General features: G+C 60.7%; 110 protein-coding genes and 5 pseudogenes (1 of these 115 running past the window's edge). 71 read left to right on the top strand and 44 right to left on the bottom strand.

Annotated elements, in window-relative coordinates:
• The 6 genes from AC0L14_RS00575 to AC0L14_RS00550 form a co-directional block, all read left to right on the top strand.
• Positions 1-1,026 carry the 3' portion of a glycosyltransferase gene (locus AC0L14_RS00575; protein WP_473748513.1) on the top strand. It extends 105 nt beyond the left edge of the window, so the window shows 1,026 of its 1,131 coding nt (coding positions 106-1,131); the start codon falls outside the window, past its left edge; its stop codon occupies positions 1,024-1,026.
• Positions 1,027-1,595: 569 nt separating this feature from the next.
• Positions 1,596-3,035: a DUF6600 domain-containing protein gene (locus AC0L14_RS00570; RefSeq protein WP_473526413.1), complete on the top strand. Its 1,440-nt coding sequence runs from the start codon at positions 1,596-1,598 to the stop codon at positions 3,033-3,035.
• Positions 3,036-3,543: 508 nt separating this feature from the next.
• Positions 3,544-4,224 (top strand): HAD family acid phosphatase, encoded by a 681-nt coding sequence (locus tag AC0L14_RS00565; protein ID WP_192365727.1) that lies wholly within the window; start codon positions 3,544-3,546, stop codon positions 4,222-4,224.
• A gap of 757 nt (positions 4,225-4,981) precedes the next feature.
• Positions 4,982-5,206: a YjiS-like domain-containing protein gene (locus AC0L14_RS00560; RefSeq protein ID WP_473526412.1), complete on the top strand. Its 225-nt coding sequence runs from the start codon at positions 4,982-4,984 to the stop codon at positions 5,204-5,206.
• Positions 5,207-5,241: 35 nt separating this feature from the next.
• The gene (locus AC0L14_RS00555; protein ID WP_473748353.1) at positions 5,242-6,120 is read left to right on the top strand and encodes a tetratricopeptide repeat protein; all 879 of its coding nucleotides are present in this window, start codon (positions 5,242-5,244) and stop codon (positions 6,118-6,120) included.
• Entirely contained in the window at positions 6,015-6,905 is an 891-nt protein-coding gene (locus AC0L14_RS00550; protein ID WP_473748352.1) for a tetratricopeptide repeat protein, read from the top strand. Before AC0L14_RS00555 ends, AC0L14_RS00550 begins: the two co-directional genes overlap by 106 nt.
• Positions 6,906-7,162: 257 nt before the next feature.
• Here the strand turns inward: AC0L14_RS00550 and AC0L14_RS00545 are convergent, their stop codons facing one another.
• From AC0L14_RS00545 to AC0L14_RS00525, 5 genes are all read right to left on the bottom strand, one after another.
• On the bottom strand, positions 7,163-7,873 hold the full coding sequence (locus tag AC0L14_RS00545) for a response regulator (protein ID WP_123147188.1): 711 nt from the start codon (positions 7,871-7,873) through the stop codon (positions 7,163-7,165).
• A 67-nt stretch (positions 7,874-7,940) separates the two neighbouring features.
• Positions 7,941-11,630, bottom strand: a complete 3,690-nt coding sequence (locus tag AC0L14_RS00540) for a PAS-domain containing protein (protein WP_473748351.1) — start codon at positions 11,628-11,630, stop codon at positions 7,941-7,943.
• 756 nt (positions 11,631-12,386) lie between these two features.
• The gene (locus AC0L14_RS00535; RefSeq protein WP_473748349.1) at positions 12,387-12,653 is read right to left on the bottom strand and encodes a hypothetical protein; all 267 of its coding nucleotides are present in this window, start codon (positions 12,651-12,653) and stop codon (positions 12,387-12,389) included.
• Positions 12,654-12,817: 164 nt separating this feature from the next.
• Complete coding sequence (locus tag AC0L14_RS00530; protein ID WP_473637017.1) at positions 12,818-13,945, bottom strand: NAD(P)/FAD-dependent oxidoreductase; 1,128 nt, start codon at positions 13,943-13,945, stop codon at positions 12,818-12,820.
• A gap of 64 nt (positions 13,946-14,009) precedes the next feature.
• Positions 14,010-15,011: an SIS domain-containing protein gene (locus AC0L14_RS00525; RefSeq protein WP_473484732.1), complete on the bottom strand. Its 1,002-nt coding sequence runs from the start codon at positions 15,009-15,011 to the stop codon at positions 14,010-14,012.
• Between the two features lie 103 nt (positions 15,012-15,114).
• On the opposite strand from AC0L14_RS00525, the gene AC0L14_RS00520 reads away from it, so the two are divergent.
• From AC0L14_RS00520 to AC0L14_RS00460, 13 genes are all read left to right on the top strand, one after another.
• Complete coding sequence (locus tag AC0L14_RS00520) at positions 15,115-15,981, top strand: PfkB family carbohydrate kinase (RefSeq protein WP_473748348.1); 867 nt, start codon at positions 15,115-15,117, stop codon at positions 15,979-15,981.
• Positions 15,982-16,138: 157 nt separating this feature from the next.
• On the top strand, positions 16,139-16,975 hold the full coding sequence (locus tag AC0L14_RS00515; protein WP_473748347.1) for an ABC transporter substrate-binding protein: 837 nt from the start codon (positions 16,139-16,141) through the stop codon (positions 16,973-16,975).
• A gap of 76 nt (positions 16,976-17,051) precedes the next feature.
• Complete coding sequence (locus AC0L14_RS00510) at positions 17,052-18,581, top strand: amino acid ABC transporter permease/ATP-binding protein (protein WP_473748345.1); 1,530 nt, start codon at positions 17,052-17,054, stop codon at positions 18,579-18,581.
• Between the two features lie 109 nt (positions 18,582-18,690).
• Positions 18,691-19,785: a LacI family DNA-binding transcriptional regulator gene (locus AC0L14_RS00505; protein ID WP_473484743.1), complete on the top strand. Its 1,095-nt coding sequence runs from the start codon at positions 18,691-18,693 to the stop codon at positions 19,783-19,785.
• A gap of 365 nt (positions 19,786-20,150) precedes the next feature.
• The gene (locus tag AC0L14_RS00500; protein ID WP_123147196.1) at positions 20,151-21,182 is read left to right on the top strand and encodes a substrate-binding domain-containing protein; all 1,032 of its coding nucleotides are present in this window, start codon (positions 20,151-20,153) and stop codon (positions 21,180-21,182) included.
• A 112-nt stretch (positions 21,183-21,294) separates the two neighbouring features.
• Positions 21,295-22,836: a sugar ABC transporter ATP-binding protein gene (locus AC0L14_RS00495; RefSeq protein WP_473748344.1), complete on the top strand. Its 1,542-nt coding sequence runs from the start codon at positions 21,295-21,297 to the stop codon at positions 22,834-22,836.
• A gap of 19 nt (positions 22,837-22,855) precedes the next feature.
• A complete protein-coding gene (locus AC0L14_RS00490; protein ID WP_123147198.1) occupies positions 22,856-23,845 on the top strand; it encodes an ABC transporter permease in 990 nt (329 codons plus the stop codon).
• A 29-nt stretch (positions 23,846-23,874) separates the two neighbouring features.
• Positions 23,875-24,855, top strand: a complete 981-nt coding sequence (locus tag AC0L14_RS00485) for a sugar-binding transcriptional regulator (RefSeq protein WP_473526402.1) — start codon at positions 23,875-23,877, stop codon at positions 24,853-24,855.
• A complete protein-coding gene (locus tag AC0L14_RS00480) occupies positions 24,852-25,847 on the top strand; it encodes an aldo/keto reductase (RefSeq protein WP_473748343.1) in 996 nt (331 codons plus the stop codon). The genes AC0L14_RS00485 and AC0L14_RS00480 overlap by 4 nt, the downstream gene beginning before the upstream one ends.
• A gap of 18 nt (positions 25,848-25,865) precedes the next feature.
• A complete protein-coding gene (locus AC0L14_RS00475; RefSeq protein ID WP_473637010.1) occupies positions 25,866-27,602 on the top strand; it encodes a glycerol-3-phosphate dehydrogenase/oxidase in 1,737 nt (578 codons plus the stop codon).
• Complete coding sequence (locus AC0L14_RS00470; protein ID WP_473748342.1) at positions 27,575-28,417, top strand: class I fructose-bisphosphate aldolase; 843 nt, start codon at positions 27,575-27,577, stop codon at positions 28,415-28,417. Before AC0L14_RS00475 ends, AC0L14_RS00470 begins: the two co-directional genes overlap by 28 nt.
• Before the next feature lie 26 nt (positions 28,418-28,443).
• A complete protein-coding gene (locus AC0L14_RS00465; RefSeq protein WP_473748341.1) occupies positions 28,444-29,958 on the top strand; it encodes an FGGY-family carbohydrate kinase in 1,515 nt (504 codons plus the stop codon).
• Positions 29,955-31,577, top strand: coding sequence for a GMC family oxidoreductase (locus tag AC0L14_RS00460; protein ID WP_473748340.1), 1,623 nt, complete (start codon positions 29,955-29,957; stop codon positions 31,575-31,577). The genes AC0L14_RS00465 and AC0L14_RS00460 overlap by 4 nt, the downstream gene beginning before the upstream one ends.
• Positions 31,578-31,659: 82 nt before the next feature.
• Here the strand turns inward: AC0L14_RS00460 and AC0L14_RS00455 are convergent, their stop codons facing one another.
• Positions 31,660-32,445, bottom strand: a complete 786-nt coding sequence (locus AC0L14_RS00455; protein WP_473637006.1) for a class I SAM-dependent methyltransferase — start codon at positions 32,443-32,445, stop codon at positions 31,660-31,662.
• Positions 32,446-32,560: 115 nt separating this feature from the next.
• On the opposite strand from AC0L14_RS00455, the gene AC0L14_RS00450 reads away from it, so the two are divergent.
• The 4 genes from AC0L14_RS00450 to AC0L14_RS00435 all read left to right on the top strand — a co-directional run bounded on the left by AC0L14_RS00450 (position 32,561) and on the right by AC0L14_RS00435 (position 36,215).
• Positions 32,561-33,691 (top strand): ABC transporter substrate-binding protein, encoded by a 1,131-nt coding sequence (locus AC0L14_RS00450; protein ID WP_473637005.1) that lies wholly within the window; start codon positions 32,561-32,563, stop codon positions 33,689-33,691.
• Entirely contained in the window at positions 33,681-34,748 is a 1,068-nt protein-coding gene (locus AC0L14_RS00445) for a FecCD family ABC transporter permease (RefSeq protein ID WP_473637004.1), read from the top strand. Before AC0L14_RS00450 ends, AC0L14_RS00445 begins: the two co-directional genes overlap by 11 nt.
• The gene (locus AC0L14_RS00440) at positions 34,742-35,527 is read left to right on the top strand and encodes an ABC transporter ATP-binding protein (protein ID WP_473748339.1); all 786 of its coding nucleotides are present in this window, start codon (positions 34,742-34,744) and stop codon (positions 35,525-35,527) included. The genes AC0L14_RS00445 and AC0L14_RS00440 overlap by 7 nt, the downstream gene beginning before the upstream one ends.
• Before the next feature lie 340 nt (positions 35,528-35,867).
• Positions 35,868-36,215, top strand: a complete 348-nt coding sequence (locus AC0L14_RS00435) for a hypothetical protein (protein ID WP_473748338.1) — start codon at positions 35,868-35,870, stop codon at positions 36,213-36,215.
• Positions 36,216-36,372: 157 nt separating this feature from the next.
• On the opposite strand, the gene AC0L14_RS00430 is transcribed toward AC0L14_RS00435, so the two are convergent.
• The 7 genes from AC0L14_RS00430 to AC0L14_RS00400 form a co-directional block, all read right to left on the bottom strand.
• Positions 36,373-37,986, bottom strand: coding sequence for a DUF7055 domain-containing protein (locus tag AC0L14_RS00430; protein ID WP_473748337.1), 1,614 nt, complete (start codon positions 37,984-37,986; stop codon positions 36,373-36,375).
• Between the two features lie 57 nt (positions 37,987-38,043).
• Positions 38,044-39,198 (bottom strand): glycosyltransferase family 4 protein, encoded by a 1,155-nt coding sequence (locus AC0L14_RS00425; RefSeq protein ID WP_473748335.1) that lies wholly within the window; start codon positions 39,196-39,198, stop codon positions 38,044-38,046.
• 12 nt (positions 39,199-39,210) lie between these two features.
• On the bottom strand, positions 39,211-39,873 hold the full coding sequence (locus AC0L14_RS00420; RefSeq protein WP_473636998.1) for a class I SAM-dependent methyltransferase: 663 nt from the start codon (positions 39,871-39,873) through the stop codon (positions 39,211-39,213).
• Positions 39,874-39,879: 6 nt separating this feature from the next.
• The gene (locus AC0L14_RS00415) at positions 39,880-40,269 is read right to left on the bottom strand and encodes a GtrA family protein (protein ID WP_473636997.1); all 390 of its coding nucleotides are present in this window, start codon (positions 40,267-40,269) and stop codon (positions 39,880-39,882) included.
• Positions 40,266-40,955: a class I SAM-dependent methyltransferase gene (locus tag AC0L14_RS00410; protein WP_473636996.1), complete on the bottom strand. Its 690-nt coding sequence runs from the start codon at positions 40,953-40,955 to the stop codon at positions 40,266-40,268. The genes AC0L14_RS00415 and AC0L14_RS00410 overlap by 4 nt, the downstream gene beginning before the upstream one ends.
• A gap of 105 nt (positions 40,956-41,060) precedes the next feature.
• A complete protein-coding gene (locus tag AC0L14_RS00405) occupies positions 41,061-42,206 on the bottom strand; it encodes a glycosyltransferase family 2 protein (RefSeq protein WP_473748334.1) in 1,146 nt (381 codons plus the stop codon).
• A gap of 523 nt (positions 42,207-42,729) precedes the next feature.
• A complete protein-coding gene (locus AC0L14_RS00400) occupies positions 42,730-43,674 on the bottom strand; it encodes a lipid kinase (protein WP_473526389.1) in 945 nt (314 codons plus the stop codon).
• A 156-nt stretch (positions 43,675-43,830) separates the two neighbouring features.
• Between AC0L14_RS00400 and AC0L14_RS00395 the strand changes: the two genes are divergently transcribed.
• Together AC0L14_RS00395 and AC0L14_RS00390 are read left to right on the top strand one after the other, a co-directional pair.
• Positions 43,831-44,064, top strand: a complete 234-nt coding sequence (locus tag AC0L14_RS00395) for an AbrB/MazE/SpoVT family DNA-binding domain-containing protein (protein WP_192355817.1) — start codon at positions 43,831-43,833, stop codon at positions 44,062-44,064.
• Positions 44,061-44,465, top strand: coding sequence for a type II toxin-antitoxin system VapC family toxin (locus AC0L14_RS00390; protein ID WP_473526388.1), 405 nt, complete (start codon positions 44,061-44,063; stop codon positions 44,463-44,465). The genes AC0L14_RS00395 and AC0L14_RS00390 overlap by 4 nt, the downstream gene beginning before the upstream one ends.
• 165 nt (positions 44,466-44,630) lie before the next feature.
• On the opposite strand, the gene AC0L14_RS00385 is transcribed toward AC0L14_RS00390, so the two are convergent.
• The 5 genes from AC0L14_RS00385 to AC0L14_RS00365 form a co-directional block, all read right to left on the bottom strand.
• Complete coding sequence (locus AC0L14_RS00385; RefSeq protein WP_473485131.1) at positions 44,631-45,554, bottom strand: branched-chain amino acid ABC transporter permease; 924 nt, start codon at positions 45,552-45,554, stop codon at positions 44,631-44,633.
• 59 nt (positions 45,555-45,613) lie between these two features.
• Positions 45,614-46,501, bottom strand: a complete 888-nt coding sequence (locus AC0L14_RS00380; protein WP_473484777.1) for a branched-chain amino acid ABC transporter permease — start codon at positions 46,499-46,501, stop codon at positions 45,614-45,616.
• A 69-nt stretch (positions 46,502-46,570) separates the two neighbouring features.
• Positions 46,571-47,767: an ABC transporter substrate-binding protein gene (locus AC0L14_RS00375; protein WP_473526387.1), complete on the bottom strand. Its 1,197-nt coding sequence runs from the start codon at positions 47,765-47,767 to the stop codon at positions 46,571-46,573.
• A 46-nt stretch (positions 47,768-47,813) separates the two neighbouring features.
• Entirely contained in the window at positions 47,814-48,560 is a 747-nt protein-coding gene (locus AC0L14_RS00370; protein ID WP_473526386.1) for an ABC transporter ATP-binding protein, read from the bottom strand.
• Complete coding sequence (locus AC0L14_RS00365; protein WP_473484783.1) at positions 48,553-49,308, bottom strand: ABC transporter ATP-binding protein; 756 nt, start codon at positions 49,306-49,308, stop codon at positions 48,553-48,555. The genes AC0L14_RS00370 and AC0L14_RS00365 overlap by 8 nt, the downstream gene beginning before the upstream one ends.
• 588 nt (positions 49,309-49,896) lie before the next feature.
• Between AC0L14_RS00365 and AC0L14_RS00360 the strand changes: the two genes are divergently transcribed.
• The 6 genes and pseudogenes from AC0L14_RS00360 to AC0L14_RS00335 all read left to right on the top strand — a co-directional run.
• Positions 49,897-50,148, top strand: coding sequence for a hypothetical protein (locus AC0L14_RS00360; protein WP_473526385.1), 252 nt, complete (start codon positions 49,897-49,899; stop codon positions 50,146-50,148).
• Positions 50,149-50,238: 90 nt separating this feature from the next.
• Entirely contained in the window at positions 50,239-52,407 is a 2,169-nt protein-coding gene (locus tag AC0L14_RS00355; RefSeq protein WP_473526384.1) for an amylo-alpha-1,6-glucosidase, read from the top strand.
• A gap of 449 nt (positions 52,408-52,856) precedes the next feature.
• A complete protein-coding gene (locus AC0L14_RS00350) occupies positions 52,857-53,270 on the top strand; it encodes a hypothetical protein (RefSeq protein ID WP_473748333.1) in 414 nt (137 codons plus the stop codon).
• Positions 53,271-53,486: 216 nt separating this feature from the next.
• Entirely contained in the window at positions 53,487-54,053 is a 567-nt protein-coding gene (locus tag AC0L14_RS00345; RefSeq protein ID WP_473485132.1) for a transglutaminase-like cysteine peptidase, read from the top strand.
• 27 nt (positions 54,054-54,080) lie between these two features.
• Positions 54,081-54,239 (top strand): hypothetical protein, encoded by a 159-nt coding sequence (locus AC0L14_RS00340; protein ID WP_473484790.1) that lies wholly within the window; start codon positions 54,081-54,083, stop codon positions 54,237-54,239.
• Positions 54,214-54,393: pseudogene (locus AC0L14_RS00335) on the top strand (IS110 family transposase); the annotation flags it as partial. The gene AC0L14_RS00340 and the pseudogene AC0L14_RS00335, both read left to right, overlap by 26 nt.
• 139 nt (positions 54,394-54,532) lie before the next feature.
• On the opposite strand, the gene AC0L14_RS00330 reads toward AC0L14_RS00335, so the two are convergent.
• Entirely contained in the window at positions 54,533-55,183 is a 651-nt protein-coding gene (locus tag AC0L14_RS00330; RefSeq protein ID WP_473485133.1) for a GntR family transcriptional regulator, read from the bottom strand.
• A 188-nt stretch (positions 55,184-55,371) separates the two neighbouring features.
• Between AC0L14_RS00330 and AC0L14_RS00325 the strand changes: the two genes are divergently transcribed.
• The 3 genes from AC0L14_RS00325 to AC0L14_RS00315 all read left to right on the top strand — a co-directional run bounded on the left by AC0L14_RS00325 (position 55,372) and on the right by AC0L14_RS00315 (position 59,771).
• Positions 55,372-56,766, top strand: coding sequence for a malonyl-CoA decarboxylase (locus AC0L14_RS00325; RefSeq protein WP_473526382.1), 1,395 nt, complete (start codon positions 55,372-55,374; stop codon positions 56,764-56,766).
• 22 nt (positions 56,767-56,788) lie between these two features.
• Complete coding sequence (locus AC0L14_RS00320; protein ID WP_473484794.1) at positions 56,789-58,309, top strand: malonate--CoA ligase; 1,521 nt, start codon at positions 56,789-56,791, stop codon at positions 58,307-58,309.
• Positions 58,310-58,421: 112 nt separating this feature from the next.
• Positions 58,422-59,771 carry an SLC13 family permease gene (locus AC0L14_RS00315; RefSeq protein ID WP_473526380.1) on the top strand — a complete coding sequence of 450 codons (1,350 nt, stop codon included), beginning with the start codon at positions 58,422-58,424 and terminating at the stop codon, positions 59,769-59,771.
• 195 nt (positions 59,772-59,966) lie between these two features.
• Here AC0L14_RS00315 and hutC read toward each other — a convergent pair whose 3' ends face one another.
• From hutC to AC0L14_RS00275, 8 genes are all read right to left on the bottom strand, one after another.
• Positions 59,967-60,698 carry a histidine utilization repressor gene (gene hutC / locus AC0L14_RS00310; RefSeq protein WP_123147222.1) on the bottom strand — a complete coding sequence of 244 codons (732 nt, stop codon included), beginning with the start codon at positions 60,696-60,698 and terminating at the stop codon, positions 59,967-59,969.
• Positions 60,695-61,699: a zinc-dependent alcohol dehydrogenase gene (locus AC0L14_RS00305; protein ID WP_473526379.1), complete on the bottom strand. Its 1,005-nt coding sequence runs from the start codon at positions 61,697-61,699 to the stop codon at positions 60,695-60,697. Before AC0L14_RS00305 ends, hutC begins: the two co-directional genes overlap by 4 nt.
• Positions 61,700-61,705: 6 nt before the next feature.
• On the bottom strand, positions 61,706-63,028 hold the full coding sequence (gene hisD, locus AC0L14_RS00300) for a histidinol dehydrogenase (protein WP_473484798.1): 1,323 nt from the start codon (positions 63,026-63,028) through the stop codon (positions 61,706-61,708).
• A gap of 35 nt (positions 63,029-63,063) precedes the next feature.
• Positions 63,064-63,864, bottom strand: coding sequence for an ABC transporter permease (locus AC0L14_RS00295; protein ID WP_287217312.1), 801 nt, complete (start codon positions 63,862-63,864; stop codon positions 63,064-63,066).
• Entirely contained in the window at positions 63,861-64,805 is a 945-nt protein-coding gene (locus tag AC0L14_RS00290) for an ABC transporter permease (RefSeq protein WP_473484800.1), read from the bottom strand. Before AC0L14_RS00290 ends, AC0L14_RS00295 begins: the two co-directional genes overlap by 4 nt.
• Before the next feature lie 66 nt (positions 64,806-64,871).
• Positions 64,872-65,978 (bottom strand): ABC transporter substrate-binding protein, encoded by a 1,107-nt coding sequence (locus AC0L14_RS00285; protein WP_473484802.1) that lies wholly within the window; start codon positions 65,976-65,978, stop codon positions 64,872-64,874.
• Positions 65,979-66,013: 35 nt separating this feature from the next.
• On the bottom strand, positions 66,014-67,159 hold the full coding sequence (locus AC0L14_RS00280; RefSeq protein ID WP_473484804.1) for an ABC transporter ATP-binding protein: 1,146 nt from the start codon (positions 67,157-67,159) through the stop codon (positions 66,014-66,016).
• Between the two features lie 121 nt (positions 67,160-67,280).
• Entirely contained in the window at positions 67,281-68,054 is a 774-nt protein-coding gene (locus AC0L14_RS00275) for an SDR family NAD(P)-dependent oxidoreductase (protein WP_473484806.1), read from the bottom strand.
• 213 nt (positions 68,055-68,267) lie between these two features.
• Between AC0L14_RS00275 and AC0L14_RS00270 the strand changes: the two genes are divergently transcribed.
• The 4 genes and pseudogenes from AC0L14_RS00270 (at position 68,268) to AC0L14_RS00255 (ending at position 71,649) form a co-directional block, all read left to right on the top strand.
• The gene (locus AC0L14_RS00270; RefSeq protein ID WP_473526508.1) at positions 68,268-68,516 is read left to right on the top strand and encodes a plasmid stabilization protein; all 249 of its coding nucleotides are present in this window, start codon (positions 68,268-68,270) and stop codon (positions 68,514-68,516) included.
• Positions 68,513-68,927, top strand: a pseudogene (locus tag AC0L14_RS00265) (PIN domain-containing protein). The gene AC0L14_RS00270 and the pseudogene AC0L14_RS00265 overlap by 4 nt, the downstream one beginning before the upstream one ends.
• Positions 68,928-69,901: 974 nt before the next feature.
• Positions 69,902-70,528, top strand: coding sequence for a transglutaminase-like cysteine peptidase (locus tag AC0L14_RS00260; protein ID WP_473526377.1), 627 nt, complete (start codon positions 69,902-69,904; stop codon positions 70,526-70,528).
• A gap of 500 nt (positions 70,529-71,028) precedes the next feature.
• On the top strand, positions 71,029-71,649 hold the full coding sequence (locus tag AC0L14_RS00255) for a TylF/MycF/NovP-related O-methyltransferase (RefSeq protein WP_473636981.1): 621 nt from the start codon (positions 71,029-71,031) through the stop codon (positions 71,647-71,649).
• 16 nt (positions 71,650-71,665) lie between these two features.
• Here AC0L14_RS00255 and AC0L14_RS00250 read toward each other — a convergent pair whose 3' ends face one another.
• Positions 71,666-72,496, bottom strand: a complete 831-nt coding sequence (locus tag AC0L14_RS00250; RefSeq protein ID WP_473748512.1) for a GSCFA domain-containing protein — start codon at positions 72,494-72,496, stop codon at positions 71,666-71,668.
• A gap of 405 nt (positions 72,497-72,901) precedes the next feature.
• On the opposite strand from AC0L14_RS00250, the gene AC0L14_RS00245 reads away from it, so the two are divergent.
• The 7 genes from AC0L14_RS00245 (at position 72,902) to AC0L14_RS00215 (ending at position 80,960) form a co-directional block, all read left to right on the top strand.
• Complete coding sequence (locus AC0L14_RS00245) at positions 72,902-74,707, top strand: ABC transporter ATP-binding protein (protein ID WP_473748332.1); 1,806 nt, start codon at positions 72,902-72,904, stop codon at positions 74,705-74,707.
• Between the two features lie 6 nt (positions 74,708-74,713).
• A complete protein-coding gene (locus tag AC0L14_RS00240; RefSeq protein WP_473748331.1) occupies positions 74,714-75,892 on the top strand; it encodes a glycosyltransferase family 9 protein in 1,179 nt (392 codons plus the stop codon).
• A gap of 7 nt (positions 75,893-75,899) precedes the next feature.
• Entirely contained in the window at positions 75,900-77,087 is a 1,188-nt protein-coding gene (locus tag AC0L14_RS00235; protein WP_473526373.1) for a glycosyltransferase family 9 protein, read from the top strand.
• Complete coding sequence (locus AC0L14_RS00230) at positions 77,077-78,249, top strand: glycosyltransferase family 9 protein (RefSeq protein ID WP_473526372.1); 1,173 nt, start codon at positions 77,077-77,079, stop codon at positions 78,247-78,249. The genes AC0L14_RS00235 and AC0L14_RS00230 overlap by 11 nt, the downstream gene beginning before the upstream one ends.
• Before the next feature lie 190 nt (positions 78,250-78,439).
• Positions 78,440-79,474: a hypothetical protein gene (locus AC0L14_RS00225; RefSeq protein ID WP_473484820.1), complete on the top strand. Its 1,035-nt coding sequence runs from the start codon at positions 78,440-78,442 to the stop codon at positions 79,472-79,474.
• 38 nt (positions 79,475-79,512) lie between these two features.
• Complete coding sequence (locus AC0L14_RS00220) at positions 79,513-80,277, top strand: sulfotransferase domain-containing protein (protein ID WP_473484822.1); 765 nt, start codon at positions 79,513-79,515, stop codon at positions 80,275-80,277.
• A 107-nt stretch (positions 80,278-80,384) separates the two neighbouring features.
• Positions 80,385-80,960: a sulfotransferase family protein gene (locus AC0L14_RS00215; protein WP_473526371.1), complete on the top strand. Its 576-nt coding sequence runs from the start codon at positions 80,385-80,387 to the stop codon at positions 80,958-80,960.
• Between the two features lie 18 nt (positions 80,961-80,978).
• Here the strand turns inward: AC0L14_RS00215 and AC0L14_RS00210 are convergent, their stop codons facing one another.
• A complete protein-coding gene (locus AC0L14_RS00210; protein ID WP_473526370.1) occupies positions 80,979-81,812 on the bottom strand; it encodes a sulfotransferase family protein in 834 nt (277 codons plus the stop codon).
• 79 nt (positions 81,813-81,891) lie between these two features.
• Between AC0L14_RS00210 and AC0L14_RS00205 the strand changes: the two genes are divergently transcribed.
• The 6 genes from AC0L14_RS00205 to AC0L14_RS00180 all read left to right on the top strand — a co-directional run bounded on the left by AC0L14_RS00205 (position 81,892) and on the right by AC0L14_RS00180 (position 87,178).
• Positions 81,892-82,203 (top strand): hypothetical protein, encoded by a 312-nt coding sequence (locus tag AC0L14_RS00205; protein WP_473748330.1) that lies wholly within the window; start codon positions 81,892-81,894, stop codon positions 82,201-82,203.
• Positions 82,204-82,392: 189 nt separating this feature from the next.
• On the top strand, positions 82,393-83,004 hold the full coding sequence (locus AC0L14_RS00200) for a sulfotransferase domain-containing protein (RefSeq protein ID WP_473484830.1): 612 nt from the start codon (positions 82,393-82,395) through the stop codon (positions 83,002-83,004).
• 6 nt (positions 83,005-83,010) lie between these two features.
• On the top strand, positions 83,011-84,294 hold the full coding sequence (locus AC0L14_RS00195; protein WP_473748329.1) for a glycosyltransferase family 4 protein: 1,284 nt from the start codon (positions 83,011-83,013) through the stop codon (positions 84,292-84,294).
• Between the two features lie 109 nt (positions 84,295-84,403).
• A complete protein-coding gene (locus AC0L14_RS00190) occupies positions 84,404-85,219 on the top strand; it encodes a glycosyltransferase family 2 protein (RefSeq protein ID WP_473484834.1) in 816 nt (271 codons plus the stop codon).
• Between the two features lie 43 nt (positions 85,220-85,262).
• On the top strand, positions 85,263-86,033 hold the full coding sequence (locus AC0L14_RS00185) for a glycosyltransferase (protein WP_425350318.1): 771 nt from the start codon (positions 85,263-85,265) through the stop codon (positions 86,031-86,033).
• A gap of 689 nt (positions 86,034-86,722) precedes the next feature.
• Positions 86,723-87,178 (top strand): NUDIX hydrolase, encoded by a 456-nt coding sequence (locus AC0L14_RS00180; protein ID WP_473526369.1) that lies wholly within the window; start codon positions 86,723-86,725, stop codon positions 87,176-87,178.
• A 30-nt stretch (positions 87,179-87,208) separates the two neighbouring features.
• Here AC0L14_RS00180 and AC0L14_RS00175 read toward each other — a convergent pair whose 3' ends face one another.
• Positions 87,209-88,318, bottom strand: a complete 1,110-nt coding sequence (locus tag AC0L14_RS00175; protein ID WP_473526368.1) for a calcium:cation antiporter — start codon at positions 88,316-88,318, stop codon at positions 87,209-87,211.
• Between the two features lie 392 nt (positions 88,319-88,710).
• On the opposite strand from AC0L14_RS00175, the gene AC0L14_RS00170 reads away from it, so the two are divergent.
• Positions 88,711-89,367 carry a TerC family protein gene (locus AC0L14_RS00170; RefSeq protein ID WP_473526367.1) on the top strand — a complete coding sequence of 219 codons (657 nt, stop codon included), beginning with the start codon at positions 88,711-88,713 and terminating at the stop codon, positions 89,365-89,367.
• Between the two features lie 213 nt (positions 89,368-89,580).
• Here the strand turns inward: AC0L14_RS00170 and AC0L14_RS00165 are convergent, their stop codons facing one another.
• Positions 89,581-90,711: a site-2 protease family protein gene (locus AC0L14_RS00165; RefSeq protein WP_473526366.1), complete on the bottom strand. Its 1,131-nt coding sequence runs from the start codon at positions 90,709-90,711 to the stop codon at positions 89,581-89,583.
• A 162-nt stretch (positions 90,712-90,873) separates the two neighbouring features.
• Between AC0L14_RS00165 and AC0L14_RS00160 the strand changes: the two genes are divergently transcribed.
• Positions 90,874-91,092, top strand: coding sequence for a hypothetical protein (locus AC0L14_RS00160; RefSeq protein ID WP_473526365.1), 219 nt, complete (start codon positions 90,874-90,876; stop codon positions 91,090-91,092).
• Positions 91,093-91,108: 16 nt separating this feature from the next.
• Here the strand turns inward: AC0L14_RS00160 and AC0L14_RS00155 are convergent, their stop codons facing one another.
• Complete coding sequence (locus AC0L14_RS00155) at positions 91,109-91,546, bottom strand: CBS domain-containing protein (protein WP_473526364.1); 438 nt, start codon at positions 91,544-91,546, stop codon at positions 91,109-91,111.
• 317 nt (positions 91,547-91,863) lie between these two features.
• Here AC0L14_RS00155 and AC0L14_RS00150 point away from each other — a divergent pair, with 317 nt between their 5' ends.
• A complete protein-coding gene (locus tag AC0L14_RS00150; RefSeq protein WP_473526363.1) occupies positions 91,864-92,274 on the top strand; it encodes a DUF427 domain-containing protein in 411 nt (136 codons plus the stop codon).
• A 45-nt stretch (positions 92,275-92,319) separates the two neighbouring features.
• Here AC0L14_RS00150 and AC0L14_RS00145 read toward each other — a convergent pair whose 3' ends face one another.
• A complete protein-coding gene (locus AC0L14_RS00145; protein WP_473484850.1) occupies positions 92,320-92,736 on the bottom strand; it encodes an HD domain-containing protein in 417 nt (138 codons plus the stop codon).
• 473 nt (positions 92,737-93,209) lie between these two features.
• On the opposite strand from AC0L14_RS00145, the gene AC0L14_RS00140 reads away from it, so the two are divergent.
• The 5 genes and pseudogenes from AC0L14_RS00140 to AC0L14_RS00120 all read left to right on the top strand — a co-directional run bounded on the left by AC0L14_RS00140 (position 93,210) and on the right by AC0L14_RS00120 (position 96,796).
• A complete protein-coding gene (locus tag AC0L14_RS00140; protein WP_473526362.1) occupies positions 93,210-94,400 on the top strand; it encodes an MFS transporter in 1,191 nt (396 codons plus the stop codon).
• Positions 94,401-94,438: 38 nt separating this feature from the next.
• Positions 94,439-94,540 (top strand): annotated as a pseudogene (locus tag AC0L14_RS00135) ((R)-mandelonitrile lyase); the annotation flags it as partial.
• Positions 94,540-95,292: an SDR family oxidoreductase gene (locus AC0L14_RS00130; RefSeq protein ID WP_473526361.1), complete on the top strand. Its 753-nt coding sequence runs from the start codon at positions 94,540-94,542 to the stop codon at positions 95,290-95,292. The pseudogene AC0L14_RS00135 and the gene AC0L14_RS00130, both read left to right, overlap by 1 nt.
• 323 nt (positions 95,293-95,615) lie before the next feature.
• Positions 95,616-96,008, top strand: coding sequence for a (R)-mandelonitrile lyase (locus tag AC0L14_RS00125; protein ID WP_473526506.1), 393 nt, complete (start codon positions 95,616-95,618; stop codon positions 96,006-96,008).
• 29 nt (positions 96,009-96,037) lie between these two features.
• A complete protein-coding gene (locus AC0L14_RS00120) occupies positions 96,038-96,796 on the top strand; it encodes a carboxymuconolactone decarboxylase family protein (RefSeq protein ID WP_473526360.1) in 759 nt (252 codons plus the stop codon).
• A 95-nt stretch (positions 96,797-96,891) separates the two neighbouring features.
• Here the strand turns inward: AC0L14_RS00120 and AC0L14_RS00115 are convergent, their stop codons facing one another.
• Positions 96,892-97,788 carry a LysR family transcriptional regulator gene (locus AC0L14_RS00115; RefSeq protein ID WP_473526359.1) on the bottom strand — a complete coding sequence of 299 codons (897 nt, stop codon included), beginning with the start codon at positions 97,786-97,788 and terminating at the stop codon, positions 96,892-96,894.
• Positions 97,789-97,948: 160 nt separating this feature from the next.
• Between AC0L14_RS00115 and AC0L14_RS00110 the strand changes: the two genes are divergently transcribed.
• The 3 genes from AC0L14_RS00110 to AC0L14_RS00100 are packed head-to-tail and all read left to right on the top strand — an operon-like array spanning position 97,949 to position 101,014.
• Entirely contained in the window at positions 97,949-98,395 is a 447-nt protein-coding gene (locus AC0L14_RS00110) for a (2Fe-2S)-binding protein (RefSeq protein WP_473484859.1), read from the top strand.
• Positions 98,396-98,405: 10 nt separating this feature from the next.
• Positions 98,406-100,643, top strand: a complete 2,238-nt coding sequence (locus AC0L14_RS00105) for a xanthine dehydrogenase family protein molybdopterin-binding subunit (protein ID WP_473748327.1) — start codon at positions 98,406-98,408, stop codon at positions 100,641-100,643.
• 26 nt (positions 100,644-100,669) lie between these two features.
• Complete coding sequence (locus tag AC0L14_RS00100) at positions 100,670-101,014, top strand: c-type cytochrome (protein ID WP_473748511.1); 345 nt, start codon at positions 100,670-100,672, stop codon at positions 101,012-101,014.
• Positions 101,015-101,278: 264 nt separating this feature from the next.
• On the opposite strand, the gene AC0L14_RS00095 is transcribed toward AC0L14_RS00100, so the two are convergent.
• A complete protein-coding gene (locus AC0L14_RS00095) occupies positions 101,279-101,515 on the bottom strand; it encodes a hypothetical protein (RefSeq protein ID WP_123147252.1) in 237 nt (78 codons plus the stop codon).
• Between the two features lie 170 nt (positions 101,516-101,685).
• Between AC0L14_RS00095 and AC0L14_RS00090 the strand changes: the two genes are divergently transcribed.
• Positions 101,686-102,108 (top strand): hypothetical protein, encoded by a 423-nt coding sequence (locus AC0L14_RS00090; protein ID WP_473526357.1) that lies wholly within the window; start codon positions 101,686-101,688, stop codon positions 102,106-102,108.
• Between the two features lie 58 nt (positions 102,109-102,166).
• On the opposite strand, the gene AC0L14_RS00085 is transcribed toward AC0L14_RS00090, so the two are convergent.
• From AC0L14_RS00085 to AC0L14_RS00070, 4 genes are all read right to left on the bottom strand, one after another.
• On the bottom strand, positions 102,167-103,573 hold the full coding sequence (locus AC0L14_RS00085; protein ID WP_473526356.1) for a PAS domain S-box protein: 1,407 nt from the start codon (positions 103,571-103,573) through the stop codon (positions 102,167-102,169).
• Between the two features lie 288 nt (positions 103,574-103,861).
• A complete protein-coding gene (locus AC0L14_RS00080; protein WP_077381102.1) occupies positions 103,862-104,026 on the bottom strand; it encodes a DUF3309 family protein in 165 nt (54 codons plus the stop codon).
• Positions 104,027-104,327: 301 nt separating this feature from the next.
• Complete coding sequence (locus AC0L14_RS00075; protein ID WP_123147253.1) at positions 104,328-104,549, bottom strand: hypothetical protein; 222 nt, start codon at positions 104,547-104,549, stop codon at positions 104,328-104,330.
• An 8-nt stretch (positions 104,550-104,557) separates the two neighbouring features.
• On the bottom strand, positions 104,558-104,740 hold the full coding sequence (locus AC0L14_RS00070) for a hypothetical protein (protein WP_123147254.1): 183 nt from the start codon (positions 104,738-104,740) through the stop codon (positions 104,558-104,560).
• A 170-nt stretch (positions 104,741-104,910) separates the two neighbouring features.
• Here AC0L14_RS00070 and AC0L14_RS00065 point away from each other — a divergent pair, with 170 nt between their 5' ends.
• Positions 104,911-105,342 carry a hypothetical protein gene (locus AC0L14_RS00065; RefSeq protein WP_095491718.1) on the top strand — a complete coding sequence of 144 codons (432 nt, stop codon included), beginning with the start codon at positions 104,911-104,913 and terminating at the stop codon, positions 105,340-105,342.
• 115 nt (positions 105,343-105,457) lie between these two features.
• Here the strand turns inward: AC0L14_RS00065 and AC0L14_RS00060 are convergent.
• Positions 105,458-105,566, bottom strand: a pseudogene (locus AC0L14_RS00060) (DUF4396 domain-containing protein); the annotation flags it as partial.
• Positions 105,567-105,658: 92 nt separating this feature from the next.
• Here AC0L14_RS00060 and AC0L14_RS00055 point away from each other — a divergent pair.
• A complete protein-coding gene (locus AC0L14_RS00055; RefSeq protein WP_244602683.1) occupies positions 105,659-106,192 on the top strand; it encodes a YbhB/YbcL family Raf kinase inhibitor-like protein in 534 nt (177 codons plus the stop codon).
• 137 nt (positions 106,193-106,329) lie between these two features.
• Here the strand turns inward: AC0L14_RS00055 and AC0L14_RS00050 are convergent, their stop codons facing one another.
• Complete coding sequence (locus AC0L14_RS00050; RefSeq protein ID WP_473748326.1) at positions 106,330-107,256, bottom strand: NADP-dependent oxidoreductase; 927 nt, start codon at positions 107,254-107,256, stop codon at positions 106,330-106,332.
• A gap of 382 nt (positions 107,257-107,638) precedes the next feature.
• On the opposite strand from AC0L14_RS00050, the gene AC0L14_RS00045 reads away from it, so the two are divergent.
• From AC0L14_RS00045 to AC0L14_RS00030, 4 genes and pseudogenes are all read left to right on the top strand, one after another.
• Positions 107,639-107,833 (top strand): sugar phosphorylase, encoded by a 195-nt coding sequence (locus AC0L14_RS00045; protein WP_473748325.1) that lies wholly within the window; start codon positions 107,639-107,641, stop codon positions 107,831-107,833.
• A 77-nt stretch (positions 107,834-107,910) separates the two neighbouring features.
• The gene (locus AC0L14_RS00040) at positions 107,911-109,311 is read left to right on the top strand and encodes a Do family serine endopeptidase (protein ID WP_473748324.1); all 1,401 of its coding nucleotides are present in this window, start codon (positions 107,911-107,913) and stop codon (positions 109,309-109,311) included.
• 160 nt (positions 109,312-109,471) lie between these two features.
• Positions 109,472-109,585 (top strand): annotated as a pseudogene (locus AC0L14_RS00035) (DUF2267 domain-containing protein); the annotation flags it as partial.
• A 13-nt stretch (positions 109,586-109,598) separates the two neighbouring features.
• The gene (locus AC0L14_RS00030) at positions 109,599-110,063 is read left to right on the top strand and encodes a YbhB/YbcL family Raf kinase inhibitor-like protein (RefSeq protein ID WP_473526352.1); all 465 of its coding nucleotides are present in this window, start codon (positions 109,599-109,601) and stop codon (positions 110,061-110,063) included.
• A gap of 24 nt (positions 110,064-110,087) precedes the next feature.
• On the opposite strand, the gene AC0L14_RS00025 is transcribed toward AC0L14_RS00030, so the two are convergent.
• The 3 genes from AC0L14_RS00025 to AC0L14_RS00015 form a co-directional block, all read right to left on the bottom strand.
• Positions 110,088-111,563, bottom strand: a complete 1,476-nt coding sequence (locus AC0L14_RS00025; protein ID WP_473748323.1) for an FAD-dependent oxidoreductase — start codon at positions 111,561-111,563, stop codon at positions 110,088-110,090.
• A gap of 78 nt (positions 111,564-111,641) precedes the next feature.
• Complete coding sequence (locus AC0L14_RS00020; RefSeq protein ID WP_473748322.1) at positions 111,642-111,884, bottom strand: hypothetical protein; 243 nt, start codon at positions 111,882-111,884, stop codon at positions 111,642-111,644.
• 33 nt (positions 111,885-111,917) lie between these two features.
• Positions 111,918-112,085 carry a Thivi_2564 family membrane protein gene (locus AC0L14_RS00015; protein WP_095519840.1) on the bottom strand — a complete coding sequence of 56 codons (168 nt, stop codon included), beginning with the start codon at positions 112,083-112,085 and terminating at the stop codon, positions 111,918-111,920.
• Between the two features lie 464 nt (positions 112,086-112,549).
• On the opposite strand from AC0L14_RS00015, the gene AC0L14_RS00010 reads away from it, so the two are divergent.
• Positions 112,550-113,824, top strand: a complete 1,275-nt coding sequence (locus AC0L14_RS00010; protein ID WP_473748321.1) for a cation:proton antiporter — start codon at positions 112,550-112,552, stop codon at positions 113,822-113,824.
• A gap of 455 nt (positions 113,825-114,279) precedes the next feature.
• The coding region (locus tag AC0L14_RS00005) for a hypothetical protein (protein ID WP_473748320.1) at positions 114,280-114,653 on the top strand (374 nt) is incomplete at its 3' end.

The raw sequence follows: 114,653 nt of genomic DNA, 5'->3' as shown, positions 1-114,653 counted from the left end.
ATCGTCCATTCGCACCACCCGTTTCTTCTCGGCGACACCGCCCTTCGCATCGCGGCTTCACGAGCGTTGCCGACGATATTTACCTATCACACCCGCTACGAACTCTACGGCCACTACGTTGCGCAGGATGCACCGGTCCTCCAACGCCTCGTGCTCAGCCTCGCGGCTGGCTACTGTGATCTGTGCGAGCATATCATCGCTCCAACTCGCAGCATTGCCGACCTCTTGTGCCACCACGATGTCACCAAACCGATCACCATAATCCCGACCGGGATCGACCTGGCCAGGTTCGCCGAAGGAGATCGGCTGAGATTGCGGAGCCGGTTGGGACTAGCGAAAACCGATTTCATCGTCGGGCACGTAGGCCGGCTGGCGCCGGAGAAGAACCTGACTTACCTCACTGAAGCAGTTTGCCTGTTTCTTTCGCAAAATGAGCGCGCGCATTTTGTTGCCGCCGGCGACGGTGCGTCAGCGTCCGAAATGCGCCGAATGCTGGACGAGGCAGGTCTTCAGGACAGATGCCATCTGCTAGGCGTGGTCGAAGGCGCCGAACTGGCCGACGTCTATGCCGCCATGGACGTCTTCGCCTTCTCGTCGCGTTCCGAAACCCAAGGTCTTGTGCTTGTCGAGGCGATGGCGACCGGCGTTCCCGTGGTCGGGCTCAATGAACCTGGAGTCCGTGAGGTGGTACGCAACGGAAAGAACGGCTATCTCCTGTCAGCCGATGCGTCCCCAGGCCTATTCTCCAAGGCTCTCGCCAGAGTCCGCGCGATCACTGCGCCGGGCCGAGCGGCATTGCAAGAAGAAGCCAGACAGACCGCGGCCTCCTATTCACGATCCTCAACCGCGCAGCAGACCGTCGATCTCTATTCGCAGGCTGTCGCAAGCCATGCCGGTGCCAGAGCTACCCGCACTCGTTCGTTTGAGGCGACGCTCGAAGGTCTCAAGCAGGAATGGAGAATCCTCGCTAACCTTGCCAATGCCGTCAAGGACGCGGTGGCGACGCGCAGTGATTCCGAAAGTTGACGGCTGTGGGACGCCGCGGTTGCGCCCCGTCTTCGCCTGCCCCTATCCGTTCCGCTGAATGAGGAATTTCATCGGCACGATCCGAGCGCGCCTGTTAGTCTCGACGCATCATCGATGCTTTTGGCCGAGACATCAGCGCCGCCCTAGGAGCAGACGCCCCCAAAACGGATCTGAATCTGGTCACCGATGCGATATTTGCTTCGTCAAATGGCTTGGCCGCCTGCGAAACACCTTGTTGAGGTCAGGCATGTCGCGGACAGCGCCGCCAAACTTCGAGGGTGCGGTCACTGAACCCTGTGGCACGGCTCCCGGGCGACCGTGATGGCTTCGACCGACTGGTGCGCAAAGCGCTTTCCGTAGGCATTGCTTCTTCGGTGCGCAGATTTGTGACGGCGGTCGTGATCTGGCTCGCCGAGCCCATAAAGCAACGCTGATGTTGATCCCTGGGATCATCGCCGTGTGATGCCAAGCCGGCGTGTGGCCAGATGCGGCAACATTAGCAAGTGGAACAATCCGACAGCCGGTGAGTTTTCAAGGTGAAGGGCGATCTGTTTCGGAGGAAGACCAGAATGAAACGCGTCCTTGCACAAAATGCGGTACGACTGATGCTGGGCGGCGTGACCGCCTGTCTGCTTATGGTCGTCGAGATTCCCAACCCGGTTGCACCATTGGCGCTTGTGTCCGAGGCAAGGGCAGCCACCGACGTTTCCATTTCGATCAGCACATTCTATGACGACCTGTCTTCCCATGGTGATTGGGTTTCCTACCAGGGAGCGCCCGTTTTCGTCCCGGTTGATGTCCCTGACGATTGGCGTCCGTATACCATTGGACACTGGGTCTATACCGAGCAGTATGGCTGGCTCTGGGTGTCCGACGAGCCGTTCGGCTGGGCGACCTACCATTACGGCCGGTGGGGCTATGCCGACGACATCGGCTGGTACTGGGTTCCCGGCACTCGTTGGGCGCCAGCCTGGGTGAGCTGGCGGCGTGAAAGGGAGCACATCATCTGGGCTCCGCTGCCGCCACGCCGCGATCCCGATTTGATTTCAATCGAGGTGACCTTCGACACCACGCCGGATTTTTACTGGGTCGTGGTCCCCACCCGCGAATTCCTTGCTGAGGACATTTCCGTCGTCGTTATCCGTGATGAGCCGGAGTTTGTGCGCATTGTCGAAGCGGCCGAGCCTGCCGGCGACGTGACGATCCAGAACAACGTGGTGATCAACAACGTCATTGATGTTGATGTGATCGAGAAAGAGACGAGCCAGGAGGTGACCGTCGTCGAGGTCAGCGAGACCGAGACGCCCGAGCAGGCCGGCAAATTGGAAAACAATACGGTCACGGTCTTTGAAGGTGAAGTGAAAGCCGATCCCGATGCCAAACCAGCTGAGCTCAAAGACATCGAGGAGGTGAAGCAGGTTCAGGCAGGCCGGAAATCGAAGCCGACCGAAGGCGCAGCAACGACCGAACAGGCGCCGGCGACCGGCGAAGAGGTTGAGCCGGAAGAGACCGCCAAGCCTGAGAAGCCGACGAGCGAGGAGCAACCGACCATTGAGCAGCAGCAGGCCGAACCGGACCAGGCGGCCAAACCTGAGAAGCCGAAGGCCAAGGAGCAGCCCGCAGCCGAGCAGCAGCAGGCCGAGCCGGAACAGGCGGCCAAGCCTAAGAAGCGGAAGGCCAAGGAGCAGCCCGCCGCCGAGCAGCAGCAGGCCGAGCCAGAACAGGTGGCCAAGCCTAAGAAGCGGAAGGCCAAGGAGCAGCCCGCCGCCGAGCAGCAGCAGGCCGAGCCGGAACAGGCGGCCAAGCCTAAGAAGCGGAAGGCCAAGGAGCAGCCTGCCGCCGAGCAGCAGCAGGCCGAGCCGGAGCAGGCGGCCAAGCCTAAGAAGCGGAAGGCCAAGGAGCAGCCTGCCGCCGAGCAGCAGCAGGCCGAGCCGGAACAGGCGGCCGAGCCCAAGCCACAGAAGCAAGAAAACAAGGCGTGCGACCCGCAGACTGGGGCGAACTGCTAGTGTGCGGGTACAGACTACGGCACCGCGATCGTTCCACCGCGGTGCCCGCTGAACGGCATCGCACGCCAAAGCTGCGAACCCTTGCCATGCGGACGATCGCGTCCTTGACGGCTCGGCGCGCCGGCTGAACGGCAGTCGGCGGTAATTGGGCAGTCATTTCGCGGAATATCGCGCCATCCAACGTTCTCCGCCGCGCACGAGCGTGTGGAGTCCAGTCCGGAGCATCCATTGCGAGCACCTCTTCGGAACGGACTTAACCATCTCGCCGTCGGAACCGCGAACCTGTCTTCAGGAGCGTTGGTGGTAGTTCTCGCGAGGTCAACTTCTAGCGTTCACCTCAAGCACCCCGAAAGACCGCTGTTGGGGCACTTGCCGACATCGCTCAGTTTCGAGGACCTGTGCCTTGCCTCGCTTGACAGAGGACTTCTCGCGACCGCAAAGTCTCGTGATGCAGACGATTAGTTGGAATAGAATTGCGCGTGGTGCGGCCGTCGGGGCAATCGTGCTGATGATTGGCACAAATGTGCCTGGGTCGGCGCGTGCCGACGGCTCGCTCCTTCTCACAAGCCCGTCTCAGCCAGCCAATGTCGGCGACGCGATGCTGGCGGCCGCCAGTTATCATGATTCCGGCGCATATGATCGCGACCTTGCCGCCGTGGCGAAGCAGGCCGGCGATTGGGTCGTCAAGCGCGCAATGGAGGTGCCTCGCCCCGCACTGGTGCTCGATATCGACGAGACGGCTTTGGCCAACTGGGAAGTGATCACACGTGACAATTTCGGCCGCCCGATCGGCGGCGCCTGCGACATCGCAATCGACGGTCCCTGTGGCTGGGCCGCCTGGGACCAACTCGCGAAGGATCCGGCCATCGACCCCGTGCTGGAGGTTTTCCGGCAGGCGCGAACGGCGAAAGTCGCAGTATTCTTCATCACCGGACGTCCGGAGGACCAGCGTCAGGCGACCGAACAGAACCTGCAATCGGCCGGCTATGCCGGCTATGAGCAACTTTATATGGTCCAGCCGGGAGCCAAATATGGTTCCGCCGCTGATTTCAAGGCACCCGTAAGAGCCGAAATCGAAAAGGCCGGCTACACGATCATTGCCAATGTCGGTGATCAGCCATCCGACCTGTTCGGGGGACACGCCGAGAAGCTGTTCCTGCTGCCGAATCCGTTCTACAGGGTTCGCTGACGACGTGTACGGCGAAAACCCGAACGCTAGGGCCCCTGCCACACAACGGCAGGCCGTGACCCGTTGTTTAGCTTGAGCAGCAACGAACGACGGCTGTTGGGCGGGCAGACATGCCGATCATATTCATCTCCGGGTACGGCAACGTGCCGATATCAGCCCAGGCGGTCGAAGATTTGACAGCCGCATATCGGCACGACCAAGAGGGGCCCCCTGGTCGGGCCTGACCACAGACGATCGATTGCGGCTAATGTCATGGCCGGAGCAGAAGTTTCGGCTGATTGCCTGGAAAGGCAAATCATCGACCTCAAAGGGCACGGCGCCGGCGATGCCTCCTCCAGCTTCAACCTGCCTTAGACGTTCTGGCTGATGCTATGGCCGATACCGCCATCTACTCGCTTTGTACCATCCCGCACCCGGAAAGCGAGAGCGCGCTGGCTGAGTTCCGCCGCGTCCTGAAGCTCGGCGGGCGGCTGGTGTTTATGGAGCATGGAGGCGGAGAAATTCCGCTCCCCGAGCACGCTGCAAGGGCGTCTTGTCGGACTGTGGGGCTGCCTCCCGGTGCTGCCATCTGACGCGCGGGCCAGCGTGGCTGATCTCGGACTCCGGTTTCACTATCCAGCGCCAGGAAAGAAGGCGGTTTCCCGCGCGACTCTGGCAGCTCGCAGTCCACACCGCGCGGAAAGCGCTCCCCGGCGCTGAAACAAACGAAACACTTCGCGTTCGGCGCGGAAAAACGCCTGAAACAGGGATGGTTTAAATGCAATGGCATCGCTGCACCCGCGGCGCCAATCAATGGAGTGTTGCAATGTCGATAATGCGAGCAGCTTACCGCTCTTTCCGGGACTACCGGGTTCACCGTATGGCGGAACGGACGCTTGCGGCAATGGACGATGCCTTCCTGAGGGACATCGGGATCAGCCGGTCCGAAATTGGTTTGATGGTCCGCGGCTTGAAGCGCGGCCAAGAAGACAAGGCGGGCTGAAACCATGAAGGCTCCCGCTACTGGCCTGTGCCAGCGTGGCCGCCCTTCTGGCGGCGCCCGCCGCCAATGCCCATGAAACGGGCGTTCCGCATCGCCAGGCCAAGGCGGCGGTTGCAGAGGATTCGACAAGCGTCCCGCTGTTCGAAAACCTCGGCAGTCATTCCTACCCTGTCACCACTGCCAACCCGCTGGCGCAGGCCTATTTCAATCAGGGATTGCGCTTGGCGTGGGCGTTCAACCACGCCGAAGCGCAACGCGCTTTCAGGGCCGCGCAGAAGTTGGACCCGACCTGCGCCATGTGTTTCTGGGGCGTGGCCTACGTGCTCGGCCCCAACATCAATGCCGGCATGGGTCAGGAGGCGGCCGCGAACGCCGCCGAAGCTGTCGCGCAGGCGCGCAAGCTAGCGCACCTCGCCTCCAGCCGGGAAAAGGATCTTATCGCCGCGCTCTCCAAGCGCTACAGCGCCGATACTTCGGCCGATCAGGGCGCCCTGAACCAGGCCTATGCTGCGGCGATGGCGGAACTGGCAGACCGCCATCCGCAGGACGACGAGATCGCCACGCTCTACGCTGACGCGCTTATGAACCTGATGCCCTGGGACTACTGGCTTGACGGCGGAGCAACGCCAAAGCCGGACACGGTCAAACTTGTGGCCTCGTTGGAGCGGGTGCTGGCGCGCAATCCGGATCATGCCGGCGCGATCCATCTCTATATCCATGCCGTCGAAGCGTCCGCGCACCGGAAAGGGCCGAAGCCCATGCCGACCGGCTTGCCGCCCTCATGCCCGGCGCCGGACACATCGTGCACATGCCAGCGCACATCTATCACCAGGTCGGCCGGTGGATCGACAGCCTGGAGATCAACCGCGAGGCGGTGGCAGCGGACGAGGCCTATTTCGAGCGCGTCGGCATAGCGCCGGAGAGCACGCCCGGTGTCTACACGGACGGCTATTATCCGCACAACCTGCATTTCCTGATGACCTCAGCACAGATGGCGGGCGACGTCGAGGCAATCGCCGAGGCGGCCAAAAAGCTCGAATCCCTGGTCTCCAACACCATGGCCAAAAAGGTGGCCGGGCTGCAGCCGATCAAGGCGGCGACCTATTTTGCCCACGCCCAGTACAGCGATCCCGAGGTCATACTCGCGCTGCCGCTGCCGGCAAACGCCCTGCCTTATGTCGAGGCAACCTGGCGATATGCGCGGGGCGTCGCCTTCGCCGCAAAGGGTGCGAGCGAGGCGGCGCGCGCCGAGACCGCCGCAATCCGCAAGCTCGCTGCCGAGACCGATTTTTCCACGGAAACGGCGGGAGGACTTCCGGCGCCGGATTTGCTGGAATTGAGCGCGCTGATCGTGGAGGCCCGCATTGCCCAGCACCAGGGCAACCTGCGGGAAGCGCGCAATAAGCTTGAGGCGGCGGTCGCGATCGAGGACGGCCTTGCCTATATGGAACCGGCCTACTGGTATTATCCGGTCCGACAGACCCTCGGCGCGGTCTACATGGCCATGAGCGAGCACGAGGCGGCCGCGGCAGCCTTCGAGCACGTCCTGGAGCAGACGCCAAACAACGCCTGGGCGTTGTGGGGCCTGCGCGAGGTTTTCCGCAGGACCGGCAGGACAGCGGACGCCGAAGAGATGGATGCGCGCTTCAGGGCCGCCTGGGTGGGAGCGCCGGATTTTCTCGGCATCGAACGGCTCTGACCCGCGCTTAAGGTGCCGGCGTCGTTGTCGGCTCAGGAAACGTGTCGCAGCCTCGCAACCCGGTTGCGACACACAATCCCAGGTCGAAAAAAGACCTGCGTGGCCGGTATGCCTGCCTTTCAGTGCCACACGTCATAGTAGAAACGCAACGCAGCTGGATCCCGAAAATCAGAAGTTTGAGCGGGCTATCCCCTGGAGCCACAAAGTCGCATAAGCCGAAAGGGCTGAGGCGCTGGTCCAACCAGCCAGCGGCGCGCTCAAGCGTAGAGGTAACCCATGCCGCGGATCGTCCTGATCACCTCCGGCTTGGAGGGATCGACCTCGATTTTCTTCCGCAGGCGCGAAACGCGAATGTCGATGCTGCGATCGAAGGGATCCCAGCCGCGGTCATGGGCGAGCTCGAGCAGTTGATCACGGTTGAGTACTCGTCCGCGATGTTCGCTGAATACTTTCAGAAGCCGGAACTCCATCGCGGTGATCGCTATTTCGACCCCCTCGGCGTTGTATAATTTGTGTTCGTCAGGGTCGAAGCGGCACTTGCCGAACTGGACCTGGTGAGGGCCCGGAGTACTCGACTTCTCCGCAGCGCGTTCGCTCGCCGATGTTCTGCGCAGCACGGCCTTCACCCGCGCCAGCAGCTCCCGCAGGTCGACGGGCTTCGCGACATAGTCGTCGGCGCCAATCTCCAATCCGACAACGCGGTCGACGATTTCCGCCGATCCGGTCAGCATGATAATGGCAACGTCTGAGTGCTCTCGTAGATATCGCGCCAGGGAGAGGCCATCCTCACCTGGCATTCGGATATCCAATATGACCACATCGACGTGCTGGCTATCAATAAGTTCACGCAGTGCAGGCCCCGCGTTGGCCGGCGTCACGGCATAGCCATGATGCTCCAGATATTCCGCCACCGTGTCGCGGATATCCGGTTCGTCATCGCAGACAACTACGTGTGCGTGCGTCGTCAAAATCGACCACCGAGCAACTAGCCTAATATAAGTTGCCCCTGAAGTGACGTGCAAATCGACGGATCTGTCAAGTATTGTTGTTGACCAGATTCGAGACAAACGAACGGAGCTCGTTCGGTTTGATCGGTTTCTCAAGATAGGGCCGTTTCGCGGCGCGCAGGAACATCTGCGCGTCTGGGCTGATCGTGTCCCCCGTCAGGAAGGCTAACCTGTCGAGCTCGGCCGGATGAAGCTTGGCAATCTGGTTGAACAATCCCCGTCCATCCATGTTCGGCATTTTCAGATCGCTCAGGATCAGCGCGAAAGTGCGGTTCTGGAGGTGCAGCAGCGCTTCTTCGCCGGATCTGGCAATGGTGACCTTGAAACCATCTCGCCTGAGCACCTCAGCAACCAGCTCACCCACTTCCTCTTCGTCGTCCACGACCAGACAAGCAATACCGGTTGAATTCGGGAGCTCGTCTTCGGCCGTTTCGGCTCGTTCCTCGATACGGTCCGAAGCAGGCAGCGAAAGTATGAAGGTCGAGCCACCCCCCTCGGGGGATTCTACTTCGATGGTTCCTCCATGGGATTGAACGATCCGATGACAGAATGACAGCCCGATCCCGGTCCCTGACCCAATCTCTTTCGTCGTGAAGAACGGCTCGAAAATGCGGGGAAGTATCTCTTTGGGAATTCCCGGACCCGTGTCGGCAACGCTGACGACTATGTTGCCGGTTTTGGGATGAAGCCGCGTTGAAACCGTGATTGTCCGTCGCCCTTCCCAGCCGTGAAGCGCCTGTTCTGCATTGACAAGCAAGTTGATCAGCACCTGGCCAAGCTGATCGGGATCCGCCCAAATCGGGGGAAGACCAGGTTCAAGATGAACTGAAAGCCCGATGTCCGACGATCGAATCGAATAGCTCGCCACTTCCACCGCCTCGGAAATAATGTCATCGATCGCAACGTTTGAGGTTCGCGTCGGCTGCTGTCTGGCCATAGCCAGGAAAGTCTTGACGATCCTGGCGCAGCGTTCGGCTGCCTTGCTCATCTTGTCGGCGCGTTCCACGACCTTGGCGTCCGTTGCGGTCTCCTTCAACAGCGATGACAGGCCAAGCACCACCGAGAGCGGGTTGTTCAGCTCATGCGCAACCCCCGCCAGCAATCCACCGAGCGCCGACATTTTTTCGTTCTGGTGCAGCGTCTCGCGCTGTCGCTCCAATTGCTGCTGCATTTCGATACGGTCGGTGAGATCGTAGGCGTGGGAAACGATCACCTTCTCACCGTGGTAATCGATCAGTCGAGACGAAACCGAGCACCAGCAGGTTCCACCGTCCTTGCGTTTGAGCTGGGTTTCGAAATCGTCGACCAGCCCCGTCGCGAGCAGCCGCTCAACGTATCGCATCCGCTCTGAAGGATCGACATAATAGTCGACGGCGCTGGTGACGTCGCCGAGCAGCTCAACGGTGGCGGGGCTGCGGTAGAGCAGCTTCCCGTCATGCGCGCGGGTCATCTGGATGTTGACGGGGCAGGCTTCGAGGACTTTGCGGACCATTTCATCTGCTTCCTTGGCGGCCTCCTCGGCTCGCTTGCGCTCTGTAATGTCGACACGGGTGACCACGAACCCGCCTTCGCGGGTCGGACAGTTCGAGACGAAAAACCAACCCCCGTCCGTGTGACGGAATTCCTGTTGCCGGAATTCGCGGCGGTCCCTTGCCCTCTCGGCAAGCCAGTCGTCGATCTTGTCCCGTGGAACCGGAAACTGGTTGCGCTCTGCGGTCACGCGGAGGAAATCGAACCAGTTCACCCCGGGAACGAGCACATCCGCGCTTATCGCGTGCATCTGGCGGTACCTGCTGTTGGCCAGCACTAGGCAATCGTTCCTGTCGTAGAGAGCAAACCCTTCGGCCAGAGATTCGATCGCGTCGATCAGCCGCTCGTTGGCCTTGCGCGTTTCTTGCTGGGCGGTGATCATGTCGGTGATATTAGTCGTGTTCGACACTATCACCTGCCTTCCCTGGAAATCGATCAGGCGAGCGGAAATCGAAGCCCAGAAGGCCTTGTTCTCGGTGTCGTACTGCTGGACCCGAAAATCATCGATCCTGCCCTTTGCGATCAGGGTGCGCTCCAATATTGCGCTATAATCTGGATCGACATAGTGGTCGGTTATTCGAGGACGGTCGGCGTAGAGATCTCTGGTAGCAGGATTGCGGTAGAGCGTTTCTCCCTCGATCGTGGTCATGTGTATCGGCGAAGGGCAGGCATCGAGCACCTTTTGCAGCAGTGCCGTGGCGTCGCGCTCGGCAGCCTCGGCCTTCTTGCGCTCGCTGATGTCGGCGCGCGTTACGACGAAGCCGCCAAGATCGGTGGGATGTATCGATACCGAGTGCCATTTGCCGTCGGAGAGGGGTACTTCGAAATGGGAGTGGAACTCAATTCGGCTTTGGATACGCTCATCGAGCCACCCATCCTCGCGCCCAACCGCATTGCGGAACACGCCGCGCTTGGCGGATTCGCGAAGGAGTTCGCCCCATTCCACGCCCGGTTCAACGAGATCCCGCACCGGGTGGTTCAACTCCCGGTAAAGACTGTTGCACATGACCAGGCGGTGGTCTTCGTCGTACAGCGCGAATCCCTCGGAGAGTGATTCAACGGCGTCTGCGAGCATCTCCCGCGCCGCGGCGACTTCGCCGTCACGCTTCTTCTGCTTGGTCACATCGGCGATGCCGGCGAGAACCACTCGCCGGCCCTGGAACTCGACAATCCTGAGATTGCCCGTGGCCCAGAACTCCTGGCCGTCGGGTCTTTTAAGAAGCACCTCGCAATTTTCGACGACGCCCTTTTGCATGAGCTCCCGATTGATTTCCCGGTGTTTCTCGGGGTCGACAAAGTAGTCGCCGAGCCGCACCGTCTCGCGTTGCGCCTTTTTGCTCCATCCAAGCAGCCGTTCGGCAGCATTGCTCTGGTAGATGAGTTCCCCCGAACTTGCATCGTTCATCCATACCGGCAACGGATGATGCTTGATCAGGAAACCGAACAGATCCTCGCGCTGCTTCCGTTCCGTGATGTCCAATACCCCGATGATGAGCGAGGGGCGCCCGCCATAAACGCCGCGACGGCAGTTAGTCGAGCACCAGACAGTCGATCCGCTTGCGTTTCTAAGCTGGATTTCGTGATCCCGCACGATGTCGGTGTTGCTGGCGAGAGAACTGATTTCATCGAATTCGCCAGTATTCACGAAATGATCCGTCAGGAATTGCGGCCCTTGCGGGGCCCATTTTCGGCCAAGCAGGTTCGACGCATCGAGGCTTTCGTAGAGGATCTGACCGCTTCCCGCGTCCACCACCCAAACGGGCAGCGGGTGACTGTCCGTGATGCAGCGGAATATCTCCGCGTTTTCCCGGTGCGCGATCTGCGCTCGCTTCATCTCGGTAATGTCGACGCTTACCAGGGCCATGCCGCCATCAGGCCGAGGATGTGCGGTGAGCAACTTCCACCGGCCATCCAAAGTCTCCGCTTCAACTGGAGCGTCGTCGATTTGCGTCCATCGCGCCGCGGCGCTTTCAACAAACGCGTTGCCAGGCTCGATGGGGCGGCCGTCGAAACTCTTTAGATGTGAGAGGGCTTCGGCGACTGCGGCAATGGCATCCATCGGCTGCATCTCGCCGCGATTGAGCCGCTGGCTTCCAAATATCTGCGGATTGCTCCCAACGAGGACATTGTTGGCGTCAAAAAGGGCATAGCCTGTGTGTGTGGATGGCACCGGATTATCAGGCCGCATGGTCGTTCCCTTTGTTCACGTGATCTCCCGACGGCGGATACTAGACCCTCTTTGTTTCAGCACACATTCAGACGCCGCGTGATTTGTTTCAACTGTTTCGGCGCGTGGGAGTCTTCGCCAGCGCTGACGTGAAAACGAATTCTATCAATCCTCCGGAAAAACGGCCGAAACACGAATGGCCTAGGTTGCACGGCCGATATCAAGGCTCGAGCAAACGACCCGGACCAGTCACAAAACGCCGCCTGTCATCCCGTCGCGCGCGCCGCTGAAACAAACGAAACACTCCCACCGCTCTACAGTGACAATAAGAACCGCAGATGCGGCAGATTCACTGGCGAGACGCAAATATCCAGCGCCCTGGACAAACATCTAGTCTTGTCGAGGTGTCGACGCGTCTTGCTCCGAAACCTGAGATTCAAAATGCATAAACCAGTTACTTCGTACGATTTCCCCGACCGGCTCCGCGCGAGCCTTATTGACCAAAACCATCCGGCCCATGAAGAGGCTCGCCGGCTCTTACAACGCCATGATCGACAAGGGGCAGACGTCAACCCCATCACGCGACGGCTGATCGGAACAGCCGCCATTCATACAGGCCGCGTTGACGCCGCCGAATGGTGATGATCTCGGCTGCTATCAAGCGGCCCTCCGAACACCGCACGAACCTAACAAGACAACCGTGCGCTGAACAACCTGCCGCCGCAGGACAGGGGATCTGGGGGCGCTGATAACAGCGTTTGGCCGGCACCGTCGAGATTAGACAAGCGGCGACTCGTCCGCCGCTTGGAAAGCGGTGGCGGCGGCTTCGACCGGAGCACCCGATCGGGCATCAGCTTGGTTGGGGTTGCGCAGCCCGATCGGGTGCGTTTCAGTAGAACTCCCCTCGGCTTCAGCTTTGAGAGCTGCGTCGTTAGTCCGTAGCCGCGCCCAGTCGTGAGTAAGCACCGCCAAGCGCCACCAGTTCATCATGCGGACCTTGTTCGACGATGCCGGTATCGGCGACCACCACGATGCGATCGGCATTGGCGCCGCGCGTGAAGGGCCAGCCTTGCTGCGGCCGCGGCTAAAACTAAACTACGATTGTCATGTTATCCTGTCAGGTGCGCGGATCAACCTCCGAAGGCGGTCATCTGGGCAATGCCACCGCGGCTCATCTGGACAGTTCGGCCTCGGCCGCGATTGCCCTTTCAATTGAAACGGTTGGCGCGGAAGGTTGCAAGCATGGGGTGCGGATTGTCGGAGGCGATTTCTTTGGCTAGCAATTCGCCGACGATCAGTCCAAGCGTGGCGCCGCTGTGGCTAAAGGCGACGTGAAGATCGGCGACGGTCTCGACGGAGCCAAGCACCGGCTCGCCATCGCCAGGGATAGGCTTCGGGCCAACGGCGTAGGTTGCGAGTTGGAGCCGCGGATTGCCGTCGAGCACGGCGCTAGCTTCGTCGAGCAGTCCTTTGACGGTTTTGTTGTGCACGGTGTAGGTGTCGTCCGAGTTGACCACGACTTCTTCCTCCGACCATGCCGAATCCAAAACAAGTGCGCCATCCGGCGTCGGGCGCACCGCCACGCGCGGCGTATTTAGCACGGCACGGAGGTCGGTCTTGACGGGCTTGGTCTTCAAGAGAAGTGAAATCGGCGTGGCGTCGGGGACATGGACTCCGATCTCCGCAAGCATGGAAGGCGTCGCTGGCCCAACGGCAAGGACCACTGCATCCGCCTCGACCGCCGCACCGCCAGCAGTGACGACGCCACGCGCGCGACCACCTGTGGCAACTATCCGCACGCGTCCAGCGTCCTGAACAAGCTTGCCGCCGCGCGAGCGGAATTCATTGAGCAGCAGATCGATCAAAGAGGGCAGGTCAACCCATCCTTCGCCAGGATTGAAAATGGCGCCCTGCGGGGTGACTGCACTGGCATTGACCCCGGGCGTCACTGCGCCAACTTCGGCAGGGCCGAGCAGAAGCGCGTCATAACCAATATCCTGCTCCAGCTGCCAGATGGACGCGATCTGGTTCGCCTCATCATCCGCATCCCAGGTCAGGCCGCCGTCAAAGCGAAGCCAGGACGCGGTTTCCGGCCTTGTGACGGCCAGGGTCCGATAACGGTCGACGCCTGCAAGCCTCAAGCGGTGATAGGCGGTCTCCGCGCGTCGCGCTGAGTTCAGCCAGGAAAGTGAACGGCCGGATGCACCGTTCGACGGCGCGCCGTCGTTGACAATGGTCACATCAAAGCCAAGGCGGGCGAGGTGCAGCGCGGTCGAGGTGCCAAAGATGCCTGCGCCGACAACGACGACATGGCGCGGCTTTGAGGATGCAGTCATAGAGAAATCCTTCTACGCAGAAGATGGGCTGGGAGTTGTGAGGTCGCCACAAAGCGCGGCGGAACTAGTAGTCCGACAGCTTCTTCATGTAGCGCCGGCCCTCGAGCATCGGCCGATCGCGCAGACCTGCCAGCTTGTAGGCAAAACGCCATAGAGTGTCGAAGAAGACCAAAGGCACGAGATAGGGTTTGATGTGTTCGGACATACCGCCGAGGTCGAGTTCCGCTCCATCGAGCACCAGGATGTTTTCCCGGCTGCCGTACTTGATAAGGAAATCACGGGCACGTTCGGAAAGACTCCGCGTTTCGTCCAAACCCAGCAGGACCACGAAGCAAGCATCCCTATCCACCACTTCGAATGGGCCATGAAAGAACTCGTTCGCGTGTATTGCCTGCGAGTCGTACCACTGCATTTCCATGAGCACGCAGATGGCGTACGAATAGGCCGCACCGTAGCTGGCACCGCTGGCAAGTGTGTAGATTGCCTCTCGAGGTGCGAAGCGAGCGGCGAAGGTCTCGAACCGGTCAGCATAGGCCCGGTGCGCGCGCTCGATGGCCGGTTGAAGATGGCTCAGGCTGATCAGCAGGTCGTCGGTTAGCCCGCCGTCCTCCCGAGCATCGATCAAACCGGCGAGCAGCATGTAGAGCACGCCGTAATTGCTGTAGGCTGCATTGATTGCTTTGCCCGTCGTATACGAGGCCTGGTAGGCAACCGGGTGGTCGACCGCCCGCGCGAGGGGCGATGTTTGGTCGAGCGTCATGCCGATTGTCGTTGCGCCTCGGTCTTTTGCGTGATTGGCCGCCCGCACGGTCTCCTTGGTGGTTCCTGTCTGCGAGCAAAGGACAACAAGCGTGTCAGGTCCCAACCGCCGCGGATCTCGGCAGACGAACTCATCCGCGTTGTAGATGTCGCAGGCGAATGTGCCATTGTGGCGGTCGAGGAAGTATTTGCCTGCCATCATGATCGAGAGCGAGCCGCCGCACGCCACGAGAAAGAGGTGCGAAAACTGCCTGCCCGCCGCAGCGTTCAGAGCGCGTTCTAGGTCGGCGGGCAGGGCGGAAATCATGAGATTCCTCGTCTCGATTGACAGAGCTTGGGCCGGCGCACAATTGACAGATAGCAGCCATTGTGCGAACGTTATCACATCCTTTTAAGCTGAAAGTCCTGCAATGGTCAAGATTGCCACGATGGGCGATAACGTGGTCGATTGCTATCTTGCTCGCGGCGAGATGTATCCTGGCGGAAACTGCCTCAATGTCGCGGTCTATGTGAGCCGCTTCGGCGGGCAGTCGGCCTATGTGGGAGCGATCGGCAAAGACCGGGCCGGGGACCTGATCTGCACTGCACTGGCGTCGGAGCGCGTTGACGTCACCAGATTGCGGCGCCTCGAAGGGCCGACCGCTTACTGCCTCATAGGTCACCACAACGCCGATCGGATTTTCCTGGATTTCGATCTCGGCGTTTCGATGTTCACGCCGACGCAAGAAGATCTGGATTTTCTCTCAGGCTTTCAGGCTGTCCACATCGGCCAGTCCAGCGGGTTAGACCCATGGGTTGCCGCAGTTTCGAGTAAATCACTGTTATCTTACGATTTTTCCACGCGGCGGGAACCGGAACACCGGCGCGAGGTTGGACGCTATTGCTATCTGGCTTCCGTTTCAGGGGATGGTCTTGACGACAAGGAATTGGCCGTAATCGCATCCGATCTGCTTGCGTGTGGTCCAAAGTGGGTTTTGGTGACTCGCGGTCGAGCCGGCGCGGTGCTTCACAGCGACACCGTCTCCTACCGTACGCCGGCGCGGCTGGTCGAACCCATCGACACCCTGGGCGCGGGCGACACCTTCATAGCCCGAACGCTACTCGGCCTGCTTACGGATGAGGCGCCTCAGGACATTCTCCGCCATGCCGCACAGGCGGCGGCTGCAACCTGCCAGTACTACGGCGCGATCGGCCATGCGTCAGCAATCGATATAGGCAACATGACGCCCGAGATCCTCCGCGGAGCGGGGCACGTTCAACACGGGAAAACGGTCTAGCTGCGAAATTCCTCGAAACAATTGACGCGAGAAACGGACAATGCTAGGTAAAGTGATAACGTTCTCATCCATCTAATTAAACGCCACCTAAGAGCATTTTGATGGATCAGACGTCGAGTGGGAAGGCCGGGTTCGGCCAATCGTAAGAGGAGAAGACATGCAAACGAATTCGAGCAGGCGCCAACTGGTGAAATGCGGTCTGGCGCTGACTATCGCCCTGGTGACAGGACTTAGCACGTTGGCCGCGTCAACGCAGGTAAAGGCGGCCGACAACCCTTACAACCTCATCGATCCAACAACGATCAGTGTCGGAACGATGGGCGATGCGAAACCCTACGTCTTCACCGACGCCAACGGCAACTTCACCGGCTTCGACGCTGAGCTCTTCCGCGACGTGGCGCACCGGCTCGGGTTCAAGGAGGAGCAGGTCGTCTTCACCGGCCAGGAATTCTCGGCGTTGCTGCCATCCGTCGCCAACGGCCGCTTCGACGTCGCTGTCGCCGCCATTGGCACGACCGCGGAGCGCAAGAAGTCCGTGGATTTTGGCGATGGCTATCTCGCGGGTTACCTTTCGATCATTTCCGCCGATCCGGCTCTGACGAGCAATGAGAGCACCGCCGGAAAGCGCATCGGCGTGATCCAGGGGACGCTGCAGGAAATCTATGCCGAGAAGAATCTGAAGGGCGACATCGTCAAGTTCCCCGACAACAACACCGCGGTGGCGGCGCTGAACAACGGGACGATCGACGGCCATTTCACCGACTATGAGTCGGCCAAGCAGTATGTAGAACGCTATAAAAACCTGAAGATAACAATGAACGTGCCGTCCTTCGATGCGCCAGCCGGGTTCGTGGTCAAGAAAGGCAACGATGCCTTCCGCGAGGCACTGAACAAGGCACTGCGCGAGGCCATGGACGATGGCACTTGGAAACGGCTGCACGAAAAATGGTTCGCGGGCACCCCCATGCCAGATCAATATCTGCCCAAGAAGTGAATTCGAGCGACTTCGCTGTGTTTTCCGGCCGGGCCCGTGAGCAACGGTGCCCGGCCGAGTTATAGATGGACTTGATATGAGCTGGTTCGATACCTTCTCCCGCAGCTTCCTTGATTTCCAGGCGATGGCAGAAGTTCTGCCAAACATGGTGATGGTCGGCCTCAAGAACACCCTGATCCTGGCCGTCGCCTCGACGTTTTTCGGGACGCTGATCGGTATCGTTCTCGCCGTGATGGGGATTTCCGAGAGCCGGCCGCTGAAGCTCCTCGCGCGGGTCTACACCGATATCTTCCGTGGGCTTCCCGCCATTGTCACTATTCTGATCATTGGCCAAGGCTTCGCACGGTTGGGCCGGGACCTGTTCGGTCCATCGCCTTATCCGCTGGGCATTCTGGCACTCAGCCTTATTGCCGGCGCCTACATCGGAGAAATTTTCCGAGCCGGCATTCAGAGCGTCGAGCGCGGTCAGATCGACGCCACCCGCACTCTCGGAATGACGTATGGCCAAGGCATGCGCCTGGTGGTGATCCCGCAAGGCATCCGCCGCGTCCTGCCGGCACTGGTCAACCAGTTCATCGGCAACGTCAAGGACTCCAGCCTGGTCTATTTCCTTGGCCTGCTCGCCTCCGAACGCGAACTGTTCCGCGTCGGCCAAGATCAGGCCGTGCTGACCGGCAACCTGTCACCGCTCTTGCTGGCCGGCGTCTTCTACCTCGTGATCACGGTGCCGCTAACCCACCTCGTCAACTACATCGACGCGCGCATGCGCGTCGGCAAGCGTATCACCGGGGTGCAGAGCGGCCTCAAGGAAGTCGCCGAGCTTGCGGAAGCCGGTGTGCCGGGCACAGAGAAGTCGGCCGCAGCCACGCCCGCTCGCTTCAACGGCGGCAGCATCGTGGTCACGAATATCGATATGGCCTACGGCGCCGTCCAGGTGCTCCATGACGTCAGTCTGAAAGTCGAGCCGGGGACCGTCACCTGCCTGATCGGGCCATCCGGCTCGGGCAAGTCGACCTTGCTGCGTTGCCTCAACCGCCTGGTCGAGTGTCGAGCCGGAGACATCCTGCTCGATGGCGAAAGCATCTACAAGCAGACCCCTGACCAGCTCCGGCGGTGTGTCGGCATGGTTTTCCAGCAATTCAACTTGTTCCCCGACCGCAGTGCGCTCGCCAACATCACCCTGGCGCTGCGCAAGGTAAAAGGCATGTCGCGCCAGGAGGCTGAGCGCGCGGCCTTGGCGAGGCTGCATGAAGTCGGACTCTTGGAGCGCAAAGACCATCGGCCGGCAAATCTTTCGGGCGGACAGCAGCAGCGGGTGGCCATCGCGCGCGCCCTGGCCCTCGAGCCCGAAGTCATGCTGTTCGACGAAGTCACCAGTGCTCTCGATCCGGAATTGGTAAAGGGTGTCCTGAACTTGATGGCCGACCTCGGACGGGGCGGGATGACGATGGTGGTCGTTACGCACGAGATGAACTTCGCTCGCAAGGTTGCAAACCAGGTCGTATTCATGGACGAGGGGCGGATTGTCGAGGCAGGGCGACCAGAGGACCTTTTCGACAATCCGCAAAGCCCACGTCTTCGGCGCTTTCTGTCTGAGGTGCTGTGATTGCAATGGTGTGTGCAACGGCGAGTGCTGCGGTGTTCGGACTTGCGGGGTGGGCCTAACTGCCACTAGCTCGTCTTTACGACCACGAATGGGCGGCGGGGCTTGCTGAGTGATTCAAAGATCGTCGAAAAACGCAACCATCATAGAGGTTGCTCGCCGGGCCGGGGTCAGCTCCGCCACGGCGGGGCGTGTGCTTGGCGACTACGGCTACAGCAGCCCCGAGGTTCAGGAGAAAGTGCGCGCCGCCGCAGCTGCGCTGGGCTACCGCCCCAATCGCCTGGCAAAAGGTCTGATCACCGGTAAGACGCAGACTATCGGAGTTGTGGTCGGCGATATCGAAAGCCCATTCTACGCGAGCGTCTTGCGTGGAATAGGGGATGTCGCGCGCCGTGGCGGCTTCGGGGTTATCGTTACGAATAGTGACGAAAATGCCGAACTCGAGCGGGAGGCGGTGCAACTGCTGCTGGAAAAGCAGGTCGACGGTTTGATCGTCTCGTCGACCTTCGTGGACGAGCCGGATCATCTTCGTGAGGCGGTCGCGGGCCGCTGTCCCGTTGTGCAGTTCGACCGCATCGTGGCGGGCTTGGAAACCGATTCCGTGGTGGTCGACAACGTTTCTGCGACGCGCAGCAGCATCGCTGCGATGATTGAGGCCGGACACAGCCGCATCGGCATACTGGCCGAACTGGGTCCGGGCCAGCGCGATGATGTCGGCTCGTTTGTGGCAAACGTCGATCTCTCCAGCGCTGACGTTCGCTACCACCATCCAAGCTGGCAACGGCTGTTGGGTTATCTGGAAGCTCATCGTGCCGCAGGTATCGAGCCGGATCTGCAGTTGGTCCGCCGGGTGGCGGTCTATTCCAGCGAGGCAGCCCGCAAGGAGGCGCTCGATCTGCTGACAATGCGCAATGCACCGTCCGCTCTATTTACCGCCGACGGTGTGATGTCGACAGGCGTTCTGGAGGCGACTTCCGCACTGAAGCTTGCGATTCCAGGAGACGTTTCGCTGCTTTGCTTCGACGATCTCGACTGGATGCAGTTCGTGGCCCAAGGTATCACAGCCATCGCGCAGCCAGCGCACTTGATCGGAGCGGCGGCGGCGGAGCTTCTCTTGAAGAGGCTTGCGGAGGCTACGTTACCTTTCGAGCACCGTGTCCTGGCGGCCCAAATCGTGGAGCGCAATTCGATTGCCGTGCATGTCTAGCTGCAGGCTGGATGTTCTGAGGTCCCAGAGCGGAAGCGGGCGTGTCCCTGACATTCAACCCGTGGCTGCGTTGACCTAAAACGGTCGCAGGTCATGCTGGAAAACATCGGCAGGTCAGTTTGAAACCGCTGACCTGAGCTTGCCCGGCTCGTTCGTTCACCAACACTGGCGGCCCATCGGTGCTCGTCACTGCCAGCCAGTCTGTGAAATATATTTCAGCATGTGAATTTTATTGACACTCGAGCCAACTCCTGCGAATGATCAGCTGCTGGGCCTCGGGAGAAGGTTCGGTCTCATCAACCACAAGCGGCGGCACGTAAGTGTCAGGCCGCCCAATTGACCAGGCTTCGGCCGAGGGAGGACTCTTGCGCAAATTTTTGAGCATGCTCGCCATTTCGGCAGCAGCGACCACAGTGTTGGGGGCAGGCCACGCCGCGGCCCAGGCCGCTAACCCGTTCAAGTGCGAGCCGGGTGAAAAATACGTCATGAACGTCATGGTTTCCGGCGTCGAATACTGGTTCCCGGTCTACGAGATGTTCAAGCAGGCTGGACAGCAGTTCGGTTGCGAGACCGAATACACCGGAACGCCCGAATACGATGTGAACAAGCAGATAGCGACATTCGACCAGGCGCTGGCTCAGAAGCCGGCGGGCATCCTGGTGCATCCGATGAACTCCGATCCGTTCATCGAGCCAATCAACCGGGCCATCGACCAGGGAACGGCAGTAGTCACATTCGCCGCGGATTCGCCCAACTCCAAACGAGTGTCCTACATCACCTCCGACAACGTCGCCGAAGGTACCTATGCAGCCGATGCAGTCGCCAAGGCGATGGACGGCAAGGGCGAATACGCGGTCCTTGAAAACCCCGGACAGGACAATCACGACAAGCGCATCGCCGCCTTCATCGCCCGCATGGAAGCCAAATGGCCGGATATGAAGCTCGTCGGCCGCGCGGCGTCGAATCAGGATGCGACGAAGGCCTATCAGGCCGTGCTCAGCCTTGCCCAGGCGCATCCCGAACTGGGCGCGGTGTTCATGCCGGAAGCCAACTCGGCAATCGGCGCCGCGCAGGCCGCGAAGGAGGGCGGCGGCAAGATCCGGGTTATGCTGGCGGACGTCAACGCCAAGATCCTCGATATGATCAAGGCCGGCGAAATCTTCGGCTCGGTCAACCCGAACCAGGGCATGCAGGGCTATATGGGCTTCATGCTGCTGTGGCTGGCCAAGCATCCTGAGCTGATCGATCCGATGAACGACGCCCGGCGGTCGGGCTTCAACGGCATGGGCGTGCCTTTCGTCGACAACGGCTTTTCCATCGTCACTGCGGAAAACGCCGATGATTTCTATTGGGATGCCTACCTCACGCGGCGCGGCACCAAGGGCATCGAGGAATAAGTCCGACTTTATGCCTTCGGGCTCTTCGGAGATGCTCGAAGCGGGACGGGGCGCGTTCGCGCCCCGTCGACCCGGGCCATTACCGTCAACTTCAACGCTGCAGGGGGACGGAGTGACTGCCGCCGCCATTCTTGAAATCCGCGACATATCGAAATCCTTCGGTGCCATCAAAGCGCTGACCGGGGTCGATTTCACGCTGCAGCGAGGCGAAATTCACGCGCTGTGCGGCGAGAATGGCGCGGGCAAGTCCACGCTGATGAATATCATCGCCGGCATTGTGCAACCCGATGAAGGCACCATTCGTCTCGAAGGCAGGGACGTCACCATCGCATCGCCATCCGCCGCGCAGCGGCTTGGCATAGGCCTCGTCCATCAGGAAATCGCGCTCTGCCAGGATGCCACGGTCGCCGAGAATATTCTCATGGCGGCGATCAACAATCGGCGTGCGCCGCTGATGAATTTTCGCCGGCTCTACGCCGATGCGCAGAAGATAATGGACCTGCTGGCGCCGATCTCGGTCGAGACGCCGGTCGCCGAGCTTTCGATTTCCAACCAGCAGCTTGTGGAAATCGCCAAGGCGCTGACGCTCGAATGCCGGGTGCTGATGCTCGACGAGCCGACGGCCGCCCTGACCGAGACCGAGGCGCGGCGTCTTTTCGCAATCGTCCGCGATCTCAAGGCGCGCGGAATTTCAATCATCTACATCAGCCACCGCATGGCCGAGATCTTCAGCCTGTGCGACCGCGTCACGGTGTTTCGTGACGGCAGATATGTAGCGACCGATCCTATCGCTTCGGTCACTCCCAATGATGTCGTGCGCAAGATGGTCGGGCGCGAAATTACGCAGCTCTATCCGCAAAAGCTCTCGCCTGAACGGCGCACCGACCGCCCCGTGCTGTCGGTCGGGAATCTCTCCTATCGAGCGGGTTCCGACGGCGTCAGCTTCACGCTTCGTGCAGGCGAAATTCTTGGCATCGGCGGATTGATTGGCGCTGGCCGCAGCGAGATGGCTCAGACCGTTTGCGGCTTGCGCGCGAAGCTGTCGGGATCGGTCGAACTCAATGGCGAGCCGGTCAGCATCAGGACCTACAGCGATGCAGTGCGCGCCGGCCTGGTCTACCTCTCCGAGGACCGCAAGGCGTCTGGCCTGTTCCTCGACCTATCGGTTGCCTCGAACATCTCCGCGCTGGACCTTCGGAAACTGACCACACCACTTGGGCTGCTCGATCGCCGCGCCGAGGCAAAGCAAGCCACCGACCTGGTCGAGCGCCACGGTGTGCGCATGGGCGGCATCGAGACACAGGTGTCGACGCTTAGTGGTGGCAATCAGCAGAAAGTCGCCATCGCCAGGCTTCTTTCGGTCGGCCCCAAGGTGGTCATTCTGGACGAGCCCACACGCGGGGTTGATGTCGGCGCCAAAGTGGAAATTCATCGCCTGCTTCGCGACCTCGCCGAGCGGGGCGTCGGCGTCATCGTGATTTCATCCGAGCTTCCGGAATTGATCGGGCTCAGCGACCGGGTGCTTGTCATACGCGAAGGTGCCCTCGTCGGCGAACTTGAGGCGGACGAATTGACCGAAGAAGCGATCATGCTGCTGGCTTCGGGTGTCCGCCAGCAACGATCAAACGCAAGGCAGGTTCAGAATGTCGCTTAGACAGACCGGAGGAACCCTCATGGACGCCGAAATCAAGGCGAGCGCCCCCGGGCTTGGCGGGCGCAACTGGCTGCGTCTGGGGTCAATGCGCGAGGCGGGGCTGATCGCAATCATGCTGGCGCTGTGCCTCGCCATGACATTCGCCTCGCCGCATTTCCTGACTTGGGGGAATTTCCGCGCGATGCTGATGAGCTTCTCCATTGAAGGCATCGTCGTGGTCGGCATGACGATACTCCTCATTGTCGGCGGCATCGACCTTTCCGTCGGGTCGGTGGTCTGCTTCTCCATGGTCGTGTCAGGCGCTCTCTTCCTGATGGGTCTGGACCCGTGGACCGCGAGTCTCATCGGCATAGGCGCCAGCGCGCTGATCGGTGCGGTGATGGGCTTCTTCGTGACCGTTATCGGGCTCAATCACTTCATCACATCGCTGGCGGCGATGGTGATCGTGCGCGGTCTCTGCCTTGTCATCACCAAGGGAACCCCGCTGTCGCTATTCACCCTGCCGCCCGGATTCAAGGCGATCGGCCAGGGCAGCTTCGGCAATGTGCCTTATGTCATCGTCATCTTTGTTGTGGTCGTGGCCATCTTCGATTTTCTGCTTCGGCGTGCCACCGCCTTCCGCAAGGTCTTCTATACCGGCAGCAACGAGAAGGCGGCCCAATTTTCGGGCATCAAGACCAAGCAGGTCAAATTCTGGGTAACGGTTCTCTGCTCCACCCTCGCGGGCTTTGCCGGCGTCATCTATATGTCACGCTTTGGCGCTGCGACCCCGACCTTCGGCGCTGGCATGGAGCTCAACATCATCGCCGCGGCGGTGATTGGCGGAGCATCGCTCAATGGCGGCTCGGGCACCATCTTCGGCGCCATACTGGGCATGGCGCTGCTCTCGGTCGTCACAAGTTCGCTGATCCTGCTCGACGTTTCCGTCTATTGGCAGGACATGATCAAGGGATGCATCCTGCTCGCGGCGGTATCGATCGATCACTTCCTGCACCGCAGGAAATCCTGAGCAGCAGCGGCGAGAGTTGAGCATCCATCATGTCACCAACCAATTCGCGGGACGACGTCACGATCGTCCGCCAGATGTATCAGGCGCTGGTGCTTCATTACATGGAAGCCAAGACGCAGGCGGAAATCGCCAAGGAGCTCGGCATCTCGCATGCGACCGTCAACCGGCTGATCAAGCGCGGTCACCAACTCGGGCTTGTCGAGATCAAGATTAAGTCGCCGATCGAGCAACTGGTCGACATCGAGGCGCGACTTGTCGCGATAGGGGGACTCCAAAGGGCCGTCGTCGTTCCTTCCGTTTCGGACAATCCGCAGACTGCCCTTCAGCGCGTCGGCGAGGCCGCGGCGAGGCTGGTGCTCGAGACGATCAAGGACGGCGACACGATTTCCATTACCGGGGGCAAAGGAGTGAGTGCCGTCGTCGCCGGCCTCAAGCCGAACCGAAGCTACGACGTCGAGGTCGTTCCCGCGACCGGCCTGGTTCAGGGTAAGCATTACACCGACGTCAATCATGTCGCGTCTCTGATGGCCGACAAACTCGGCGGGCGCGCCTATCAGGTTCACGCGCCGCTGTTTGCCGACAGCCCGGCCCAACGCGACATGCTGATGGGCGTGCGGGCGGTTTCGGATGTCTTCAGCAAGGCGCGGGAAGCAACACTTGCGGTCGTCGGCATCGGCTCCATCCTGACCGACGATTCGAGCTACTACGATCTGCACCCGTCCTCGAGCGCCGACCGGCTGGCCATCGAACGCTCGGGCGCGGCGGGCGAACTGCTCGCCCATCTCATAGACAGCAACGGTAAGCTCGCCGACTACCGCCTCAACCACTCACTGGTTTCGCTGACGCTCGAGGAATTCGCCACCATTCCGCAGTCGATAGGGGTCGCCAGCGGCGCAAGCAAGGTGGTCCCGATCCTCAGTGCCATGCGCGGCTCTCACCTCGATACTCTCGTCACCGACGAAACCACCGGCTTGAAGATCCTCGAGCTCGCCGAAGGAAATGCAGCATGAATTCTCGACAAATCACCCGCTCAATCGGCAAGTCCGGCGTTGTCGCTTCGGCGGTGGGACTCGGCACCTGGGCCATCGGCGGCTGGATGTGGGGTGGCACGGATGAAGCAGAATCGATCGCTGCGATCCAGGCGTCCATCGATGCCGGCGTCTCGCTGATCGACACCGCGCCGGCTTACGGTCTCGGCCGCAGCGAGGAGATCGTCGGCAAGGCCATCAAGGGCCGGCGCGACCGCGCGGTCATCGCCACCAAATGTGGCCTGAACTGGCATTCGAAAAAGGGCAATCACTTCTTCGATCAGGACGGAACGCCGGTGAACCGATATCTCGGCGCCGAGGGCATCGCTTATGAAGTGGAACAGAGCCTGAGGCGGCTCGGCACCGATTATATCGATCTCTACATCACCCATTGGCAGGACCCGACGACCCCCATTGCCGAAACAATGCAAGCGCTCGAACGCCTCAAATCAGCTGGCAAGATCCGCGCCATCGGCGCAAGCAATCTCAGCCCCGCCGAGCTGCAGCACTACGTGACCGCTGGCCAGCTCGATGCGATCCAGGAAAGATATTCGATGCTGGATCGCGAGATTGAGCAGACATTGCTGCCGATCGCGCGCCAGCATCAGGTCGCTGCGCTCAGTTATTCGTCGCTTGCGCTCGGCCTGCTTTCGGGCGCGATTGATCCGGCGCGTGAGTTCAGCGGCGACGACCAGCGCAAAGACAACCCGCGCTTCTCTCAGGCCAACCGGCGCAAGGTAGCCGCTTTGAAGCATGCCCTGGCCCCGGTCGCGGAGGTCCACCAGGCAAGCATGGCGCAGATCGTCATCGCCTGGACGCTGGCGCAGCCCGGCATCACCTTCGCGTTGTGTGGAGCGCGAAACGCGACGCAGGCGCTCGACAACGCCAGGGCAGGGGAGATTTTAGTGAGCGCCGCGGAACTGATCGCCATCGATGCGGCGGTGGCCGGGCATCTCGTGGCGATAGATGCGTGATCGAAAGCGCGTCCTGAGATGAATCGCATCCAGACGATCGCCGGCTTGCACGAGAACCCCGATATTGACGTCCTCGTCATAGGCGGCGGCATTAACGGCATCAGCGTGTTTCGCGAACTCGCTTTGCAGGGCGTCAATGTGCTGCTCGCGGAAAAAAACGATTATTGTTCCGGCGCCAGCGCAGCCCTCTCGCGCATGGTTCATGGCGGCTTGCGCTATCTTGAAAACGGCGAGTTCAAGCTGGTCCGCGAATCTCTGCTCGAACGCGATCGGCTGTTGAAGAACGCGCCGCATTACGTTGCGCCACTGCCAACCACGGTGCCTATCTTCGACCTGTTCTCAGGCATAGCAAATGGCGCATTCCGCTTCCTTGGGCTAAGCCGTCGTCCGGGCCGGCGTGGCGCATTGGTCATCAAGACCGGTCTGGCGATGTATGATTTCTTCACCGCCGCGCGGCGTATCGTCCCGCCGCACAAATTCAGGAGCCGCGCTGAAACACTCAAGGTCTGGCCTGCAATCAATCCTGCTATCCGCAATTCGGCGACATACTTTGACGCCTGGGTCAGCCACCCCGAGCGGCTGGGTACCGAGATGCTGCGCGACACCATGAATGAAAAGCCGTCCGCCCGGGCGCTCAACTATGCACGGGTATCGCTCGGTGACGCGAGCCTGGTGCTTAACGACGGACTGTCTGGCGAAACCGTGGCCGTGAAGCCGCGGCTCGTGGTCAATGCCACAGGTGGCTGGGTCGACCTGACCAATTCGGCGATCGGAGCCGTTGCGCCGAAGCTTATGGGCGGCACCAAAGGTTCGCATCTGATCGTCGACAATCGCGAGCTTCATGACGCGCTCGACGGTCACATGATCTACTACGAGAACGAGGACGGCCGGATCTGCATCCTGTTCCCCTATCTCGGCAACGTGCTGGTCGGCTCGACGGATATCCGTGTCGACGATCCCGACCAGACGTGCTGCGTGGATGACGAGCGGCAATACATCCTGCAGTCCCTGTCCTTCGTGTTTCCTGGAATCGAGATCGCCGATACCGACATCGTCTTTCAGTTTACCGGGGTGAGGCCGCTGCCGATAAGCCAAGACAGTTTTACCGGGCGCATTCCCCGCGATCATTTCTGCGAGCTCATCGAGGGCGCCGGTATAGTGCCGCCGACGCTCTGCATGATCGGCGGGAAATGGACAACCTTCCGGTCGTTCGGCGAACTGGCAGCGGATATGGTGCTCGAGCGATTGTGCCGACAGCGCATCGTCGGCACCCAAAACAAGCCGATCGGCGGCGGCCGGCATTTTCCCATTGCCCCGGCAAAATGGTGCGCAGAACGCGCGGCCGCAAACGGCCTGCCGCTTGACCGCATGCGTAGCCTCTTCGAGCGCTACGGTACCGCAGCGGATGCCGTCGCCGCCCATATGGCAGCGGGACATGACGAGCTCTTGCCCGGCAACGACTACTCGGCCCGGGAGATCCAATATCTCATCGCCAATGAATATGTCGAACAGCTGGAGGACCTGCTGCTTCGCCGCACGACAATCGCCATCACCGGCGCTCTCTCGGCCGATCTTCTCGATGCGGTTCTCGATATTCTGGCTGTCGAAAAGAGCTGGGACGCCGCGCGCAAGGCATTCGAGCGAACCGATTTCCTCGCCCTGTTGCAACGCCGGCACGGCGTCGATCTCGACCAGCTATCCCAAGAAGACGAAGGAAGGAGCGCCGAATGCGCATCAACAAGAAAGTCCGCATGAACCGGTTGTTTGGCCGGGCGCGCTGTCTCGACGTCGCAGTCGACCATGGCGTGTGCAACGAGCCGTCGTTTCTGGAAGGGCTCGAGGATATGGCCGGCGTCGTCGCCCAGCTGGTTGCCGCGGGACCGGACGCCATTCAGATGAATTATGGCCAGGCCGATCTGCTGCAGTCCTTGTCCGGCAAGGAAAAGCCGGCATTGGTCATGCGCATTGACATCGGCAATCCATATAACAAAACCCGCCATCGCTCGATGTGGGCCATCCTGCAGAACGAAGCCGAACCACTGATCGGCGCGCTGGAGATGGACGCGGCCTGCGTGGTCGTCAATCTATTCATGCTGCCCGATGAGCCGGACCTGTTCCGGCAATGCGTCCACAACATTGCCCGCGTTCGCGCCGACTGCGAAAGATACGGGCTGCCGCTGATGATCGAGCCGCTGGCGATGCTGCCCAACTCGGAGCGCGGAGGCTACATGGTCGACGGCGACCCCGAAAAGATCGTCACCCTGACCCGGCTCGCCAGCGAGATGGGCGCCGACATCATCAAGGCGGACCCGACCACCGATCCGAACGACTTCCACCGGGTGGTGGCGGCGGCGCGCTGTCCTGTCCTTGTGCGCGGTGGGGGCAGGGAGGATTTGCGCGCCGTCTTCGACAAGTCGGAGGCGCTGATGGCACAAGGCGCGGCAGGCATGGTCTATGGCCGCAACATATACCAGCATTCCAACCCTCGCGCCGTCGTGAGAGGATTGATGGCGATCATCCATGAGAATGCGGACGGCGCGGCGGCCTGGGAGCTCTACCAACAAGGATAAATTTTGGCGGCTTGGGAGGAGCTTCAATGCAGCAATACATTCTGGGTCTTGATGCGGGCAATACCGTCATCAAGGCCATCATCTTCGACACCGCAGGTCGCGAACTCGCACTTGCCGCCCGGGACGGCCGTTCCTGCATGCCAGAACCCGGCCATGTCGAGCGGGATCTCGGCGAATTATGGCGCAACGCCGTCGAGGTCATCCGCCAATGCCTCGACCAGTCGGGCATCGATCCCCGCGACATCGCGGTAATCGGTTGCGCCGGCCACGGCAACGGGCTCTACGCGCTGGACCGCGGCGGTGACCCGCTGCTCGGCATCCAGTCGCTCGACACGCGCGGTGTCGGCATCGTCAGCGAATGGGCGGCCGCGGGCGTTGGCGACCGGACCTATGCCCACTGCCTGCAACGGCCCTGGGCGGCGCAGACGCCGACTCTGCTGGCGTGGCTCAGGCGCCATGACCCGGCGCTCTTTGCCAAAATAGGCACCGTCTTCCTCTGCAAGGATTTTATCGTCAACCGCCTCACCGGCACGCGCTCGACCGAGACCTCGGATATGTCGGGCTGCGGGCTTTTGCACATGCCTGATCGACGCTACGAGCGAGAGTTGCTGGCCGCCTACGGGCTCGACGATTGCATGGAACTGCTGCCGAACGTGCTGGAGGCTTCCGACATCGCCGGCCATGTCACGCGGGATGTCGCCGCTGCTACCGGCCTTCCTGCGGGCACGCCTGTGGTGGCGGGCCTGTTCGATGTCGTCGCCAGCGCCATCGGTTCGGGCGTCACCAGCACCGGCGCCGCCTCGATCATTGCCGGCACCTGGAGCATCAACCAGGTCATCACCGAAGAGCCGATCCGCGATCCGTCGATCTTCATGCTGTCGACCTTCGATCCGGTGCGCTACCTCGCCATCGAATCGAGCGCCACTTCGGCCGCAAATCTCGAATGGATCGTGCGTGAGTTCTTCGAGCATGCGCCGCCGGCAGGCGCATCGCCATTCGAAATCTGCAGCGAGCTTGTTGCGTCCGTCGATCCCGCGGGAGACATGCCGATCTACCACCCCTTCCTTTACGGTTCGCAGCAGAATGGCAAGGCGCGTGCAGGTTTCTACGGCATCGCCGGCTGGCATACACGGGCGCATATGCTGCGCGCACTGTTCGAGGGCGTCGTCTTCGAACACCGGCGGCATGTCGAGACGCTGCGCCGAGCGGGAGCGCCTGTCAGCCAGGCGGTTCTTTCGGGCGGCGGCTCGCGCAGCGCCATCTGGCCGCAGATATTCGCGGATGTGCTGGACGTGCCGGTGACCGTGGCGCGCAGCCGCGAGACGGGGGCGCTGGGAGCTGCAATTGCAGCCGGGACAGGCGTCGGCCTGTTTACCGATTTCTCCGCGGGCGCCGCCGCGATGACCGCGCCCGACCGCTGCTACCAGCCCAATAGCGAGATCGCACCGGTCTATGAGCAGCGCTATCGTCTGTATGACGAGATCAACCAGGCCATGGGTCCGTTATGGGACAGGATGGCAAGCGAACGGACGTCCAATTGACACAGACCGCTGCCGATTTTGGACACTACGACTTCATCATCGTCGGCGCAGGTTCAGCCGGCTGCGTGCTGGCCAACAGACTGTCGGCCAATCCAGCCATGCGCGTGCTGCTTCTGGAAGCCGGCGGCAGCGACCGCTATCACTGGGTCAACATTCCCATCGGCTATCTCTACTGCATGGGCAACCCGCGCACCGATTGGCTGATGAAGACCGAGCCGGAGCCCGGGCTGAACGGTCGTGCGCTCAACTATCCGCGCGGCAAGCTTCTGGGCGGCTGCTCGTCGATCAACGGCATGATCTACATGCGCGGCCAGACGGCCGACTATGATGGCTGGCGGCAAGCCGGAAATCTTGGTTGGGGCTGGGATGACGTGCTTCCATATTTCCGCAGGTCCGAGGACCATTTTGGTGGCGCCAACGACCTTCATGGCGCCGGTGGCGAATGGCGCGTCGAGCGCCAGCGTCTGTCGTGGCCAATCCTGGATGCTTTCCGCGATGCTGCCGAGGAACTCGGCATTCCCCGGACCGAGGATTTCAACGGCGGGACCAACGAGGGGTCGGGCTATTTCGAGGTCAACCAGAGGAAGGGCGTGCGCTGGAATACCTCGAAGGCGTTCCTGCGGGGCGTGCTCCGGCGGCCGAATTTGCGCGTCGTAACCGGCGCCGAGACCGAGAACCTGGATTTCGATGGAGCTTGCGTCACCGGCGTTGTCTTCCGCATGGGCGGCCAGTTGCATCGTGCGCGGGCAGGCGAGACGATACTTGCCGCCGGCGCGATCAATTCGCCGAAGCTGCTCGAGCTTTCCGGCGTCGGCCGACCTGCCGTGCTTGGCGCAGCAGGAATCCCGGTTCGCCACGCGCTGGAAGGCGTCGGCGAGAACCTGCAGGATCACCTGCAGATCCGCACGGTCTTCAAGGTCGCCAATGCCTCGACGCTAAACCAGCGCTACCACAATCTGTTCAGCCGCGCGGCCATGGGCGTCGAATACGCTATCCGTCGCAGCGGACCGCTATCGATGGCGCCGAGCCAGTTGGGTATCTTCGCCAGAAGCGACCCACGCCTGGAGACGCCCGATCTCGAATATCATGTCCAGCCGTTGAGCACTGAACGGCTGGGCGAGCCGCTGCATCGCTTCCCCGCGGTCACGGTTTCGGTCTGCAACCTCAGACCGGAAAGCCGCGGCACCGTCCACATAGGGACGCCCGATCCGCAGGCGGCTCCGAAGATCCGGCCGAACTATTTGTCTACCGAGGGAGACAGGGCCGTGGCTGTAGCATCGCTCCGCCACGTCCGCCGTTTGATGAAGGCGCGCGCCGTTGCCCGTTTCGCGCCTGAGGAAATGCTGCCCGGTGCACACTATGAAAGCGACGAAGATCTCGTCCGCAAGGCCGGCGATATCGGCACTACGATTTTCCACCCGGTCGGCACCTGCAAGATGGGCGCAGGCTCGACGGCAGTGGTCGACGGCCGGCTGCGGGTGCACGGCATTTCTGGCCTGCGCGTCGTCGACGCTTCGATTATGCCGACGATCGTTTCCGGCAACACCAACTCTCCAGTGGTCATGATCGCAGAGAAGGCATCGGAAATGATCTTGCAGGACGCCAGCCAGGAGAAATAATCCTGGGTGGCGCATCTGAGCTGACGCAGACCGGCAGCTATTCGCTGTCGTGCCGTCCCCGCTCCATGCAACGCCGAGGCGTTTACTGCGGCTTTGTCGCGCAGATCGCGAAGCGTTGTTGAGTGGCGCGTTCGAGCGCCTTGGGCCAACTCATCTGTCGAGCCTGAGCGCGATGGATCGCGCCCAGTTTCCAGTCGACGACAGGCTGCTCGAATCCGGCTTCGGCCAGCAAGCGCACTATCTCTTCCGCCCGTGCGCCGCCCGAGAAATAGACACGAGTAAGAATGTTCTGGTGGCGTCTGGCCATGGCGCCGTCACTGTCGGAGACCCGGGACTTGCCGGCCGTGAGCTTCTCCCAGAGTTCCCGCAAACCCATCGCCCAGTTGCGGCTGACAAAATCGCCGTCGATGACCAGCAGCTTGCCGCCGGGCTTCAGCAGCGAGAACCATTCGGCAAAGGCCGCCTTCGGATCCAGCAGCGTCCAGACCAGGTGACGGGTGACGATGACATCGTAGCTCGCCTTGTCCTCGAGCGTCCGTTCGGCATCCCTCACGATGAAGCGGATATCGGCGCCGCGGTTTTGTGTCTTGGCGCGCGCCTTGGCGAGCATGGCTTCCGACCAGTCGAGGCCTGTCACCCCAAAGCCTAGATCGTGCATCAGATGCGAAATAACGCCTGTCCCACAGGCGAGATCCAGAGCCGCCCGCCCGGCGCCTGGCCCAAGGTGCCTGCTTATGAGCGCATGCCAGGCAGCGCGCTCGCGCTCGGAAAAAATCTCGTGGCCGACCTGCAGGTCGAACGTTTCGGCGCGGTCAGACCAATAGTCCCGAATTTCGTCGCGCAGCGAATAGTTTGCGTGAGCCGTCATTGCCCGAAACGCTCTCCCCAAAAGCGGTACATTGGAATTGCTCTAAAAGATAATTCTTGATTACACAATTCATGTTTTCTAAAGCCGGGCCGGTAAACTGAATTGCGAGAGCACAATGATTTTGAAATCGATATTTGCGGCCGCGGTCGCCCTCGCGGCCTTGATGCCGCTAACCCACGGCACGCGCGCCGAAACCGTCACCGACATTAGCGGCCGCAAGGTCGAGGTGAAGACGCCGGTCGAGAAGGTCATCCTCGGCGAAGGCCGGCAAATTTACCTGATCGCCGCGCTCGATACCGACAACCCCTTCAAGCGAATCGTTGGCTGGCGCGAGGATTTCTCCCAGGCTGATCCCGACAATTACGCCGTCTATCTGGGAAAATTCCCCTCGATGGCCACGATCCCGACCTTTGGCGGTTTCAAGGACGGCACCTTCGACATCGAGCAGGCGATCGCGCTTCAGCCGGACGTGATGATCATGAACATCGAGTCCAAGCAGGCGACCGAGGACGCGCAATATATCGAAAAGCTCGCCGCCGTTGGCATCCCGGTGGTCTATGTCGATTTCCGCGAGCATCCCTTCACCAATACCGAGCCGAGCATGCGCCTCATCGGCAAGCTTTTTGGCCAGGAAAAACGGGCCGAGGCGTTCATCGCCTACCGCGCCGCCCAGATCGCGCGCGTCACCGAGGTGATCGCAGAGAAGGATCCAAAGCGCCCGACCGTCTTCGTCGAGCGCGCCGGGGGCTATTCCGACGATTGCTGCATGAGCTTCGGCAATGACAATTTCGGCAAGTTCGTCGAGATGGCCGGCGGCCGGAATATCGCGGCGGATCTGATCCCGGGCACTTTTGGCGCGCTCAATCCCGAACAGATCATCGCAAGCGATCCTGACCAGGTGATTGTCACGGGCGGTAATTGGGAGGCCTATGTGCCGGGCGGCAAATGGGTCGGCGTCGGTCCAGGCGCGGACGAAGCGGCAGCAATGAAGAAGCTCAAGGGCCTGACGGAACGGCCTGCCCTCACGGGCATCAAAGCGGTGGAAAGCGGGCAGGTGCACGCCATCTGGCACCAGTTCTACAACAGCCCCTATCAGTTCGTCGCCATCCAGCAGATGGCCAAGTGGCTGCACCCCGACCTGTTCGCCGATCTGGACGCTGAGGCCACCTTCAAGGAGTTGCACGAGAAGTTCCTGCCGGTCGAATACGGGCCTGGCCATTGGGTCTCGCTCTCCGATGAGCAGTGAACCCGCGGCGCTGTCAGCCAAAGAAGGGCGCGGCCTCTACCGCGCCCTCGTCCTGCGCAAGCAACTCATCCTCGCAGGGCTCGCCCTGGCGCTGCTCCTGAGCCTTTGCATCGACCTCGCGCTCGGCCCGGCCAGCTACAGCCTGGACCAGGTTGTGCTCGCGCTCGTTTCTCCCAGCAGCGTCCCGCTTCAGGTGCGTGTCGTGCTGTGGGAGATCCGGCTTCCCATCGCGCTTATGGCCGTGGTCGTCGGCGCGGCACTGTCGGTCGCCGGTGCACAGATGCAGACTATCCTCAACAATCCGCTCGCCAGCCCGTTCACGCTCGGCATTTCGGCGGCGGCCAGCTTCGGCGCCGCGCTCGCGCTCGCCTTCGGCGTCACGCTCATCCCCGCGGCAATCGAATATGTCGTACCGCTCAACGCCTTCGTGGTGGCGATGCTGACCGCGCTCGTCATCCACCTGCTGAGTCTCAAGCGCGGGGTGACGGTTGAAACCATCGTGCTTCTCGGCATCGCGCTCGTATTCACCTTCAATGCGCTGCTGTCGCTCGTCCAGTATCTTTCCTCAGAGCAAGCGCTCGCAGCGGTCGTGTTCTGGACGATGGGAAGCCTCACCAAGGCCACCTGGCCCAAGCTCATCATCACCAGCCTCATCCTTCTCGCAACGCTTCCGATATTCGCACGCCGCGCGTGGGCGCTGACGGCGCTGCGGCTGGGCGAAGACAAGGCCGCGAGCTTTGGGGTCACGGTCGCACGGCTCAGGCTCGAAACCATGATGATGGTGAGCCTGCTCGCCGCCATTCCCGTCGCCTTCGTCGGCACGATCGGCTTCATCGGGCTGGTCGGTCCGCACATCGCCCGCATGCTGATCGGAGAAGACCAGCGCTTCTTCCTGCCTGCCTCGGCTCTTTCGGGCGCACTCATCCTTTCGGCGAGCTCGGTTGCCAGCAAGTCGCTCATTCCAGGCACGATCTTCCCGATCGGCATCGTCACCTCGCTTGTCGGCATTCCCTTCTTCATCTCGCTGATCCTCTCGAACGTGAGGCGCTCATGGTAACGATCAGGCTCGATGGTCTCGGAGCCGTCCACGGGACGCGGCTCGTCCTTTCGGACGTTTCAACTCCCATTTTTCGGGGTGGCGAGGTGGTTGCCGTCATCGGGCCCAACGCAGCGGGCAAGTCGACGCTGTTCAAGCGCATCGCCGGACTTTTGAAGGGCCCGGGACGCGTCTGCCTCGACGGAGCGGCGAAGGGACCGGAGGGCATCTGCTATATGCCGCAGGATACGGCAGCCAACGCGGTGCTGACCGTCTATGAATCGATCCTGCTCGCCCGCAAGCAGGGCTCGGCCTGGTCGGTCGGCGATGGCGACCTCGCACTCATAGACGGCATCCTGGCCGCGCTCAGCATTTCGGATATTGCCTTTCGCAATGTCGGCGAACTGAGCGGGGGACAAAGGCAGATGGTAAGCATCGCCCAGATCCTCGCCCGCGAACCTGAAATCCTGCTGATGGACGAGCCGACGTCAGCGCTTGACTTGCACCGGCAAGTCGAGGTGCTGAGCTTCGTGCGCGGGCTCGCGCGCAAACACGGGATTGCAGTGCTGATCGCAATTCACGACCTCAATCAGGCCCTGCGCTTCGCTGACAAATGCATCGTCATCGCCGACGGCCGGATGGTCGCCTGCGGTACGCCGGAAGAGGTCGTTACGCCGGCACTCTTGCGTGACGTTTATCGCGTCGAGGCGCGGGTCGAGCGATGCTCGCGGGGCATCGGCCATATAATGGTGGATGGCATCGCGGACGAATCGGCAGCCGCTGCGTCGATAGCAGCTTAAGGCATCGCCAAGGCGGCTACTTTGGCGACGAATGAGGCGTTCACTCACGACCGCTGCACGTCCTTCGACGAGCCGCTTTTGTACGAGACACCTTGGGTAGACAGAGGTCGTGAAAACGCGCGATAAGGTTAGCCTGCGCTAGATCTAGAGATGGCCGGGGCACCAGAAGATGGCACGCCGAATGTGCAACGCAATGCTTGGCTTCGCGGCGCTTGCCATAACCGCGTGCCAATCGGCTCCTGAAACGCCGCGACCCACCCTCGAACCCGCGTTAGGACCTGGTACCATTCCCGCCCAAACTGCCTCGGATCCTGCCGCTGTTCCCTCCGGCTCAGCAATTATGGATCAATCCGTGGCGGTCACTCCCCCTGACAAGGCCGTTCCGACAAAGTATGCTGTTTTTTCGGGTCTATGGGCCGGACGATTGGATGGGATGTATGACGCCAAACTTGCTGTTCAGACGATTTCTTCCAATGGGAAGGTGACGGTTACCTATGCGTGGGGAACTCTGGGCGACAACCATCCGGGCGAGGCCGCCGGCGCTGGACGAATTGTGGGGACTACGTTGAAGCTTGAGCGCCTACCGAATGGCGCAGACGTCAGTTTTGTCATGCGGCCCGACAGAACCCTGGCCGGAACCGTTAGGCTTGCCGGCCAGACCTACACGGGCGCGTTCCTCAAGCAATGATCAAAGACGCGTCTGAAGGCCATGTAGGGGCCAGGCGACTGCCAGAAGGCGGAAATTGCTGGAAGTGGATGATGACCTGCCAGGTTGGGTCTGTGAAGGGCGATAAAGCTTGGCATGCGTTCTGATACCACCACGCCCCCAGGATGCACCCGAACACTCAGTCGTAGGCATTGGCAAACATGCTCAAATTGTCACCGCCGTGTTTGAAGCGTCCGGCGTACGAACCTTGTGGCAAGAGCAATGCCTCGCCTGAACCCATCCGCAAAGTTACAGCCTTCGGCCCGCTTGAGAGGTGGACTGGCGGATCAAAGACGGTGCCGTCAATGTCAACCGCGCCCCGTAATGGCGTTCCGGTTGTGCTGTACAGGCCGTATACGCCAGGGATTGGGACAACGAAGACCTCCTGCTCACCGAGGTAAAGTCGACGGCCGGCAATCCTCAAGTTTGGCGCGACGGTGACATAGCTGTTCCGGATCAGAGGTGCGATCACTGGATAGATATATTCCGTGCGGTAAGACCACAGGATCATTTTAGGCGGAGACTTACTGAATACTTCATAGGCCTCGGATCTGTCGCCCTGTCGCAAAGTCGCGAGGACATAGTGTCTATCAAGCCATAACGTCGACGGTTCGCTCCTGTTGGGCAGCATCCCGATGCCGTCGAAGTACCGGTCACCCGGAGCGAGCAATGATTCTGCACGCGCGACCAGTTCAAGTTGCGCCGCGTTGTTGAAACGGAGGTAAACAATATTGCTGACGAAACTTAGGACCACGGCGGTCACCAGCGCCACCGATGCAATTCGAAAGTGGCGTGTGTTGGCCACGATCCGATCCAATGGTGCCAGTGACCACAATGACATGAACGGCAACGCCATGATGAATACGTAAGGCCAAGGCTGATCGTGAATGAAGACCAGAACGGTGATCACGATCGAGAAGACAAGCGCGATGCGATTTCTTTCCTCAAGCTGCCTGAACCGCATCAGTGACAAAGCCATGCCAGAGAAACAGAAGACGTAGAGTACTACGTTCCGCAAAAGCGTCTGCAACACGAGGTGCCTCAGTCCGCCGTACTCAACACCCCCGCGGGTCGCAACTTCAATCGGACCGAATACTAGGGTCTCGGCGATGGGGACCGGGTTGCTGCCGCCGAAAACGAAGCAGTACGCAAGGATCGAAAGAGTCCACCCCAACACCAGGCATGCCCCGCGAGCCAGCCCAGTTGAATAGCGTCTCATCATGGCTGCGTCAGTGACCAAGCCGAGCCCCAGCGCAACATTGAAGTAGACCGATTTTTGAGTGGCCAGGAAAGCCAGTCCGCTTAGGACGCCGGCAGCAAGTATATGCCGTGCACTCAACGCATGTGCACGCACCCCGACCAGGAGCGCAGCCACCGCGAAGAACACCGCCAGCGGTTCGGCGATTGTTCGGAAAACACGCTCCATGAAATTCGAAAAGCACAGTAGGACGAGAACGATGCTTAAGGCACGCACGCGATCCTCCCCGAGCGCACGGGCGCAGGCGTATACCATGGCAACGATCGCGCAGCCCAGGAGCGCGGTTTGTATGCGCCCGACAAGCAGAATAGACGTGGCATCCCAGCCTACCAGGTGCGCCAGCTTAAAGAACGCTGTCGATCCCGCCGCTTTACTCGGCTGAATTGTATCGAAAAGTTCCCTGAACAGATATTTGGCGTATCCGAGCTGCCCGAACTCGTCCATGACGAAGAGGCTATTCCACGCAAGGACGAAAAGCAGAATAATCTTCACCATGATAAGACCGACTACGATTGTGCCTATCTGGTATCGGTCTCCACCGTAGGCTCGCATTCAAACATCGCCCTGATTTTCAGGAGAATTGGGCTTCTCTCCTCGTGCCAACGCAAGTAGACGCTCCGCCATAGACCTCCAGTCATAATGTGCTAACGCGTAGCGAGCCATGGCGGCCCGTTCCTTAGATGTGGGTGCAAGGGAATTAATAGCTTGGGCGCAACGTCTGGCCGAGCCTTCCGCGTCGCTGAGATCGATGGTCACGCCACGGAGCCAGTCGGTTGCGTTAGGGTCGGCTCGGTTGCTGGGTTCACCGCAGACGACCGGCAGCCCAGAAGCCATCGCCTCCTGGATTACGAGCGGAAAGCCTTCGCCCACGCTCGGCAACAGCAAGAGGTCAACGCTGCGATAGAGAGCGGCTAGAGCCTGCGGGCTCTGAGTCCCAAGGTCATGGACGTTGGCTAGTCCCCACATGGCGGGGCAGATCGGTCCGCTGCCGACCATCAGAAAGGCCAGGTCTTCCCTGGACGCAGCCAGGGCGCGTAGCACCCTGAGTCCCTTCTTCTCGACATAGCGACCAACGAAGAGAATGCGGCGCGCACCCGGCGCAATTGGCACCCCGGCCAGAGCGTCCGGCTCGGGAGCCAAACCTTCGCCGGGATGAAAAACTGCACTGTCGACACCATTGAACAGTAGAGAACACGGCATGCGGGCTGGCGTACCGACAAGGTCGTGTCGCACGGTATCGCTAATGAAAACGAGTGCGTCGGCTGCCCTCAGCATGGGGCGTGTGACGAGGATGTTGGCCAGTGCAACTGCCGAGCGGAGCACGCGCGATGAAAAAGCAACGCCAGCAATATGCTGGATCAAGACAACGCGCTTGCGGTGCGCTTTCGCCATCAACAATGCGAGTATCGAGGTGACGTACAATGCGTCATGCGCCACCACCGCGTCGCAGCGGCGTACTTCGCGAGCCAGGGTTCGGATCGCGCGCGCACCCGGTAGGGGCATCGGCAGGCCAGTGATCTTCTCTATTGGGTTGGCGCAGGCAAGCGGGTGCGCCTCAACTTCGGTATACGGCGCTGGATCGGCATTACTAGCCGCCCAGACTGCCTCAGCACCTAAGCGTGCGAATTGGCGGCACAGTTGTCCGGCGACACGCTCTATGCCGCCGCCATGGGCCTCATAGAAATGGCTGATCGTGAGAATGCGCAACGGGTTATTCAGTCATACTGGCTCGAAGCGCATTGTTACTTCAAGCCGATTGGGAAACAGCAGTGCACCGACGCTTTTTCGATACCGCGCTGGTGTAGCGCGACAAGCGATGCGGTAGCCACTGTTGGCGGCCAGCATCTCCCATTCTGCTCGAGTGAGGTAACGCGCCCAGATCATGCCCCCAAAGGGGATATTCCCTATGGCATCCAAGGCCATGAGCCGCAGGGTGTCCAGCGTGCCGCATCTTTCGTGATCCTTGATATAAAGTGGACCGGTTACTACCCGCCGTATTTCGCGCAAGAGATCCGAACGGGCAGTGACCGGAACGTGGTGCACCACGTTGTTGAGCGTCGCTGCTTCAAAAGTTGCGTCAGCGAAAGGTAGTGTTTTGCCGTCATATTGCCGGGTTGGTACGCTGAGCGAGGAGCAGAAGCGATCGATTAGATCAACTGCCTGGACCTCGTCGACTGGGAAAAGTTCCGCCATGGCCTGGGCAATCACGCCTGTGCCGCCGCCGACGTCGAGCAGGTTCCGATGGCGCGCGGCCCATACCTCACGCAAACTATCGAGCATCGTCGCTTGATAAATTGGGGCCCTGGTCCGATACACCGCGAGATGACGCGATAGGATGACTTGCAGGAGCCGCGGGTCTATCGGCGACATCGTTGTGTTCATCGTCAATCACCTGAGCTCCGTCCAGCGGGTCGGCGTGACGATGGCCCAGCGACCGAGCAGGAAATTCAGAGCTAGCATGCAGACCGAAGCGATCGGTGCGGCGAATGTCATCGGCAGGTCGACCTGCTCATGCCAGAACCAGGTGGCAACGAAAGCGAACGGTATATTTGCCGACATTGCGATGAAGTAACGCACCAGGCCAATCGGGGCTAGCGGCTGACGAAAAGTGAACAACCCATGCAGAACATACCCGGCGCAAGCAACGATACCGAAGGACAGCAGCACGGCGAACCACAGCGGCATACCGACACTATCTGCCAAGATGATAACGGCGTTGTGTAGCACTATGCACAGGCCGGCGACAGCAACGTAAGCGAGAGGGGGCCGCACAGTCATGCAGCAGCCTTGCGAGCTCGTACCAGGAAGACACAAGCGTTGTCATCGCGTATGTGAGCGGGCGTGATCCGGTCTTCCAACTGAGCGCGCAGGTTCATCAACACGGCCAACGAGGACGCCAAAATGCCACCGATGATAGGCACACGCCTGAGGATGAAGGAAAATCCCGTCGATCGGATCAGTGTGGTAGTTGCCAGCGGACCGACGATTGCGTGCACATCCTCCACTTCGAGGCCTCGATTGGCGAGGTCCACGATAAGCCCGGTGCGCGTCCAGCGGCGATGATCTTCGGGGTGAGGATGATAGAGCCAAGTGCCGTGAGTAGATAGCAGCAGCACGCCATCATCGCGCAACAGCCTTCGTATTTCGCCACAATAGGCGTCGAGGTCGCGCACGTGCTCAAGTACCTGCACCGAAAGCACTGCACCTGCGGCACCATCGGCAAGCGGCACACGGCCCTGCTCGTCTATTTGCAAGAAACCATCACCCCCGATGTCTGCACCGCAATAATCGATATTCATCTGACGCATCATGTCAGCATACGGCATGTCGCCGCAGCCAAGGTCTACCATCAGCGAGCCTTGTCTGACATGCGCACTTGCTTCTTCCCGCAACAGTCGCGCAAGCGCGCGTAGGATCAGCCAGTCCGTATCCCAGACGCGTGGAACAGCCCTGCTTTGTCTCATGCGGTCCAGTCCCCAAGAACACGCACTATCTGCCCCGCGGCGTCGCCATCCATAGCTAGGCCCGCAAGGGGGGCAAGCAGGTCCGGAATCCCCGAAACCGAATGGTTAGCAGACACGTCGATTGTCCAGGTTATCCAGGAGCAATTTGAGAACAAATCCGGAAAGCACCATGGAAACGCCTGCCACGCAGGTCGTGGTAATCACAAAGGTCAGATGCACGGATTGCTCCATTGATCCGCCAACGAAGATCCATCGCAGCGCCAGCAGTATGTCCCCGAGGAAACCAACCGTCGCGAGCACACCTCCGGAGAGGACTAGCCATTCCAGCGGGCGACTGCGCGTCAGCCAGGCGATCATCAGTCCTGCGGGCATAGGGTGATAGATTGCGATCGCTACCTTGGCCAGCGTCCCGAAGAGAATGGCCGAAAGACCGATCAATGTTGCCATCGACGAGAGCGCGACGAAGTGGATCCCGAAATACTGCCCACCTATGGTGACAGGCCCAGCAGCGAGGATGGCAAGCCCGATGACACGGGCGATCAGCAGGATTAGTCCGGGTAAAAGATACATCGTGTCCGGTGCATGAGCCACGATCAGCCGCAGGTGTCGCCACCCGTCACGGAAAGAGCGCAGGTGAGGGGGGCGGTCACGTTTGTCTGGATAGAGCTTGATTGGCACCTCACGGATGATCAATCCGGCGCGATGCGCGTTGATGACCATTTCGGAAGCGAATTCCATACCGGGCGAGCGTGCGCCCATTCTTTGGAACGCGTCACGAGTGAAACCCCGCATGCCGCAATGAAAATCGCCTATAGGAGAGTGGTGAAGCCAGCGCGCAATCGTCGAAAGCACAGGATTGCCAAGGTATCGGTGCAGAGGAGGCATGGCGCCAGGCTCTATCCCGCCAGCAAAGCGATTGCCCATGACCAACTCCGCGCCATCCTCCAGCGCGTCGATGAAGTCGTCGAGTTTGCTCCAGTCGTAGGAATCGTCTGCATCGGCCATGATCAGGTACTTGCCGTGCGCAGACCCAGCCGCTGCACTAATCGCGGCGCCGTAGCCCTTGACCGGCTGGTGCGCGACGCGCGCACCAAGCGACTGGGCAATCTCCACCGAGCGATCGCTCGATCCGTTATCCCCGACGACCACCTCACCTCTGATCCCCCGCTTTGCGAACGCATCAAGCGCCTTTCGAATGCAGATGCCGAGCGTGCGCTCTTCGTTCAGGCAAGGTATGATCGCCGATACCAAGGGAGCCTCCAACTCAAGGAAGCCTTGGTCAGTTTGGCCCGTCGCGACGTCAGACCGGCTATTTATCATTCCACCTGATCCAGTCGAATCGTCAGCTGCATCGAGAGTCGGGCACGTGACCAACGTGTTGCTTCTGGCCTTTATCGACCTAGAAAGAACAAGTTGCGTAATTATTCCCAAAGCCTAATTACCGTTGGGCGCGTTAATTTTTTGTGCTTATGCAACCACGACGATTGCAATCAGGAACACGATAGCTCCTGGCCAACACGACGCGCACAGCGCAAACCTAGCGGGAGAATGTCTGGAACTTTGGTGGATAGCTGTCGTTCTCGTCAATCTGCAAGCCTGCAGCCACTTTGGGAGGCATTCGGTCAGCTTTGAGCTGACGTTGAGGCCGGTCGTGCCACGGTGTCGCAAATCACCTTCGCCAGGCTCTGACGAGCCGAGGGGAATCAAGCAGGCACTCCATCCGAAGATGACCGCGGGGCGGTTGAGTTTATTCGACGCGCGCTTGATCGCCAGTCTAGCCGCTGTTTGCGCTGACCGCGTCACCAAGCACCTTTGTGCGGGGCTGCATGCGCGCGGCCGCAGGAGCGAAGACCGAAATCGCCTTCGGGTGGACCTTGAAATGCGCCGGGGTCGAGGTGACGATCTCACCATCGGTGTTCACCGGCATCGGCCTTTTCGTCTCGATGTCGAACTCGACGCATCTGGCCGTGCGAACCTCGCTCCAGGCGCCGTGCGTGCCTGAGCGGAACGAGCGCAGCAAGAGCGCCATCTTCCAGAGGTTCGTCATTTCCAGGCTGTACAGGTCGAGATGGCCGTCATCGATCTCCGCCGTCTCCTCAACCACGTTGCCGCCGCCATAGTGTCGGCCGTTGCCGACTGCTATCTGGTAAGTCTCGACTTCGGTCGCTACGCCCTTTTCGGTAATCCTTGCTTCGAAGTGGCGGGCCTTGGTCAACACTTTCATGGCCGCCACGGCATAGCCAAACCGGCCGAAACGTTTCTTCAGTGCCGGGTCGAGACCCTGGGCAAGGTCGGTGCTGAGGCCGATGCTCGCAACATTGAAGAAAGCGTGACCATTGACGGTCCCGACATCGATCAGACGCCTTCCGCCCTGTACGATCACGTCGGCGGCCTTCCGCAGATCCAACGGTATTTCGAGCGTTCGTGCCAGATCGTTGGCCGTCCCCATTGGAATGATGCCCATCGGCAGCCCGCTTTCCATGGCCGCGACCGCCGCTGAGGACACCGAGCCATCGCCGCCGCACACGATCACAAGGTCGGCCCTATGGCGAAGGCGTACGATATCGCGTGCTATCTCGGGCAGCGCCTCAAACGTCTCGACGCTGACGCGGAGCCCGCCGGCCTCCAGCCGTTCGACGATCGGTGCGATAGATTCCTGCCCGCGTCGCGCCTTTGGATTGACGAGCAGAAGGGCGCGTCTGGTCGTGATGTCGTTCATGCGGCGTAGATAGGGTGCTTGCCTGCGGATTACGACGTCAAAAGGCGCCTGGGAAGACAAGTCACAAAATGACGGCTCCGGCAGCCGTTTGCGAAGGTTGAAATTCGGCCCACAAGGTAATACCTTATAGAAAATGGGTATTACCAGGATGCGGACATGACCAGCACAGTCACAGCCAAGGGACAGGTGACCATCCCGAAGCCGGTCCGCGACCTGCTCGGAATCGTTCCGGGCAGCAAGGTTGATTTCCGCCGCACCGATGACGGCAATGTGTTGATCGTGCGTAGCGACAAGAAGCAGCCCGCCAGCCGCTTCGCGAAATTGCGCGGCCATGCCGGCAAGGGACTCGACACCGACGCGATCATGGCACTGACGCGTGGCGACGCGTGACGCTGGTCGACACCAACGTTCTGCTCGACCTTGTCACGGACGATGCGAACTGGGCGGATTGGTCGATCGCCCAGCTTGAGACGGCAAGCCTCAATGGGTCGTTGTTGATCAACGATGCAGTCTATGCCGAGCTTGCCGTTCGCTACGACCGCATCGAGGATATCGACGCGTTTCTCGACGAAGCCGGTCTCCAAATGGCTCCGATGCCCCGGGCAGCACTGTTCCTCGCCGGAAAGGTCTTTACGCGGTATCGCAAATCGGGCGGATCGCGCACTGGTGTGCTGCCTGACTTCTTCATCGGCGCCCATGCCGCCGTCGATGGACTGCCGTTGCTCACCCGCGACGTCGGCCGCTACCGCACCTATTTTCCATTGCTGAAACTGATCGCACCGGACTACTGAACAGCCCGCCGGCCCGAGAAGCACGATTTGGCGCCAAGGCAGAGGCCCTTTTGCCTCTTAATCCGGAAGTCTTGGTGAGATGTTCCGTGCAAGATTGTCGTCTGGCTATAGAACTGAGTGGCTGCATGGCCTAATCGGCGACCGGTCGCTGGTTTCATCACCTGTTCAGAGCGGTTTCCGGATCCATTTTGCCAGGACGCCAACGATGCCCTCCCGGAACAACAGCACCGCGACAACGAAGATGATGCCTTGGCCGATCGTGACCCAGTCGCCAAATGTCGCGAGGTAATTCTGCATCGTGACGATGACTGCCGCGCCGACGATCGGTCCGAACACCGTGCCCATCCCGCCTAAGAGCGTCATCAGCACGACCTCGCCGGACATGGTCCAGTAGACGTCGGTAAGCGACGCCAATTGGAACACGATTGCCTTGGTTGCGCCGGCGACGCCGGCGAGCGTGGCCGACAGCACGAATACGGCGAGCTTGTAGCGGTTGACCCGATAGCCCAGCGAGATCGCGCGAGGCTCGTTCTCGCGGATCGCCTTCAACACCTGTCCAAACGGCGAATGGATGATCCGATAGATCAACAATATGCCGGCGAAGAAGATGGCGAGCACGAAGAAATAGAGCACTTCGCTCGAGCGCAGGTCGATCAGCCCGAACAGATGCCCGCGCGGCACGGCCTGGATGCCGTCCTCGCCACCGGTAAACGCCGCCTGCAGCGAGAAGAAATAGATCATCTGCGCAAAAGCCAGCGTCACCATGGCGAAATAGATGCCGTGGCGGCGAATGGCGAGGGAGCCAATGGCGAGACCGAGCACGGCAGCCACCAGCGCGCCCGCGATGATGGCGAGTTCGGGCGTCAAACCCCACACCTTTGCCGCATGGGCCGAGACGTAGCTCGCCATGCCGAAATAGGCAGCGTGGCCGAACGACAAGAGCCCGCCATAGCCGAGCAACAGGTTGAAGGCGCAGGCAAACAGCGCGAAGCACAGCACCTTCATGACGAAGATCGGATAGAGCAGAAATGGCGCGGCGATGAGGAAGACGAAGAGCGCGGCGAAGATCGCAAAGTGATGACGTGGCATGCCCGCGGCGCCAACCGACGTGATGGCCACCATCGCGATCGGGTTGGTGTCGGTTGTCATCACACACTCCGCCCAAACAGACCCGCGGGCTTGACGAGTAGCACGAGCGCCATGATGACAAAGATCACCACGGCCGAGCCTTCCGGATAGAACACGCGGGTCAGACCCTCGATCAGCCCAAGCCCGAAGCCGGTGAGGATCGAGCCCAGAATCGAGCCCATGCCGCCGATGACGACGACGGCGAAGACGACAATGATCAGGTCTGCCCCCATGTTCGGATTGACTGCGTATATCGGCGCGGCGAGCACGCCGGCGAAACCCGCCAGTGCGACGCCGAAACCATATGTGAGCGTGACCAGCAGCGGCACGTTGATGCCGAACGCGCCGACCATGGTCGGGTTCTCGGTCGCTGCCCTGAGATAGGCGCCAAGGCGGGTCTTTTCGATAATGAACCAGGTCGCGAGACACACGATGAGTGAAGCCACGATCACCCAGGCGCGCGAATTTGGCAGGTACATGAAACCGAGATTATGCCCGCCGGTCAGAAGCGGCGGCGGCGGGTAAGGCAGGCCGGATACGCCGAAAAACTGGCGGAAGAAGCCGACGATGATCAGCGCCAGGCCGAAAGTGAGAAGCAGACCGTAGAGATGGTCGAGGTGATAGAGTCGTCGGATCAGCACGCGCTCGAGCACGATGCCGGTGACGCCGACGATCGGCGGCACGATGAACGCGGCCCACCAGTAGCCGACGCCGAGATAGTTGAGCAGCATCCAGGTGCCGAAGGCGCCCAGCATGTACTGCGCGCCATGCGTGAAATTGATGATGTTCAAGAGACCGAAGATGACCGCCAGCCCGAGGCTCAGAACCGCGTAAAAGGACCCATTGATCAGCCCGAGCAGCAACTGGCCGAACAGGACCTGCGGCGGAATTCCAAGCAGTTCGAACATGGTCGCTCCGGCTGACTTGTCGACGAAAGGACGCGCCGAGCGGCTCGGCGCGTCGTTGGCGAGGCTCGCTTACTTGACGAGCGGACAGCCGCCGTCGGCGAGCGGGCGGAACGCTTTGTCGGCCGGAATGGTGGCCACCGTCTCGAAATAATCCCATGGCCCCTTCGATTGGTCCGGCTTCTTGACGCGGAACAGATACATGTCGTGCAGCTTGCGCCCGTCCGCGCGGATCGTGCCCTTGCCGAACAGCGGATCATCGGTCGGCATTTCCTTCATCTTGGCCATCACCTTGGCCGCGTCCTTGTCGCCGACGGCCTCGACGGCTTTAAGGTAATGCAGGACCGAAGCGTAGACTCCGGCCTCGATCATCGAAGGCTTCTGTCCGGCATTCCGCTCCTGGAAGCGGGCAGAGAATTCCCGCGTTTGATCGTTCTTGTCCCAGTAGAACGCGCCGGTGAGCACGAGGCCCTGCGCCACTTCGAGGCCAAGCGCATGCACGTCATTGATGAACATCAGCAGGGCGGCGAGCGCCTGGCCACCCTGTGTGATGCCGAATTCCGACGCCTGCTTGACCGCGTTAATCGTGTCGCCGCCGGCATTGGCGAGGCCGACGACCTTGGCACCCGACCCTTGCGCCTGCAGCAGGAAGGACGAGAAATCCTGGCCGGGGAAAGGATGACGGACGGCGCCGAGAACCTTGCCGCCCGATGCTTCGACGACCTTCGACGTATCGCGCTCGAGCGCGTGGCCGAAGGCGTAGTCCGCCGTGACGAAGAACCAGCTATCGCCGCCTTGTGCGACCATGGCCGAGCCGGTGCCGTTGGCAAGCGCCCAGGTGTCGTAGGTCCAGTGGACGGTGTTGGGCGAACAGGCTTTGCCGGTGAGGTCCGACGAGGCCGGACCCGAGGCGAGGAAGATCTTGTTCTTCTCCTTGGTAATCTCGTTGACGGCGAGCGCCACCGACGAGGTTGGCACGTCGGCGATCACATCGACATTTTCGGTGTCGTACCACTGGCGGGCGATGTTCGAGCCAACGTCCGGCTTGTTCTGGTGGTCGGCGGAGACGATCGACACATTGATGCCCTTGTCCGCCGCCTTGAAGTCTTCCGCCGCCATCTGGGCGGCGATGACCGAGCCTTCGCCGGCGATGTCTGCATAGATGCCGGAACGGTCATTCAGAACGCCGATCTTGACATCCGTGGCGTAGGCCGCGCCTGCCATCAGCAGGCTCGCCGTTGAAGCCAGAATAAATCCCATTTTTTTCATCGCTACTTCCCTCCGATTGCGGCGCAATGCGCCGTTGATGATTGCCTCAGACACCGAGATAGGCGTGCAGCTTGTCAATGTTGGCGTCGAGTTCGTCGTTGGGGATCGTGTCGATCACGCGCCCCTGTTCCACCACGTAGTGCCGGTCCGCGACCAACGCGGCAAAATGAAAATTCTGTTCGACGAGCACGATCGTGAATCCCTCCTCCTTGAGCCGGGCAATGGTGCGGCCGATCTGCTGCACAATGACGGGTGCAAGCCCTTCGGTCGGCTCGTCGAGCAGCAAGAGCTTCGCGCCGGTCCGCAAAATCCGGCCGATGGCAAGCATCTGCTGTTCGCCGCCCGAAAGCTTGGTGCCTTGGCTCGAAAGCCGCTCCTTCAGGTTCGGGAAAAGCTCGAAAATCTGCTCGACGCTGAGCCCACCGGGGCGCACCTTCGGCGGCAGCATCAAATTCTCCTCGACCGAGAGGCTGGAAAAGATCGCGCGCTCCTCTGGGCAGTAGGCGATGCCCATCTGTGCGATCGACCGCGACGGCAGCTTGATCGTCTCACGGCCGTCATAGGTGACCGAGCCCGAGCGCCTGGAAAGGATGCCCATGACGGCCTTCAGCGTCGTCGTCTTGCCGGCGCCATTGCGGCCGAGCAGCGTCACCACTTCGCCTTCGCCAACCTCGAAGCTCACGCCGTGAAGCACATGGCTCTCGCCGTACCAGCCCTGCAGGCCATCGACGCGGAGGAGGGGTCTCGCCGAGGAGGCAACAGCCGGCCTGCTCGTCAGTTCAGCTTCAACCATGGCCGGCCCCGATATAGGCTTCGATAACGCGCGGATCTTTGGATACCGCAGCATAGTCGCCTTCGGCGAGGACTTTGCCGCGCGCGAGCACGGTGATGCGGTTCGACAGCGAGGCTACGACCGACAGATTGTGCTCAACCATCAAAATGGTGCGGTTCTTGGAGATGCGCCGGATCAGCGCCGAGATGCGCTCAATGTCTTCTTGTGCCATGCCTGCCATAGGCTCATCGAGGAGCAGCATTTCAGGGTTCAGCGCCAGTGTCGTCGCGATTTCAAGCGCGCGCTTGCGGCCGTAGGACAGATCGCTGGCGCGGATGTCCGAAAACTCGGTCAAACCGACATCGGCGAGAAGAGCCGCAGCCTCGCTATTGAAATTGGAGAGCACTTTCTCGGAGCGCCAGAAATCGAAACTGTCGCCGCGCCGGCGCTGCAGCGCGATGCGGACATTCTCGAGTGCGGTCATGTGCGGAAACACCGCCGATATCTGGAAGGAGCGCACAAGGCCCAGCCGCGCGATGTCGGCCGGCTGCATCCTGGTGATGTCCCGGCCCTGGTAGCGGATCGCGCCGCGCGTCGGCTGCAGGAATTTGGTCAGCAAGTTGAAGAGGGTCGTCTTGCCTGCGCCGTTGGGGCCGATCAGCGCGTGGATCGATCCTCGCTCCACCGTCAGGTTGACATTGTTGACAGCGACGAAACCCTTAAATTCCTTAGTCAATCCCGCTGCTTCGAGGATCGCTCCGGAATTCATGCGCGGGAACCTTCGCCCGTCATCGGCGTGAAAACGTGGAACCGCGCTGCGAGGCTGTCCGCCCCCAGGGTGACTTCCATGGTTTCCTCCCGTGGCACTCCTGCCCGCAACAAACGACCTAATGCACATCGCGTCAAGGCCGCAATTTTCAGAAGCCTCGAACTTCACGAAGCGCTGAGTCAACTGCCCTTGGCACAGGCTCGCCTCGAGAAGCTGGCGTGCGGTTGGCATCACATCCGATCGAGCGGCATTTACAGGGATCTGTTGCGGTCTTTGACTGCCGGCGCTGTGGCACGGGGCCTTCGATGAACCCCATCCCTGGCCGAGCAGTGCGAAATCCCTCGCCGCCCGACTAGATGAATGCGAAAAGCTTAGCTGCGTTAGTTCGAGTTGGGGTTGTCCTTGCCGCGGTTTGGATCCTTGCCGGCAGCCTGGCTGCTCTGTTGGGCTTGTCCTTCTTGTCCTGATTGCCGCGGTTGCTCGACGCGGCGATTGTTCCCGCGGGGAACATATCGGCCTTTCGAGAGTTCGCGCTATAGGACCGCAATGAACGCGAGGAAGGGGATTGCCGTCGAAGCTTTTTGAAGGATGACCTTCGCTTTTGAGAAGTTGTCAGGATTGATCGTGGACACACCAGACGAAGCTGTGGACGCGGCACCGCGGATAAGCGGCCTCGATCGTGCACGGGTGCGACAAGCTTTTGACGTGCGATTCACGATCGAGCGCGTGCGCAGCGATTACTTGGCGATCTATCGCTCGCTCATGGAGGGCACAACGAATGCACTTGGTTCTCAAAACAAGCGCGCTAAAAATACCGCAATGATGACTATGGCTACCTGACAGAGCAAGGAGAGGGCTCGGCTGCCCGTACGGCCGGCCCGGATCAGCGCCTGAGCCGCCTTGGTCGCTTCTGAACGGGAGGGGTTGACCATGACCACTCAACTCGAAGACCGCAAGATTGATCCAGCCGTAGCGCTCCCGGCAATCGACGAAACGGCACCGCGCGAGCCGCATCGGCAATTTGCGCTGAAACACGAGGATTGCTTCGTCGTCGCAGACAGCTACGGCGACATACGCGGCACCGGCGACGGGCTTTTCCGCGACGACACGCGTGTACTGTCGCGCTTCCGCCTGTTCATCGGCGGCAGGATGCCGTCGCTGCTCGGCGCCTCGCTGTCGCAGGACAACATCCTGTTCACCGCCAATCTCACCAACCTGGCCACTATCGGGCCGAATGGCAGCGAAGCATTGCCGGGCGTCGTCCATATCGACCGGACGCGGTTCATCTGGCAGGACCGCATGTTCGAACGCATCACCTTCACCAACTATTCCGCGCGCGAGGTGGATCTGCCGGTTCGGCTCGACTTCGACGCCGATTTCCGTGACATGTTCGAGGTGCGCGGCACTACGCGTAGCCGCCGCGGCCGCGCGCATGACGCGCTGGTCGGCGAGGCGAGCGTAACGTTCCGATATGAAGGCCTCGACAATGTGGCTCGTCAATCGGTCATCGCATTCTCGATCAAGCCCGATCAGGTGCACCCCAACCACGCCGACTTCCTTATTCTCGTGGCAAGGCGTGACAGCAGAGCATTGTACCTGGAGGTCGGCCACAGCGAAGAGACCCCCTCCAGCGACCGCTTTCGCGCGGCCGCTGCGCGAGCCCGCTTTGCCATGCGCTCAAAGCGCCGGCAGGGCGCCACCGTCTTCAGCTCCGGCCGCGTGTTCAACGACTGGCTGACACGCACGCGCGCCGACATCGCGCTGCTGACGACCGATCTGGAAACCGGGCCATACCCGTATGCCGGCATCCCCTGGTTTTCGACGGCTTTCGGCCGCGATGGCGTCATTTCCGCCTTACAGATGCTCTGGCTCAATCCGGACCTTGCTCGCGGGGTGCTGGCCTTCCTTGCCCACTATCAGTCGACCGAGATCTCTGTGTTCGACGATGCCGAACCTGGCAAAATCATGCATGAAACCCGGAAGGGCGAAATGGCCGTGCTGCGCGAGCTGCCGTTCGGCCGCTACTATGGCGGCGTCGACACCACGCCACTCTATGTCTATCTGGCTTCGTCCTACGCCGATCGCACCGGAGACGAGGCATTCGTCGATCGCATGTGGAACTCGCTGGGCGCTGCCACTGCGTGGATGGAGGAGGTCGGAACCCGCAACGGGGAAGGCTTTGTAACCTACAACAGGGCGGCCGACACGGGTCTGTTCAACCAAGGCTGGAAGGACAGCGCCGATGCCATCTTCCATGCCGACGGCACGATCCCCAAAGGGCCGATCGCATTGGTCGAGGTGCAAGGTTATGTCTTCGCCGCATATCAAGGTATGGCCGCGCTGGCCGCCAGACGCGGCGACGATGCAAAGGCGGCGCACTGGAGCGCCCTGGCAGAGAGGATCCGTGAGGCGGTGGAAACGCATTTCTGGATGCCGGACCGAGATTTCTATGCTTTGGCAATCGACGGAGAAGGCAAGCAATGCGCGGTTCGCGCGTCCAATGCCGGTCACCTGCTCTATGTCGGGCTGCCTTCAGCGGAACGGGCGCAGGCCCTTGCCACCCAGCTGCTCTCTGGTCATCTCCATAGCGGTTGGGGCGTTCGCACACTGGCCGACGACGAGGTCCCATTTAACCCGATGTCCTATCATAATGGGTCGATCTGGCCGCACGACACTGCACTCTGCGCCTCCGGGCTCGCCCGCTATCACGAGCGCGACAGCGTCGTGAAGCTGATGAGCGGTATGTTCGAGGCGGCGGTCCGTTTCAACATGCGCCTGCCGGAGCTGTTCTGCGGCTTTACGCGCGCGGCCAGCGATTCACCGGTGGCCTACCCGGTCGCATGTCTGCCGCAAGCATGGTCGGCAGGCTCCGCGTTCATGATGCTGCAGGCCTGCCTGGGTATCCGGGTCGACGGCTGGAAGCGCGAGATCACTGTGGAACGCCCGCGGCTGCCGATCGGTATCGACAACATTGTTATCCGCCATCTGGCCATCGGCGAGGCGAAAGTCGATCTCATCTTCGAGCGCATTGGCGACCGCGTTGTGTGCTATCTCGACCATCGCCATGAAGGTCTGGTGCCTCTGGTGGTGCGCTCTTAGCGCAGGCCGGCTCCCCATGTGCTCCGTGACGGACTCTGCCATCAACGACTACGGCCCAACTGATACCTGCGCCGATCGCCAGCGCACCGACTGTACGGTGGTACCTGCCCAAGCCAAACCGGACGGCTATCTGCTCGCAGCGTCGCTACAAGATCGCTGAAACGTCGCCCTGGATGCTGACATGCTGGCGCAGGAGCGTGCGCGCCCGCGTCGCCGGCGAGGATTGCTTCCACGATCGCGCACCCACCGTCCTCATTGCCCTCCGCGCATGCGCCGGGCTTTCCTTCTGGCCGAACGTCGCGCCAGCCACAATGAGCCGGCGCGACTTTGGTTCTTCATCTGTCGCCGGGCGTGTCGGGCGCACTGTTATGCTCCCCAGACCTGCCGGGATCCCGATCGCCTAGCTCGCCGGCAGCACCTTCACCGCCATTGCCTGGACCTGAGTTGACGTGGCCGGAGTTGCCGTTTCCGTCGTCATCGCCGTCATCGCCGTCATCGCCGTCATCGCCGTCATCGCCGTCATCGCCATCATCGCCATCATCGCCGCCGCCGCCGCCGTCGCCGCCATCAGCGCCCCCATCGCCATTATCGCCGCCATCGCCACCATCGCCATTGTCGCCACCGCCGCCATTATCGCCGCCGCTGTCGTCGGGAGCCAAGACACTTTGGATTTGCGCAGTGGTCATCGGCGGACATTGGTCGATTTGCGCCGCCGTGAGAATGTCAGTCCGGTTCAGCGCCACGCAGCAAAGCTCATAGTTAGCGTTCGTCAGAGGGTTGCATTGCTGAGCCGTGAGTACGGGCCGCTCGATCTCTTGGACTCGTGCTGGAACGGTCGCTGCCACTCCAAAAAAGGTGGCTGATATCAACACTATACCGGTGCTGTTGAGTAGTGACTCTAGCGTACACATATTAGCTCTCCATTATATTAATTGCTACTAAAACGCGAATACTGTTTCAAATGTTCCCGTCACCGTTACAATTTGTTAACCAAAAACGGGACGCTAAGGCGTCGCGAGGGATTGCTTTAGGTTCAGCGTCGACTATTGCGAGGCGACCACAGAGGCCCCTCGTTTATGATGCGAATTCTGACGCTGCACACATGCGCTGTCCTGCTCTCGGCCTGCACCCAGGCTTCCGGCGCTGGCACTACCATGCAGACGCAGGGCTATGCGTTTGCGCCCCCTGCCTTCAAAACCTTCTGCGCTAAGGAAAAAACGCTTTGCGACACCAGAGGCAAGACCAAAGTTGTGGACTTGACGGGACCTCGCAAGGCGGAGCTCGCAAGAGTCAACGCCGCAGTCAACCACCGCATTGCTGAACGAAGCGATGTCAGCACCACGGGCAAGGCCGACGAGTGGGACTTGCCGAAAGACCAGGGCGATTGCGAGGACTTCGCCATCCTCAAGAAAAGCGAGCTACTCAAGCTCGGCTGGCCGGCTTCTGTCCTGCTGCTGACTGTGGCGCGCAGCGGGAAAGAAGGCCACACCGTTCTGACAGTGCGCACCAGCCAGGGTGATCTGGTGCTCGACAACAAAACGTCGGCGATCAGGGACTGGTCGCGAACGTCCTACCGTTACTTTGCACGCCAGTCACAGTCGAACGGCAAGGTGTGGGAGCGGATAGGCAAGGCCGGACAACCGTAGGCGCGTCTGCGGCTCGCGCAACCGCTTGTGCTGCGGTCCCTCAAGATCGTTCGGGCACGCGTTTTTGGCGAGCGCGAACTCGCAATGCTGAAATGGGATATGCCGTCACCGCCGGAGCGCATCAAGGGCAAGGCCGACTATGACTATGACCTGATGGTCGTGGAGCCGCGAATTGACCGTCCATGATGCCCGCCTGATGCCGCCGAGCTATGTCAAGCCGTACGTGAAGCGCCAGAAGAACGATGCTGCCGATGCCGAGGCGATCACCCGGCCGACGATGCGGTCGTCGAGATCAAGGAGCGATGAGCAGCAGAGCATCATGGTGCTTCACCGGGTCCGGCTGACGTCCACACATGGCGCAACTGAGCCTATCACGAAACGCGAATCCGCAGCATGTGAGGGAAGCCGCTATAGGAATGATCGATGTTTGTTCGCCAAAAGTCGCGTAACATTGTATTCGGGAACCACTGGGCGATCCACTATCTGCTCGCCATCGTCGCTACAAGATCGCTGAAACGCTCGCCCTGGATGCTGACATGCTGGCGCAGGAGCGTGCGCGCCCGCTCCGCGTCGCCGGCTAGGATTGCTTCCACGATCGCGCCATGCTCGGCGAACGAGGTGGCAACGCGGTTGCGCACGCGAAGCTGGAGACGCCTGTAGGGTTGCAGACGGCGATGCAGTGCGACGCACTGCTCGGCCAGGAAACCGCTGTGGCTGGCAGCATAGATAGCCTTGTGAAAACGTTCGTTATCGTAATAGTAGAGGTCGCTGTCGCCGGCCGAGGACGAACGCTCGCAATCTGCATGCGCGGCCAGGATGGTTGTGCGATCGGCATCGGTGAACCGTCGCGCGGCCAGCGAACCGGCCAAACCTTCAAGTTCCGCCATCACCTCGAACATTTCGAAAACGCGGTGCGGTCCCGGATCGATCACCACGGCACCCCGGCGCGGCCGGATCTCCACCAGCCCGATCGCGTTCAACTGCATCAGCGCCTCGCGCACCGGCGTTCTCGACACGCCGAAGCGTGTTGCCAACTGCACCTCGTCTAGTCGTGCACCGGGGGCGAAGTCGTTCGAGATGATGCCGTTTTCGATCTCGTCACGTAGGCGTTGAACAACATTCCCTGACATTTTCGGACTCCAAAATGCATTACGCGCATTCTTGTATGCAAGATAGTTGACTTTGCGCACAATCGCATTTAATAACGATACCACAATAGGCAAGTCGCACACAATTGGCGGATTCAACCGAGCAGTAGCACCGCGAGCGCGCGGAGGGTCTTTTGCGCCGATTTCGACTTTGCCAGGAGGACTCCGACATGGCAGGTATCTCGTTCTTTAGCGATATGGTGCAAAGCATCACCGATCGCGGCCGCAGGCTGCTTGCGGCAGGCGCGCGCAGCGAGCCGATCCAAGCCGAGACGAATATCGACACGCTCTGCGACATGCTTTTGTCGAGCCGGGGCGAAGCCTCGGGCATGGCATTGGCCGCCGAGGTCCTTCAGCGCTGGGCCCAACTGGACGCGGTCGGTCAGCAAGACTTCGTGCGTATGCTGCACGAACAGTTCGGCCCAGACATCGCCAAGCTTGACAAAGCCATCGAGCGCTACCGCAGCGACAGGAGTTCGGACGCCGTCATCGAACTGCACCAGGCCGCCGAGCCGCGTCGCCAGGAACTGGTGCGCAGACTCAACCTGGCCCCCAAAGGCACGGCAAGACTGGTGGAGATGCGCGAGCGCCTATTAGCCATGAAGGACGCGACGGAGCCGTTTCGCGCCGTCGATGCCGACTTCGCCCACCTGTTCGGCTCATGGTTCAACCGCGGTTTTCTGACCCTGCGTCCGATCGACTGGTCGACGCCAGCCGACATCCTGGAGAAGATCATCAGATACGAGGCTGTGCATGAAATCGCCGGCTGGGAGGAACTGCGGCGGAGGCTAGCTCCAGCCGACCGCAGGTGCTTTGCGTTCTTCCACCCGCGTCTCGCAGACGATCCGCTGATCTTCGTTGAGGTTGCGCTGACCAAGGCGATTCCCTCTGCCATCGCTGATGTGCTCGATGTAAACCGTTCGCCGATCACGGCCCAGGACGCCACCACCGCTGTCTTCTATTCGATCTCCAACTGCCAGGACGGACTGCGCGGCATCTCTTTCGGGAACTTTCTGATCAAGCAGGTGGTGGAGGATTTGCGCCGCGACCTGCCGGGCTTGAAGACCTTCGTGACGCTGTCGCCGGTTCCGGGTTTCGCTGGCTGGCTAGCAAGACTGCGCAAGGCGACCGATCCGAGCCTCGATGATCAGGCCCTCAAGACGCTCGAGCTGCTGGACGATCCGAGCTGGGCGGACAATCCGCAGAAGGCACGGGTCGTTGAAGCTGTGCTCCTCCCGCTCGCCGCACGCTATTTCGTCAAGGAACGTGCCACCGGCAGACGGCCGGTCGATCCTGTGGCGCGTTTCCATTTGGGCAACGGCGCTCGCCTTGAACGGCTGAACTTCCTCGCCGATCGCTCCGCCAAGGCGATGCGGCAGTCCCACGGCTTGATGGTCAACTACTTTTACAAGTTGGACGACATCGAGGCGAACCACGAAGCCTTGGCGCAACATGGCGAGATCGCTGCTTCGCCGGAGGTGAGAAAACTGGCGGCAACCGCTTCGACCGACACCAGTATTGGCGCCCCGGTTCGTCGACGCCGCACCGAAATGCAGAAAACCTAATAAGCAAATTGGGAGGAGTTCAATGAGCAATCACCTGTTCGACGCCATGCGAGCATCCGCCAAGTCAGGCGAGTCGATTTTCATCGAGACTATTGATGGTCAGCGTTGGACCTATGCAGATGCGCTGCGGCTCTCCGGACAGATCGCCAGCGCAATTGATGTGCTCGGCGTTCGCCCAGGCGACCGCGTCGCGGTCCAGGTGGACAAGAGCCCGCTGGCTCTGATGCTCTATCTCGCATGCGTGCGCTGCGGGGCGATATATCTGCCGCTGAATACCGCCTATACGCTGGCTGAACTCGACTATTTTATCGGTGACGCCGAACCGCGGCTCGTCATCGTCTCCTCGAAGTCGCGAGCTGATGTCGAAAGGATCGCGCACGGCCACGGCGCGATTGTCGAAACGCTCGATGCGGACGGCGCCGGGTCGCTCATGGAGTTGGCCCGGGACGAGTCTGCCGATTTTCTCGACGCGGCGCGCGCGCCTGACGATCTCGCCGCGATCCTGTACACATCTGGGACCACCGGCCGTTCCAAGGGCGCAATGCTGACGCACGACAACCTTTTGTCCAATGCATTAGCACTGCGCGAATGCTGGCACGTGACCGCAGCCGACCGGCTGATCCACGCGCTGCCGATTTTTCACACGCATGGGCTCTTCGTGGCGACCAATGTCACGCTGGTTTCCGGCGCCTCGATGTTTCTGCTGCCAAAGTTCGAGCCTGGCGAAATCCTTCCTCTGATGTCGCGGGCGACGCTGATGATGGGCGTGCCGACCTTCTATGTCCGGTTGCTTCAGCATGAGGGCCTGAACCGGGAGACGGTCGCCAACATTCGGCTGTTCATCTCCGGCTCGGCGCCGCTGCTCGCTGAAACGCACGCCGCATTCAAGCAGCGCACCGGTCACGCCATTCTCGAACGCTACGGCATGACCGAAACCAACATGAACACCTCAAACCCCTATGACGGCGAGCGAAGGGCAGGGACAGTAGGTTTCCCACTCCCGTGCGTGTCGGTGAGGGTCACCGATCCGGCCACGGGCGAGACGCTCGGACCAGGCGAAACCGGCATGATCGAGATCAAGGGCCCGAACGTTTTCAAAGGTTATTGGCGGATGCCTGAAAAGACTGCGGCGGAGTTCACCAAGGACGGCTATTTCATCAGCGGCGACCTCGGCAAGATCGATGAGGCGGGCTATCTCCACATCGTCGGCCGCGACAAGGACCTGGTGATCTCCGGCGGCTATAATATCTACCCGAAGGAAGTCGAGGGTGAGATCGATCAACTCGTCGGTGTCGCCGAGAGTGCGGTCATCGGCATTGCACATCCGGATTTCGGGGAGGGGGTGACGGCCATCGTGGTGCTCAAGCCCGGTGCCACAATGGACGAAAAGGCCGTGCTCAACGCGCTGCGCGACCGCCTCGCGCGCTACAAGCAGCCGAAACGGGTGATTTTCGCCGAGGACCTTCCGCGCAACACCATGGGAAAGGTGCAGAAGAATCTTCTGCGCGACCGGTTCAGCAACCTTTACATGCCCGCCTCCTAGGAGGCGCTGACTACCCTGCGTTGGTGCTTGGGAGCGAGACCAACGCAGGCTGATCTACTAACCGATGGAAATGAGAACGGGCGCCTGAAGGCGTTTCCCGAGGGAGGAAGCTATGAACATCCAGATTCTGTCGATCGCGCTGCTGGTCGGCATGTTCGTGATCGCCACCATCCAGCCGATCAATATGGGCGCACTCGCCTTCGCATGCGCCTTTCTGGTCGGCTCGCTCATCATGGCCATGAAGCCGGCGGAAATATTTGCTGGCTTCCCGAGCGACCTCTTCCTGACACTGGTCGGCATTACCTACCTGTTCGCCATCGCCCAGATCAACGGTACTATCGATTGGCTGGTCGAGGGCGCGGTCAAACTGGTGCGCGGACATGTGGCGTGGATTCCCTGGGTCATGTTCCTGGTCGCCGCCGTCATCACCGGCTTCGGTGCGCTCGGACCTGCGGCGGTCGCCATCCTGGCCCCGGTGGCGCTGGGTTTTGCGTTCCAGTACCGCATCAATCCGGTCATGATGGGATTGATGGTTATTCACGGTGCACAGGCGGGCGGCTTTTCGCCGATCAGCGTCTATGGTGGCATCACCAACCAGATCGTCGAAAAGGCGGGGTTGCCGTTCGCGCCGACATCACTGTTTCTCTCCAGCTTCTTCTTCAACCTGGCCATCGCCGTCCTCGTATTCTTCCTCTTCGGCGGCTCGAAGGTGCTGCGTAAGTATTCGATGGCGTCGGGACCGCTGCCTGACCTCCACCCCGAGGGCGTGACGCAGTCAATCGTCGGCCACGGCGGCACGCCGGCTACTCCGATCAGCCATCACGTCTTTGAGGAGCAGACAAAAAATGTGTCGGCGCTTTCCGGCCTGACTACGGAAAGGTTGACGACATTAATCGGCCTAACCGCGCTCGCGGTCGGCGCACTTGTCTTCAAGTTCAATGTCGGCCTGGTGGCGATCACTGTTGCGGTCGCGCTCGCACTCCTCTCGCCGAAGACCCAAAAGGCAGCGATCGACAAGGTCAGCTGGTCGACGGTGCTCCTGATCGCCGGCATCATCACCTATGTCGGCGTCATGGAGAAGATCGGCACTATCGACTACGTCGCCCACGGCATTTCAAGCCTGGGCATGCCGCTGCTGGTTGCACTCCTCCTCTGCTTCACCGGCGCCATTGTATCGGCATTCGCCTCGTCCACGGCATTGCTGGGAGCCATCATTCCACTGGCCGTGCCCTTCCTCCTGCAGGGACAGATCAGTGCCATAGGTGTGGTTGCCGCGATCGCGATCTCCACCACCATCGTTGACACCAGTCCGTTTTCGACCAACGGCGCGCTGGTCGTCGCCAATGCCCGGGAAGCAGAGCGCGAGAGCGTGCTGAAGACGTTGCTGATCTACAGCGCGCTTATCGCCATCATCGGCCCTGTCATCGCCTGGCTGGTTTTCGTGGTCCCCGGGTTAGTTTGAACGGTCGGCCGCTTCCCGGACATTCCCAATCAGTCTGGCCGCTCCGGTGCAATTTGACCGGCGGCCAGGCTTGACCCCGAACCTGATCTGGTCGGCGTCAACAAGAAAAACGCCGGCGCAGGCAGAACTGATTCCCTATCAAAGCAGCCGTTGGGCCGATAGGGTGCCCCGCCCGGTTTGGCTACGTGACCCCGCTCAGGCAGGCGAGGGCGCGTAGCGGCTGCCCAGCGAATAGCGGCTGCCGACATAGGTGAGCTTGTTGACGGTGGCGACCGCCGCGCCTGACCAGGTCCGCCGATGCAGGAGCAGGCAGGGGTCGCCTGGCCGGATCATCAAACGGCCGGCGGCCACCTCGTCGGCGGCGACGGCCGAGATCACGTGCTCCACTTCCGTCAGCGGCGTCGCCCGCTGCAGATAGTCGTAGGTGGTGGTCGCAACAAAATTTTGCCGGTGGTAGTCCGGTGCGAGCGCCGAATTGACGAAGCGTTCCTCAAGCTGGACGGGCACATCGTCCTCGAAATGCACGATGATCGAATGGGCGACCGGCCTGCGGCGCATGAACTCGAAGGCGACAATGAGGTCCAGCGCCGGGTCGCGGATCTTCTCGAGCACGACGACCTCGGCCCTGTGGCGTCCGCCGCGCGCGGCGATCTCGCCGGCGATGTTCCTGATTTCGATGAGAGCAGATTGCGGTTTCGGCGGCGCCACGAAGGTGCCTACGCCCTGGATGCGCAGGAGGTGGCCTTCCGAGGTCAGTTCCCTCAGCGCCCGGTGCACGGTCATGCGCGAGACGCCGAGCGTGCTGACCAGCTCGTTTTCGGAAGGCAGCCTGCGGTCCTTCGGCCATTTGCCGCTGCCGATGTTGCCAAGCACGTAGTCCTTGACCTTTTCGTAGAGCGGTCCGGCAGTTTCGGGAAGCTTGATCATCGCCCTCTCTCCATTCGGACGATGGTCTTCAGGCCGCCGCTCGCACCTGCGATCAGGCGGTGGTAGGCGGCGGGAATTTCGCCGATCGCGATCTCCTCGGCCACGAAACGCGACAACGCGGGGGCGAGATCGCCAAGCATGGCTACGGCCGGCGCAAGCTCGTCGGCGAAGGCGTGGCAGCCGACAAGCGCGATCTCGCGCTCGACCAGGAAGTTGGGGTCGAGGTCGAGGCGGCCATGCGAAATGCCGACCAGCGCCAGCGTGCCGCCGCCGGCCAAACGATCGAGCAGCCGCGCCATCACCGTCACATTTCCCGTCGCGTCGATGGCATGGCGCAAGTTGGGATCGTGGGACAGGATGTCCAGGTCGACGACGGTCGCGCCGCTCACCTCGGCCACGAGATCCGCACGTGCCGCATTGCGGTCGGCGACGAGGACCGGTCTCTCGCTGCGCCGCGACAGGAGCAGCGCCGCCAGCCCGCCGATCGGGCCGCAACCGGCGATAAGCACTGGCGCCCCGGCCGGCGCCGACAGCCGCCGCACTGCGTGCAGGGTGACCGCCAGCGGCTCCGCCATGGCGGCGATTGCGGGATCGAGCGCAGGGTCATGGCGCAGGAGCAGCCGCGCCGGCAGCTCCGTCTCTTCCGCGAAGCCGCCGTCGCAGACCTCGCCTACAAAGCCCAGTGTGGCACAGACATTATGCAGGCCGGCCCGGCAAGCAGAACATTCGCCGCACCAGAAACGCGAATCGGCGACGACCCGGTCTCCGAGGGCCACCTGGGACACGCCGGCCCCCACGGCAGTCACTTCGCCGGCGAACTCATGTCCAACGACGCTCGGCGCGCGGCTGATCCACTGACCGGTGCGGAAATTGTGGAGGTCGGAGCCGCAGATGCCGGCGGCCGTCACCCTGAGCCGCACCCAGCCAGGCCCTGGTTCGCCGGGAGACGGCACATCCTCGACCCGCAAGTCGCCCGCCGCATGGAGTCTGGCCGCCTTCATCATCCGCTACCGCACCAAATATCGGTCGCGCACATCGGAAACGGCGTGTTCGTGCGAGGAAAAGCCTTCATAGCGGGCAAGCGTGCGGGCATGACGCGCGAATTCCGGATAGGCCGTCGCCGTCACGTAGCCGATGGAAGAGCGCTTGACGAAATCCGTGACCGAGAGCGGTCCACAGGTACGCGCCCAGCGGCTGGTCGGCAGCACGGCGTTGGGGCCCAGCCCGAAATTGCCGATCGAAACCGGCGTGTGCGGCCCCATCAGGATCTCGGCGGCTTCGGTGATGTGGCCAAGGTGCGCAAAGGGATCGGTGGAGAGGATCTCCAGATGCTCAGGTGCGTAGTCATTGATGAAACGGTAGCTCTCCTCGATCGATGCCGTCAGCACGATGCCGCCACAGGCACCGGTCAGCACCGCGGTGGAGAATGCTACCCGCTGATCGGTCATGCGCGCCCAATGCTCGGGCAGCGCCGCCAGTGCCTCCTCCGCCACGCGGCGGCTGTGGGTCACCAGATAGGCCGACGAGTCCGGCCCGTGCTCCGCCTCGATGAGGAGGTCGAGCGCGGCCAGTCCGCCATGTACGCTGTCGTCGGCGAGGATAATCGCTTCCGACGGACCGGCGGGAAGGCCTGGATCGATGACTCCCGCAAGCAGCCGCTTGGCCGCAACGACCCAAGGGCTGCCTGGACCGACGATCTTGAGCGCGGGCCTGATCGTCTCTGTGCCGTAGGCGACCGCGGCGACCGCCTGCGCGCCGCCGCATTTGTAGACCGTTTCGACGCCGGCGAGGCGCGCCGCAACCAGTGTCGCTGCGTCCACCGAACCATCGGCCGCTGGCGGCGTCATGATAGCAAGCTCCGGGACGCCCGCCACGACGGCGGGCACTGCGGTCATCATTGTCACCGAAGGGAACGCCCCCTTGCCGCGCGGGACATAGAGCGCCACCGAGCGGATCGGCGTGAAGCGGTCCCCGGCATAGGCGCCGGGCCGCATTTCCTTAAGCCACATCGCTTCCGGCTTCTGCTCTTCGTGGAAATGCCGGATGTTGTCGATGCCGAAGCGAATGGCGGCGACCACGTCCTCGTCCACCATGCCGAAGGCGGCATCGAACTCGGCGGGGCTGACCTTCAGCCGCGCCGCATCGAGATCTGCCTTGTCCAAGTCGCGGGCGAAGCGGACGAGCGCGGCGTCGCCTTCTGTTCGGACCGCCTCGATGATCGGTGCGGCCTTCTCCATAAAGCCAGAGAGATCGGTCTCTGAGCGCCGCATCAGTGCCGCTCGACCGGCGGCGTCGAGTTGGCTCAAGTCGTGGAACGATACGTTTGGCATAGGATTTCCTTTTCGGCCCGGCGGGCCGGCATTCCTCATTTCGATTTCAGGAAGATGTCGAGCCCGACCAGCCTGTCGAGCAGGAAGACGGCGACAGCCGAGCAGGCGATGAAGACCACGGAGATCGCGGCAAGATCCGGCGTGATGATCGAGCGGATGGAGTTGTAGATCAGCACCGGCAGCGTCACGATGCGGGCATCGACGAGCAGCAGGCTGACCAGGAACTCGTTGAGCGCAAGGATGAACATCAGCAGCGAGCCGGTGATCACCCCCGGCATAACCGCCGGCAGGGTGACGGAGAAGAACACCTGGAGCGGCGGCGCGCCGCAATTGGCGGCGGCCAGTTCCAGGTCCGGGTCAAGCCCGGTGGCACTCGCCGTCACCGCCCAGATCATGAAGGGAAGGTTGATGACGCAGCAGGCGATGCCGACCGGCCAGAGCTGGCCGAGAATGCCGGCGTTGCCGAAAATCAGCATGAGGCCGATGCCCGATCCGATCAGCGGGATGGTAAAGGGCAGCAGCAGATAGATCTGGATCGTCTTCTCAAAACGCACCGCATATTTCGCCAGCGCGATGCCGGCCAGCGTGCCCACGGGAATCGCAACGATCGTACAGACCGTCGCAACTTGGAGCGTGCGCAGGAAAGCGTTGCGCAGGTCGGAGGCCTGCGAAATGCGCGCATACCACCGCAGCGACAGCCCGTCCGGCGGAAACGTGATGATGTTGCCGCCGGTGAAGGAAGCGCCGAGCACGACGATCGTCGGCGCCGAAAGCGTCACTAGGGCGATCGTAACCAGGGTCCACAAGACAACGGATTTGCTGCGCGAGCCGCTCACGCCCGTGACCTCCCCATCGCAAGCGTTCCGGCTCCGAACAGCGCGAACACCAAGCCGACGAGGATTGACCCGAGCGCGACCAGCATAAGCGCCAGCGTCGCACCAAGGCCCTGGTCGGACGTTCGGAAGAACTGGTCGTAGATGGCGTTGGCGATAAAGTCCTGCGAGCCGCCGCCAAGGATTGCGGGGACTGCGAAATCGGTGAGCGAAAGCGTCAGCACCACCACGCCGGCGCCGATGAAGCCCGGACGAGCGAGTGGCAACACGACATGGATGAACGTGCGAACCCAGTTCGCGCCGAGCGATCCAGCGGCCGCCTCCAGCTCTTCGGGAATGGCGGTGAGTGCCGGCGCCAGCATCAGCACGGCAAACGGCAGCATGTACTGGACGAGGCCGAACAGCACGGCGGGATAGTTGTAGATGAGCCGCATCGGGGCGACCCCGACAAGGCCGAGTGCCTCGTTCACCATGCCCTGGTTGCCTAAGATGATCAGCCAGCCATAGGCACGCACAACCTGGCCGATGAAGAAGGGCAGAAACAGCGCAATCAGCAGGAATTTGCGCAATCCTGGCGAACGCGTGCGCACCATCAGATAGGCGTAGGGAAAGGCGAAGACGAGTGTCACAGTGGTGACGATCAGGGCGGCGATGAGGCTGCGCTGCGCGACAACGAGGAACAGTGGCTCTGTCAGCGCCCGCCGGAAATTGGTGATGGAATAGTCGTCCGAGAATTGGAACGTGGTGGTGTCGAGCGTGCGCAGGCTGGCGTCCGCGATCTGGATGAGTCCGAGCGCGAGCAGTCCGACCAGCAGCACCGCCGGAAGCAGCATCAGATAGGGCGTGGCGCGCCTTAACCGAGCCGGCCAGATGGCGGCGGCAATGCTTTCCAGCGCATCCATGATGCGCCATTTCAGGGGATAGGCTGTCCTGGCTGCCCGCATGAAAAAATCCGTATCCGACGTCGTGAAGGAGCCGGTGCCGCCAGCGCAGCACCGGCCGACCCGGCGTCAGCCCTGCATGATCGCCTTGAACTTGGAAAACCACTCGCTCTCGTTCTCGACCTGGACCTTCGAGGAGATGCGGATGAGGCGCTGGAAATCCGCTTCGGTGGTCGGATAGGACGGATCGCCCACCAGATCCTTCGGCGGTGTGAGGCCCGGCACCACGCCCGGCAAGCCGAGGCCGTCCAGCCAGACCTGCTGGGCTTCCTTGGTCAGCGCATGGTTGATGTACTGCTTGGCCCAGTAGAGTTCGTTTTCCGGCAGGCCCTTGGGAATCCACAAACCGTCCGTGTCGAATTTCGCACCCTCCTCCGGCACGACCCATTCGATTTTCACGCCGTTCTTGCGGGCCTCTCGGGCGTTGGTCGAGATGGTGCAGGCGGCGTCGATCTCGCCGTTCTGGAACCAGGTGGTGAAGTCGGGATCTTCGCCCAGCAGCGGTTGCTGCGCCTTCATCTTGGTAATGAAATCCCAAGCCGGCTGCATGTTGCCGGGTATGTCCTCCAGCTTGCCGCCACCGGCGACCTGGGCTGGGAAATGGAAGCCGATGCCGTCATTGTAGAAGGCAAGCCGCCCCTTGAACTTCGGGTCGAGCAGGTCTTTCCACGACTTCGGCGGTCCGTCCGGGAATGCCGCAGGCCGATAGGCAAGCACATAGACATAGCCGTAGGTGTTGACGATCGGGAAGCCTTCCAGGCCGGCCGGCTTGGCAAGGTCCGTCACATTGGCGAGGTTCGGCAGGTCGGAGAGGTCTTCCGTCACGCCGCGCAGTGCCGATTTCGTAGCATTGGTGGTGGTGTCCCAGTTGATGTGGATCGGCGGGACCCGGTTCTGCGCTACGGCCGCCCAGACCTTGGGCTGGATCTCATTGTCTTCGGTCAGGTCGTGACGGACAGCAATCCCCGTCATTTTGGTGAAGCTGTCGGACACGCCGGCCTTCAAACTATCCACCCAACTGCCGCCCCAGGCGCGCACGATGATCTCCGCCGGCTTTTCCGGCTCCTGCGCATAGGCGCCGCGCAGGCCGAGCGCCGAGGCGCCGCCGAGCGCGGCGGTGGCCTGAAGGAAGGTTCTGCGGGAAAGATGGGATAATGTCGGCTTAAAGCGCTTCATCTGCATTCTCCTCTGGGTTTGACCGGTTTCCGGTTCTATCGAAAAACGAGCATGTCCCTGGTATTCCACCCCAGGAACACGCTTTCGCCTATGTCGAACTGCGTGTGCGCGGCGGGATCATGGTCAAAAACGCGAATGACCTCGTCGCCAATCGCGGCGCAGGCTACCTCGTAGACCATGCGCTCGCCTTCGAAGATGGTGTCGGTGACAGTCCCGGCCAGCATGCAATCGAGCTTCGACAGCTGCGAAGCATCGCCGGCGAGGCGGATCTGTTCGGCGCGGATCGCTCCCGATGCCTTGTCGCCCTCCGCAGGTGGATTGACCGGATCGCCGATCTTTCCGGCAAGCATCAGATCACCTCGAAGGATGGAGACGTCGCCTGCTTCCGAGACGGCCCGTACCGTGCCGGCAATGAAGTTGGTGACGCCGATGAAATTGGCGACGAAGGCGTTGCGGGGCTGGCGGTAGGTGTGGATCGGCCGCGCCTTCTGCTGGATCTCGCCCTGATCCATGACGACGATATCGTCGGAAACCACCAGCGCCTCGCGCTGGTCATGGGTAACGTTGATCGTGGTGACGCCGAGTTCGCGCTGGATGCGGCGGAATTCGAGCTGCATTTCCTCGCGCAGCTTTCGGTCGAGCGCAGCGAGCGGCTCGTCGAGAAGTAGCAGGTCGGGCTCGAACACCAGCGCGCGCGCAATCGCGACGCGCTGCTGCTGCCCGCCGGAAAGTTCGTGAATGCGCCTGCCGCCATACCCCTCGAGCCGGACCAGCGCGAGATATCGCTCGACGCGTTCGGGAATGGTGCGTGCATCGCGCCGACGCATCTTCAGCGGGAAGGCGACATTCTCGGCCGCCGTCATATGTGGAAACAACGCAAGCCTCTGAAAGACCATGCCGATCGACCGCTTGTGCGGGGGCACCGCGCTCACCGCTTCGCCGTTGATGAAGATCTCGCCGCTGCTCGGGGTCTGGAACCCGGCGATCATGCGCAGGAGGGTTGTCTTGCCGGACCCAGAAGGCCCGAGAATGGTGAGGAACCGGCCCTTCGGCAGGTCGAAGGATGCATTCTTGACGGCATGAACCCCATCGAAGTCCATCCCGACGTTGCGGACCGTGACTGCGATTTCCCTGCCGCCTTCCGCTTCGGGTGAAGCTACGGCCCGGAAAGGCTCCTGCATTGCGGTTCCCCTTGTTTGTCGCCGGTCGCATGCAAGAACGTCCGGCGTTGCGGGGTGGTATATACAACCATATACAAGCCGTCGGGTCTACACGGTTCTTGTTGCACCACACCTCAGTCGCTCAGATGGATGCGAGATAACCGCCGTCGACTGGGAGGCAATGCCCGGTGACATAGGCGGATGCCCCGCTCGCCAGGAACACGACGGCTCCGGCCAGATCCTGCATCGTGCCGAAGCGCCGCTGCGGGATCTTGGCCAGCATCGCCGTCTGCCAGTCGGGATCCTGATAAAAAGCATCCGTCATCGCCGTATGGAAATACCCCGGAGCGATGGCGTTGACGCGGATGCCGAGCGATGCCCATTCCGCGGCGAGCGCGCGCGTCATGCCCAGGAGCCCAGACTTGGATGAACCGTAAGGCACCGCGGTCGGAATGCCGACATAGGAGGTCAGCGAGCAAAGATTGATGATCGCGCCACCGCTGTTGCCGGCAGCCATCCGCCGCGCCGCGGCCTGCGCACAGAAGAAGGCGCCCTTCAGATTGGTCGATACGATGCGGTCCCACACTGCTTCGTCGACGTCGAGCGAGGGCTGGACTTGCTCATAGCCGGCGTTGTTGACCAGGATGTCGAGCCCGCCAAAGGCATCCGCCACCTCATCGACCACCACGCGGATACGATCGGTGTCGAGCACGTCGAGAGACCGGCAAAGCGACCTTCGCCCGTTAGCGCTAATTCGCTCCGCCGTTTCACGAAGGGATGTTTCGTCGCGGGCGGTCACCGCGACGTCCGCACCAGCCGCGGAGAGCGCCTCCGCCATGGCCTGGCCGATGCCGCGGCTGGCGCCGGTCACCAGCGCTTTTTTTCCCGTCAGGTCGAACAAGGGAGCGGCGTCCATCCTGTCACGGCTCCTGTATTTTTCGAAAATTGCATGCGGGAAACGAACACCAGTTGCGGCCGGTTGTCTATACATCCTGCACTATTGCCGGGGTCGCTTCATGCGCGATCTTCGCTGGCCGACGATCACGGAGCTGTTGGATGGCAAGCCATCATCTGCCATCTTGCTGGCAGTGCGGATGGCTTATATCCACGGCAAAAAGGAGTTTCCATTATAGCCGAACCTCAGCTTTCCGTACGCAGCGCCAAGGCGCGCGATCTTGCCCATCGGCTTGCTCGACGCGAGAACCGCTCGATCGCCGACGTGGTTGAGCGCGCACTGGAACCCTGTGAGGTGCGGCAAGCAGGTCGTGAGCCGGCATTGACGTTCTACACTCGTATTGCTAGCGCTTATGGTACCGAAATCGACCTTGAAGCAGTGATCCGGGGTAATCGGCAGGTTCATCCTGGACCTGAGCTTTGATCTTCCTTGATACCAACGTCATTTCCGAGACGCTGAAGAAGTCGCCCGATCCTGCCGTGATCGCATGGTTGGTCCGCTATGACTCTGAACTTGCGCTTCCAGCCGTGACCATCGCCGAGATCGCCTTCGGCATCCAGAAAATTCGACCCGATCAGCGTGCCGAGCGTTTGGAGCAGGGACTGTCGGGATTGGCGTCGCCGGTTCGCCGATCGGATCTTCGGGCTGACTGAGGAAGCCGCGATGACCTATGGGGAAATCATGGATACTGCCGTGCGGCAGGGCCGCGGGATGTCGGCGCCCGACGGCATGATTGCTGCAATCTCAAGGGTGAATAGCGGCCGCTTGGCGACGCGGAATTTGGGTGTCTTCGGCACGACTGGTCTCAAGTCGTTCTCTCCGTGGGAGCTTTGACCCGTCGGATATGGCTCATTCAGGACTGGAGCATGGCGGCAGGATTTTCTTGCGCCCCTGTCCAACCACCCTCGTTGCATTGCGGGTGATTGGACAGTTTTGCATGGGAAGGCAAGTTCTCCGTATATTAACGGCCCGCCCATGGTGCACGACCCCTAAGAACCTTGCCGGGCTGTGGCTGTCCTTCCTTCGGGGCTACCACGGGTGGAGGCAAGGAAGCCGTGTGACTGGTGTCTAAGGTCATTCCGCTGTTGTCGACGCCAGTAACGAATCCGCGGGTCGGGTCGCGATCCGGGTTTTGATTGGCAGCGAGCGAGACTCCCGTCGACATGGCAAGGAGGGCGATAGCCGTTACAAGCTTGTTCATCGTATTTTCCTTTCTTCGAATGAGCAGACCGGCCAATCGGCGCCTTGCGCGCTATCGACTCCTGCTTGCGAAACCGCTGTCGGCCTTCTGTCTCGTCACCATGACGAGCCTTCCTGCTCACGATTGGAACTTACGCTAACGCCTGTCGCAGAGGTTTGCCCGGGTGCCATCGAAATGTATCCGAATGTATGCGAAATCTACGCGAGAGCGCCGTAGCTCTTGGCCTTCGGTCGCTTCGACAAATTTGGCTACAACTTTTTCTCGGCCGTGTGCCCACGTTTGGGCAGCCAAACACGTGTCGGCGTCGTCATCTGGTCCCGTAAGCGGCGCTGCTGAAGAACCTCGGTGACGTACAGGCGCACAATCCCCCATGATTGGGCTCGTCGATAAGCGCAGGTGCGCCGATGCGGTCATGCGAGAACACGCGAGGGTCTTCCAGTGGCCATGGAAATTCCCTGGCGCTGACCGCGCGGCGTCCAGCATTCAGTCGTTGGTGATGGTTCGCGACCGTAGCTGTAAATTGTGTGTCGGATGCGTTGATGTGCCCGTGAAAAGATGGTAACGCGATATTAAATTTTGTTTCGGGTCGTTACCTTGGGCGGGGCGAATGGGATTGGTGATACCGCGGGCATGGCTGTGTGCCGGCCTACTGTTGGGCTTGATGATGTCCGCGACGCCGATGGAGAAAGCTTCGGCCGATGCGGTGTCTGGTGCCATGGCCACCGGGCAGCGGAGTTCCATCCCGGTCGGCCACGTTGAATTCTGCCGAAGGCATGCCTCAGAATGCAGGATACGAACGGGCAGGGTCCCTCCAGTCCTTTTGAGCAGAGGCATGGAAAACAAGCTCGCGTCCGTCACCAAACTCGTGAACAGATCGATCAAGCCCGTGAGCGATTTTGCCGTTCACGGCACGATGGAATTTTGGTCCTATCCTGACAGCGCGATCGGCGACTGCGAGGACTACGTCCTGCTTAAGCGCCGGATGCTCAATTTGGAGGGCATATCGCTCTCGAACCTTCTGATCACCGTCGTCAAAAAGGAGGACGGCGAGGGGCACGCAGTGCTGACGGTCAAGACCGACAAAGGCGACTATGTGCTCGACAACCTCAACGACGAGGTGAAGCTTTGGTCGAAAACTGGATATAGATTTCTAAAAAGGCAATCGTCAACAGATACCGGGCGCTGGGTCGCGATACTTGAATACCGCGACGTCCTGGTCGGTGCGGTCGACTGAACCTCTCGCCGCCGCAAGCGCGATGACGAGCCTCTGCTTTTCGACGCGCACCTGCCGCAGGGCGTTGATCCGGCTGCATGCAAACATGTGATAATGAGACGCCGGTGCCATCAACTGCGCGCGCGGCGCGAGCCTGGCAGTGAGTTAACTCCGACAGCCCGGCAGGGATCGACTATTTCCTGATTAGGCCCAGGCACGTGACCCGTGATCTTGAGTCGCACCCCATGCGAGTTCCAACCTCGACGTTGCCTTATTACGGGCACCGGAAAGTGCTTTCTTGCGGCGCTCGAGAAGCCCATGTCCTTCAGCCGGAACTCGACTTCATTCCGCGTCTGATGCCGGCAGAGCTTTCGATTCCGCCCGTTTTTATGAACATACCGAAAATGCTGGTACCGATGAAATTGAGAGACGCGGCGCTTGCTGTTATTTCGAAAAAACGCAGAGGCGTGGCTTGGTAGAAGAAGGCCGACAAATACGGCTTCTATGTTTATTCCAGTCATATGGTCTGGAAGGACCAGCCGTTTTTCCGAAAGGCGCTGCAGCGGGTCAAAAACATCCGCGGGATTCCTGATCCCCGGGCTTTCGTCCTGCAAAGCTGCTTGCGATCGATCGAGCGTATCGATGGCGATGTGGCCGAATGCGGCGTAAGGCAAGGCCGGTCGACGATATTCATGCTGATGAGCGATCTTCGGCCACGGCACTACCACCTTTTCGACTCGTTCGCTGGCCTCTCCGAACCAACCGCAGAGGATCGCAAGCTAAACGGCCGAACGCCATGGAAGTCCGGCAATCTCAGCACCGACGAGAAGGTAGCCAGAGAGAATGTTTCCGACTTCAGCAACACCACTTTTCATGTGGGATGGATACCAGACACTTTTTCCATCGTATCCGACCGGCGTTTCGCCCTGGTCCATATTGACGTCGATCTATACGAGCCGACACGTGACGCGCTTGCCTTCTTCTACGATCGGGTGTGCGCGAATGGCATGATCATTTGTGACGACTACGGCTCTGCGCTCTGTCCTGGAGCCCGAAAGGCCTTTGATCAATTCTTCGAAAGCCGCCCTGAAGGCATCATCGAACTCCCAACGGGGCAGGCGATTGTCGTAAAGGCAAGCTAGCGCTGAATGGCTGCGGCTACGGCGACGACGGAGCAAAGTATGCATTGAAGAACTGTTCAACGATCTCGTCGACGACCGATATCTTTACGTGCCGTAAGTCCTCTCTATAGCTACGAGCAAGGCCTCCATAGGTGACAAACTCGAACGAGGGAAGGTAATGGACATTGTCCCGTTCCCGGCAGACTTGACCAAGCACAGCCCGAAGAACGGATTTGCCTTCAGTGCTAGCGGTGACGACATCCGCGTCTTGAAACGTCCGAGCCAACGCAACCGGTGAGACTGTAAGAATTATCGGTGCATCGGGTTTGTGTTGACGGACCATGTCCACGGTGGCCATCACGTTGGCGTAGTTTTCCTGAAAGCTGCTGACGTGAAGCGTCGTTTCCTGCATCCCGCCTCCGCCACGATAAAGCGGTTTCTGTGCTGCTACTTTGCCACTGGCCCTGTTGATGAAGACCTCAGTCATTCCGAAGGTGAATATGAATGCCGTGGCTGCATCGAAGCCAACCCGCATCTCTCGGTTCATGCTCTCGATCACCTCCCTGAGAACTTCCGGAGATTTGGCGAAGATGCCGCGGCGGTACGGGTCCTGAAAGCAGGTTGGGCCCCAAGGAGCACGTTTCTTGACCTGCCACCAGTCGTCATGGGCCTGATCCCACAACCCGAGCATTCGCTCGATCTGAAGGCGAACCGTGAAAGTGTTGTAGAAGTTCATATGTTCCTGCTGAGGCAGCTCATCTACAATGGCCTGTGCGGGATCGAAGCTGACATTCCTGTAAGACGGAACGCATGCGATCTGCCTGCTTGTCAATGCACGTCGAATTTCCTGCGCGAAGCAACTCCCCATTGTGAATAATATATCGTCAGAAGTGAATATTGAGGTTTTGCGGATTGTAATGGCGCCAGAACTGACAAAGTCGTCATACTTCGTGTTTGATTTGTTAGATGCCATCAAACGGATAGGTTTAATGTATCCGAGTTGGTGGCGGAGCCGAAGGTACTTTCGTCGAACTCGCTCTAGTAAAGTCACAACAGCTCCATGATCTTCATAGCCGGCGGCCGACAGCAATGCCCGACATTTAGTCCGCTTCGCCGCCAGCCGCAATCAGGAGGATTCAAGATTGACTATAACTTCGAACGAAGTCAGACGTCAGGTAGCAGTTTGGCGCATGTGTGACAGCGTCGAGAGAATTTCATGGATCGGCAGGAGCGAGGGTCGTCACAACAACGATACATCGCATCGGGAAACGGAATGAGCGCAAAGAAACGAATTTCAGCGGCCCTGACGTATCCGCCGGTCAAGCGCCTGATCGGCGAAAACCTGCCGCCGCATAAGACGCTGTATGTGACAGGCTTGCTGTGTTCGATCGCCGCTGCGGCGGCGACCGGCGCAACAGCCTGGATCATGAGTGTCATGGTCAATACCATTTATGTGGATCGGAACGCTGCCGCCGCATGGGGTATCAGCCTCGTGATTATCGGCATTTTCCTGATCAAAGGGATCGCTGACTACTGCCAGACTATTACGACGGGGAAGATTCGCCGGGCTATCGTTTCAGACCTTCAAAATCGGCAGTTTTCCCGAATGGTGCGTTTCGACATCGGCCGGTTCGCCAACCAGCATCCGGCGAAATTCGTCTCCAAGATCATGTTCAACGCGCGCGCCGGGGCCGCCGTTATTCTCACCCTCACGAGCAGCTCTGTCTCCGATGTGCTCAAGCTGATTGCCCTCGCAAGTGTCATGGTCAAGCAGGATCCGGTGATGTCGCTGATATCCGTGACGGTTCTACCGCTGCTGTTCCTATCGGTGGGCGCCATAACCAGGAAGCTCAAGGCGCTGGCAAGGGGTGAGACGGAGTTGGCTGCACTGGTCCAGTCGATCGGCACGGAAGCCGTCGAAGGCATCCGCACCATCAAGTCCTTCCAGCTCGAAGACAAGGCAGCCGCCAGCTTCGCAAAGGCCGTCGGCAAGATGGAAAGGCGCGGCATCCAGATCAACCGGACATCGGCGTTGATGAGTCCATTGATGGAGACCGGCGGCGGTTTCATCATCGGCCTTTTCGTTATGTATGCCAGTTGGCAGACCCTCGGCAACGGCAAGACGCCGGGCGAATTCATGGGCTTCATAACCGCCTTTATGCTTGCCTATGAGCCCGTCAAGCGGCTCGCCCGGGTCAATGTCGACATCCAGAAGCAAATGGTGGCCGTCGAGCAGATGTATGATTTGATCGATACCCCCGAACAGCGACAACTCGCAACCGCGGGCGAGCATCTCACCGAAGTCGAGGGCAGCATCCGTTTTGAAGATGTCTCCTTCACCTATGGCGGCAACAGCCCGGCGCTGCACGGTGTTTCCTTCGAGGTGCGACCTCGTGAGAAGCTGGCGATCGTCGGCCGCTCCGGTGCCGGCAAGACAACCATCGTCAATCTTGTCCTGCGCCTGATGGAGCCGGACAAGGGCAGGATTCTCCTCGACGGAAAGGATATTTCGAAGATCAGCCTCTCCGACGTTCGCGACAATATCGCACTGGTGTCACAGGACGTCTTCCTGTTCGAAGGCTCGATCCGTGACAACATTCGTGACGGACGCCCGAACGCCACCGATCGGGAGATCGAGTCCGCGGCGGACCTCGCCCGGGTCACCAGCTTTGCCTCTAACCTGGAAAACGGGCTCGACACGCTTGTCGGGCCGAGCGGTACCAATCTGTCGGGCGGGCAGAAACAACGCGTTGCCATCGCGCGCGCCCTGCTCAAAAATGCTCCGGTGATTGTCTACGATGAAGCAACATCCGCGCTCGACGGCGAAAACGAACGGGCGGTCATGGAGGCTGCGTTCGACGATGCATTTCAGCGCACGGTGATCTGCATTGCGCACCGGCTTTCAACCATCAAGGCAGCCGATCGTATTCTGGTATTTGACGCTGGCATGCTGGCGGACTCCGGAACTCACGACGAGCTTGCCGAGCGCAGCGAAATCTATCGCTCGATCTTCCATCTGGAAGCATCCGCTCCGATCGTCGAGGGCGGCGAAACGCTGCGGCAGAGCGTATCGCGCTGAAGGCCGATGACCAGCTTTTACCACGGTTCCTATATCCGGTACGTGATTGGCGGGTTGGGCCTGCAGTTGCGCCGATACACAAAGGCCGTGCGCAGCCTGATTACCGGCTCCAAACCTCGTTCCGTTCTTGAGCAGCAGGCCAAGGTCGACGCGCTGATCGCGCGCCGGGACTGGACAGGGCTTGAAGCAAGTACCAATGAAATGGCCATCATGGCCGATCGTGCCCGCGACCCTGAAATGATGCAGAAGGCGGGCCAGGCGTTCGAACGGCTGGGCAAGTTCGCGCGGGCGGCCGAGCTTCGGCTTTCCGCTCGGCGGCAACGAAAAGGGAAAGGTGCCAACGAGTGGACTGGCGAAGACCTCGGTTCGGATACACTGCTGATCGATCTTGTAGAGGATGACCCCCGCAGTCTTGGCCGGGTTATCCGCCATGCGCGACTGGCCGGCGCCGCCGCTGCATGTGCGCAAAGCGCGACAATTCGGGTCGAGCCGCGCCTTGTATCGCTTGTACAGAGGACGTTCCCGAATGCGACCGTGGTCCCAGCGCAGCAGAATGTCGTTGGCGACAAATTTGCGACCTTCGAAAATCTCGCCTGGGTTTTCGGCCGCGATGCCGAAACACTTGCCGCCGATTTCGTGCCGCTGCGGGCAAATCCTGAACTCGTCGAGACATTCCGCAAGCGCTATCGCTCGATGACGGATCTGCCACTGGTGGGTCTGTCCTGGGGCAGCAAATCCCACACCAAGGACGTGCCTGATTTCCCCGAATGGGCACGGTTCATCGCCCAGACACACGCGACGTTCGTTTCCCTCCAATACGGACAGATCAAGGCGGCGCTGCGGCGCCTGCGCAACGGCAATGATGCGCGGCTTATCTATGATGACAGTGTCGACCAGATGGTTGATATGGACCGTTTCGCCGCGCAGATCGCCGCGCTCGATGCGGTCGTAACGATCAGCAATACGGCGGCCCATCTGTCCGGAGCACTCGGTGTTCCGACCATTTTCCTGATCGACGACAAGTTTCAGACAGCGTGGCCAGTGATTGGCGATCGAACGCCCTGGTATCCGAAGGGGCTCGTCGTTCGCAAGGAAGGATGTGCGTGGCCGGTGGTGCTCGACGACGTCGGCCGGCGGCTCGAGTCGATTTTGACGGTGCGTTCGACGCCGTCTAGCGATAGTTGAGGGTGCAGTGCCGAGCAGACGATCCATCCTTGAAAAGGCAAAAGCCGCCGACCTGCGCCCGCAAGGTGTTGACGGCAAGCGGCTGCAGAAGGTTCTCGATCGGGCGAAGAAGTTTTTCAGGCGTCCCTCGCGCCATACTGACGAAAGCGTCGAACGGCATATGAGCCAGATGGCGCAGAGTGTCGAGCGGCGTGACTGGCAGGCGGCCCGGGAACATGCGCTGGCACTCGGCCTGCTCGGTGAGCAGCTTGGCGATCCCGGGCTTGTCAAAAAAGCCGGGCGTGGACTGAGACGTCTTGGCGCTGGGAATCGTGCCTGGCAGTTGATCGCGTCGAGCAAGCAAGTGCCCGGCCGGCCCGAATGGGATGGCAGTGATCTTGCGGGTCGCAGGCTTGCCGTCGAGCGGCGCGAAGGCGATCTTGCAATCTTCTTCCAGTTCGCGTCGCTGCTTGGGCCGGTGGTCGCAGCTGCCGACCGATGCACCGTCTTCGTCGAGCCGCGACTCGCGCCACTTTATAGCAGAACATATCCTGGGCTCGACGTCAGGCTAGAAGGAGAAGGGGAGGTGGCGGCGACGGACGCCGACGTCTTCGCCTGCTTCGAGACACTGGCGAAGCACTTCTGGCCGGATGAGCCGACAGCACGCGCGCCCTTCCTCCCGTTGGAGCCGGACCGCCGACTGGTCGCCGAGCTACGCAGCACCTATCTCGCTCGTGGCCCGGGTCCTCTGATCGGCTTCGCCTGGGGAAGCCTGAACAAGGGCAAGGACCTGCCGGCTCTGGACGATTGGCGGGCGCTGCTCGGCGATCTGCCGGGACGCTTCATCAGTATGCAGTATGGCGATGTCGGGCCAGCGCTCGCCGAATTCGAACGTTGGGCGCCGGGACGCATCATCCATGACGCTTCCGTCGACCAGTTGTCGGATATGGACCGCTTTGCCGCGCAAATCGCGGCGCTCGATGCGGTGGTGACGATCAGCAACACCGGCGCCAATCTGGCGGGAGCGCTTGGCGTTCCGACTGTCATCATGCTCGACGATGGGTTTCGGCTGTCGTGGCCTGCCTTCGGCGAGACCGTAGCCACATATCCAAGCGTTCGACTGGTTCGAAAGGGCGGCCAGGCATGGGCGTCCGCAATGCAGGAAGCAGGTGGACGGGTTACGCAAATCATCGGTGGAGCTGGTGATGGCCGGTAGCCAACTCCTTCGCCGGTTCCGCCGCGGTGTCGCGCTTGCAGGCTATAGGTACAAGGTCTGGTTCCGTCGCCACCGGCGGCAGCTTTTCCTGCGCTGGCGTGATGGCGACATTGCCGATCAGATGGCGGATTATCGGCGAAGCATCGAGGCGCGCGATTGGTCGGCCGCACTGCCGAAAGCCCTGGCTCTGGGGTCGATTGCGAAGTCGCGGGGCGAGGTTCGCCTGCTCGACGAGCTTAGCAAGGCGCTGATGCGTATGGGCGCCTACGGCCCGGCGGCCGAGCTCAAGATCGCCCGGCGCCACATCGTTGAGGGCGGCGTCAACGGCGAGTGGCTCGGCCAGGATATCTCGAACCAGGTCCTGCTCGTCGATCTGATGGAGACCGAAAAGCAGGGTCTGGCCACCGCGATCCATCATGCGAGTTCCGTCGGCCGTGCGCTCGCCCGGGCCGCTCGTTTGATCGTCCTGGTCGAGCACCGGTTGGTACCGCTCTTTCAGCGGACATTTCCCGCCGCCGATGTGCGAGCTGTCGGTCCAGGGAACAAGGCCGCCTATGGCGAGGCCCAGGCCTTTGCGGGCGTTCAGCATCTGACGGCCATGTTCGAGACAGATGAGACCACGATCCGGGAGCATTTCGTTCCCCTGAAGCCGGATCCGGCGCGGGTCGCTGAACTTCGCGCCCGCTATCGGAAGGATGGCCGGCCGCTGGTCGGCGTCGCATGGGGCAGCTCCAATCCTGGCAAGGACCTGCCGCCACTTACGGCATGGCGCGGGCTTATCAGCCGTCCGGACCTCCGGTTCGTTTCGCTGCAATATGGCCAGGTCGCGTCCGACCTGAAGATCCTGACCGATGGCGAGCCCGCGCGTATTCTCCACGACGGATCAATCGACCAACTTGTCGATATGGATCTTTTCGCGGCGCAGGTTGCCGCGATGGACGCTGTGGTAACCATCAGCAATACCGGGGCGCATCTGGCCGGCGCGCTCGGCATCCCGTCGGTCTTCATTCTTGGCGATGGGTTCAAACGTTCCTGGCCGGTCGAGGGCGATCGCACACCCTACTATCCTTCCGCAGTGCTGGTCTCGAAACGGGAAAGGCCCTGGGCCGCGGTGATGGAAGACGCACAAAACCACATGGGCTCACTCATCAGCGCTGGTTGAATCCATCACGCAAGCCATCGCAAGTGTGCCAGGCAGGTCACAACCGGCGAAGTAGTCAAGCGTCTTTCTTGACGGCGAGAGCATTGTAAACTACCCGGCGGGCGGCCGTTCTGAATTTCACGGATAGAGGCGATGCATATCTTTGGGTAGGTCGAGAACCAAGGCGGCTTCTCCTGTCAGCGAAGGCTTTGTGCAGCGGCTCCTCGCGGCGTACCGGCTTGTGCATCCAGGAAATCTGTTCAAGCGCGGGCGTATCTACGCTCGCGGCAGGGCAGCGACGAGGACTGTCTACTTCGTCCCACACAACCGCAACAATGTTCGGCTGCTGGCTGACGCGGCAGAAATTCTGGGTGACCGCGGCATCCGCTGCGTGTTCGCGCATCTCGATGGATTGAAACGCGGCGGCGTAGCGCAACCTGAACTCAACGCCCGGGGAATATCGCATATCGGCTTTGCCGAGCTCGAGCGGATGATCAGACCCGGCGACATTCTGGTGACTGGAAATGACTATGCGCCGCAATTCTTTAGGCGATTCATCGACTCCATCAACTTCGGCATGGTCCGTGTGGTCGGCCTGATCGGAGGTGCGCGACTGCTGCAGCCGCATCGATTTGTGAGAGCCGACTACATCCTGTCGATGGGACCAGCGGCGCTGCAGCAAAGACGACAGCCGACATACGTTGTCGGCTCCCCGGTCATTGAGCGTGCCGTCGGAAGCGCAGGCGCCAGGCACGATGAAGGGCTTTTTGTGCTGGTCAACTTCAAGGGGGATATCGAAGAGCCCGCAGATCGCCAAGCGATTGAAGCCGTGACAGCCGCATGCGCGAAACTCGGCCTTGCCTATGTCGTTAGCGTCCACCCCACGATGTTCGCAAAAGTCGATATGCCGAACAAATCGACCCTGGATTTCGCACAGTTGCTCCCGGACGCTCTGGCGCTCGTAACGCGCCCAAGCACCACTGTTTACGAAGCAATCGCCTGCGGCATTCCGGTGGTGCTGTTTCCGCTGGTTTCGCCCATGGTCGAGTTCGACAGGCCTATGGGCGCTTTCAAACCAACATTGTCGGAGCATGACCTTGTCGAGGATATCCGCGCTGCGGTCAGGTCAAGGCCGATTTATTTTGAGCAAAGCCGGGACTTCCTCAATGCCAATCTGTCGATTGATCCAAAGGTGCCGGCTTCGCAACGGATCGCCAATGCCTTAATCGATATTTACAATCGCTGATCTGCTCAATCAAAGTGCCCGCAATCGGAGTCCGCAAGTTGAGTTTGTTTTCCAACTTTTTTGCAAGAAAGCCGCCCCTGCTTGTCGTCTCGTTTCCCAAATCCGGGCGGACCTGGCTGCGAGTCATGCTTGACGATCTGGGCGTCGATGCGGCTTATACGCACGACGGTTCCGACCACAAGGATCTGCGTGACATTGCGCAGATCAGCCCCGACAAATCTCGCTACAAACGGCAGCGGCTTCTGTTCCTGACGCGAGACCCCCGCGACACTGCGGTGTCTGGATATTTTCAGGTCAACAAACGCCATGGGCTGGAAGCAGGCCCGATCGGCGATTGTATAAGAAGCCCCCAACACGGTGTCGAGAAGATTGCCCTTTTCAACCTGCAGTGGTTCGCAGCCGCAAGTCACATGCGAAAGATTGCGCTTCTGCGCTATGAAGATGTGCAGCGGGATACAAACGACGCATTGCGCAGCATCGGGAAATTTTTGGAGAAACCTTTTGAGGAGTCCCAGCTTGCCGATGTTGCCGTCAGCAGATCGTTCAAACGCATGCAGCAATCTGAAATCTCAGGAGAACTGGGTGCGCGCTATGGGGGGAGATTGCAACCGCGCAATCCTGACGACCCGGAAAGTTTCAAGGTTCGAAAAGGTAAGGTCGGCGGTTATTTGGACTACCTCAGCGCGGATGATGTAGCCTTTTGTGACAATGTGCTTGCGCGGCTCGATTACTGGAGGCGGCTCGATGAAGCCTTCCAGCGGCATGGCATATCTTATGTCGACGACAGGGCAGGTGTGAATTGATCCGATGCAAAGGCTTCGTCTGCGGATGCGGACATAGCGGCACCACGCTGATAGCGACGATTCTTGCTTCGCATGCCGATGTCTTTTTGCCATTCGAAGAAACCAACGTGTTTTTCAAATGGGCTCCACTTGCGCTGTATCGCTACTCGAAGCTGAAACGGGCGGCCATTGGGGCGGGCAAGTCGGTGCTGCTTGAAAAGACACCGCGTCATATCAGGCGTGTCGACCGGATACGACGCCTGGTGCCGGGCTCGAAGTTCGTGATGCCGGTACGCGATGGGCGCGATACCGTTGCTTCGCTGACCAGGCGGCTTGGCGATGCGACCGAGAGCCTGGATCGCTGGATTTCGGACAACACAATGGTGCTTGCCGAGCGCGGCAGCACGGACGTCCTGATTTACCGCTACGAAGATCTTGTCGATGACCCGGAAGCGACCATCGAAAAGATCTGCACCTTCCTGGGATTGTCGTTCGACCAGAGTTTGCTCGACTATCATCGGAGCCCGCAACGATGGTTCACACTTGACGCGCAACCCCAACATGCCGCGTTGCGCAACCAGCAGGTGAACCAGCCAATTTATGACGGCCGCGGCCGCTGGAAGACCGAACTGGGTCAGCAGGAATTGGTGGAGCTTACCGAGGGGCGTGGGAAACCCCTGATGCAGGCCTTCGGATACATTTAAGACCGCCGCGCGACCGCTTTACTCTGGAAGCGCGCGCGCATAGCCAAACTGATCGAAGTCGCGCTCATACGCACGATAGATGGTGTCCGCCAGTTCTGGCGTGAAATAGTCGGCAAGCCTGCGGCGCGAGGAGGTGTGCAGAGGTGGCATCGCCGCGCGTCGCACCTCGTCGCTCGCACCGACATGATCGAGAACCCGTTCGAAATCCTTTGCAAAAGTCTCGGTCTTGCCGATGAGGTCGAACGCAACGCCTGGAAGGTCGATGATGTCGCTTTGTCTCTGCCAATGCTTGTCGATGCGCCATGTGGAAGTCGTGCAGGCAAAGGCGACGAAATCTGCAAAGGACAGGCTCTTGTCAGCACCGACAGGCAGCGCCGGATCAGCCCTTTCGCGGTGGGCTAGATAGACCTCCACCCTGCCATAACCAGGCACTAGGGGACGGTCGCGATATTGGTCGGCCCAGCACGACAACAGCCTTGTATAGGGATTGCGAACGAAGGTAAATCGCAAGGCTTCGGGACTTGTGGCCATGCGATAGAACTGCACGACGCCATGGCGAGGCGCCTGCAAGTTCGACGCCTTTCGGTTGTGCACCTTCCAGTTCTGGTCGCTGCGCCACCCCGACACGGTGTCGTTGCCGATCATGGCTGCAAGGTTGCTGCGAATGCGGCTGCTCGCCGCCTTTGGCGTAGCCAGGTACAGGATCTTGAGTTGCGGGACTACGTCGATCAGGTCGTCCGGCAGATATGCGGTTTCCATGGCCCTGCGGTAAAAAGCCAGCGCCTCGGGATTGCACCAGCTCAACACCTGCTCGACAACCCGCCACCGGAGAGACCGCAGTTTGGGCCTCAACTGGCGTTCGATTCTCCTCAATCCATGAGCCTGCTTCGATTTCGGGACGGGAATCTCATATGACAGTTGGGGGGGGCTGGTGTTCATCCGCTGCTTCCTGTTGATTTCTAAATGCCTCACCTCTGGGAAAACCGCAAGCAACAGTGGACAATCGACCCAATCTGCCTTCGCCTCGCGTTGGTACGACTTCCTGATCTACCGCTACGAGGATCTGGTGACGACCCAAAGCCGTCGAGAGATCTGTACATTCCTGGGATTGTCGTTCGATCCAGTGTTGCGGGACCTCATCAGAATTCACAACAAAGATATACAGTTGACGCGCACCCGCCGCCACGATTGGAAAGCGCTTAGGGACGAGGCGCGACAAAACATGTGGTTGCTCATTGGCTAAGTTTGATCGAGATCACCCGTCATGTCATAAGGCCCGGAAGCCGGGTCCTTAGCAGCCGGCAACTGATAGGGTGTTTGCGAGGTGATCATGAAATTACTGCGGTGGCTCAGGCCGAAGGCACAAGAAAACTCCAGTAATTTGGGCCTTTCCATTTCCTACCCAAAGTCAGGGCGGACGTGGTTAAGAGTCATGCTTGATCAGCTCGATGTCTGCCTAGATTATAGCCACGGCGGCAGCGCGTTCCACAGCAGATCCTTCCGCCCGGCCGAAGCTTTTTTGGGAAAACGGCCCTTGCTTTTTTTGCATCGCAATCCGATCGACACAACGATTTCCGGATATTTTCACGTCACCAAACGCGAAGCATGGCGCGACTTATTCCAAGGCGATTTGTCAAGCTTTGTACGAGACCCACGGTTTGGCATCGAGAGGACCCTCCGCTTCAATGCAATGTGGCTGGCGGCAATAAGCGAAAGGGATGATGTGTTGATCACACGCTACGAAACGCTCCACAGCGATGCCGTCTCCGAGCTTAGACGAATCGCAAAATGGTTGAAAGTAGAACCAGACGAGGAGAAAATTACGAAGGCAATTGACGCCGGTCGATTTGACTCCATGAAAAGCAAAGAGTCCTCGGGGCAATACGACGAGCGCTATGGGCATCGCTTAAGAACAGCAGACACAACCGATTCCGATAGCTTTAAAGTTAGACGAGGCCTGGTTGGCGGGTATAAGGATTACCTTACCGAAGAAGAAATTTTATACTGCCAAAAGATCATGGAAAGTTACGGTGTATCTTCCTAGAAATGAATGGTCTTCACTCCAGCAGCGCGCGCGGATAGCCAAACTGGTCAAAGTCGCGCTCATCTGCGCGACTCATCAAAATCGCCAGTTCCGGAATGCAAAAGGGCGTATCGAGATCGCATGGCTTTGTCACAGCATGATCAACGGGTTCAAGCTGAACCGAAGACGCCTATTGTGTTTGTACGCCAGCGCTACGCGCCCTTTGGCGGAGGCGAGATCATGCTGGAAAACATCATGGCGGCGTTCGCCGCGCGTCAACGACCGGTGGCCGTGCTGTCAGGCGACTGGCCGCGACACGAAGGCATAGAGTTCATCCAGTGCGCCGGCCGCCGCTTTCCCCGCTACCTGCGGGCGACGTCCTTTGCTCGATCCGCCTGCCGCAAGATCGCCGAAATGCCGCCGGCCCTGGTGCAGAGCAACGATCGCCTTCCGTGCTGCGACGTCTTCCGGGCCGGGGAAGGCGTTCATGCCGCCTATCTTGCCGAGCGGCGGCGTTTCGAGACGCGGCTTGGCAGGGCAGCGATGGCGCTGAGTCCCTTTCATCGCCAGACGCTGCGTCTTGAACGCACCACCTATGCCAGCCCACGGCTTAAAGCTGTGATTGCCATTTCGAAAATGGTGGCTGAGGACATTGTCCGTCACTACGACTATCCGGCGGAACGTGTGCACCATGTTCCCAACGGGGTTGACCTGGACCGCTTCAACCTGGAGTTGCGACAACAGCATCGGGCCGCGGTCCGCGCGCAGCTCGATGTTGACGATAAAAGGTCGGTCGTTCTCTTCGTCGGCTCGGGTTTTGCGCGAAAAGGACTTCTTCCATTGATGAAGGCTGTCGCCACGCTGGACGGTGAGCCGGAGGTGTGGGTCATTGGCCACGATTCGCGCGCCAATGCCTTCAAGCAGGCCGGCGACAGACTTGGTCTTGGCGCGAGGCTCAGGATGCTGGGGCCGCAGAAAGACACGTTGCCATGGTACGGCGCGGCCGACATTGCCGTGCTGCCTTCCATTTATGATCCATTCGGCACAGTGGTGATCGAAGCTATGGCCAGCGGCCTGCCCGCCGTGGTAAGCACCGGGTGTGGGGCGCGCGAGCTTGTCGATCGGTTCGAGCCGACGCTTGTTTGCGACGCAGCCAGCGTAAACGACCTCGCCGCCGGGCTTGCCCGCGCGCTGCGGCTGTCGTCACGGCCTGAGACTGCGGCCAGGGTCAGAGCGGCGGCCGAACACTACGATTTCAACGTCATGATCAGGAGAATGATAGCGCTCTACGAAAGTCTCGACCTGAAATAATTTTTCGACATTTTTTTTGAATCCATTAGTATCACTCGGAGTGCCAACAGGCCGGGGGGCAGTTTCATTTGAACAACAGTAGCAGTTTTGATGCCGGAACCGTCTGACCGTGCCGGCGCTCTCAGTCATCATAATCAGCCGCAACGAGGAAGCGTGCATTGCACGTTGCCTTCGCTCGGTACATTTTGCCGACGAAATCGTCGTTCTCGACAATAACAGCACCGATCAAACCAGGGACATCGCCAGTGGACTCGGGGCCAAGGTCCTGATCACCCTCGATTGGCCCGGTTTCGGCGCGCAAAAAAACCGTGCCCTCGCCGCGGCGACAGGGGATTGGGTCCTTTCGCTTGATGCCGACGAATGGGTCGAGCCACCGCTGGCTGCAGAAATCAGAGCCGCTATCGCCAACCCAAAAGGCTATGACGGCTTCGAAATACCAAGAAGATCCCGCTTTTGTGGGCACATTGTCCGCCATGGCGGCTGGTCGCCCGATCTGGTGCTCAGGCTCTTTCGTCGACAGTCCGGCCGCTTCAGCAACGACACGGTGCACGAGAAAGTTGTGGTGAATGGCAAGGTCACGCGATTGTCCCACTCTATGGAGCATGACTCCATCGCCGACCTGGCAGACGCGCATGACAAGATCGGCCGATACGCAGAAGCGTCCGCGGCGCGGTTGCTTGCCGAGGGCAGAAAAAGCTCGATAAGCAAGGCGGTCTTCCGCTCGGCCTGGGCCTATATGAACAGCTATGTTTTCAAGCTGGGGTTTCTGGATGGTTCGACCGGTGCGATGGTCGCTGCTTATTCGGCCAGCTACACCTATCAGAAGTGGGCGCTTGTCGCATTGGGCAACGAGACGAAATCCGCCGAAAAAAGCCGGACCGAGGTGAAAGGCAAAACCGTGAGATTCAGAAATCGCCCCGGCTAATTTCTGCACCATTGTTGCCGAGTTGTTGCCAGACAGCTAGGGTATGACCGTTTTGAAATCAGGAGCCAAGGTACTGAATATGACTGATGCGTTTAGGGTATTCGTTGGATGGGACAGCCGTGAGCCAATCGCCTACGACGTAGCGCGGCACTCTTTGCTTAAAAACGCTTCAGTGCCTGTCTCCGTCATTCCCATCAAACAGGACGAACTGCGTGCCCGTGAGCTGTATTGGAGGGAAAAAGATCCGCTCGCGTCAACAGAGTTCACCTATACGCGGTTTCTCACGCCTTTTCTCGCCGACTACACGGGTTGGGCTTTGTTCTGCGATTGCGACTTCCTGTGGCTCGGTGACGTCGCAGGTTTGCTGGAATACACGAAGTCGAACAAGGCGGTTTATTGCGTCCAGCATGACTATACGCCGAAAGCCACCACGAAGATGGATGGCGTGGTCCAGACATCCTACCCACGAAAAAACTGGTCCTCGCTGATGCTGTTCAATTGCGCGCACCCTTCGGTTAAATCGCTTACGCCAGAGGTCGTGAACCGCGAAAGTGGTGCCTACCTCCATCGAATGCAGTGGGTCGCCGATGAGGACCTGGGCTCGCTGCCAGTAGAGTGGAACTGGCTTGAAGGTTGGAACGAAAAGCCGGCGCTTGGCACACCCAAGGCGGTCCACTATACAAGCGGCGGTCCGTGGTTTGCCGAGTGGCAGAATGTCGACTATGCGGACCTGTGGATAGCCGAACGCGACGAATTCCTGGGTAATGCCGATCAGACAGAGGCGTCTCTTCGCGCTCGGCGAGCCGGCAGCTAAGCCAACCGATCGGGACCGACTATATCAGACGTTTCGTCGAGGTCGCCGGCAACGCGCGGTTCGTGCAGATCTGTGAACAGACCGCGCGTTGCCTGGTCGAAATCGAACCGAGCGGTTGTCGAAAAGCCACTTTTGGCGGCGTGCTTTGCAGGGCGCCAATGAATCGCATTGGGCCAATCGCACCCGGTTCAATCCGCAGGGCCAGGCTTCAAACGCCGATTCCACGGTGTGGGAGAGCCGACCTGCGTCGCCTTTCGCAAGGAGACTCTCTCGAGATGCTCTCTCTGCTCCGGCTGATCAGGGCCATTTAGCGCTTGGCGTTGGCACAGCGTCTGCTGCACCAAGCCAGCAACTGCTTCGTCGTTGTTGCGGCATTTGTTCGCGGATCGCTGGCCACTCCAGATCGAATGAGTTTGCACTCGCTACTGTGATTTTCTGAGGATCACGTCTGGGGCTATTGGCGCCCCGATGCCTGTTGGACCCAATCGGCCCGATGAGACGGGACGGGGCCGCAGCCCCAGAGGACGATATCGAGATCGTCTTTGAAAAGCGGGGTGCTAGATCGTTTCGTGTCGTATTGATGGGGTGTAGCCAGTCGCATCGACACAGGGCAGGGCAGTCTATCGACAAACGGAACATCCCGTTCAGCCTACCTGCGATGATAGGCTGGATTCAGGAGGCTTGAGGCGATGGCGAAAAGAAGTGCGGGCATTCTGCCTTACCGCAGATCGACAAACGAACTGCAGGTGTTGCTTGTCCATCCGGGCGGGCCGTTCTGGCAAAACCGCGATCTTGGCGCATGGTCGATTGCAAAGGGCGAGTATGGTGATGACGAACAGTCGGAAGCTGCGGCGCGTCGCGAATTCGTGGAGGAAACCGGCTGGCAGCTCAAGGGAGCACTGCTTCCGCTGGGAGAACTGCGCCAGCGCGGCGGCAAGCTCATTACGGCGTTCGGCGTCGAAGGCGATTTCGACGCCGGCAGCCTGCGCAGCAACATGTTCGAGATGGAATGGCCGCCGCGCAGCGGCCGCATGCAATTGTTTCCAGAGATCGATCGCGCAGGGTGGTTCGGCCTGGATATGGCCCGGGAAAAGCTGCTTGTCGGCCAGCGGCCTTTTCTCGACCGGCTTGTGGTGTCTGTCTAAGGATCGACCCAATGGCCGACCGACATCTTCCTAGGGCACGAAGATAAGGAACAGATAGGCGACAAACACGACGAGATGAACGAGCCCCGTCAGCATCGTTGTTCGGCCCGTCCCAAAGCTCACGATGCTGATGGCAAGCGCGAGGATGAGAAGCACGGTATCCCCCGGGCCCAGACCAAGAGTCAGGCTTCGTCCTGTGAGTAGGCTCGCCGCACCGATCGCCGGGATTGTCAGGCCGATTGTGGCGCAGGCCGAGCCGAGGGCGACATTCAGCCCTCGCTGAAGTTCGTTATTGAGTGCTGCCCGAACCGCCGATACCGCCTCCGGCATAAGCACAAGCGCAGCGACGAAGAAGCCCACGATTGCGTCCGCCTGGGTGACTTGAAGAAACGCGAGCCCATTCTCGATACTGCCGGCCACCTGCTCGGTCAGAAGAACGATCCCTGCCAGTCCGACAAATAAGAGGAGCACATTGGTGGTCACTCTCCCACCCTCAGATACATGCTCCTCATGTTCGGCGCTGGACGTCAGATCCTCGATAAAATCGCCCCGATGGCGCACCATCTGAGCAAAGACGAACGCTCCATAGAGGAGGATTGAAAGAACGCTCACGAAAGCGAGTTGCGATGCGGAGAACGCACCGGGGCTTGTTGCAAGAGTGTAGTTTGGAAGGATCAGCGTAAGAACCGTCAGCGCCATAATGACGGCAAGGGAAGCGCTGGTGCCCTGTCGTTTGATGTCCTGATATCGATGCTTCAGCCCACCCAGGGTGAGGCAGACCCCGACCACACCAGTGCACACGATCATGACCGTCGAAAACACGGACTCGCGTGCCAGCGTCGGGTTGTTCTCGCCATGCAGCATCATCGAAACGATGACCGATGCTTCGATGGCCGTCACCGAAAATGTCAACAGCAGCGTGCCATAAGGTTCACCGAGCCGCCGTGCGACGGCTTCGGCATGATGCAAAACCACAAACACGGTCGCGAAGATGAAGATAGCGACCACGATCAACGCAAGGATCTTGATCGAAAGCAGCGAAGGCTCCATCGACGCGGCGCCGAAATGAATTAGCGCGGCCAGGCCCAAGGAGCCGATTGGGAACAGATATTGGCCGATAGGTCGTCGATGAACAGCCAAGACGGATTTCCTCATCGCCATCGACGGCCGCAGATCGGGTATTACAGAAACGGACCGAGGCCCACCGTATCAGTGTACTTGCGGCTGCCGGTCCGTTCAATGGCCGCGTGCTCAATCGACTTGGCGTAACGAAACTGCCGAGCTCGATGCCGCATGTGCCGAATCACAATTAAGCCTTGAGTTTTTGCGCTTACCGCAATAGCTAGGTGCTACCAGGCCGGGCCCCTCTGGCAGTCCATCAGGACTGTGATGTCGGACTGGAATTCAATCCGGGTGGCCTGGCTTTGAGATTTCTTCAGCTGTAGCATTTCTCTTGTCATACGCGGTGTCCGCGTTGCTCTACGGTTATGCTCGCAAGCCGCGTCACCCCTAGCTGAACGCAAGGGTGCCGTATGACAGAATTTTTTAGTCCTGAAGCAATGACCGCTCTCTTGCAGGTCATCATGATCGACCTGGTGCTGGCCGGTGACAACGCCATCGTTATCGGCCTTGCCGCGGCCGGACTACCCAAAGAGCAGCGCAGAAACGCAATCGTCGTTGGTATCATCGCAGCGGCCGTTCTGCGCATCGGCTTTGCGGCCGCGACAACCCAGCTCCTGCAGATCGTCGGCCTGTTGTTGGCTGGCGGTATATTGCTGTTGTGGGTGTGCTGGAAGATGTGGCGCGAACTCCGGCAAAACCATGCGCAGGAAACACAGGCGATCGAAGCGCTTTCGGAAAGTGATGTCGACTACGATGGCATCGTAGCTGGCAAAGCTCCACGCAAGACCCTGGCGCAGGCAACCTGGCAGATCATCATCGCCGACGTCTCGATGTCGCTCGACAATGTTCTGGCGGTAGCGGGTGCTGCGCGCGAACATCCAAACGTATTGATCTTCGGCCTTGTCCTCTCCGTCGCGTTGATGGGCATTGCCGCAAACCTCATTGCCAATCTGCTTCAGAAGCACCGTTGGATTGCCTATGTCGGCCTGGTGATCATCCTCTACGTGGCTGCCGACATGATCTATCGCGGTGCGCTTGAACTTCTGCCTCATGTCGCGGGCGCTTGAGACACAGAAAATGGGCCGGAACGACCTCGTTCCGGCCGATTTCTGCTTATCGCTCCCCCTACGATTTTATGCATGTCGCGAAAAAGTGTGCAGCGGTTTTGCGATAACGACATGCATAAAACAACAACCTAAAGCGCGTCGCGTGAGGTCGGTCGAACGCGACGCGCTTTAGAGCGCACTCACCCGATCCGGCGGTAGAAGGAATCCTCCTGCTCAGATCCGTGTGAGTCGCGGTTTGCTCCCACGCAGACGACCAAATCGGAAGGCATCCGAAACCGCCGAGCGGACCATAAGCATCTCGCCTATGGTTTCGTGTGTCATGAGCCCGACCAGCCGGTCGGAATTGTCCACGACGGCGATAGCTGGCACATCTGCCTGCTGCATGAGCCGCAGGCTTTCCTCGAGACTTTTGCGGTAGTGTATTTTCGGGATATCGTTCCGCATTGCGCTCGCGACCGGTTCAGCTGGCCCCTTTTCCTTCAAGGTCCGGATCATGTCGTTGCGTGTCACCAATCCTTCAATGTGGCCGGCGGAGTCGATGACAGGGAAGTCGTGCTGCGTGGTCGCGAGGAGCATCTCGATTGCCTCGTCGAGCGTCGCCGACCGTTCCAGCCGGGCGAACTCGGTGATCATCACGTCACCGACCAGGACGCTTGTGGCAACCTCGCGGATCTGTGCGTTCTGCGCTTCTGCTGCCGCGGCGAGATAGACGAAGATGCCGATGAAGATCAGCAGCGGGTTGTAGAACAGCCCAACGAAACCGAAGACAAAGGCCAATCCTTGCCCGATCGTGGCGGCGATCTGGGTCGCGCGCGACCAGGAAAGGCGGGCGGCGAGGGCGGCGCGCAGGATACGGCCGCCATCCATCGGGAAGGCCGGGATCATGTTGAAAAGGACCAGGAAGACATTGACCCCGGCAAGCCTGGCGAGAAAATTCATACGCGGATCCTCGATCCCGGCCATCTGTTCGACACCCGCCGACCCGCCGAGCAAGACGAAGATCAGCGCGGCGATCGCGACATTGACCAGCGGCCCCGCGACCGCGATCACGAACTCCTGCCCCGGCTCTTCGGGCATGCGTTCCAGCCTGGCCACGCCGCCGATCGGGAAAAGCGTAATATCCGGCGTGCTGATGTCGAAATACCGTGCGGCGGCGATGTGGCCGAATTCATGCAGGACCACGCAGGCAAAGACGGCAATGATGAAGGCTACGCCTTCCCAGGCCGCTGGCGTGCCGCCGATCTGATAGTGCGTCAGCCAAATCCAGACGAGCAGAAGCAGGAAGGTAAAGTGAACGCGCACGGTGGTGCCGGCGATCGTCCCGAGGTTCAGCGACCAACCCAAATCTGTCCACTCCGAGAGGCCCCACCTTCGCAAGAGGCTTTGGCAGGACGCTTGCAATCGTTCGAGAACATCAGGCGCTCAAGCTCATCGTCTGCGACTGATACCCCGCCTCGGTGTCGCGCAGTCCGTCGCAGGAAGAGTTTATCACGACATGACATCCCGGTGAACGTCTTGCGCCGTCGTGATCCGATGCGTCCAAGTCTGCACGGTCATTTCGCGCTGTCGCGCTTTTTCGGCGCTGGCGGACACAGTGCTTCGGATTCGGATCGTCATCCATGGATTGTTCCTGAACCTTGGCCGAAGAACATCGCAATGCAGAAGGTGCACGGCGGCGCGTCGGCGTTGGCCGACGCGAAACAAGATAGGTTGACCTGGCGCTGACGTGTCGCCGCCTCACTCAGTGAGCAGTCTGCGAATGCTCGCCGCCCGGCTTCGAGATGTCGCTTAAAGCCTCTCCCGCTTCTGCCACTTCGCCACTCGTCGCGAGATCGCCAAGAGAGATGATGCCGACGAGCCGCTTGTCGCGGTTCAGAACCGGAAGCCGACGTACCTGCAGGTCGCCCATGTTTTCAAGCACATGTTCGACGTCTTCGTCATCGAAGCAATATTTGACCTCCGGGCTCATGACATCACGCACCTTCGTGTCAGGTCCCTTACCCAATGCTACGCCGCGGATCGCGATATCACGATCGGTGATCATCCCGACCAGCCGGTCGTGGTCGCCCACGGGCATCACTCCGGCGTCAAGCTTGCCCATGATCTGCGCTACTTCGCGGATGGACTGTTCAGGGTTCGCAACCTGGACATTCCTCGTCATGCAGTTGCCGACTTTCATGGCAATCTCCCTTTAACTTGCGAGGCCCCGCCGCCGGTTTTGGTGTTGACCTAGGAAACGAACTCTTCGGCGGTAACGTTCCCTCGAATCTGAATGCCGCAGGAGGTTTTTCACCTGCAGCCGGAAGGCTGAGAAGGCCCGCGTCGCGGGGACCTTGCGGTATGTCTTTGACGCGAAGTCGAACCACACAACGGCCGCGCTTCACTGCGCCCATCGCCGTAACCGCCGCTTCAGCGACAAACGCCAACGACCGGCCAAACTGGAACCCCGATGGGCGATACGACGTTCCAGGAGATAGGCAGCCACGGAGAAGTCGAATGCAGCCCTTAGCCGCAAATTCCACCAGCCGTCCCGGCGCGCTTACGATTACCCCGTTCAATGGAACCGTAACGGTCAGGTTCTCCGACGCGATTATTGCCTCAACCGAGCGGGCAAAAGTGGTCTATGAAGATGGGCACGATCCCGTCTTCTATATCCCCTTCGAGGATATATATTTCGACCTGCTGGAGAAGACGAACACCACAACGCACTCCCCGCCGAAGGGCACGGCGAGTTACTGGCGGGTCCACGCGGTCGGCGGAGCGGCTGACGACTTCATGTGGGCCTACGAGACGCCCGACACGCCGGCATTGGCCATCGCCCGCCATGGCGCCTTCGATCCCGACAAGGCGCGGATCGATGCCGATCCTGCCGAGGACAAGCGACACACGCCTCACATCCCCGAGTAGACGGCGCTTGAATTTCCACATCGGCCGATCACACCAATCTCTCCGTCATTCGGAGAATTCTTGGTCGATGATCCGCAGGCCGTCTTCATATTTCGATGTCGAGGTGCCAATCTGCCGTGCCTGCCACAGATTGTCGGCGAGATCTGCGCGCTTGACCGGCAGCGCCAATGGGTTGGCTGCTGCTCTGCGCACGAAAGCGAGGTCGTCCTCGTCCGGCCGGCGTGTCATGGCATCGACTGCCGACACGATGGATGTTCCAAAACCAGCCGCCTCGAGCCGATCGCGGTCCCAATTGTCGCTTTTCTCAAGAACGTCGTGAAGGTAGGCAACGGCCTTTTGGTCGAGGGTTTCGACGGCGTCAACGACCCGGCGGCAATGCTCGATATAGGGCCGCCCGGTCTTGTCCGTCTGCCCGGCATGAGCTTGTTCGGCGATTTTTGCCGCGCGGTAAAGCACGCTCATCGTGTGAATCCTTGCGTTGTCCCGATGAAATCCTTTGATTTAATCGTCAATTCGCTGCTGAGTTCCATTCGACGAGACCAGTACTGAGACTCACCATTGCTCCTGTCCCACGGTGCGGCAGGCCAATCCCGCAGCAAACCCCAGCCAAGCCGCTGCGTCGACCTATAGTTGTATTGTTGCACCAGGCTGCCAGGCTCATCAAAGCAGCCGACACGCAATGCGATTTCTTGCGGCTAAGCGTCGTAGGCAAGGCTGAGTGGAGACCCGCCGCCTTGCAGAAGCCTCTGCGGGCGCGCATGACCGTTCTTCACCTATACAGAAGGGGGGATGGTTCCAGTGGCCATTCATGGCCCGGATCGATAAGTCCAAGTGGATTGATCGGTCTAATGCGATCGACATAGGGACGCTATTTCCAGGGCGAGCGGTGAACTGGCGGCGTGAACGAGCCGCCTGCGCTTGTCAGGACGCCTATCATGGAAACCACCTACGACACCCGGATTTTAGATGACCGCACGGCGTGGGGCGCGGTGCTGTCGATGGCGCTGTGCGTCTCCGTCCTGATCGCGTCGGAGTTCATGCCGGTCAGCCTGCTCTCTCCGATCGCCGTGGATCTCAGCATCACAGAGGGCCGGACAGGCCAGGCCATCTCGATCTCTGGGGCTTTTGCCGTGGTTACCAGCTTGCTGGTCGCCGGCCTTACGCGCCGGATCGACCGCAAGCTTGTCGTGACCGGCTTCACGGTGCTCCTGATCGTTTCCGGTCTCGCGGTGACCTTTGCGCCTAACTTCGCGTTCCTGATGGTCGGCGGTGCGCTGCTTGGCGTGGCGATCGGTGGCTTCTGGTCGATGTCGACCTCGATCGTCATGCGCCTCGTATCGGAAGACCGCGTCCCGAAGGATCTCGCCATGCTGAACGCCGGGAACGCGATCGCAGCTACGATTGCCGCTCCGCTGGGAAGCTTCCTCGGGGCCCATGTCGGCTGGCGGGGCGCCTTCTTCCTCGTCGTGCCTCTCGGCTCGTTGGCGCTCGTCTGGCAGTGGATCAGCCTGCCGCCGCTGCCCCCGCGCGGAAGGAAGGCATCCGGCAACGCGCTGGCGCTGCTTGGCCGCCGCGCGGTCGCGCTTGGCATGGCCTCGATCCTGTTCCTCTTCATGGGCCAGTTCGCACTCTTCACCTACCTACGCCCCTTCCTTGAGGGCGTCACTGGACTCGGCATTTCCGCGCTCTCTGCCATGCTCCTCGTCATGGGCCTGGCGGGTGTTGCAGGCACGTGGTGCATCGGACGGCTGTTGCGAACCCGATTGTTCAGCGTCTTGGTCGTCATCCCGCTCGTGATGTCGATACTTGCCATCGCGCTGATTGCCCTCGGATCAATGCCCATCCCCGTTTCGCTGCTTCTCCTCGCCTGGGGCTTCTTCGGCACCGCCGCCCCCGTGGGATGGGGGACCTGGCTGAGCCGTACGCTGCCCGACGACGCGGAGGCGGGAGGCGGCCTCCAGGTCGCCACCATTCAGCTCGCCATCACGAGTGGCGCGGCGATCGGAGGAATGCTCTTCGACACGATCGGTTGGTGGGGCGCGTTCGCGTTCGGCGCGACGCTGCTATGCGGTTCCTCACTGCTCGGCCTCGCCGCATGGCGCACAACCCTGAGGTTTTTGCCATGATCAAGCCGTCCACCCTCAGTCGCCGGGCATTGCTCGGCGACGTGGCAATGACCCACATCGCAATCCAGGAAGTCCAGGACGGCAAAGTCGTGGACTGGATGGAGCACGTTACCGACGAACAATACCAAGGAGACCAGTGATGACCGATACGATCAAGAACAAGGTCGTGATTATCACCGGCGCATCATCCGGCATCGGCGAAGCGACGGCGAAGTTGCTCGCGAGCAAGGGTGCCAAGGTCGTGCTCGGCGCGCGGCGAGAGGAAAAACTGAAGCAGATCGCCGACGAGATCGGAAAGGTCGGTGGTCAGGCCGTCTACAAGGAGTTGGACGTAACCAAACCGTCCGACAACGACGCGGTCGTAAAGCTTGCCAAGGATACGTTCGGCCGCGTCGATGTCATCTTCCTGAATGCCGGGCTCATGCCGAACTCGCCGCTATCCGCGCTGAAGACCGACGACTGGCACCAGATGGTCGACGTGAACATCAAGGGTGTTCTGAACGGCATCGCGGCGGTACTGCCAGCCTTCATCGAACAGAAGTCCGGGCATGTCATCGCGACATCATCGGTTGCGGGGCTCAAGGCCTATCCGGGCGGTGCTGTGTATGGCGGGACAAAATGGTTCGTCCGCGACTTCATGGAGGTCCTGCGGATGGAGTCCGCCATGGAGGGGACGAACATCCGCACCGCGACGATCTATCCGGCCGCGATCAACACCGAGCTGCTGAACACTATTAGCCAGAGGCAAACGCTCGACCAGATGCAGAACACGTATGACAAATACGGGATCTCGCCGGACCGGATTGCCAATGTCGTGGCCTTCGCTATCGGCCAGCCCGAGGACACGACCATCAACGAGTTCACGGTGGGGCCGGCAAACCAGCCCTGGTAAGGCGGGGATGGATCGTGTGGTTACGGGCAAGATCAAGCAGCGTCTTCGATCCCGAACTGCCGCTAGCCCAGGTTGCGGATGCCTACCGCGCCATGGACGGGCGGCGGGCAGTCAAAATGCTGCTTCGGGTCTGACTAGCGGCCGACGGACGACGGTGAACGCGCCTGTATAGCAACCGGTCCGGCGGACGCAGAGACCGAAGGACTTGCCGTGCGCTGGCCCTTGAATGTCTCATGAACGGAGAAAAGACGATGACGAATGCCCTGTCTTTGATTGCCACGACGCTGGTGCTGCTCACTTCCGCTGCCGCCCAGGCTCAGGCAATGCAGGTCTCGCCCAACGGGTCACGCGTTTCCGTACTGGGTTCTGCGGAAACGTTCACCGGCACCGTCACGGTCACGCCGCTGTTCGCGCCCAACGAGCACAGCAATGCCGGCGGCGGCCTGGTCGAGTTCACACCGGGCGCTCGCTCGTACTGGCACACGCATCCGGCAGGCCAGACGCTGATCGTTACGGCGGGTGCGGGCTGGGTCCAGGAAGAAGGCGGAGAGAAGATCGCCATCCAGCCCGGCGACGTCATTTCGACCCCGCCCGGGGTGAAGCACTGGCACGGCGAAGCCGCCGAAAGCTCCATGAGCCACATCGCGATAAAGCCTGCGCGGGACGGCAATGTCGTCGAGTGGCTCGAGCCCGTCACCGACGACCAGTACCGCTGATCCCGAACCCGAGACGCAAGGAGAAGATCATGAAATCCATTGCAGCTCTTGCGCTGGCCATGACCGTTGCACCTGTCGCCGGCAATGCAGCTTCAGGCGCCAATGACGATGTCTCGTCCGTAGCGCCTGCTCTCGAGCGGTATGAACAGGAAACTCTCGAGAAGGGGCTCTGGGTGCGGCCGGGCTTGTCCGCGCGCGACCGAAGTGTCGTTACGGTCGCGGCCGCCATCACGCGCAACCAGACGGGTCTCATGCCCGAGCAAATCCGCCGCGCACTCGACAACGGGGTCAAACCCGCCGAACTCTCGGAGATCATCACGCATCTCGCCTTCTACGCAGGCTGGGGCAATGCCATGGCGGCAGTCGACGCGGCCAGGCCCGTCTATGCCGAGCGAGGCATCGGCGCCAACCAGCTTCCGGCAGCCGCCCCGACGCTGCTTCCGCTCGATGAGGCAAAGGAGGCCCGGCGTGCCGCGAGCGTCGAGCAGACCACCGGCCCGGCCTCTCCGGGCCTGGTGCGAGACACCCGCGAGGTGCTGTTCCGCGATCTGTGGCTGCGCCCGGACCTTGCGCCGCGTGACCGCAGCCTGGTCACGGTCAGCGCGCTGATTTCTGCCGGCCAGGTCGCTCAGGTGCCGTTCCACTTGAACCGCGCCATGGATAACGGACTGACCCGCGAGGAGGCCTCCGAGGTCATCAGCCATCTCGCATACTATGCCGGTTGGCCGAATGCATTTTCGGCAGCGCCGGTCGCGCGGGAGATTTTCGAGAAGCGTACGAACCCTTAAGGGCGGCAGGGCACGAGGTCAGCGGATGATCAGGCCGGCATATCAAATGACGCTTCCGCCATGTTGAGCGACCGCTGGAGGAGGCCGCAGCGCTTTCAGGCCCCGCCATAGCGCAGGGCATCGACGATGACTTTGAAGGCCGGCAGGTTCTGCCGTCGGCTCGGGTAATAGACGTAGTAGCCCGGGAATTTCGGGCACCAGTCATCGAGCACCTGCACGAGATCGCCAGATGCGATGTGACGGTCGACGAGGTCCTCCGGCACGAAGGCGATGCCGTAACCCTTCAAAGCCGCATCGACCATGGCGTAGGAGGCGTTGAAGGTGAGCTGCCCATCCACCCGGACGCGAAGCTCATGACCGTCCTTTTCGAATTCCCAGGCATAGAGCCCGCCGCCACGAGTCTGGCGCATGTTCATACAGTTGTGCCCAATCAACTCCTGCGGGTGGCGAGGCGGAGGATGCTCGGCGAAATAGTCAGGAGACGCGACCGCCACCATGCGCCAGTCCGGACCGATGCGGATCGCAATCATGTCCTTCTCGACGCTTTCACCCAACCGTACCCCCGCGTCGAACCCATCTTCGACGATGTTGCGCAGCCCGTTGTCGATGCTCAGTTCCAGCTTGATGTCGGGATAATCTGCGAGCGCCGGCCTGAGCTTCGGCCAGACGAGGCTGTCGAACGCGTGATCCGAAAGGGTCAGCCGGATTGTTCCGGCAGGCTTATCGCGGAACTCCATCAGCGAGGCGATCTCCGCTTCGATTTCCGCAACACGCGGTGCAAGCGACTGCCGTAGGCGCTCGCCGGCCTCGGTCGTCGCCACGCTGCGGGTCGTGCGCGTGAGCAGCCTAATGCCCATACGCGTTTCCAACCGCTTGATCGTGTGGCTGAGGGTGGACTGCGTTATGCCGAGCTTTGCGGCGGCGCGCGTGAAGCTCTTTTCCTCGGCAACGGCCAGGAACCACAAAAGGTCGTTGAAGTCTTCCTTGGCCATACCGTTTTCCCAAACCGATCGCTGAAGATTTATGTCTCCAATCGATCAATGCAAGCGAATTAGCGCCCCTAATGCTCTTGATCGGGAGCGGCTACCCTGCAGGTCCGACAAGCCAACAGCCAGTCGTGTTGGCTTTCCCGCGAACCAAAAGGTGAAGGCCATGGAACTGACCATTAACGGCTCGACATTTCAGGTCGACGTCGAACCGGATACGCCGCTGCTCTGGGTAGTACGCGACACGCTGGGCATGACCGGCACGAAGTATGGCTGCGGCGTCGCCCAGTGCGGCGCATGCACGGTGCTGATCGACGGACAGGCCACGCGATCCTGCGTGACGACGGTGGACAGCGTCGTCGGGATGGCGATCACGACGATCGAGGCGATCGAGCAGGATACCGAGGGCAGGAAGGTGGTCGAGGCGTGGCTCGCCAATCAGGTGCCGCAATGCGGCTACTGCCAGTCCGGCCAGGTGATGGCTGCCACAGCGCTCCTCAAGCAGACTGCGCAGCCCACCGAGGACGACATCGCCGGCGCGATGGTGAACCTCTGCCGCTGCGGCACCTACAACGCGATTTCGGCTGCCGTCCGGCAGGCCGCCCAGGCGTGAGGAGGAAACCATGAACGACATGACTCCTAGTCGGAACCACTGGTCCACAGGCAGCGAGGAGGGTCCGCTCAACATCTCGCGCCGCAGCTTTCTCGGTGGCGCCGCAGCGCTCGTCTTATCCGTCACGGTGCCAGTCGGAAGCGCCCGGACGCAGGCCGCCGCATCCATCACGCCCGGAGCTCGCGTCAGTGCCTTTCTGGAAATCCGCCCTGATAGCACCGTGCTGTTCCGCAGTGCCTTCATCGAGGGCGGACAGGGCATCTTCACCGCCATGGCGCAGATTGTCGGTGAGGAGTTGGATGTCGATCCCGTGAACTTCACGGTCGAGGGAGCGCCTCCCGGTCCCGATTATCTCCTGACCGGCGGCGGCCGCTTCACCGGCGGCAGTATGTCGGTGCGCATGAGCTACGAGACCATGCGCAAGCTCGGCGCCTCGGCACGCCAGATGCTGCTGCAGGCAGCGGCCGCGCGGCTCGGGCTGTCCATCTCGGAGCTATCCACCGAACCGGGCCGCGTGGTCCATGCAGCGTCCGGGCGGGCGATCCCTTACGGCGAGATCGCCGATGCGGCCGCCGATCTGTCGGTACCGACGGATGTCGTGCTGCGATCTCGCGACGATTTCCGCTGGATTGGCAAGCCCGTTCGCCGGCTCGACGGGCGCGAGAAGTCGACGGGACGCGCGCAGTATGGGATCGACCTCAAGGTGGACGGTATGCTTCACGCCGCCGTCCAGCACAGCCCGCGTCTCGGCGGGGAGCCGGGCGCCTTGACGAACGAGGCCGAGGTTCAGGCCATGCCCGGCGTGCACTCGATTCACCGCTTGCCTGGGGCCGTGGCGGTCGTCGCCGACACCTGGTGGCGAGCGCGCCGCGCGGTGGAAGCTCTGCAGGTGACCTGGACGGAGCCTGCGGCTGCAACGCCTCGCGCCATGCCGGCTGATTTCGCCTCCGAGACCCACAAGGCAATGTTGAAGTCGACACCCGGAGACGGCGTCGCTTTCGAGCAGGAAGGCGACGCCGCAGGCACCCTTGCCGGCGCAGCGCGGATTGTGGAGGCGACCTATGACGCTCCCTACCTCGTGCACGGGCAGCTCGAGCCGCCCTCGGCGATCGCGCATTGGAATGCGGACGGGACTCTCGAGCTTTGGATCCCAAACCAGGCGCCCGAGATGTTCCAGGCCGAGGCTGCAAAGGTCGCCGGCATCGAGCCGGGCAAGGTGATCATCCACTCCCCTATGCTCGGCGGCTTCTTCGGGCGGCATTTCCTCTATCAGACGGCCAACCCGTTCCCGCAGGCGATCCTGCTAGCGAAGGCGGCAGGTCGTCCCGTCAAGCTCATCTGGAGCCGCGAGGAGGAATTCCTGCGCGACACGTTGAGACCAATGGGGGTCGCCCGTTTCCGCGCCGGTCTCGACGGCGACGGTTTGCCGGTCGCTCTGGATGCCGTTGCGGTGGGTGAAGGTCCGACAGGACGTTGGTTCGGCCGCCAGCCGGACAAGGTGGACAGCTCCGCCGTCGAAGGCATCGCGGGTAAAGTCTATGCGATTCCGAACCGGCGCGTCGGCCAGGTTCACGTCGACGACCCGGCGATCATCGGATTCTGGCGGTCGGTTGGTCATTCGATGAACGACTTCTTCTACGAGACGTTCTTCGATGAAATGGCCGACGCAGGTCAGCAGGACCCCTACGAACTGCGGCTGCGGCTTCTCGCGGACAGACCGCGCCACAGCAATCTTCTGCAGGCAGTCGTCGATCTGTCCGGGGGCTGGAAGCGCGGTCCCTTCGCGGCAGAGGACGGCAGCCGCCGCGCGCGCGGCGTCGCGATGGCCTCGCCCTTCGGCAGCGAGGTGGCGACGATCGCCGAAGTCTCGCTGCGCGACGGCGAGGTCGTCGTGCACCAGATCTGGGTGGCGATCGATCCCGGAAGCATCGTCAATCCGGCCATCATCGAGGCGCAGGTGAACTCGGCGGTCGCACTTGGCCTGTCCTCGGCGCTGCTGGAGGAAGTCGTCTATGTCGACGGCATGCCGCAGGCGCGCAATTTCGACGGCTATCCGATCCTGCCGCCAGACCGCATGCCGCGCGTGCATGTTCGCATCGTCGAAAGCGGTGCGCCGATGGGCGGCATCGGCGAGCCTGGCCTGCCCGGCGTGCCGCCGGCAGTGGTAAATGCCGCCTCGGTGCTCACGGGCCAGCGTATCCGCAGCCTGCCCCTCTCGAAGCTCGACCTGAAGGGCATGGAAGGATGAGGAATCTAGTACTACCTGCCTTGACGATGATTGCAGCAAGCTGGGCAACGGATCTGTCCGTTGCCCAGGAGGCGGATCCCGGTTCAGGAGAGCGCCTGTTCCGGCAGCGCTGCGGGGCCTGCCACCAGATCGCGACCACCCGGAACGGTGCCGGACCTCACCTGCAGGGCGTCGTCGGCCGCGCCGCCGCCAGCGTCGAAGGCTTCAACTACTCGCCCGCCCTGCGCGACTCCGGCATCACCTGGACGTCCGAGACGCTGGAAACCTACCTCGCGAATCCGACTGCCATGGTGGGCGGCACACGAATGGTTCAGCGCTTCAACAATGCCGAGGAGCGGCGCGCCATCATCGAATTCCTGAACAGCATGTAGCGCGGCGCCAGAGCCTGTTCGGGCAGCGCTTGATTCCCCGGTGTCCCCCGACTTTTCGAGGCTGTAATTGATGGCCAGGCCGCCACCGACCGTAGGTAGCGCCTGTTTGTGCCGGCCTAGCATTTCATCTACTTTGAAGCCGGCCATATCTGGCGAGACGGCCAATGCATGTCGCGCAAAAGTGTGCAGCGGTTTTGCGATAACAACATGCATAAAACGACAACCTAAAGCGCGTCGCGTGAGGCCGGTCGAACGCGACGCGCTTTAGTCGCGAGACGGTCCATCAACAATCCCGGAATTGGGCAGAATTCCAAAATCCTGTGACTTTGCACCTTGTGCCGCGATCAAAAATCCGTCGGCGTGGAGACCGCGCCGCAGCAACTCTCTGACGGCCGCCGATCGGCTTGGCATGCGCCTTTCGAAGCGCCAGTTTTCCAGTGCAGCCAATTCATCAGCAGTCAGCATGATCTGCAGTCGTTCGGGTCTTTCCAGTTCGGCCATTTCTGCCTCCAGCCGCTCAAAGTTAGTATTTAACTAAGAGTTAGGGAAAGGCTGAGTGTGCGTCAAGGTCGGTCAATAAGCCGTTGGCGTGAAAGGCCCGGAGTTAATGTGAGGCGTCGATTGCGTATCCTGCGTGATATACTAACTGCTTGATTTTACAAGAAAATTTTATGGATTTCAGCTTGTTATTTGAGCCGATCTGGCGCATGCTGATCCCGAGGGACAAACCGCTCCTGAAAGGAGGGTTCTCCATGAGAGACGGTTATTCGGTTCGTTTGTGTCATGACGTCGACCGGCAAGTGTGGGCAGCCGCCCGGTGCAAGGGGATAGTCAATGTCACTGGGGTGGCTGAGACCGTTCGGCTGCGAAACCTCGCCGAAAACGTTGCGCTTGAAGACATCGAATGCCTGGTGTTGCAAGCCGCCCAGTTCTACGGGGCAGCCATGGAGTTCGACAGCCTGACCGTCTTCGAATTGGCTAACGTCCATCGGCTCTCAGTTCATCGCGATGCTTTGCCTGGGAGAGGCAACCTCGACGTTGTGGAGGACAGGGCAGTTTCGCTCTATCTTCGCCAGCCGGACCGAATGCAGTAAGTCCGGCTGAGCGTCAGCACAGTCGGTCGGCGGGAAGCGCTCAGCTTCCCGGGCGCTTTCAATCGGCCGCGTTATCCTGCATCGACGCCTGGACGAAATGCAACGGCGCTTCGAGCGTCCAGGTGACGCCTTGCTCGTGGAACTCCAGCCGCCCGCTGCCGCTGAGCGCTTGTGGCGCCACGCGCTCGAGGACGACCGCTCCGAAACCGCGCCCCCTGACAGCGTCCAGGATCGGCCCGTCCAACTCACGCCAGACCAGTCGAAAGGTGTCGGCGCCGTCGCCGGCAGGGATCACATTCCAATCGATTTCGACGCGTCCGCCGTTGCAGGACAGCGCTCCATGTTTTGCCGAATTGGTGGCGAGTTCGTGAAAGGCTATGCCGAGATACTGCACGGCATTCGGCTGCAGAATCAGCATTGGCCCGGCCATCGATACGCGGGACTGCGCTGCAAAGGCCTTGAGCTGTGCCTTGATGAGTTCGCCGACCGTGGCGCCGCGCCACTCGGCATTGACCAGGAGATCATGGGATTCCGAAAGCGCCGTGATGCGCTCCCGGACCTGCCCGAGGAAAGCCTCAGGTGTGCTCGTCAGCTTGCTGGTCTCGCGGATCATCGAGATGATGACCGAGAACTGGTTCTTCACCCTATGGTTGACTTCGCGCATGAGCAGACGGATGCGCCGTTCGTTCTCCTTGTGGGAACTGATGTCGCGCGCGATCTTGGAGGCGCCGACGACCCTCCCGATGGCGTCGCGGATCGGCGAGACGGTGAGCGAGACGGAAACGAGCGTGCCGTCCTTGCGCAGGCGCATCGTCTCATAGGAGGGGACGCGTTCGCCGGCGCGGATGCGGCTGATGATCGAGACTTCCTCGTCGAGACGATCGGGCGGAATGAGCATCGTCACCGGCCGGCCGATCGCCTCGGCAGGCGTGTAGCCGAACAGGCGTTCTGCAGCGTCGTTCCAGCTGGTGATAATGCCATTCATGTCCTTCGAGACGATGGCGTCCATCGACGACTCGACAATGGCGGCAAGACGCATGCGGGCTTCATCGCCCAGCGTCTGCGTGCGCAGGTCGAGCAGCGTGTTGATCGCACCGACAACATTGCCCGCTTCGTCGCGAAGCAGGCGTGGGTGAGCCCTGAATGGGACGAGTTCGCCATCCGGCCGCTCCGCAATCGCCTGGTCCCATGAGACATCCCGTCCTTCGCGCAGCGCCACGGCCATCGGACACTCGCCATGCGCCATATCCCGACCGTCCAGGTGACGAAGCTTCCACGAGCCGCACCATAGGTCCCGACCGACAACAGGACGATGGCCCCAGAGCTCGGCTGCGGCTTCGTTGAAGAAGGTGATGCGTCCCTGTTCGTCGACGGTGTAAATGGCAACGGGCAGTGCCTGCATCAGATCGGCAGGCGGAATCCCTGGAACTCCGAGGCCGATATCCGCTTGTTCAACGAAGTTCACGTTGGGGCGCCATTCTCGTGGATTTCTGCAGCGGACATAATGCCCTTGAGCGATTTCGGTTCCGTCGGGACAATCACGTGCGCCCCTTTGCCCGCAGCCGCGGCGACATTCCCGGACGAGGCCTAAAGCGCGTCGCGTTCGACCGACCTCAACCGACCTCACGCGACGCGCTTTAGGTTGTTGTTTTCATGCATGTCGTTATCGCAAAACCGCTGCGCACTTTTGCGCGACATGCATTAGAGCGACACCGGATCAACGCTGAAGTTTGTCCGCCTAATCGTGCGGGCACTAAATGCGTCCGAGAAGGACCAGGATAATCAAGATCAGCAGAACGAGACCGAGGCCGCCACCGCCATAATAGCCAGTGCCGTAGAACGGCCCGCCACCCAGACCGCTGAACCCGCCAAGCAAGATAAGGATCAAAATGATGATGAGTATGGTTCCGAGGCTCATGGTGGTTCTCCCATTCTTGCGCTGCCGCACCATACAAGGGCACGCCCATGCGCCTGTTGATGACGGTATGAACTCCCAGAGGGGCTTCCTGTTCCACCGGAAGTAGCATCGTTGTCGCTCGTCTAGCGGGAAAAGCCGGTAGGCTCACGAGAAAGCCCACCGGCCGGGAGCCAGCGGGCCCGGACCACTGCGCCAGGCGGTGCTCACAGTCAGACGGCCTGATGATGTTCGGCGCCTCGGATTTTCATGCGAAAATGCGAGGCGCCACGCCGCAGGCTTCAACGAAGACGTGAATAATCATTCACCTTCCTTGGCGTGCCGGTCGGGTGCCGCCGCCCTTCTTTTCGGGGTCATGAGTATGGTGGCTGTCGCGTTCGCCTCCGCCGCCTGAGATCTTGCTGCGGCTGCGCAGATCGGAATCGGCTGGCGGCTTTTCTATCACCAGCGGCTCCTTGGCATTTTCGTGCGATGCGCCAGGACCGCCATGGCGGATGCTGGCGCGGGTCTTCTTCGACGTGGACATGAAATCACCTAACGGTCCTGCTGGTGGCCCTGATGGGTCGTATTGACTTTCGTGTTGCCCTGCTGGCCCTGTTTGTCGGGATTTGGGGCGGAATGGCTGTGCTGCGTCTGGTCGACAGGAACCGACTTCCTGTCGCCCGGACCCTTAGGACTCTGGTTCTCGGCCGGAACGGGTGGTGGTTTTGTGCTCATGACGTTCTCCTTTCACTAGCAAAAACAAGCAGGCCCCCGAGAAGGTTCCTGAAACGAACCGTGCGAGGGGCAAACTTCTAACATTGCCAATTCCGGCCTTGTCGGCGCGTCGCAGCGCAATAATCTTTTGTTAGGGCGTGGGCACTTCGACCTATCGAAAGGAGCCGACCATGAAACACCAAACACTCGACCAACTGCAGACAATTGCAAAAGTTGAGCCCTCGGCGACATACCCGACCATGTCTCGGACGCAGCGGATCGAGCGTTGGGCAAAGCTTCTCGAACAAAATCCACGGCGTTGCCTTGGAGCGCTTTCAGGCACCGAATATCTCAGTCCTGAAGCCCGTGCTGTAGCGCGTGGCGCTGGCTCGCCGATCACTGTTGCCTATGAAGATCCGGTGCTGCGCGCCATGGGTCTGAAAGATGATACCTACGGTGAGGCAAAGCGCTTCTTCGAACTCAGTGACTGGCAGTTGCACAACATCGTCTGTCACTGCCACGTCGGTGCTACGATGCAAGCGCGATGGGCTGCCGCCAGAGTTCGTCGGACAATTACCGGCAACAGACTTCTGGCTTGGCTGAGGGCAAGGTTTGTGCATTGAGGCCAGCGCAGAACGGTGACGACAAGTCTTGATCGTTCTCGTTCGCGACTGGCCGCCAGATGCTGGTGGCATTGCCGGCAACGCAGTGGATGGTGGAGCCGATGCCGTGCTTTCAGAGCGGCCGGGTGAAGACCTCATGCTCGCCCGGTCGGGGCTCATTGTCGGCGAGCACAAATTCGAGCGGACCCCATCTAAAGGGTGACCAGGATGAAGCTCGACTTCATGTGAACACGGCCCGCGCTCATACGATCCATACCACCACATATGCATCGCTCTCGGAGGAACAATAGCTGGTTGTGGTTGTTGGGATCGTCTGATGGAAGAAGGCAGCTACGAGAGCGCCCAGCGCCTCTATTTCGACGAGTCTAGCCGAGCAAGGAAGAAAGTGATGGCGTTCACTTTGACCAGTCCCGCCTTTCAGAACGGCCAGCCCATTCCGGATCGTCATGCCCGGCGCGGCGATAATCTCTCTCCGTTTCTGGAATGGAGCGATCCGCCGCCGGGCACTCGGAGCTACGTGCTCGTAATGGAAGATACGGATGCACCGTCACAGGCGTCCCGGCATTGGGTCGTCTACGACATCGGCGGAGACCGGCGTCATTTGGCCGAAGGGCGGAGTTCCAAAGCGCGAACCGAGGACCTGCCTCATGGCTTCAATGATTTCGGTAATCTTCACTACGATGGACCCGACCAGCATCCGGGCGGTAAGCCACACACCTACCGCTTCAGGCTCGCGGCCCTTGGCATTGCCAATCTTCCCATCGGCCCGGAACCCGATGCCCTGGTCGTGTGGCAGGCTGCCCGTGAAAACATGTTGGGTGAGGCGGAATTAATCGGCACTTACGGATGAATCAGCGCCAAGCAGCTTCGTTCTTCTGCTCGTAATGGCTGAATGCGGTCCGCAGTCAGTTGCCCGTCGGCACGGCTTGTCCGCAGAATTGGTTCACTTTGAACTTGAACATTCCGGGGAACTTCGAGCATCCGGGCTCAGGCGGCCACCTGAAGCACGATCTTGCCGCGCGTATGCTCGCTCTCCAGCCGTTCCTCGGCCTTAGCGACCTCCTCCAGAGGATAAGTCACCTGCACGAACGGAGTTACCTTGCCGGCGTCAATGAGGCGGCTGATCCTCGCGAGCTGCGCCGCATTTGGCTCAGCCAGATAAGAAACGCCACGCGCCTGATGCAGGCGTGCCTGTTCGGCCGAGGGCTCAGAAACGGTGGAAACAAGTACCCCGCCTGGCTTCAGTACACTCCAGGAGCGGTCCTGTGTGTCGCCCGCGACCAGATCGAAAACCATATCGATGTCTTCGACCTCATCCTCGAAGCGCTGGTTCTTGTAGTCGACGGCCTGGTCGGCGCCAAGCTCGCGGACGAAATCGAAATCTTCGGCAGCAACGGTCGTCACGACAAATGCGCCCGCAGCCTTGGCAAACTGAATCGCCAGATGTCCGACACCGCCGGCGCCGCCATGGATGAGAACCCGCTGCCCGGATTTGAGGTCGCCGTGGTCGAAAAGCCCCTGCCATGCTGTAATCCCCGCAAGCGGCACGGCGGCGGCTTCCACATGGCTTAGACGTTCCGGTTTTGCCGCCGCTTCCGTCGCCTTGACCACGACGTATTCGGCGTTGCCACCGCGGTCGTTGCCAAGCATGGCAAACATCGGATCGCCCTTCTTCAACGTATGCGCCCGCGTGCCGCACAGCTCCACCACGCCCGATACGTCGCGGCCGAGCGTAACGGGCAGATCCCCGCCCACCGAACCCTCGCGGGTCTTGTAGTCGACGGGATTGACGCTTGCTGCGCAGACCTTGAGCGTGACCTCGTCGTCACGGGGCTGAGGCATGGGAACGTCATCCAGCGACAGAACCTCTGGCCCGCCAAAACTATGAACACGGACTGCTTTCATGGTCGTCATGGGTCTCCTCCTCGTTTCGGGGTCCAGCGCAGGTCCGGAAACAGGACGAGCATCGGGTAAATGGGATACCCTGCGATCCTGGCAGTCGAGCGCGGATTTTCACCAAGCGCTGGGGACATCATCTTCCATTCAATCCGCTTCAAATCCTTGCCCACCTAACCGGATTGCGGGCTGGAAGTTCCAATGAACTTCCGAGGTCGGGTCGTGGCATTCAAAGAACCGTTCTCTCGGGCTCTACGAGAGACCTTTGCGCAGAGACATCCTGTGACATTCCCGCAAATCTCGTCCCTGTGACATGCCCGCAGATCTCGTCGGGGAACCTTTCTTGAGGGACATGGTTGGAGTGTGCGGCCGAAAGAATCCAGGCCCAAGGAGGTTTGCCATGAGGCTTCGCGAGTTGATGGACCAAGTGAAGAACCTGCCACCGGACACTCTGGTCTGTGCCGCCGAGATTGACGAGGCCTTTGCGGCCAACATTGCTGGCATAGAAACAGTAGACAGTGCCTGGATCGAAAGCCGCAAACCGGATGGCACCGAAGCTGTCGAGCTCGCCAACGAAACGACAAGGTTGTCGTAATCCGCTGGTGAGCCGCTTGCTCATGCTGGAACGGTCATATGCTTGATCACTGAACGCTGAAGGAGTCGCAGACCACCATGTCTCCGGTGTTGAACAAAAGACTCTGCGCCGGCCTGATCACCGGAATTCTGATGCTCTCGGCCGGCGGCTTTGCTCCGGTCGTAGCCCAGGAAATCCCGAACGACTTCACGGCGATCGTGCGCCAGAAAATTCCGGCCGTGGTCGCGATAACCACCCGACAGATTATCCAGGACCAGACGACATTGAACGATTTTCTCGGCCCTTTCGGCGGCCCTGAACCGGTGCAACCGCAGGTGCGGGAGGCTCTTGGCTCCGGCTTCGTGATCAGCCCAGAGGGCTATATCGTCACCAACAACCATGTTGTTGCCGACGCGACTGAGATCCACGTTGTTTTTTCGGACAAGGAAACTTCGCCCGCCCAACTGGTTGGCCGCGATCCGGAGACCGACATCGCCGTGCTTAAGGTCGATCCACGGCCCAATATGATGACGACCGCCTGGGGTGACTCCGATGCAGTACAACCCGGCGCATGGACGATCGCGATCGGCAGTCCGTTCGGGCTCGGAGGGACCGTCACCGTCGGCGTGCTTTCGGCCCGTTCGCGCGACATTCAGGCCGGTCCTTACGACGACTTTCTCCAGACGGACGCCTCAATCAATCGGGGCAATTCCGGCGGTCCCCTGTTCAATGCGCGCGGCGAAGTCATCGGGGTCAATTCGGCCATCGTGTCCCCTTCAGGCGGCAGCATAGGAATTGGCTTTGCGATACCATCCCGCACCGCCCGGAGCATCGTCGACCAGTTGATCCGCACCGGCCGGATTGAGCGTGGCTTCATCGGGGTGCGCCTCCAGGAGGTCACCCCGTCGCTTGCCGAGGCGCTTGGAGTAGCTGGCAGCAATGGAGCGCTGGTCGCTTCGGTCGAACCCGGCAGTCCGGCGGAGAAGGCGGGCATACAGGCGGGAGACGTGATTACGCGTTTTAACGGCAAGGACATCCGGAGCGTCCACGATCTGACGCTCGCGGTTGCGAGCCAAAAGCCGGGGACAAAGACGACGCTCACAAGGAACCGCGGGGGCAGCCAACAGGAAATAGCTCTGACCGTCGGTCAGCGCGACGATGAGGAGGTACAAAGTGGCGCCGTACCAAAGCAGGAAACGGCAGATGCGCGTCTTGGATTGTCACTCAGCCCGATCCCCGACGAGGCGCGCCAGCAGCTCGGACTCCAGCCGGGCACCACCGGGGTTTTCGTGCAAGAAGTGGCGCCGAACGGCCTCGCCGGCCAAAACGGCCTCCGGCCTGGGGACGTGATCGTCTCGGCCAACAACCGGAATGTGACACAGCCATCGGACGTCCAGGAGGAGTGGGCGAAATCCCGCCAGCAGAACAAGCCCATATTGTTCCGCATCGACAGGCAGGGGGAGTCGCTTTTCGTTGCCGTGGCCATGCCCAAATCTTGACGGGAACGCATCGAGCGTAAGCTTGGCCGGATAGATCGCACGCTTTCGCAAGAGATCGCCTCTTAGGCTGACAAACGGGGCTGGCACCGGGAACAACAGCCGACCAAGGCCGTTTCGTCGAATGAGTCATTCGAACAGCTAGCAAAAAAAGGAGGCTTCGATGAGCGCCACCGGACTCGACGTATTCGACAAGACGCTGCAGACCACAAACATCTGGCTCGACGAGATCATGGCCGAGATGGGACCGGATCGGCAGATCGCATGGCATGTTCTTTGAGGAAATGGAAATGCCACTTACCCTTATCAGCCCGGCGTTCCCGGCTGGCGGGAAAATCCCTGAAAGGTACACCCGTGACGGCCAGAACGTCTCGCCGCCGCTGAAGTGGTCCGGTGTTCCGGATGGTGCGAAAAGCCTTGTTCTTGTCGTGCAGGATCCCGACGCGCCGAGCGGGATTTTCGGGCACTGGGCGGTGTTCAATATCCCGCCCGATGCCAGCGAACTCGCCGAGGCGCAGGATGGCAAGCCAGGTCCGTCGGCACTTCGCCAAGGCACCAACGATTTCGGCAATGCCTATTACGACGGCCCGCAGCCGCCAGTGGGACATGGCGTCCATCATTATTATTTCCGGCTGGCCGCGCTCGACGTGCCGAGTCTCAGTGTGCCGGGACAGGCGGGCGTGCAGTCTGTCTGGAAGGAAGCCAAGAAGCATGCGCTGGAGCAGACCGAGCTGGTCGGAACCTACGCACGGTAACGCCGGGCCGTGTCAGTCGCCCTTTTACAGCGCGGCCGGGGCAAGCGGTTTTCGAGCCGGGCCATGGATGACCGAACCGTCGGCGGCGAAAATCGAGCCATGGCAAGGACAATCCCAGGTGTTGTCCGCGTTGTTCCAGGTCACGGTGCAGCCCTTGTGGGTGCATGTCGCCGAAACGGGGTGGAGTACCCCTTCAGTGTCTCTCCACGCCGCGATCTTTTCGTCACCCCTGACGATCACACCGCCCATGCCGGGCACGATGTCGTCGAGGCTTGAGACAATCGATTGGCTACGGCCATTCTTATGAAAGTCCTCGGGATAACACCGCGCCGGGTCATAGAGCCTTTGCCATGGGCTCGACCGAGCGCAGATCAAATCCGCGATCATCGTGCCTGCGGCCGTTCCATTGGTGATGCCCCAGGCGTTGAATCCCGTGGCGATATGAAAACCGGAGGCTTTGTCCGGATCGGGTTCGCCGGCATACGGAACTCTATCGGCCGTATCATAGTCCTCGTTACACCAGCGCCACGCAACGTCCCCAACGGGAAGGTTCATTCTTGCCCATTGTTCCAGCTCGACGAACCGTTTCGCCACGTCGCCGTCCTGGCCCGTGTCAAACTTGGGGCCGAGCGCGACCAGCAGCGGCCCTTCGGCATCGCGGCCGTTGCGGATGGAATGCGTCGGATCGTCGATGCCGATGAACATGCCGTCGACAGCAAGAGGGTCATCGATCCGAAACGCCATGGCAATGTGGCAGCGCGGCTGGGTCCGGTTCGCCATTCCGACGGGGCTCTTCACCGTCATGTTGGTGGCGACGACCACATGCTCGGCGTGAACGGCGCCGCTGTCGGTGACGACGCGCCAGCGGCTTGCCTCGCCGATCGAGATCGCGCGGCTGTTCTCGAAAATCCGTCCGCCACGGGCCGTCGTCGCTTGAGCCAGGCCAACCAGATACATCGCCGGATTGAACTGAGCCTGGTCGGAAAAACGCAGAGCGGCGGCCGTTTCGAAAGGCAGCGGCGCGCGCTCCAGAACATCGGCGTCCAGCCCAACTTGGCGCGCGGCCTCTGCCTCGGCCACGATCTCCGCGCGCCGGCTTGCATCGCAGGTGTAGGTATAGGCGTCCTTGGCCTCGAGATCGCAGGGAATGGCATGGTTGCGAACCGATTCCCGGATCTGGACGGCGCCGGCGGAGTTCGCATCGGCATAGGCTTGCGCCAGGTCCCGCCCGAAAGTGTCGATGAGATGGCGATAGATCAGCGCGTGCTGCGTCGTGATCTTGGCCGTCGAGCGGCCGGTCACCTGGCCGCCTGTCCGCAGGCCTTCGATGACGATCACCGACCGACCGGCCTCGCAAAGTCGAAGCGCCGTCGTCAGCCCGACAATCCCGGCGCCCACGACAACGGCATCGGCATGGATCGAGCCCTCGAGCGGGGGATAGTTCGTAGCGGTGGCTGCCGCCACCCAACAGCTTCCCGGTTTTCCCGAAAGAATGGCCATTTCACCGGCGTCCCATGCGTTTCGAGGCATCTCCTCGACAACCCGCGCCGGCGCGAAAACGTTCCGGATTTACCGTCTTCAGTCGTTGTTTGGCCGTCCGGAAGACACAAACGCACCGGGAAGATGCGAGGTGCAAGCCATCACCCGATCGTATTCGTCGCTGCGCGCCGCAGCGCGTCGGCGCGCAGCGACATGTTGGCCCCGATCGGGTTGCCCGCAGGCCCAAAAATCCAGGAAGGCGATGATGAGCCTGAGGCGTAGCTTGCCCGCTTCGGCGATGAGGAAATCAATTTTCTGCATGACGTTCGCGCCGTGTTCCACGACAGCCCCACGGCCTATCGCGCGCGTGGTGGCTTAAAACACCGCGAGGTACTTCAGCAGCGAAATGATGCCGATAATGATCACGATAATCTGGGCAATCTGACGAGTACGACCATCAAGCGGCAGCCGGTTGACAAGATACAGCACCAGCACGATTACGAGGAAAGTGATCAGAATACTGATCAAAGGAGTGCCGGCCATTGTCCCTCCGTGGCACGAAGAAAACAAGCCAGCAACACCGCGTTGCGTGGTCGAAGATTCCCCCATGCAGACACAAGCCCTAGCACTCAGTGCGTGATTCGAACAGCCTGGCTAGTGGTGTCGATAAACCGGCTTTGTCGATATCTCTGGGTGGACACACGATAGTAGGTGACGGCGCGTGATCTTGCTGATCCCCGGCGGTGTCAAACTGCAAACCAGCGTTTGCATTTGCTCACTCGCCAATAATAGGCGAATGATTCAACGACATGATGCGATCTTCTCCAGCAGAAAAGCGAGCTGCCCTTAGGCCGGACAGCAGTTCCATGTCCGTGTTACGATGGCGTCGGTCGAGCGACGCGCTGGGGAAGCACATGGCGGGCGAGTATTGGGTGAGGTGTGCCTGTTTGCGCTCGGGTTGGAAGCAGGTTGGCGCTTCGAACATGCGTTCAACGGTCTAAACCCACATGCAGTCCGATGCCCTCCTCTTGGCGGTTTTTGGAGCAATCGTGCTCGTTACGGCCTGGCTACCCATGCTTCTCAGGAAGCTTCCGCTTTCGCTGCCAATGGTTTGCATCGGGATCGGGGTTCTTTTGGTTTGGTCACCATTCTCTCCGCTCGTCGGGGTGAACCCACTTGAGAACCGGGTACTAACCGAACGCCTCACAGAGTTGGTTGTCATCGTCGCCCTTATGGGGGCAGGCCTGAAGCTGGACCGGCCAGTGAGTTGGCGGGGTTGGGAGTCGTCATGGCGCCTCCTCGGCATCGCCATGCCTCTGACGATCGCAGGAATTGCATTTCTCGGCTGGTCAATGCTCGGGCTTGGCCTTGCCGCAGCACTTCTGCTTGGGGCTGCTTTGGCGCCAACTGATCCTGTTCTGGCAAGCGACATACAGGTTGGTCCACCTCAATCCGGCAAGGAGGATGACGTGCGCTTTGCTCTTACCTCCGAGGCCGGCCTCAATGATGGAGCGGCGTTTCCGTTCGTCTATCTCGCCATCGCAATTGCGCTGTCCAGTGAGTCGGGCGAGCCTTACTTCACACGCTGGCTCGCCGTGGATGTTCTATGGAAGATCGCCGCAGGCGTTGGTATCGGATGGCTGGGCGGAAAAGTCATGGGCTACCTTACGTTTCATCTACCAAAACGGTCGGGTTTGTCAGAGACGAGAGACGGCTTTGTTGCGCTCGGTATCACCTGCCTTGCGTACGGCTCGACCGAAATGCTTCACGGCTACGGCTTCCTTGCAGTGTTCATCGCGGCCGTGGCGCTACGGTCCGTCGAGCGGCAGCACGAGTATCATGAGAGCTTGCACGACTTCGCGGAGCAGATTGAGCGATTGCTGATGATGGTCCTGCTGGTCTGCTTTGGGGCAGCCATCGCAGAAGGGTCGATTTTTGGCGCCTTGAGTTGGCAGGTGATCGTCATTACCGCCCTGGTGCTGTTCGTTGTACGACCGATCGCGGCGTGGGTTGGGCTAATCGGTTTTCCGGTGTCATCACGCGAAAAGGCTGTGATTGCTTTTTTTGGAATACGCGGCCTTGGGTCGTTCTACTACCTCGCATTTGCACTCGGGCAGGCTGAATTCGACGGTGCGACAATTCTTTGGGTAACGGTCTGCTTCACCGTTTTGAGTTCAATTGTTATGCATGGCGTTATGGTCACCCCGGTCATGCACCAGTTGGACCGCGGCCGACCACGCTCTTGGATGAGGATGCCCCGCGCTCGGCCAAGACAGAACTAACGCGTTTGGCGGCTCTACAGTATCCGCGCCTAGCGAAACAACGATGCGTGATCGACCCAATCGCAACGCTGGCAAGCGGATTTTGTTGCCCCAGTTGGCGGAATTACTGTCCGTCCACTGGGCTAATATGAGCCGGCCTCTGGAGCAAATTGGTGCGTAAGGGAGAGAGTATCGCGTCGACGGGCTGCCTTCATTGAGCCTTGCCAGCCTTTCGTTAGTTCGCCTTGTCTCTAAGCGCCGTCCTTAGCAACCCGGCGACAACTATGGCCACGATTACCGGCGCGCAACATCGGGCTGACTGAGGCCGTTGTCTTTGCGAGCCGCATGGCAGGGCCTAAAGAAGAGCTCGAGGTATAGGATGACCCGCATCCAGTATTCTGGCGATAAACCAATTCGTACCTTGTTTTCTCCTGTGCAAGTGCGAACGATGGCATGGATTGATTCGGAGCTTGTCTATGCGTGGACTGCGAGTGGCCCTGGCTGCGGTGATCTTGACCATTTCAGTCAGTTCTGGACTCGCCGATGACAATTCTCCCTTTATCTATTTTGCGACCCAAGATCCTTTCACAGATGGTCTGCCGACGAAGAATGATGTCTATGTCTTTGGTGGCGTGTTTGCGAGCGGGGCCTTCGGGGATACGATCAACGTTTTTGGTGCCGACTACACGGACAACTATATAATCGGGGCCGCATACGGTCGCGATCTCGTCGATATAGGCGCTGGGTTCGTTCTTGGTGGCGTCACCGGCGCGGCGATAGTCGTCCGTGAAGAAAGCGATTTTCGCGTCAACCTTGAAAGTGATCTGCGTTGGAGCGCTTTGTCCCAACT

It is taken from the genome of Mesorhizobium sp. WSM4841, from assembly GCF_055811515.1.
The sequence above is the reverse complement of the archived record's forward strand: the minus strand, read 5'-3'. Positions and strand labels throughout refer to the sequence as shown.

Coding starts and splice junctions, on each gene's coding strand:
- AC0L14_RS00570 (WP_473526413.1), top strand. CDS start 1,596: ATGAAACGCGTCCTTGCACAAAATGCGGTACGACTGATGCTGGGCGGC.
- AC0L14_RS00565 (WP_192365727.1), top strand. CDS start 3,544: ATGATTGGCACAAATGTGCCTGGGTCGGCGCGTGCCGACGGCTCGCTC.
- AC0L14_RS00560 (WP_473526412.1), top strand. CDS start 4,982: ATGCAATGGCATCGCTGCACCCGCGGCGCCAATCAATGGAGTGTTGCA.
- AC0L14_RS00550 (WP_473748352.1), top strand. CDS start 6,015: ATGCCAGCGCACATCTATCACCAGGTCGGCCGGTGGATCGACAGCCTG.
- AC0L14_RS00540 (WP_473748351.1), bottom strand. CDS start 11,630: ATGCGGCCTGATAATCCGGTGCCATCCACACACACAGGCTATGCCCTT.
- AC0L14_RS00535 (WP_473748349.1), bottom strand. CDS start 12,653: ATGCCGATCGCATCGTGGTGGTCGCCGATACCGGCATCGTCGAACAAG.
- AC0L14_RS00530 (WP_473637017.1), bottom strand. CDS start 13,945: ATGACTGCATCCTCAAAGCCGCGCCATGTCGTCGTTGTCGGCGCAGGC.
- AC0L14_RS00525 (WP_473484732.1), bottom strand. CDS start 15,011: ATGATTTCCGCCCTGCCCGCCGACCTAGAACGCGCTCTGAACGCTGCG.
- AC0L14_RS00520 (WP_473748348.1), top strand. CDS start 15,115: ATGGTCAAGATTGCCACGATGGGCGATAACGTGGTCGATTGCTATCTT.
- AC0L14_RS00515 (WP_473748347.1), top strand. CDS start 16,139: ATGCAAACGAATTCGAGCAGGCGCCAACTGGTGAAATGCGGTCTGGCG.
- AC0L14_RS00510 (WP_473748345.1), top strand. CDS start 17,052: ATGAGCTGGTTCGATACCTTCTCCCGCAGCTTCCTTGATTTCCAGGCG.
- AC0L14_RS00490 (WP_123147198.1), top strand. CDS start 22,856: ATGGACGCCGAAATCAAGGCGAGCGCCCCCGGGCTTGGCGGGCGCAAC.
- AC0L14_RS00485 (WP_473526402.1), top strand. CDS start 23,875: ATGTCACCAACCAATTCGCGGGACGACGTCACGATCGTCCGCCAGATG.
- AC0L14_RS00480 (WP_473748343.1), top strand. CDS start 24,852: ATGAATTCTCGACAAATCACCCGCTCAATCGGCAAGTCCGGCGTTGTC.
- AC0L14_RS00475 (WP_473637010.1), top strand. CDS start 25,866: ATGAATCGCATCCAGACGATCGCCGGCTTGCACGAGAACCCCGATATT.
- AC0L14_RS00470 (WP_473748342.1), top strand. CDS start 27,575: ATGCGCATCAACAAGAAAGTCCGCATGAACCGGTTGTTTGGCCGGGCG.
- AC0L14_RS00465 (WP_473748341.1), top strand. CDS start 28,444: ATGCAGCAATACATTCTGGGTCTTGATGCGGGCAATACCGTCATCAAG.
- AC0L14_RS00455 (WP_473637006.1), bottom strand. CDS start 32,445: ATGACGGCTCACGCAAACTATTCGCTGCGCGACGAAATTCGGGACTAT.
- AC0L14_RS00450 (WP_473637005.1), top strand. CDS start 32,561: ATGATTTTGAAATCGATATTTGCGGCCGCGGTCGCCCTCGCGGCCTTG.
- AC0L14_RS00445 (WP_473637004.1), top strand. CDS start 33,681: ATGAGCAGTGAACCCGCGGCGCTGTCAGCCAAAGAAGGGCGCGGCCTC.
- AC0L14_RS00440 (WP_473748339.1), top strand. CDS start 34,742: ATGGTAACGATCAGGCTCGATGGTCTCGGAGCCGTCCACGGGACGCGG.
- AC0L14_RS00435 (WP_473748338.1), top strand. CDS start 35,868: ATGGATCAATCCGTGGCGGTCACTCCCCCTGACAAGGCCGTTCCGACA.
- AC0L14_RS00430 (WP_473748337.1), bottom strand. CDS start 37,986: ATGGTGAAGATTATTCTGCTTTTCGTCCTTGCGTGGAATAGCCTCTTC.
- AC0L14_RS00420 (WP_473636998.1), bottom strand. CDS start 39,873: ATGAACACAACGATGTCGCCGATAGACCCGCGGCTCCTGCAAGTCATC.
- AC0L14_RS00415 (WP_473636997.1), bottom strand. CDS start 40,269: ATGACTGTGCGGCCCCCTCTCGCTTACGTTGCTGTCGCCGGCCTGTGC.
- AC0L14_RS00410 (WP_473636996.1), bottom strand. CDS start 40,955: ATGAGACAAAGCAGGGCTGTTCCACGCGTCTGGGATACGGACTGGCTG.
- AC0L14_RS00400 (WP_473526389.1), bottom strand. CDS start 43,674: ATGAACGACATCACGACCAGACGCGCCCTTCTGCTCGTCAATCCAAAG.
- AC0L14_RS00395 (WP_192355817.1), top strand. CDS start 43,831: ATGACCAGCACAGTCACAGCCAAGGGACAGGTGACCATCCCGAAGCCG.
- AC0L14_RS00385 (WP_473485131.1), bottom strand. CDS start 45,554: ATGCCACGTCATCACTTTGCGATCTTCGCCGCGCTCTTCGTCTTCCTC.
- AC0L14_RS00380 (WP_473484777.1), bottom strand. CDS start 46,501: ATGTTCGAACTGCTTGGAATTCCGCCGCAGGTCCTGTTCGGCCAGTTG.
- AC0L14_RS00375 (WP_473526387.1), bottom strand. CDS start 47,767: ATGAAAAAAATGGGATTTATTCTGGCTTCAACGGCGAGCCTGCTGATG.
- AC0L14_RS00370 (WP_473526386.1), bottom strand. CDS start 48,560: ATGGTTGAAGCTGAACTGACGAGCAGGCCGGCTGTTGCCTCCTCGGCG.
- AC0L14_RS00365 (WP_473484783.1), bottom strand. CDS start 49,308: ATGAATTCCGGAGCGATCCTCGAAGCAGCGGGATTGACTAAGGAATTT.
- AC0L14_RS00360 (WP_473526385.1), top strand. CDS start 49,897: ATGACCTTCGCTTTTGAGAAGTTGTCAGGATTGATCGTGGACACACCA.
- AC0L14_RS00355 (WP_473526384.1), top strand. CDS start 50,239: ATGACCACTCAACTCGAAGACCGCAAGATTGATCCAGCCGTAGCGCTC.
- AC0L14_RS00345 (WP_473485132.1), top strand. CDS start 53,487: ATGCGAATTCTGACGCTGCACACATGCGCTGTCCTGCTCTCGGCCTGC.
- AC0L14_RS00330 (WP_473485133.1), bottom strand. CDS start 55,183: ATGTCAGGGAATGTTGTTCAACGCCTACGTGACGAGATCGAAAACGGC.
- AC0L14_RS00325 (WP_473526382.1), top strand. CDS start 55,372: ATGGCAGGTATCTCGTTCTTTAGCGATATGGTGCAAAGCATCACCGAT.
- AC0L14_RS00320 (WP_473484794.1), top strand. CDS start 56,789: ATGAGCAATCACCTGTTCGACGCCATGCGAGCATCCGCCAAGTCAGGC.
- AC0L14_RS00315 (WP_473526380.1), top strand. CDS start 58,422: ATGAACATCCAGATTCTGTCGATCGCGCTGCTGGTCGGCATGTTCGTG.
- hutC (WP_123147222.1), bottom strand. CDS start 60,698: ATGATCAAGCTTCCCGAAACTGCCGGACCGCTCTACGAAAAGGTCAAG.
- AC0L14_RS00305 (WP_473526379.1), bottom strand. CDS start 61,699: ATGAAGGCGGCCAGACTCCATGCGGCGGGCGACTTGCGGGTCGAGGAT.
- hisD (WP_473484798.1), bottom strand. CDS start 63,028: ATGCCAAACGTATCGTTCCACGACTTGAGCCAACTCGACGCCGCCGGT.
- AC0L14_RS00290 (WP_473484800.1), bottom strand. CDS start 64,805: ATGCGGGCAGCCAGGACAGCCTATCCCCTGAAATGGCGCATCATGGAT.
- AC0L14_RS00285 (WP_473484802.1), bottom strand. CDS start 65,978: ATGAAGCGCTTTAAGCCGACATTATCCCATCTTTCCCGCAGAACCTTC.
- AC0L14_RS00280 (WP_473484804.1), bottom strand. CDS start 67,159: ATGCAGGAGCCTTTCCGGGCCGTAGCTTCACCCGAAGCGGAAGGCGGC.
- AC0L14_RS00275 (WP_473484806.1), bottom strand. CDS start 68,054: ATGGACGCCGCTCCCTTGTTCGACCTGACGGGAAAAAAAGCGCTGGTG.
- AC0L14_RS00260 (WP_473526377.1), top strand. CDS start 69,902: ATGGGATTGGTGATACCGCGGGCATGGCTGTGTGCCGGCCTACTGTTG.
- AC0L14_RS00255 (WP_473636981.1), top strand. CDS start 71,029: ATGGTCTGGAAGGACCAGCCGTTTTTCCGAAAGGCGCTGCAGCGGGTC.
- AC0L14_RS00250 (WP_473748512.1), bottom strand. CDS start 72,496: ATGGGGAGTTGCTTCGCGCAGGAAATTCGACGTGCATTGACAAGCAGG.
- AC0L14_RS00245 (WP_473748332.1), top strand. CDS start 72,902: ATGAGCGCAAAGAAACGAATTTCAGCGGCCCTGACGTATCCGCCGGTC.
- AC0L14_RS00240 (WP_473748331.1), top strand. CDS start 74,714: ATGACCAGCTTTTACCACGGTTCCTATATCCGGTACGTGATTGGCGGG.
- AC0L14_RS00230 (WP_473526372.1), top strand. CDS start 77,077: ATGGCCGGTAGCCAACTCCTTCGCCGGTTCCGCCGCGGTGTCGCGCTT.
- AC0L14_RS00200 (WP_473484830.1), top strand. CDS start 82,393: ATGCTTGATCAGCTCGATGTCTGCCTAGATTATAGCCACGGCGGCAGC.
- AC0L14_RS00195 (WP_473748329.1), top strand. CDS start 83,011: ATGGTCTTCACTCCAGCAGCGCGCGCGGATAGCCAAACTGGTCAAAGT.
- AC0L14_RS00185 (WP_425350318.1), top strand. CDS start 85,263: ATGACCGTTTTGAAATCAGGAGCCAAGGTACTGAATATGACTGATGCG.
- AC0L14_RS00180 (WP_473526369.1), top strand. CDS start 86,723: ATGGCGAAAAGAAGTGCGGGCATTCTGCCTTACCGCAGATCGACAAAC.
- AC0L14_RS00170 (WP_473526367.1), top strand. CDS start 88,711: ATGACAGAATTTTTTAGTCCTGAAGCAATGACCGCTCTCTTGCAGGTC.
- AC0L14_RS00155 (WP_473526364.1), bottom strand. CDS start 91,546: ATGAAAGTCGGCAACTGCATGACGAGGAATGTCCAGGTTGCGAACCCT.
- AC0L14_RS00150 (WP_473526363.1), top strand. CDS start 91,864: ATGCAGCCCTTAGCCGCAAATTCCACCAGCCGTCCCGGCGCGCTTACG.
- AC0L14_RS00145 (WP_473484850.1), bottom strand. CDS start 92,736: ATGAGCGTGCTTTACCGCGCGGCAAAAATCGCCGAACAAGCTCATGCC.
- AC0L14_RS00140 (WP_473526362.1), top strand. CDS start 93,210: ATGGAAACCACCTACGACACCCGGATTTTAGATGACCGCACGGCGTGG.
- AC0L14_RS00130 (WP_473526361.1), top strand. CDS start 94,540: ATGACCGATACGATCAAGAACAAGGTCGTGATTATCACCGGCGCATCA.
- AC0L14_RS00125 (WP_473526506.1), top strand. CDS start 95,616: ATGCAGGTCTCGCCCAACGGGTCACGCGTTTCCGTACTGGGTTCTGCG.
- AC0L14_RS00120 (WP_473526360.1), top strand. CDS start 96,038: ATGAAATCCATTGCAGCTCTTGCGCTGGCCATGACCGTTGCACCTGTC.
- AC0L14_RS00115 (WP_473526359.1), bottom strand. CDS start 97,788: ATGGCCAAGGAAGACTTCAACGACCTTTTGTGGTTCCTGGCCGTTGCC.
- AC0L14_RS00110 (WP_473484859.1), top strand. CDS start 97,949: ATGGAACTGACCATTAACGGCTCGACATTTCAGGTCGACGTCGAACCG.
- AC0L14_RS00105 (WP_473748327.1), top strand. CDS start 98,406: ATGAACGACATGACTCCTAGTCGGAACCACTGGTCCACAGGCAGCGAG.
- AC0L14_RS00100 (WP_473748511.1), top strand. CDS start 100,670: ATGATTGCAGCAAGCTGGGCAACGGATCTGTCCGTTGCCCAGGAGGCG.
- AC0L14_RS00095 (WP_123147252.1), bottom strand. CDS start 101,515: ATGGCCGAACTGGAAAGACCCGAACGACTGCAGATCATGCTGACTGCT.
- AC0L14_RS00090 (WP_473526357.1), top strand. CDS start 101,686: ATGGATTTCAGCTTGTTATTTGAGCCGATCTGGCGCATGCTGATCCCG.
- AC0L14_RS00080 (WP_077381102.1), bottom strand. CDS start 104,026: ATGAGCCTCGGAACCATACTCATCATCATTTTGATCCTTATCTTGCTT.
- AC0L14_RS00075 (WP_123147253.1), bottom strand. CDS start 104,549: ATGTCCACGTCGAAGAAGACCCGCGCCAGCATCCGCCATGGCGGTCCT.
- AC0L14_RS00070 (WP_123147254.1), bottom strand. CDS start 104,740: ATGAGCACAAAACCACCACCCGTTCCGGCCGAGAACCAGAGTCCTAAG.
- AC0L14_RS00065 (WP_095491718.1), top strand. CDS start 104,911: ATGAAACACCAAACACTCGACCAACTGCAGACAATTGCAAAAGTTGAG.
- AC0L14_RS00055 (WP_244602683.1), top strand. CDS start 105,659: ATGGAAGAAGGCAGCTACGAGAGCGCCCAGCGCCTCTATTTCGACGAG.
- AC0L14_RS00050 (WP_473748326.1), bottom strand. CDS start 107,256: ATGACGACCATGAAAGCAGTCCGTGTTCATAGTTTTGGCGGGCCAGAG.
- AC0L14_RS00045 (WP_473748325.1), top strand. CDS start 107,639: ATGAGGCTTCGCGAGTTGATGGACCAAGTGAAGAACCTGCCACCGGAC.
- AC0L14_RS00040 (WP_473748324.1), top strand. CDS start 107,911: ATGTCTCCGGTGTTGAACAAAAGACTCTGCGCCGGCCTGATCACCGGA.
- AC0L14_RS00030 (WP_473526352.1), top strand. CDS start 109,599: ATGCCACTTACCCTTATCAGCCCGGCGTTCCCGGCTGGCGGGAAAATC.
- AC0L14_RS00025 (WP_473748323.1), bottom strand. CDS start 111,563: ATGGCCATTCTTTCGGGAAAACCGGGAAGCTGTTGGGTGGCGGCAGCC.
- AC0L14_RS00015 (WP_095519840.1), bottom strand. CDS start 112,085: ATGGCCGGCACTCCTTTGATCAGTATTCTGATCACTTTCCTCGTAATC.
- AC0L14_RS00010 (WP_473748321.1), top strand. CDS start 112,550: ATGCAGTCCGATGCCCTCCTCTTGGCGGTTTTTGGAGCAATCGTGCTC.